Origin of the sequence: Leifsonia sp. 466MF (assembly GCF_900100265.1) — a bacterium.
In the GTDB taxonomy this organism is placed as follows: Bacteria; Actinomycetota; Actinomycetes; order Actinomycetales; family Microbacteriaceae; genus Leifsonia.
The window spans coordinates 903,663-1,014,102 of sequence record NZ_LT629696.1 but is presented as its reverse complement, the minus strand read 5'-3'; the positions used below and the strand labels follow the sequence as shown (position 1 = coordinate 1,014,102).

Genomic DNA, 110,440 nt, shown 5'->3' with positions numbered 1-110,440 from the left:
TCACCATGGGCTCACCCTACGACCCGGGCGCGGGAACGTAAGCCCTCGACGCCGCAAGGCAGCAGTCGTACGGATGCGATCAGGCCGGCCGATCCATCCCGTGCAGCCGCACGGACGAGTTGAGGTAGAACGCGGCGAGCACCGCGTAGGTCAGGCAGGAGACGGCCGGGATGAATGCCCCCTCCGGGCGGCTGGCCAGCGCGCCGACGCCGGAGATGAACGCCAGGATCACCAGCGCTGCGCCGATCCAGAACCCGGCCGCGGGACGGGCGGTCGCGCGCCACCAGGGCCGCGGATCGGTGCGGTTCTCGCCGGCGCCGCGGAAGCAGCGCACCCCGACGATGACGTACGCCACGTTCAGGGCGGCGACGATCAGCACGTCGAGGGTGGCGTTGACGAGGTTCGCGATGATGAACCCGTTCACCAGCAGGATGAACGCGAAGACGCCGACGACGTAGGCGATCTTCCCCGTGACCGACGTGATCCTCACCCGTCGAGCCTAGCCGGGAGCGGCGACACGGATGGGCCGCACGCTCCCGGCCGGTGAATCAGTTGACCTCGTCCGGGTGCGCGCTGACGCGTCCCTCGCGCTCGAGCGAGCTGATCGCGGCGACCTCGTCGGAGCTCAGCTCGAAGTCGAACACGTCGAAGTTCTCGGCCATGCGCTCGCGGCGGTTGGACTTCGGGAAGACGATGTTCCCGGTCTGCAGGTGCCAGCGGATGACGACCTGCGCCGGCGTCTTGCCGTGCGCCTCGGCGGCCTGCGACACCTCGGGCGTCTCGAACAGCGGGTACTTGCCCTGGCCGAGCGGACCCCACGCCTCGATCGCGATGCCGTGCTCGCGGGAGAACGCGGTCACCTCCGGCTGCTGGTGCGCCGGGTGCAGCTCGATCTGGTTGACGGCCGGGACCACGTCCGTGTTGGCGAGCAGCTTCTCCAGGTGCGGCACCAGGAAGTTGGATACGCCGATCGCCTTCGCGCGGCCCGACGCGTAGATCTTCTCGAGCGACTTCCATGCCTGCACGAAGGTGTCCTTCTGCGGCGTCGGCCAGTGGATGAGGTACAGGTCGACGTAGTCGAGGCCGAGCTTGCCGAGCGACTCGTCGAAGGCCGCCTCCGCGTCGGTCTGGCGGTCGTTCCACAGCTTGGTGGTGATGAAGAGCTCGTCGCGCGGGATGCCGGAGGACGCGATCGCCTGGCCGACGCCCTCCTCGTTGCCGTAGATGGCGGCGGTGTCGATGTGGCGGTAGCCGACCTCGAGAGCGTCGGTCACGATCCGGGTGGTCTCATCCGGATCGACCTTGAAGACGCCGAAGCCGAGCTGCGGGATGGTCGTCCCATTGTTCAGGGTCAGGAGCGGAGTATTTGCGTTTGCAACCATATCCGCCACGGTACCAGGATGCCGACAGCTGTCATCCCACCGGCCGCGACTCCTCCTCCGCCTCGCCGACGACGATCCCCTCCGCCTCGAACCGGGCCACCAGCTCGCGCTTCAGCACCTTGCCGCTCGGCCCGAGCGGCAGCGCCTCGAGGATCTCCACGCGCCGCGGATACTTGTACGCCGCCACCCGCTCGCGCGCGAACACGAGCAGCTCGTCGACCTCCACCTCGCCACCGGGCATCAGCGTCACCGCCGCCATGATCTCCTGCCCGTGCGTCTCGTGCGTCACCCCGAAAACGGCCACCATAGCGACAGCCGGATGCGCGGACAGCACCTCCTCGACCTCGCGCGGGTACACGTTGTAGCCGTTGCGGACGATCATGTCCTTCTTGCGATCGACGATCGTGATGTAGTCGTCGTCGCTCTTCGTGCCGAGGTCGCCGGTGCGGAACCAGCCGTCGACGACCGCCTCCGCATTCGCCTCTGGGAGGTTGAGGTAGCCCTTCATCAGGTTGTGTCCGCGCACGACGATCTCGCCGAGCTCGCCGCGCGGGAGCAGCTGGATGCGGTCATCCACCTCCGCGTCGGCGATCTCCACATCCACACCCCAGATGGGCGTTCCGACCGTGCCCACCCGGGTCGGCCGGCCGCGGTGGTTGAAGGAGGCGACCGGCGACGTCTCGGTGAGGCCGTAGCCTTCGTGCACGTCGATGCCGTACACCTCTTTCATGCGCTCGATGACGGCGACGGGGATGGCCGCACCGCCGCTCATCCCGTACCGGAGCGGCGGACGGTCGGGGTTGGTCTTCGCGGCCTCCAGCAGTGCGATGTACATCGTCGGGACGCCGGTCATGACGGTGCAGGCGTGCTGGTTCATCAGCTGCAGGGCGGTGGCGCCGTCGAACTTCGGCACGAGCACGACGGCCGCTCCGGCCCGGAATCCCATGTTCATCACGCAGGTCTGCCCGAACGTGTGGAACAGCGGCAGGCAGCCGAGGATGCGATCCTCCGGCTCCAGGTCGAGCGTGCCGGAGAGCAGGACGTTCACCTGCTCGACCAGCGAGAAGTGACATCCCTCCGCGCCCTTCGGCTTACCGGTCGTCCCGCTCGTGTAGAGGATCGTCGCGGTGTCGAACGGGTCGCGCGGCACGTATGTGTCGACGGGCTCGGCGTCGGCGGCGAGCTCCTCCAGGCGCGGGAACGGCGCCTGTTCGTACATCTCGTCCGGCACCAGCACCGACACCGTCGGGACGCCGGCGAGCGCGGCCCCACGCGCGCCCTCCGCCAGCAGCGGCGCGGCGCAGATCAGCAGCGACGCCCCGGAATCGCGCAGCACGTACGCGATCTCGTCGGCCTTGAGCAGCGCGTGCACGGGCACGACCACCGCACCGAGGGCGAGGACGGCGTAGTACGACCGCGGGAAGTCGGGCACGTTCGGCAGCATCAGCGCCACCTTGTCGCCCGGCCCGACGCCGAGCCCCTTCAGCGCTCCGGCGTAGGCGCGGGTCTGAACCCACAGCTCGCTGTAGCGGATCTCCTGCCCCGCGAAGATCAGAGCGACGTTGTCGGGCATCCGATGCGCCGTCTCCGCCAGGATGCTCGCGACAGACATGGTCGCATAGCCGTGACTCATGGGTTCTCCTCGTCTCCATTGACGCCGGACCCGTTCCGGGTGTGATGCGAACCTACGTCAGCGGCGGGCGCGGGGCAACGCCCCCGGCTGGGGACCGTCCGGGATGGCGCCCCACACGGGTAAACTGGAGGGCTCATGTCTTCGACCGCAACCCTCCCCCGCATCGTCTTCCCGCCCGAGCTGCCGGTCAGCCGGAAGCGGGAGGACATCGCGCGCGCCATCCGCGACAACCAGGTCGTCATCGTCGCCGGCGCGACCGGGTCGGGCAAGACCACGCAGCTGCCGAAGATCGCGCTGGAGCTCGGCCGCACCAGCATCGGTCACACGCAGCCCCGCCGCCTCGCCGCTCGTACCATCGCGGAGCGGATCGCGGAGGAGCTGGGCCAGTCCGTCGGCGAGCTGGTCGGCTACCAGGTCCGCTTCACCGACAAGGTGTCCAAGGCGACCAGGATCAAGCTGATGACCGACGGCATCCTGCTCAACGAGCTGCGCCGCGACCGGATGCTGCGGGCGTACGACACGATCATCATCGACGAGGCGCACGAGCGCAGCCTCAACATCGACTTCCTGCTGGGATACCTCAAGCAGCTGCTGCCGCAGCGTCCCGACCTCAAGCTCATCATCACCTCCGCGACCATCGACCCGGAGAGCTTCGCGCAGCACTTCGCCTCCGCGGACGGCACCCCGGCGCCGATCGTCGAGGTCTCCGGCCGCACCTACCCGGTCGAGATCCGCTACCGTCCGCTGGTCGCCGAAGCGCTGGACGAGGACGACGACGATCCGGACCCGGTGCCGTCGGCCGACCGCGACTACCTTCAGGGCATCAACGACGCGCTCGACGAGCTGGCCCGCGAGGCCGCAGGCGACGTGCTCGTCTTCCTCTCCGGCGAGAACGAGATCCGGGATGCGGCCGACGCGATCCGTGGCCGCAATCTGCCCGGAACCGAGGTTCTGCCGCTCTACGGCCGCCTCTCCTCCGCCGAGCAGCACCGCGTCTTCCAGCCGTCGACGCTCCCCGGCATCCGGCGCCGCGTCGTCCTCGCCACGAACGTCGCCGAGACCAGCCTCACCGTCCCCGGCATCAAGTACGTGGTGGATGCGGGCACGGCCCGGATCAGCCGGTACAGCACGCGGGCGAAGGTGCAGCGGCTCCCGATCGAGGCGATCTCGCAGGCCAGCGCCAACCAGCGGTCGGGCCGCTCCGGCCGCACCAGCGACGGCATCGCCATCCGGCTGTACTCCGAGGAGGACTTCGCCAAGCGGCCCGAGTTCACCGAGCCCGAGATCCTCCGCACCAACCTCGCCGCGGTGATCCTGCAGATGATCTCGCTCGGCCTCGGCGACATCGCGGCGTTCCCGTTCCTCACCCCGCCGGACTCGCGCGGCATTAAAGACGGTCTGGATCTGCTCACCGAGCTCGGCGCGATCGCGACGGCGAAGGAGGGCACGAAGCTCACGCCGGTGGGACGTCAGCTCGCACAGCTCCCGATCGACCCGCGGTTCGCCCGCATGGTCGTCGAGTCGAAACGTCACGGCACCTCGCGAGAGGTGATGGCCATCGTCGCCGGACTCACCATCCAGGACCCGCGCGAGCGTCCCGTCGAGCGCCGCGGCAGCGCCGACGAGAAGCACGCCCGGTTCGCCGACCCGACCAGCGACTTCCTCACCCTCCTCAACCTCTGGAACTACCTCGAAGAGCAGCAGAAGGAGCTCTCGTCCAGCGCCTTCCGGCGGCTCTGCAAGGCCGAGTTCCTCAACTTCCTGCGGGTGCGCGAGTGGCAGGACGTCTACCGCCAGCTGCGGCAGCTCGCCAAGCCGCTCGGGCTGACCATCGGCGAGCCGTCCGTCAACCCCGACGGCATCCACCGCTCGCTGCTCGCCGGGCTGCTCTCGCACATCGGGCTGAAGGATGTGCGCGAGACCGGTCCTGCGCCGAAGGGTGCGGGCAAGGCCCCGCGCAGCAGGCAGGCCGAGTATCTCGGCGCCCGCCAGACCCGGTTCGTGATCTTCCCCGGATCCACCCTGGCCAAGAAGCAGCCGAACGCGGTGATGAGCGCCGAGCTGGTGGAGACATCCCGGCTGTTCGCGCGGATGAACGCGGCCATCGACCCGGCGTGGGCCGAGCCCATCGCGGGAGACCTCTGCAAGCGCCAATACAGCGAGCCGCACTGGGAGAAGAACCAGGGGTCCGTCGTCGCCTACGAGCGCGTGACGCTGTTCGGCGTCCCGATCATCCCGCGCCGGCGCGTGCAGTATGCGCGAATCGACCGGGAGCTGTCACGCGAGCTCTTCATCCGGCACGCCCTCGTCGACGGCGAATGGGACTCGCACCAGGCGTTCGACCGCGCCAACCGGAAGCTCCGGGCCGAGCTGCGCGAGCTGGAGGAGCGCACCCGCCGCCGCGACATCCTCAACGACGACGAGGCGGTCTTCGAGTTCTACGACAAGCGCATCCCCGCCGACGTGGTGTCCACCCGCTCGTTCGAGGGCTGGTGGAAGAAGGCAAGGCAGGAGACGCCCGACCTCCTCACGATGACGCCGGAGGCGCTGCTCGACGAGGAGGCGGCCGAGGTCGACGAGGACGCCTTCCCGCCCGTCTGGCGGCAGGGCGACCAGCAGCTGACCCTGCGGTACCGGTTCGAGCCGGGTGCGGAGGACGACGGGGTGACCGTGCAGGTGCCGCTTCCGCTGCTCGCCGGGCTGCTCCCCGACGGCTTCGACTGGCAGGTGCCCGGGCTGCGCCACGAGCTCGTGACCGCGCTCATCAAGTCGCTGCCGAAGGCGATCCGGCGACAGGTGGTCCCGGCCGCCGACTGGGCGCAGCGGCTGCTCGGCGAGCTGTCCGGAACAGCCGGGATGCGCGCCCACGAGGGTGAGCGGCCCGCGGCCTCCCTCGCCGACACGCTCGCGGCGACGATCTCGCGGCTGACCGGATCCCGCGTCAGCGGCTCGGACTTCGACCTCGACCGCCTCCCCGCGCACCTCCGGCCGACCTTCCAGGTCGTCGGAGAGCGCGGACGCACGCTCGCCAGCGGGAAGGACCTCGGCGCGCTGCAGGAGCGGCTGCGATCGCGGGCCCGCGACTCGGTCGCCGCCGTCGCGGAGGCGCGAACGCCCAACGCGATCGAACGGACCGGGCTGACGACCTGGGATCTCGACGAGCTCCCCCGCTTCGTCGACTCCACGCACACCGGACCGGGCGGCACGAAGAACGTGATCCGCGCCTACCCGGCGCTCGTCGACGACGGCGACTCCGTCAGCATCCGCCTGATGGGAACGCCCGCCGAGCAGGCCCGGGCCATGCCGGGCGGTGTGCGGCGGCTGCTGCTCGCCAGCATCCCCTCGCCCGTCGCCTACGTGCAGCAGCACCTGACGGCCAACGAGAAGCTCACGCTCGCGGCGAGCCCCTACCCCAACACCAAGGCGCTGTTCGACGACTGCCTGCTGGCCGTGATCGACTCGGTGCTGTACCGGATGAAGCCCGACGGCCAGGTGTTCATGCGCGCCGAATTCGAGGCGGTGCGGGATCGGGTGTCCGGCATCGTGATGGACTCGATGTTCGAGACGGTCGCGCTCGTCACCCGCATCCTCACCGCCGCCCGCACAGCCGAGAAGGCGATCGCGGGCGTGACGGCGCTGACCTACCTGGCGGCGCTGAACGACGCGAAGGGGCAGCTCTCCGGACTGGTGTGGGCCGGGAAGGGCGTCGGATTCGTGTCGGCGACAGGGCTCGAGCAGTTGCGGCACCTGCCGCGGTACCTCGCCGGGATCACGCAGCGCATGCAGGCGCTGCCCACGAACCCCGGCCGCGACCGGGCCTGGCAGACGCAGGTGGAGACGGCGGTCGCCCTGTACACGGACGCGGGCGGCCGCATCCCGCTCGCGCCCGGTTCGCCGCCGTCGCTGGTGCACGCGCGGTGGATGCTAGAGGAGTTCCGCGTCTCGCTCTTCGCGCAGTCGCTGGGCACCGCCGAGACCGTCTCCCTGCAGCGCATCCGCAAAGTCCTCGCCTCCTGACCCTCGCGCCTCCGCCCCACTCCGTCCCACCGTCGAGTCCGCAAACTTTGCACACTCCAACCGTGTGTGGCGTGCAAAGTTTGCGGACTCGACGGCGGGCGGCTGACGAGGGATACGGGGTCAGACGCCGAGGTGGAAGCCGCCGTTGGAGTGGAGGAGCTGGCCGGTGATCCAGCCGCCGCTCTCGGACAGGAGGAACGCGACGAGGCCGGCGGTGTCGTGCGGGCGTCCCAGGCGGCCCAGCGCGGTCTCCGCTGTCAACTGCTCGACCAGTTCGGGCGTCATCCACCCGGTGTCGATCGGTCCGGGATTGATGAGGTTGGCCGTAATCCCGAGGTGCGCAAGCTCGACGGCGGCAGCCTTCACGATCCGGTCGAGGGCACCCTTGCTCGCGCCGTACGGCAGGTTGTGCGCGGTGTGGTCGCTGGTCAGCGCGACGATCCGCCCGAGACCGGATGCGCCGGACGGGAACTGCTCGGCGAACGCCCTGATGAGCAGCCACGAGCCGCGCGTGTTCACGGCGAAATGCCGGTCGAACGCCTCAACCGAGGTGTCGAGGATGCCGCTGTCGACCGAGTGCGCGTGGCTCATCACGAGCGCCTGCACCGGTCCCAGCTCGTCGCGCACCCGCGCCATCGCGGCGGCCGGAGCCTCCGTGTCCGCCAGGTCGACCGGCACGGGCAACGCGCGAGCGCCCATCCCGCGCAGCTCCTCCGCGAGCGCCTCGTGCTCGGTCGGATGCGCACCCCACGGCATCTCCGAGTCGTACCCGTCCCAGTACCCGAACGCGACATCGAACCCGATGGACGCGAGGTTCCGGGCGATCGCATCGCCGATCGACCCCCGTCGGCTCGCACCGGTCACGAACACCACAGCCCGCTTCGCATCCACCCCGTGATGCTATCGGCTCCGGAGTTTTTCGCCCCGACACGCCGTGTCGAGGCCGAAAAACTCCGGAGCCGATGAGGGGAGGCTAGAGCACCTTCGAGAGGAACGCCTGCGTCCGCTGGTGCTGCGGGTTGCTGAGCACTTCGCGCGGGTCGCCGGACTCGACGACGACGCCGCCGTCCATGAACACCAGCTCGTCCGCGACCTCGCGGGCGAAGCCCATCTCGTGCGTCACGACCACCATGGTCATGCCGCTCGCGGCGAGGCCCTTCATCACATCCAGCACTTCGCCGACGAGCTCCGGGTCGAGCGCCGAGGTGGGCTCGTCGAACAGCATCAGCTTGGGGTCCATCGCGAGCGCACGCGCGATCGCTACGCGCTGCTGCTGACCGCCGGACAGCTGCGACGGGTAGTGGTCGCCCTTGTCGCTGAGTCCCACGCGGGCGAGCAGCTCGGTCGCGCGCTCCACCGCCTTCGCCTTCGAGAGGCCCTTCACACGGATGGGCGCCTCGATGATGTTCTCCAGCGCGGTCATGTGCGGGAAGAGGTTGAACCGCTGGAACACCATCCCGATCTCGCGACGCTGCCGGGCGGCCTCCTTCGGCTTCAGCTCGTACAGCTTGTCGCCGTGCTGGCGGTAGCCGACCACTTCGCCGTCGACCGAGAGACGGCCGGCGTCGACGCGCTCCAGATGGTTGATGCAGCGGAGGAACGTCGACTTGCCGGAGCCCGACGGGCCGATGATGCACAGCACCTCGCCCGGGTTCACCTTGAGGTCGATGCTCTTGAGCACCTCGTTCGAGCCGAAGCTCTTCGAGACGCCCTCGGCCAGCACCATGGGGGTCTTCGTGTCGGTCATCCCTTGCCTCCGAGGTCGTTGCCGTCCGGTGCGCCGGCCGCGGGGAGCGCGCCGGTCGCGAGGGCCGGGTCGTTGCGGTCCGGGCGGCGCGCGTTGACGCCGCGGGAGAACCGCTTCTCCAAGAAGTACTGCCCGACCATCAGCAAGGAGGTGAAGAGCAGGTACCAGAGCGACGCCACGATGAGCAGCGGGATGGGCGTGTAGGTGACCGCCGAGATGTCGCGCGCGACGCCGTACAGGTCGGTCGTCAGCGGGATCGCCGCCACCAGCGAGGTGGTCTTCAGCATCGAGATCACCTCGTTGCCGGTCGGCGGGATGATGACGCGCATGGCCTGCGGGATGACGATCCGGGTCATCGTCTGCCACCACGACATGCCGAGCGCGGTCGCCGCCTCCTCCTGGCCCTCGTCGACCGAGAGCAGGCCGGCGCGGACGATCTCCGCCATGTACGCGGCCTCGTTCAGCGCGAGACCGATGACGGCGATCACGAAGGCGTTCTGCATGAAGCCGAGGTTCAGATCCACGCCGATGTTCGTCCACGGCACGCCGAGGAAGATCTGCGGGTAGATCAGCGAGAACAGGCCCCAGAAGACCAGCTGCACGTAGACCGGGGTGCCACGGAAGATCCACAGGTACAGCCAGGCGACCGACTTCACGACCGGGTTCGGCGAGAGGCGCATCACCGCGAGGATGAGGCCGAGCACGACGCCGATGATCATCGAGTAGATCGTCAACTGGAGGGTGACGAGCGCAGCAGCACTGATGCGCTTGTCGAAGACGTACTTGCCGACGTACTGCCAGCCGTAGGCCTCGCGCTGGGAAGCGTCCACGATGAACCAGACCAGCAGGAGGATGAGGATCGCCGCGATGACGATGCGCCAGGGGTGCCGGAGCTTGATCGCCTTGATCGGCTCGGGACGGGTCCCGCCCGGCGACGGGACGGATCCCGTCGCCGGGTGGGCGGTGTTGCTCTGTGACATGAAGGTCAGCCCTTCGAGGCCGCGTTGACCTCGGCCGTCTCGACGGCGCCGTCGGCGACGCCCCACTTGTCGAGGATCTTCTTGTAGGTGCCGTCGTCGATGAGGGCCTGGACGGCCTTCTGCAGCACGGGGGTGAGCTCCGAGTCCTTCTTGACGGGGAGGCCGTAGGGCGCCTCGTCGAAGGTCTTGCCGGCCTCCTGGAGCTTGCCGTTCGACTTCGAGATCGCGTACAGCGTGACGGGCGAGTCGGCGCTGAGGGCGTCCGCCTTGCCGAGGATGACCGCGTTCGTCGCGTCGTCCTGGGTGTCGTAGCGGAGCGCCTGGATGGCGGGCTTGCCCTCATCCGTGCACTTCTTCGACTTGGCGGGGACCTCGTCGGTGTCCTCGTAGGTCGTCGACTGGACGGCGACCTTCAGGCCGCAGGCGTTGTCCGGGTCGATGTCCTTGCCCTTCTGGGAGGCCCAGAGGATGCCTGCCGAGTAGTAGTTGACGAAGTCGACCTGCTGCTCGCGCTCGGTGGTGTCGGTGAACGACGACATTCCGTAGTCGTCCTTGCCGCCGGCGACGCTCGGGATGATGTTGTCGAACTTCGCGATCGCGAACTCCGTCTTCACCCCCAGCTTGTCGCCGATGGCCTTGGCGAGGTCGACCTCCCAGCCGACCGGCTGGGCGTTGTCGTCCTTGAACTCGTTCGGCGGGTACGTGTTGTCCATGCCGACCACCAGCTTGCCGGCATCCTTCACCTTCTGGGGCAGCTGTCCGGCGAGGGTGTCGTCCTTCTTCACGTCCGAGACCGAGCTCGTCGTTGAGCTGCCGGACGGGGTGCTGTTGTCGACGCAACCGCTGAGCGCGAGCGCTGCAACGGCGGCGACTGCGGCGATGGGAGCCACGGTACGAATGCGCATGATTGTCGTTGTCCTTCTTCCTGTACAGGAATGTGCCTGATGCGTATTGCAAGGGTAAGGGGAGGATACCCCAGCGGCGTCGCCGCGCTTCAACACTAATTCGCGCAGGGAACGGCGTTTTTCACGGATGTTTCCGGAAGGTTTCGTCGATTACGGCAGCGAAATCCGTGGAATTGTGCGTGGACGCACGGCGAAACCCGCGCGGGATGCGCCCGGACGCCGCGGTGGCGCCCGGAGGTCACGCTCCCGTAACGACCGGCCGTTCCGGGTCGTTCGACCACGCCGAGTACGAACCCGCGTACAGAGCGGGCAGCGGAAGACCGGCGACGACCATGGCGAGGGCTTCGTGGGCGGCCGTGACGCCCGATCCGCAGTACACGCCGACGGGCGTGTCGGCGTCGATGCCGAGGCCGCGGAACCGTTCCGCCAGCGCGTCGGCGGGAAGCATCCGTCCGTCGGCGTCGACATTGTCCGTGGTGGGTGCGCTGACGGCACCCGGGATGTGGCCGGGTCGCGGATCGACCGGCTCCACTTCGCCGCGGAAGCGTTCGGCCGCGCGCGCGTCCAGCAACACGGCGTCCGCCGCGGCGGCGAGGGCGGCAGCCGCGTCGCCGTCGAGGGTCGGAAGCGCGCCGAACTGCACGTGGATGCTGCCGGGGATCGGCGTAGCGTCAGGCCCCTTCTCGAGCGGCATCCCGGCGTCGCGCCAGGCGGCGATCCCGCCGTCGAGGACGCGGACGTCGCGCACGCCCGCGTGGCGCAGCAGCCACCACGCCCGGGCGGCGGACGTTCCGGAGGCGTCGTCGTACACGACGACGGAGTCGCCGTCGCCGAGGCCCCAGCGTCGCGCCGCCTCCTGGAAGGCGTCCGGCGACGGAAGCGGGTGGCGACCATCCGTGGGCTCGCCATGCCCGGCCAGCTCGGTGTCCAGGTCGACGTACACCGCGCCGGGGATGTGCCCGCGCTCGAACTCCTCGCGGCCGGGCGGTCCGCCCAGCTTCCAGCGGACGTCGAGCACGCGCCACGCCGAACGCCGCCGGCCGGCGCCGCTCCACAGGGATTCAGCCCCGAGAGCGACGTCCAGCGCGGCGGCGGTGATCAGCGGAGAAGTCTCCGTTGCCATATCAGCGACCGGTGGAGGCCTTGGCGTTCGACTCGTAGGAGGTGTTGGTGGACTCGAAGAAGTTCACCAGCTCCAGCGTGTCGTTGGCGGTCGCCATCCACTTGGCCGGGTTGGAGACCTTGTACTCGGCCTCGAAGCCCAGCTCCTCCAGACGGCGGTCGGCCAGGTACTTCACGTACTGGTTGATGTAGTTCGCGTTCAGGCCCAGGATGCCGCCCGGGAGGAGGTCGCGGTTGTACTGCTCCTCCATCTCCACGGCGTCCAGGATCATCTGGCGGATCTCGTTGGCGAACTCCGGCGTCTGCAGGTCCGGGTTCTCCTCCAGCACCGTCAGGATGAGGTTGATGCCGAACTTGAGGTGCAGCGACTCGTCGCGCACCACCCAGTCGATGAGCGAACCGAAGTTGCGCAGCAGGTTCCGCTGGCGGAACGAGAGCGCCACCATGAAGCCCGAGTAGAACCAGATCCCCTCGAGGATGACGTTGTACGCCACCAGGTTGCGGATGAAGTCCTGCTTGCCCTCGGTCGTCGTGATGTCGAGCGCCTGCTCGGTCATCCGCTTGATGAAGCGGACCTCGAACTCCTCCTTCTTCGCCATAGACGGCACGTCGACGTGGGAGTTGTAGGCCTGTTCGCGATCGATCGGGAACGTCTCGAGGACGTACTCGAACGACATGCAGTGGTTCGCCTCCTCCCACATCTGCTTGGCGAGGTAGAGGTGCGCCTCAGCCGCGTTGATGTAGGGGTAGACACCGAAGGCCAGGGCCTTGTTGACGAGCAGCTCGTTCGGGTTGAAGTAGCTCATCAGGAAGGTGACCGCGTGGCGCTCCTCGTCGGTCATCCGCTTGAAGTCGGCGATGTCCTCACCGAGCTGGATCTCGTTCGGGAACCAGGTGTTCGCGACGGCCTGGTCGTAGAGGTCCATCGCCCACTGGTACGTGACCGGCTTGAGCAGCAGGCCCTCTTCGATTCCCGTTCCCAGAATCCCCATGGTGTTCCGTCTCTTTCGTTATTCGGTGGGTCGGCGGGTTACTGGCAGGACTCGCACTGCAGGTCGTCCATCGGGTCGACCGGCACGTAGTACTCCTCGATCTTGGTGCTGTTCACTTGTTCTCACCGCCCGCCGGGGTGGAGGAACCGAGACCGCCGAAGCCGAAGCCACGGCGAGCGGGGGCGGAGGCCGGCGCGGTCTCCGTGACGGCGGGAGCCGCAGCCGGAGCCGGAGCGCCGGCGCCGACCGAGGCGAAGCCCTTGCGGCCTCCGCTGATCTCCTCGGCCTTGTTGACCTTGACGGTCGACTGCTCGGCCTGGTGACGCGGCTTCATGTGGAGGTAGTACGTCGTCTTGACGCCCTTCTCCCAGGCCGCGTAGTAGATGTCCATCATGTCGCCGAGGTCGCGCGTCTCGAGGTACATGTTGCGGCTGATCGCCTGGTCGATCCACTTCTGGGCGCGGGCCGCGACCTCGATGAAGGCGTACGGCGAGAGCTGGAAGCTCGTCTTGAACGTGGCCTTAACCTCGTCCGGGATCTCCGCGATGTTCTGGATGTCGCCCTGCGACCGCAAGATCGCCTCGCGGACGTCCTGCCAGATGCCGCGCTCCTGCAGCGTCTCGACCAGGTTGCGGTTGACCTCGAGGAACTTGCCCGAGGAGGTCGACCGGCTGAAGATCTGCGAGAACTGCGGGTCGAAGCCGGGCGTGGTGCCCGCGACGAGACCGATCGACGCGGTCGGCGCGATGGCCATGAGGGTGGCGTTGCGCATGCCGCCCTTGACCTTCTCGCGGAGACGGTCCCAGTCGAGGCGGATGGTGCGGTCAACGGTGATCGGGACGCCGCGGTCGGCCTCGGTGAGGGCGATCGAGTCATAAGGCACCAGACCCTGCGACCAGCGGGAGCCCTCGAAGTTCGGGTACGCGCCGCGCTCCTGCGCCAGGTCGGCGCTCTCGTCGATGGCGGCGTACGAGACGTGCTCCATGATCTCGTCGATCAGGGCGTAGGCCTCTTCGCTCTCGTAGCTGAGGCCCAGCTTCTCGACGACGTCGGTGAAGCCCATGACGCCGAGGCCGATCGCGCGGTTCTGCTGGTTCGAGAAGTCGGCCTCGGGAACGCTCGACACGGTGATGTCGATGAGGTTGTCGAGCTGGCGGACCGCCTGGCGGGCGCTGGCCTCGATGCGCTCCCAGTCCATCTTCCCGTCGACCAGGTGACGCGACAGGTTGATCGACGCGAGGTTGCAGACCGAGACGTTGTCGCGGTCCTGCGGCAGCGTGATCTCGGTGCACAGGTTGGAGAGGTGGATGGTGCCCGTGTTGTTGTTGAGGGCACGGTTGTTGATGGTGTCCTTCCAGGTCAGCCACGGGTGGCTGGTGGTCTGGAGGCTCATCAGGATGTCCTTGAACTGCGCGCGGGCGCTGATCTTCTTGAACATCTTGAGGTTGCCGGCCTCGGCCTCGGCGACGTAGTGCGCGTAGCGCTCCGAGAAGGCCTTGCCGTACAGCTCGTTGAGGTCGGCGACCTCCAGCGGGTCGAAGAGGTACCAGTCCTCGTCGTTCTGGACGCGCTTCATGAACTCGTCGCTGATCCACACCGCGGTGTTGGCCGTGCGGGTGCGGCGGTACGGGTCGCCGGAGTTCTGACGGAGGTCGAGGAACTCCGGGAAGTCCATGTGCCAGTTCTCCATGTAGAAGCACAGGGCGCCGAACTTCTTGCCGCCGCGGCTGACCGCGCGCAGTACCGAGTCGATCGTGTGCATGAACGGGATCGGACCGGTGGAGGTGGTGTTGTTGGAGCGGATGGGCGAGCCCTGCGCACGCAGCTTGGTGACCGAGAGGCCGATGCCGCCGGTGCCCTTGGTGAGCCACATGACGTCGCGGACGCTCTTCGCGATGTGCTCGATGTCGTCCTGCATCTCCATGACGAAGCAGTTGGAGAGCTGCGGGTAGGCGGTTCCGGCGTTGACCAGGGTCGATCCGGCGGCCAGGTACTCGAGCTTCGACATCTTGTCGTAGAACGCGATGGCGTGGCTGGTGGGGTCGGCCTCGTTGAGGGAGAGGCCCATCGCGATGCGCATCCAGAAGAACTGGGGCACCTCGAGGGAGTCGCCGTTGCGCGCCTTGATGCCGTAGCGGTTGTTGAGGGTGACGACGCCGATGTACTTCAGCAGTTCGTCGCGGGAGGGGTCGAGGTAGCCGGCCAGGCGGTCGAGGTCGAACGCGGTCGTGAAACGGCCGTCGAGCAGCGTCTCGGCGACGCCCCGCTCGATGTAGCCGCGGAAGCGGGAGGTGTGGAGCTCGACGAGCTCGTCGTGGCTCTCGTAGTCGCCGAGCACGCGCTTGTAGATCGTCTTGAGGAGGAGGCGCGCGGCGACGGTATCGAACGCCGGGTCGTCCTTGACGTTCTGGAGGGCGACCTGGATGACCGCCTCGTCGAGCTGCTGCGTCGTGATGCCGTCGAAGAGCGTGAGCTCGAGCTCGCTCGCGATCTGCGTCACCCACGTGATGTTCTCGTCAAGACCCTGGGCCGCATTCTCGATGGCCAGGTTGATCTTGTTGGCGTCGTACGGCTCGCGCTCGCCGTTGCGCTTCACGACTGTGATAGCCACTGTCTCTCCCTCATTCGCTAAGCCGCGTGAGCGGCGGAAATCCCCGCGGAACCGTGCCTTCCCGCATCGGGGGGAGGCTGACCGGCTCTGTGTGCTCGACCACTATATAGCGGGGGTCCGACATTTCCACTCCCCCACATCTAGTGGGCGTGTCGTCCACAGATGGGGAGAAGTTATGCACAGTTTCCACACCCCACGAAGGGGGGATGGACAGTGTGGATACTCCCGCGGAACCGCCTCCGCGACCGATAGTGTGGATGGCTGTGAGCACCTACACGAGCCTCCTGAAGACGCCGGGCGTCGCCCGCATCATCGCGGCTCAGCTCACCGCACGCTTCCCGTTCGGCATGCTGTCGCTCGCCTTCCTGCTGCACATCGAGCGCGTCCACGACTCGTACGGCGCCGCGGGTCTGGTGCTCGGCGCGATGAGCATCGGACAGGCCATCGCCGGGCCGATGACCAGCCGGCTGATGGGCGTCCTGGGCATGCGGGTCGTGCTCTGGACGACGCTCGCGCTTTGCTCGGTGGCGGTCGCCGCGATCGGCCTCTTCGTCATGCCCATCCCCCTGACCATGGGCGTTGCGTTCTTCGCCGGCCTCAGCATGCCGCCCATCCAGCCGGCCGTCCGCACGATCTATCCGAAGATGGTCAACTCGCGGCAGCTGACCCCGCTGTTCTCGCTCGACGCCTCGGCGCAGGAGATCATCTGGATCGCCGGCCCGGTCGCCATCACCTTCGTCTCGACCCAGATCGGAACCGTCGAGGGAATCCTGATGTCGGTCGCGATCATGCTCGCCGGCGGATGCTGGTTCATCTCGTCGCCCGAGGTCGGCCGGGTGCGCATCCCGCGCAGCAAGCGGCGGTTCGGGACGGTGCTGGCGCGGCCGCCCGTGCTCCTCGCGACGGTCGTCGGCTTCCTGCTCATCGGCTCCTGCTCGGCGGTCGAGGCCGGTGTGGTCGCGACGTTCGGAGAGGGGTCTCCGCTCGCGGGCATCGTGCTCGCCATCTGGTCGCTCGGCTCGCTGGTCGGCGGCCTTGCGTTCGGTCACGTGCCGATCGGGCCATGGGCGACCGCGCGGCGCATGCTCATCGTCTTCGTCGGCGTCGTGCTGTCGACGTTCATGCTGTGGTCGTGGTGGGGGCTGTCGCTCACCCTCCTGATCGCCGGCCTCGGCATCGCCCCCGCCCTCGCCGTGCTGTTCGCGATCGTGTCGGCGAGTGTGAAGTTCTCGGACACCGCGGAGGCCTACGGCTGGGTCGGAACCGGCCAGCTCATCGGAGCCGCCCTCGGTTCCGCGGTCGCGGGCTTCCTCATCGACGGCGTCGGTGCGGTCGGCGCCTTCTGGGTGGCCGGGGCCTTCGCCCTGGTCGGCTTCGTCGTGCCCGCCCTGGCGCACCGCATCCACCCCGACCTGCGCGGTCGCGACGCCTCCCCCATCCCCGACACGGAGCCCGTCCCCGTCCAACCCTCCTGACCCCCTACCCCTACTCCCCTTTCGCCGAAGTGCACGTAGTGGCGGCTATTCCGCCGTTTTAGCGGCCACAACGTGCACCTCGACAAAGCCGGGGCTGTGGATAACCGGATGTACGGGGCGGCAGCCGAGACGATGTGCAGATGGGACGACATCTCGCCGAACTGGACGACGCGCTCACCGACGGCCCCTTCACCACGCGAGCGGGTGCTGAGACGGGGGTGACCCGCTCCCGGATGCGCGCCGGCGACCTCATCACGCCGATTCGCGGGGTCCGCATCCCCCTCTGTGCGGACGGTCTCGAAGCCCGCCTACGCGCATACGCTCTGCACCGCGAGCGGGATTTCGCGTTCAGCCACACGACGGCGGCCCGGCTGTACGACATCCCCGTACCGGCAGAACTCCCGCCAGGCATCCATGTCAGTGTGCCCGACCCCGGACGACCGCCGTCGATTCACGGGTTCATCGGACACAAGCTGCGCCGCTGGGATGTGCGCGTGGTCGGAGGCTTGCCCGTCACGACACCGGAGCAGACCTGGATCGACCTCGCTTCCCTTCTGTCGGTGTCCGCCCTCGTCGTCGCCGGCGACTTCTTGATCGGCGGACGTCATCCACTGACCGACAAGAACGCCCTGCGCGCAGCGATCACTGCCGCGTCGGGTCGGCGAGGCATCGCCCGCGCGCGATCGGCCTTCGAGAAGATTCGCGTCGGCTCCGAGTCGCCGGGCGAGACGCGTTTGCGCCTCGCGTTGCACGAGGCCGGCTTGCCCGAGCCACTCCTCAACGTCGATATCTGCGACGACGACGGCCGCTTCGTCGCTCGTACAGATCTGGCCTATCCGGCATCCCGAATCGCGCTCGAGTACGAGGGCGATGTCCACCGCGTGGATCGGGCGACCTGGATGAAGGACATCGGCCGCCGGGAACGCGTAGAAGACCTGGGTTGGCGCATGGTGCGGGTGACCGCGGCGGACCTCCGCGAGCCGCACACCCTCGCTTCGCGGGTTCGTCACCTGCTCCGCACCCGGTGAAGGATCGTCGAGGTGCACGTAGTGGTCGGTATTCCGCCGGAATAGCCGCCACAACGTGCACCTCGGCGAGGGAGGCGGAGCGGGGAGCCGGGGAGGCGGGGCTACCAGCGGGGGTGGACGGAGGCGCGGAAGTGGGTGTCGTAGATGCGGTGCACGGCCTCGTCGAAGTCGGAGGGGAGGCGCACACCGGCGGCGGCCGCGTTCGCGCGCGCCTGCTCGGGCGAACGGGCGCCGGGGATGACGGTGGTGACGCCGTCCTGCGCGATGATCCACGCGATGGCCGCCTGCGCTGGCGTCGCGCCCTCCGGCACCAGCTCCGCGAACTCGCGCGCGGCCTTCACACCCTCCTCGAAGTCCACGCCCGAGAAGGTCTCGCCCACGTCGAACGCCTCGCCGTGGCGGTTGTAGGTGCGGTGGTCGTCCGCCGCGAACGTCGTCTGCTCGGTGTACCGGCCGCTGAGCAGCCCGGAGGCGAGCGGCACCCGCGCGATGACACCGACGCCGGCCTCGCGCGCCGCCGGGAGCACCCGGTCGAGCGGCTTGAGGCGGAAGGCGTTCAGGATGATCTGCACCGTCGCCGTGCCGGGCCGCGCGATCGCCGCCAGCGCCTCGTCCACGGTCTCCACGCTGACGCCGTAGTTCTCGATGGCGCCCTCCTCGACCAGTGTGTCGAGCGCGTCGTACACGGCGTCGGTCGAGAAGACGGGAGTGGGAGGGCAGTGCAGCTGGACCAGATCCAGCCTGTCGACCCCGAGGTTCCGGCGCGAGCGGTCCGTCCACTCGCGGAACTTCGGCAGGGTGAAGTTGGCCGGATCCTGCGCTTCGCGCCGCCCCATCTTGGTGGCGACGGTGAGCGGCAGTTCGGGGTGCTCGGTCACGAACCGCCCGATGATCTGCTCGCTGCGGCCGTCGCCGTAGACGTCGGCGGTGTCGAAGAAGGTGACGCCGGACTCCGCCGCCGCTTCGAGCACACCGAGGGCGTCGTCTTCCGACACGTCTCCCCAGTCCGCTCCGAGCTGCCAGGTGCCGAGTCCGACGACCGACACCTCCCGTCCTGTTCCACCGAGGATGCGCTGTTCCATGCCCTCAGCCTATGCCGGGCGGGATGCGGTGTCCGGGGGTTGCGATCCGCCGCTTCCCGGCCACCACGCGGGCGTGAGCCGCCCGACGAGAGCGAGGAACGCATCCACGTCGCGCGGCCGCGGGCGGGTGAGCCAGACGTCGATCGCGCCGATGGTGCCGTCGGCGAGGTAGCGCGCGATCGCTCGGCGCTCCACGTCGTCGTCCGCCGGGACGACGAGGCTGTGCTGGTCGAGGAGCAGGTCGATCGACGCCTGGAAGTGCTCGCTGAGCATGGCGTGCAGACTTGCCGCTCCGCTCTCGGTCCCCAGCCCGCGCCGGTAGATGATGTCGTGGTCGTCAACGTGCCGCAGCACCGCGCGGGTGACGCCGACGACGGCGGCTCCGGCATCCGACGGTTCGACGTCGACGAGGTACTCGGTGCGCAGCGCATCCAGCTCCGACCGCAGCACGCTCTCCAGCAGGGCGGCGGGTGACGGCGCGTACTCGTACACCGTCGAGCGGTGGACGCCGGCCGCCGCGGCGAGCGCCGACACCGTGACCTCGCTCACCGGCCCACGGCTGGCGAGGTCGAGGATGGTGGCGCTGAGCCGGGCGAGCGTCTTCTGCTGGCGTGCATCCACCGGACGATCGTACAATGGAGTTATCCGACAGTTGTCGGATAACGAAAGGAGATTTTCATGGCTCAGTACGACGTCGCCGACCGGTCCGCGATCGTGACCGGAGGCGGCTCGGGCATCGGCCGCGCCATCGCGCTCACCCTCGCGGCGAGTGGCGCTTCGGTCCTCGTGACCGACCTGAACGAGGAGCACGCGAAGGCCGTCGTCGACGAGATCACCGCGGCCGGAGGCACCGCTCGCGCGCTCGCCGGGGATGTGACCGACCCGGAGTTCGCGACCGCCAGCGTCGCAGCGGCGAACGAGCTCGCTCCGCTCCGCATCGCCGTCAACAACGCCGGAATCGGCGGAGCGTCCGCGCCCGTCGGCGAGTACCCGGTCGACTCGTGGAGGAAGGTCATCGAGGTCAACCTCAACGCCGTCTTCTACGGGATGCAGCCCCAGCTCGACGCCATCGCCGCCAACGGCGGCGGCGCTATCGTGAACATGGCGTCCATCCTGGGCAGCGTCGGATTCGCGAACTCCTCCGCGTACGTCACCGCGAAGCACGCCCTGTTGGGCCTCACGCAGAACGCCGCGATCGAGTACGCCGGGCAGAACGTGCGCGTCGTCGCGGTCGGCCCCGGCTTCATCCGCACCCCGCTCGTCGCATCGAATCTGGATGCGGACGCCCTGAAGTTCCTCGAGGGCAAGCACGCGCTCGGCCGTCTGGGCGAGCCGGAGGAGGTCGCCGCGCTCGTCGTATTCCTCGCCTCGGATGCCGCGAGCTTCATCACCGGCAGCTACCACCTGGTCGACGGCGGCTACACCGCCCAGTAATCCTCCACAGCCTCCGGCTTTCCACAGAAGAGCCGGAGGCCTGCCGTGCTCGGTCGCGCTCGCCTAGGGTGAGGAACGTGACCGAGCACGACACCTCCCCCGACACCACCCTGCTGTCCGACGACCTCCTCTCCCGCATCCGGGAGCGAGCCGCCGGCTACGACCGCGACAACCGGTTCTTCACAGAAGACTTCGCCGAACTGGCCGACGAAGGTTACCTCCGCGCCCTCGTGCCGACCGAGTTCGGCGGCCTGGGGCTCAGCCTGCAGCAGACCGCGCGCCTGCAGGCGCGCCTGGCCGGGGCCGCGCCCGCGACCGCCCTCGCCGTGAACATGCACCTGGTCTGGACGGGCATCGCCAAGACACTTCGCGACCGTGGCGACGACTCTCTGGAGTTCGTGCTCCGGGAGGCCGGCCAGGGCGAAGTCTTCGCCTTCGGTCTCAGCGAGGCGGGCAACGACCTGGTGCTGTTCGGCTCGACGACGGAGGCGCGCCCGGAATCCGACGGGTCGTACCGGTTCCACGGCAGGAAGATCTTCACATCCCTCTCCCCCGCCTGGACCCGGCTGGGCACGATGGGCCTCGACAGCACGAGCGACGACGCCCCCAAGATCGTGTACGGCTTCATCGAGCGCACCGGAGGCGGCTTCGAGATCCGGGAAGACTGGGACACGCTCGGGATGCGTGCGACGCAGAGCAACACGACGGTGCTCGACGGTGCGCGGGCCACTGCCGACCGCGTCGTGCGGCGCCTCGACCCCGGTCCGAATCCCGACCCGCTCGTGTTCGCCATCTTCGCGAACTTCGAGATCCTGCTCGCCGCGGTCTACACGGGCATCGGATCACGGGCTCTCGATCTCGCGGTCGAGGCGGCCCACCGCCGCACGAGCCTCAAGAACGACGGGCGCAGCTACGCGAACGACCCGGACATCCGGTGGCGGGTCGCCGAAGCCGCGATCGAGCAGGATGCTCTGCTCCCCCAGCTGGATGCGCTGGCCGGCGACGTCGACACCCTCGCCGACCACGGCCGGCTGTGGTTCCCGAAGCTGGTCGGACTGAAGGTCCGGGCCACCGAGACCGCGCGGCGGGTCGTGGATCAGGCCATCCGCGTCTCGGGCGGCTCCACCTTCTTCGCCGGCAACGAGCTGGGGCGCCTGTACCGCGATGTTCTCGCCGGGATCTTCCATCCCTCCGACGCCGAGTCGGCGCACAACACCGTCGCGAACGCCTGGCTCGGGCCGATCGAAGACTGAATCGGGCACGACAGCACCGGGAGAGGAGACGCACATGCAGGAGATCAGAGCGCGCCACTTCGCGGAGCGCCTGGAGCGCGGCGCGACCCAGGCCCGCGCGGCGGGATTCGACGGCCTGGTGATCGCGCCCGGCCCCGACCTCGCCTACTTCGCCGACTACCTTCCCGTCGCCACGACCGAACGGATCACCCTGCTCGTCATCCCGGCCGACGGCGAGCCGACGATGCTCGTGCCTGCGCTCGAGCACGGCGGTGCCGCCGAGACCCGCGCCGCCGGGGCGATCCGGCTGACCGACTGGTCCGATGGTCAGGACGAGTACGTCCCGGCGGCTGCACTGCTCCGGCCTGACGGCCGATACGCGATCTCCGACGCGACCTGGGCGATGCACCTGCTCGGCCTGCAGGAGAAGCTGCCCGACGCGCGCTTCGCAGCCATCTCCAACGCCTTGCCGATGCTGCGGGCGGTCAAGACCGGCGACGAGATCGACCGGCTCGCGGCCGCCGGGGCCGCGGCCGACGCGACGTTCGAGGACATCCTGCGCGTGCCGTTCGCCGGGCGCACCGAACTGCAGGTGGCGGCCGACCTCGACCGGCTGCTGCGCGAGCACGGTCATGCGCAGGTCGACTTCACGATCGTCGCCTCCGGTCCGAACGGCGCCGATCCCCATCACGAGCCGGGCTCCCGGATCATCGTCGAGGGCGACATGGTCGTCCTCGACTTCGGCGGGCTGCTCGACGGCTACGGGTCCGACACGACCCGGACCGTCCACGTCGGCGAGCCCACGGACGAAGAGCGCGAGGTGTTCGACGTGGTCGCGCTGGCGCAGCAGACCGCCTTCGAGGCGGTTGCCGTCGGCGTCCCGTGCGAGGAGGTCGACCGGGCCGCCCGGCGGGTGATCCGCGAGGCGGGATACGGCGAGTTCTTCATCCACCGGGTCGGGCACGGCATCGGCGTGACCACGCACGAGCCGCCGTACATGGTCGAGGGCGAGCACCATCCCATCGAGGCGGGGATGTGCTTCTCCATCGAGCCGGGCATCTACCTGCCCGGTCGATTCGGCGTCCGGATCGAGGACATCGTCGTCGCGGCGGAAGACGGCCCGCACCGGCTGAACAACTCCAGCAGGGAGCTGCACCTGGTCGGCTGAGGAGAGGCGCGCTGAAAAGGCGCGCTAAGAAGGGGCTCTAGCGCACGGCGCGGTCGACAGCGACCTGCTGCGCGGCGGCGAGGGTCCGGCGCCGCCGCACGAACGGCAGCGCGATCAGGCGCCAGCCGACGAGGAACACGCCGAGCACGACGGCAGCGACGGCGATGAACGACGGCTGGACGCCCTGGCCCGCGGATGTGCGGATGAGCATCCCCACAGCGACCGTCATCAGCCACACGGGGATGCCCGGCCAGATGATCGCGAGCGGGCGGTACCAGGCCCACGTCACCAGCCAGCCGACGACCAGGCCGACGAGGAACGGCCAGAGAGTGTCGAGGATCCCGAGGACGGAGTTCGCCTCCCCGTGGCTGCGGCGCCCGATGAGCACGAAGAGGGTCACGAGGGCCACGTCGATGACGAATGCCGCGAGCGCGGTCCTCCAGGATTTCACGGGCACCAGGCTACGCGGACACCCCCGAGCGTTCGCTGGACGGGAGCCGAATTGATACCGGTGGTTATCCACAATCGGCAGCCTGTCCACAACCTCGGTCCACGGTCGACATGGCGTCCATACCCCCTCAATAGACTGACGTCAGATCCGCCCCACCCGAGCCCTGGAGCCCTGTTGCCGAACTTCGACTTCCTCACCCAGCCCGCTCTCCCGCGCCCGGACGTCACGGCCGACGACGCGGCGGCGATCGCGGCGGCGCACTTCGGCCTCGACGGCCGCATCACCGAGCTCGGCAGCAACCAGGATCGCAACTTCCGCATCGACACCGGCACCGACCGGTACGTGCTGAAGCTCGCCAACCCGGTGTTCTCCGCCGACGAACTGCGGGCTCAGAACGCGGCCCTCCGCGCGCTCGCGGGGTCGGGCATCCGCATCCCGGAGGTCCTCGAGACCACCGGCGGGGACGAACTGGTCGAGGTCGACGTCCGGGGCACGACCCTGCTCGCCCGCGTGCTGCGCTACCTGGACGGGGATCCGCTCACCGACGTCGGCCGTCCGACGCGCGAGCAGCTGCGCACTCTCGGCACCCTCGCCGGCCGCGTCGCCGCCGGGCTCTCCGCGCTCCGCCACCCGGGCCTCGACCGGACGACGCAGTGGGATGCGCGCGTCAGCGGCGAGGTGGTCGACCTGCTGATCGAGCACGTCGCCCAGCCGGCGAAGCGCTCCGTCGTGCGGGAGGCGACCGACGCCGCCCTCGCCCGGCTGCAGGCGGTGCGCGACCGGCTGCGCGTCCAGGCGGTCCACGGCGACGTGACCGACGACAACATCGTGCTCGGCGATGACGGACCCGGCGTGATCGACTTCGGCGACGTGTCCGACGGCTGGCTCGTGGCCGAACTGGCCGCGACCGTCACGAGCGCCCTGCACCACCTTCCGGACGAGCCGCTCGCCGTACTGGACGTCATCGAGGCGTTCCACGCCGAGTCGCCGCTCGACGACGCCGACCTCGCCGCGCTGTGGCCGCTGGTCGTCCTCCGCGGCGCCGTGCTCGTGGTCAGCGGCGAGCAGCAGGTCGCGCTGGAGGCCGACAACGCCTACGCCGCCGAGAACCGTGCGCACGAGTGGGTCGCGTTCGACGTGGCCCGACGACTGGATGCGGCGGAGCTGGAGACGCTGATCCGCGCCCGGCTCGCCCGGTCCGCGGTCACCGGGGCGCCGACCGGTCTCGGCCGCTTGGTCGCACTCACCACCACTCCCGAGAACCTCGCCGACCTCTCCGTCACCGCCCGCGACCTCGATGCGGGAGCCTGGCTGGCGGTGGATGCGGAGGATGCCGTCCTCGCCCGCGTGTGCCGCGAGCACGGGCACGCCGTCACCCGGTACGGCGAAGCGCGGCTGACCCGCGCCCGGACCGATCGCGCCCTGCCCTCCGCGACCGTCGCCCTCGCCGTGACACTGGATGCGCCCACCGGTGTCGAGGTGACCGCCCCATTCGCGGGCGAGCTGGCCCTCACCGGAGGCTCCTGGCTGCTGCGCGGTGGCGATGCCGACCTGTGGCTGGACGGACTCACCCGCCCACTCACGACCGCGACCGTTACGGCCGGCGCGCCGATCGGCACGGCCATCCGCCTCACGGCACAGCTCAGCACGCTTCGCGGCCACCGCCCGCCGTCACTCGTCACGCCGACGCTCCCGTTCTCGTCCTGGACGGCCGTCTCCCCCGACCCGTCGGCGCTGTTCGGCGTCGATCTCATGGTGGCGGAACCCGATCCGGAGGCGTCCCTGGCCCGACGGGACGCGACCTTCGCGCAGGTTCAGGAGCACTACTTCGCGCATCCGCCGCTGATCGAACGCGGCTGGCGGCACCACCTCGTCGACACACGGGCCCAGAGCTACATCGACATGGTCAACAACGTCACGCAGATCGGCCACGGGCACCCGCGGCTGGTCGACGCGGTGCGGGACCAGTGGGCGCGGCTGAACACGAACTCGCGGTTTCACTACGACGAGCTCTCCCGCTTCACCGAGCGCCTCGCGGAGATCGCGCCAGAGGGGCTCGACACCGTCTTCCTGGTGAACAGCGGCAGCGAGGCGGTCGACCTCGCGCTCCGCCTGGCCCAGATCCACACCGGCCGGCGGACGATTCTGGCGGTGACCGAGGCCTACCACGGCTGGACCATCGGCTCCGACGGCGTCTCGTCGTCCCTCGGCGACAACCCGCGCGCCCTGGAGACCCGGCCCGACTGGGTGAAGCTCGTGGCCGCGCCCAACTCGCTGCGCGGGCGCCACCGCGGGTCCGAGTCCGCGGCCGCCTACCTGGCTGACCTCGATGCCGACCTCGCGGAGCTGGAGGCGACCGGCACCGAGGTCGCGGGCTACATCGCCGAGCCGGTGTTCGGAAATGCGGGCGGCCTCATGCTCCCCCACGGCTACCTGGCCGGGGTCTACGAGCGCATCCGCGCACGCGGTGGCGTCTGCATCGCCGACGAGGTCCAGGTCGGCTACGGCCGGCTCGGGCACTATTTCTGGGGCTCCGAGCAGCAGGGGGTCGTGCCGGACGTCATCACGATCGCGAAGGCGATGGGCAACGGGCAGCCGCTCGGAGCCGTCATCACCCGGCGCGAGATCGCGGAGTCGTTCGCGGCCGAGGGCAGCTTCTTCTCCTCCGCCGGCGGCAGCCCCGTCTCGTCGGTGGTCGGACTCACGGTGCTCGACGTCATGCGCGACGAGGGCCTCCAGCAGAACGCCGCAACGGTCGGCGACCATCTTGCCGCGCGTCTGCGTGAACTGGGCGAGCGGCATCCGCTCGTCGGCGCCGTCCACGGCATGGGCCTGTACCTCGGCATGGAGCTGGTCCTCGACCGCGAGACGCTGCAGCCCGCGACCGCGGAGGCGGCGCTGGTGTGCGACCGCATGCTGGCGGAGGGCTGCATCGTGCAGCCGACCGGCGACTACAAGAACGTGCTCAAGATCAAGCCGCCGCTGTGCATCACGCGCGAGAGCGCCGATCGCTTCGCGGACGCGCTCGACCTCGTGCTGGCGACCCTGTAGGCCGGAGGACGCGGCGCGCCTCCTCTCCGATCGCGGCAGCGACGGCGTCGAGCGCGGCCGACCGCAGCGACCACTGGTGCCAGTACAGCGGAACCTCGGCCGTTCGGGAGTCGTCGAGCACGACCAGCGCGCCCGAGGCGACGAGCGCATCCGCCTGCAGATCGGGCAGCATCCCCCAGCCCAGCCCGTGCACCGCCGCTTCGACGAACTGGGTGGACGCCGGGATGTAATGGCGCGGCGGTCGGGCACCGGGCGCGAACGTGTCGAGGTAGCGGTCCTGCAGGGCGTCCTTGCGGTCGAAAACCAGCATCGGCGCGACGGCGGCCGCCTCCGGACTCCAGCCATCGGCGCACCAGCGAGCGACGAACGCCGGGCTCGCCGCGGCGCGGTAGACCATCGAGCCGAGCGGCGAGGACGTGCACCCTTGCACGGGCTCCGGGTCGGATCCGATCGCCGCCAGCGCCGTGCCGTCACGAAGTCGGTCGAGGGTGTGCTCCTGGTCGTCGATGGCCAGCTCGTACGCGACGCCGTCGAGCCGGGCGAGCGCGGGAAGCACCCAGGTGGCGAGGGAGTCGGCATTGACGACGAGCGGGAGCGGCGTGGCGGTCGCCTCGTCGTCATCGCCCGCCAGCTCGGCCGCGGCCTCCGCCTCCAGCAGGGTCAGCTGGCGGGCCAGGCGAAGCAGGACGCTGCCCGCCCCGGTCGGCGCGACCGGCTTGCTGCGCCGGACGAGCACCCGCCCGCTCTGCTCCTCGAGCGCCTTGATGCGCTGGCTGACCGCCGAGGGGGTGATGTGGAGCGCAGCGGCGGCCGCCTCGAAGGTCCCGCCGTCCACCACGGCGGCGAGGGTCCGCAGGTGCTCGACGTTGGCGGCCATGAAGGGATGCTAATCCATCATCACGAACCTGAGCTGTACTTAGCCCACGCACAGCCCTAGCGTCGAGGAGTGCTCGCAACGTTCTTCACCGGCCTCGGCTCGGCCGCATCCCTCATCGTCGCCATCGGCGCGCAGAACGCGTTCGTCCTCCGCCAGGGGCTGCGCCGCGAGCACGTCCTGCCGATCGTCCTCATCTGCGTGATCAGCGACGCCCTGCTGATCGCGGCGGGCGTGGCCGGCATCGGGGTCCTGGTGAAGAACGCGCCGCTCGCGCTCGAGATCGTCCGCTGGGCCAGCTTCGCCTTCCTCCTCGGCTACGCCGTCTTCGCCGCGCGCCGGGCGCTCAAGCCGGAGTCGCTGACCGCCTCCGGCGCCGTGGTCGGATCCCTCGCCGCGGCCGTCGGCACCTGCCTCGCGATCACGTGGCTCAACCCGCACGTCTATCTCGACACCGTGCTGCTTCTGGGCTCGCTCTCGGCCTCGCACGGCGACCCGGGCCGCTGGGTCTTCGGCGCGGGCGCCGCGACCGCCAGCCTGCTCTGGTTCGGTCTGCTCGGTTTCGGCGCGCGGTTCGCCGCTCCCGTCTTCGCGAAGCCGATCGCCTGGCGCATCCTGGACGGCGGGATCGCGGTGCTCATGGTCGTGCTCGCGATCCTGCTGGTCGTCTAGTCCGGCAGCACGCGCATCTCAGCGGAGCCTATCCAGGTGCGCCGCCAGCACGCCGACGGCCTGCCTGCGTTCCTCTGGTCCGTCCTCCCAGAGCAGGTGGAGAGCGACGCCGTCGACCAGGGCGTGCAGCCGGTCGGCCTCGGCCGGCGCATCCGCTCCCGCCCGAAGCTCCCCCGCCCGTTCGAGTTCCGCGATCAGGCGGACGCACAACTCGCGGATGGCGGAGTTGAAACCCAGAAGGACCGGTCGGAGCTGCCCGCTGCTGAGCGCCAGCGCCCCGAGCTGCAGGTGTGCGGTCAACTCGATCCGCCGCTCCTCGTCGAGGGGCAGCAGTTCCTCCAGGACGGCGAGCACGGCCATCCTGCCCTCGCCGCGAACCCGTTCGATGCGACGTGTCGCGTTCTGCCGAATGTGCTCGAGGCAGAAGCGGCGCAGCGCATCCTGCTCGGGGAAGGCCCGGCGGAGGGATGCGGTGGCGATGCCCGCTTCGGCCGCCACATTGCGCACCGACAGGCCCGCCAGGCCGTCGCGCGCCAGCACGCGCAGAGCCGCCTCGGCGATCTCGCGGTCGCGCTCCTCGTGGTCGATCAGCCGGGGCATCGTCAGCTGCCCGACGCGGCCAGCTGCGCGGTCTTCTTGGGCCAGATCGTGTAGCTGACCGCCCAGAGCACGTCGATGCCGAGGATCACTCCGAGGAGGGGGAAGAACCCGAGCAGCTCCGCGGTGCGCTCGGGAGCGCCGACCGCGAGGATCAGGGCACCGAGGATCGCCGCGGCGACGGCGCATGCGAGCAGCGTTCGCGCGGCATCCTTCCAGCAGGCGACCGTGTACGCCCACCCCGTCGGCTTCGGACGCGGCTCGGCACCACGGAAGCGCTGCGCGAACTTCGCGTCGGCCCAGGCGATCATCCGGTGCCCGTAGGCGACCGAGATGCCGATGTACAGGGCGGCGAGGCCGTGGTGCCAGGATGCCGTGGCTCCTCCGATCAGGTCGGCGGCGACCAGCACCAGCAGCACGACATCGATGAGCGGGGCGGCGATGAGAAGCGCGGCGCCCACGCGGGGCTTCCCTGCCGGGTAGCGGGCGATCAGGCCGGCGACGATGGCCACCCAGAACCCGATCTCGCATGCCACGATCGCCAGCAGAATCATCTCGCCCCCGCATCCTTCTGTGTTAGCACGACTGTACCAACAAACAAGGATGGGAGCGAATGCGGCCAAACAAAAAGGCCGCCCGACTGGGCGGCCTTTCCGGTTCTGGTGGAGCTAAGGAGATTCGAACTCCTGACCTCTTCGATGCGAACGAAGCGCGCTACCAACTGCGCCATAGCCCCGGGGAACTGCTTAGAAACAATAGCACCCCTCGCCGGTCCCGCCGAAATCGAGCACGGCTCAACTGGCCGCTCGGCGACGACGCAGGACGGCGTCCAGGTCCATGCTGCCGGTGTCCGCCTCGTCGAGGATCCCCATGCTCGCGTAGCGGCTCGGGACGGTCGTCGCAGCGGTCGCAGACGCCGCAACGGAGGCCGCCACCGGGGCCACTGCGGACGCGACAGCGGGCGGGGCCGTCGACTCCGCGACCGGCCGCTCCACGGCCCGCAGAGGGACGGGCGCGGCCACCGGCGTGGGCGGTGCGACCTCGGCCGCCTTCCGCTCGAACTCGGCACGAGCAGCCGCACGGCGCAGCTCCGCGGCGGCATCCACCGACGCCATCGCGGCGGCCGCGACGGTGCCGGGCGACAGGTGCAGCGGCTTCGGGAGCGGGCGGGGCGTCCAGCTCTGACGCAGGCGCTCCTGCACCGGGACGTCATCGTGCTGAGCGTCGTCGTAGAGCTCCGGCGCGACGACGGACGTGCGCACCAGGGGCTGGGCGACCCCGGTGGCGCGCTCCGGGCGCGCGAGGCGGCCGAGCATCCATCCGGACAGCGCGACCGCGCCGACCGAGGCGGCGGCGAGCAGCCACGCTCCGGTCTCGAAGAGCAGAACCGTGCCGGAGACGAGCCCGATCAGTCCGGCGACGAGCACGAGGGTCGAGAGCCCGCGCGCCCGGCGGAGACGGCGGCGGCGCTGCGGCGACAGGGCAGGCCGAGAAGTGGATGTGGCGAGCACACGAGCGCGCTGCGCGGCGGCCGCGCGGGCGGCACGCTCCAGGGCGATCGCCTCCGCGGCGGCCCGCTCCGCCTCCTCTGCCGCGCGGCGGCGCTCCTCCGCGAGCGCCTGCTCGCGGCGCGCGTGGGCGGCGGCCTCCGCACGGGCGGCGGCGAGGGTCTTCTGCTCCGACCTGCGGAGGATGCGCTGCTGCTCCGCGACCGTCCGGGCGGTGGCCTCGAGGCGCACCTCGTCGGGGAGCTCGCTGGTCTCGGCGAGGATGCGCAGCGTCTGCTGCAGCCGCACGGCGTTCCGCTCCGTGGCGAGGTACTCGCGGCGGCGCAACCACACCGGGACCAGATAGGCGAGCCACAAAGCGGCCGCGAGCGCGACGACGACCCCACCGCCCATCACATCCCCGTTCATGTCCTCTACGGTAGGGGCGGCGACGGCCGTGCCTCGGTCACCCGCGGGGGTGTGTCACCCGATCCAGCGCGCTTTCAGCACATTTCCACCGGAAGCACACGGCTGAACGGCCCGGGGATGAGAACCGGCTCAGTAATGCCGGGCGATCGGCAGCGGTATGGCCGCCGCCGCGCGGTCCTCCGCGGGAATGATCGCGGCGTCCTCCGGGACGTTGTGGTCGAGCCAGCGACGCAGCACGCCCTGGGTCAGCTCCTCGGACACCAGCGCGAAGCAGAAGTGGTCGCGCCAGTCGCCGTTGATGTGGATGTAGCGGCGCCGCAGCCCCTCGTAACGGAAGCCGAGCTTCTCGACCACGCGCAGGCTCGGGCCGTTCTCGGGCCGGATGCAGATCTCCATCCGGTGCAGCCCCAGCTGGTAGAAGCAGTAGTCGGTCGCCAGCGCCACCGCGGTCGGGGTGATGTTGCGGCCGGCGAACTCCTCGGCGATCCAGTAGCCGATCGTCGCGCTCGACAGGGAGCCGTACGCGATCGACGAGACGTTCAGCTGCCCGGCGAGGCGCCCATCCCACTCGACGATGAACGGCAGGCCGTGCCCGGCGCGCGCGTTCGCCAGCAGGGATCGGATGCTCGCCCGGGTGTCGAACGACCCGGGCGCGTACGGGCTCGTCGCCTCCCACTGCCGCAGCCAGCTGCGGTTGTCGAGCAACGAACGCTCCAACGGCCGCGCATCGCGCAGGCGGATGGGACGCAACCCCACGCGACCCTCGGTGAGGGTGGGGACGACGAGCGCCAACGGAGTCCTCCTTCGGCCGGCCGTCAGCGGGACCGGTCGGAGAGCGTCTGGATGGGCCCGGTCGGGTCGACGGGCATCTCCTCGACGAACTCGACGGGCTCGTCCGCGAGCTCCGCGGCGAACTCGCGGAGCCACGGGCGCAGCTCGGGACCGAGGTCCTCACGGTCGACGGCGAGCCGGACGATCGCCTTGATGTAGTCGAGGCGGTCGCCGGTGTCGTAACGGCGGCCGCGGAACACGACGCCGTAGACGCCGCCGGTCCAGTCGGGCGCCTCCGCCATGGACTGCAGCGCGTCGGTCAGCTGGATCTCTCCGCCGCGACCCGGCTCGGTGCGCTCCAGGACGTCGAAGACCTCCGGGCGCAGCACGTAGCGGCCGATGACGGCGTAGTTCGAGGGGGCGTGCTCCTTGTCCGGCTTCTCGACGAGACCGGTGATACGGACCACGTCCTCCTCGTCGGTCTTCTCGACGGCGGCGGCGCCGTAGAGGTGGATGGAGTCGGGGTCGACCTCGAGGAGGGCGACCACGCTGGCGTGGCGCTGCGACTGAACGGTCAGCATCCGGCTCAGGAGGTCGTCGCGCGCGTCGATGATGTCGTCACCGAGCAGCACGGCGAACGGCTCGCGGCCGACGTGCATCTTGGCCCGCAGGACGGCGTGGCCGAGGCCCTTCGGGTCGCCCTGGCGCACGTAGTGCATGTCGGCGAGGGCGGTGGAGTAGTTGACCTTCTCGAGCCGGTCGGTGTCGCCCTTCTTGGTGAGGGTCTCCTCCAGCTCGGCGTTGCGGTCGAAGTGGTTCTCGAGGGCGTTCTTGTTGCGGCCGGTGACCATCAGGACGTCGTGCAGGCCCGCATCCACGGCCTCCTCGACGACGTACTGGATGGCGGGCTTGTCCACGACCGGCAGCATCTCCTTGGGCATCGCTTTGGTCGCCGGGAGGAAGCGGGTTCCGAGGCCGGCTGCGGGGATCACTGCTTTCGTAACGCGGTCGTGATTTGCCATGCCGCCTACAGTATCCGCATTTCGGCGGTGCACAGGATGGCATCTCCTAGGATTGGCGTATGGACTCGGACACTGCCGCTCATCGCAAGCGCGCCCTGCGTGCGGAGCTCCGCGAGCGCCGGCAGAACCTCACGACGACCGAGCGTCAGACCGCGACGGCGGGCCTGACCCGCAACCTCGTCGACCTCGCGACCGACCTCTCCGCCCGCTCGGTGGCGGCGTACCTCTCCACCCCGGTGGAGCCGGACACGCGCCCCTTCCTCAACTGGGCGCACACGCAGGGCCTTCGTGTCCTGCTGCCGATCTCGCGCGAAGACGGCCTGCTCGACTGGACCACGGGCGACGGCGAGACCGAGACCGAAGGCCTGTTCGGCCTGCCCGAGGCGGTCGGCGAGCTGCTCGGGCCGATCGCGATCAACGACGTCGACCTCATCCTGGTGCCGGCGGCCGCGGTCGATGCGACCGGGATGCGGATGGGCTGGGGTCGCGGATACTTCGACAAGACCCTGGGCAGCATGGAAAAATGTCCCCCGGTGTACGCCGTCCTGTTCGACGGCGAACTGGTGGACGAGGTGCCGCGCGAGCGTCACGACCAGCCGGTGGACGGCGCGGTCACGCCGACCCGCATCGTCCAGTTCACCTGACCCCCGACCCCGACAGCGAGCGCAGCGGAAGAAGAATGCCGACCTACTCCTACTCGTGCCGCGACTGCGGCCACGCCTTCGACATCCAGCAGGCCTTCACCGACGACGCCCTCACGGTGTGCCCGAACTGCGGCGGATCGCTCCGCAAGGTGTTCGGGACCGTCGGCGTGACGTTCAACGGCTCCGGGTTCTACCGGACCGACTCGCGCGGCGGGGCGAAGAAGGCGGACTCGGGTTCGTCGTCGTCTTCGTCGGGCTCGTCGTCTTCCTCGTCCGGCTCGTCCTCCTCCGGCTCCTCCGGCTCAACCTCGTCCAGCTCCTCCACCTCCTCGACCCCGTCGACTCCGTCGTCGGGCTCCGCCGCGTAGAAGGGTTCGTTCCGGTCATGCTCAAAGGGTTCAAGGAGTTCATCCTCCGCGGAAATGTGATCGACCTGGCGGTCGCGGTCGTCATCGGCGCCGCGTTCACCGCGGTCGTCAACTCGATCGTGAACAACCTGATCAATCCCCTGATCGGCGCGATCGCCAAGACGCAGGGCCTCGAGTCGTCGCTGGTGTGGACGATCGGCGACGCGCAGATCAAGTTCGGAGCGGTGCTCGCGGCGATCATCAACTTCCTGATCGTCGCCGTGGTCGTATACTTCGTGTTCGTGTACCCGATCAACCAGGTGCGCAAGCGCGCAGAGCGCCTGCGCAAGAAGGGCGTCGTCGAGCCGGAGGCCCCCATCACGGAGCTCGACCTCCTCACCGAGATCCGCGACCTGCTGCAGGCGCAGCAGTCGCCGCCGCAGCCGTCGGGCAAGCACGCCGACCCCCTCACCTAACCCCTCCCCCTTCGTCCCGCGGAGCCTTCACCGCTGAAGTGCACGTTGTTGCGGTCGACACGCCGCGCAACCCCACAACAACGTGCACTTCGAGGATTTCGAACGCTCGCGGCCGCGCCGTCTCCACGAGCCGTCATCCGCTGAGGTGCACCTTGTTGCGGGTGACACGCCGCGCAGGTGCGCAACGACGTGCACCTCGGCGAGAAGGCGAGAGGGGACGCGGGCGGGCTACCAGTGCGGAGGGACGTCGCGGCGCAGTTGCTCGTCGTTCGACGACCAACTGGGGGCGTTGTCGGAGTCGGGGGCGGCCGGCGCGGGCGGGGTGCCCTCCCGCGGGTCGACGCGCGGCGCCGGGTCGGTTCCGGGCGCGCCTGGGCGCTGCACGCGGCGGTGCCGCCGCCTTCCGGGTGTCTCGCTCATCCCGTCCAGCCTAGAACGGACGCGCCCTACGCGAGCGGCGGCAGCGTGATCGGCGCCGTCTCGGCGTCCGGCTCCGCCTTGCCGATGAGCTTGGCGATACGCCCGGCGACGGCGTCCGGGTCGGCGAACAGCTCGAAGCTGTGCACGCGCAGGTAGTGCCAGCCGAGGCGGCGCAGCACGTCCGGGCGGAGGCGCAGCGACTCGCGCAGGCTTCCCTTCGACACGTCCTGGTCCGTCTCGACCGCGACCGCGCGGCCGCCGTGCGAGGCGACGAGGGTCAGCTTGCCGCGGTAGCCGAGGTGCACGTCGAGGCCGCGACGGGCCAGGCGCTTGGCGAGGTCGAGCACCATCGGGTCGGCGTCCGGGCTCAGGTACTCCGGAGCGGCGGCCTGGATCTGGTCCGCCTCCCCCAGCACCTGGGCCAGCGCAGCGATGCCGTGCCGCATCCGCGTCTCGTCGATGTCCTCCGGCCGGAAGCAGGAGACGATGTCCATTCCGCGGCGGCCACGGGTCATGCCGACGGCGAGCAGGCGGTCGCCGCCCGGCTCGGCGAGGGCGCCGAAGTTCGACAGCAGACGGCCGTGCGGGGTGCGGCCGTAGCCGATGGAGAAGATGACGCGGTCGCGGCTCTGCCCGACCGACTGGTCGAGCGTGACGACGGTGAACGGCTCCGCCCGGTCGCCCAGGATGAAGTCGGCCAGCTCCGAGCGCTTGGCGAACGCCGCCAGCACCGCCTGGTTGACGCGCACGGCGTGCCGCTCGCTCGCGGTGATGACCATGAGGGACTCGCGCGGACGCTCGGTCGCGTGCGCGAGCACCAGCTCGACGACCTTCGCGACCTCCGCGTCGGTCGACTCGACCGCTCCCGTGTCGGTATCCGGCATGCCCTGTCCGCCGCTGACGTAGTGCAGCGACAGGCTGCCGTGGCCGAGGTAGGTGCCGGCCCAGGGCATGGAGTCGATCATCCCGCCGTAGAAGCGGCGGTTGACCAGCTCGGCGAGGTCTTCGCCGCCGGCGCGGTAGCTGCGGCTGAGCGTGTAGACGGGGAGCAGCTCGGCGAGGCGCGCGAGCGCGGAGTCGGCGTGGAGCGCATCCACGTCGACGTCCTCGACGGTCGTGCCGTACTCGTGCACGCCGATGTCGAAGCGCGACGGCGTCTGCGTCACCGGGTCGCCGAACGCGACGACCTGCTTCGCGCGACGGATGACGGGGACGTTCTCGGCGAGGCTCGACGCGCCCGCATCCACCAGCAGCACGGCGTCGAAACCGACCTCGCGGCCGATCGACGGCACCTCGTAGGGCGAGATCAGCCAGACCGGCGCGAGCGGACGCGCGAGGTGCGGCGCCGCCTCGTTGAGCGTGGTCGCCGTCGGCGTCGTGCTCTTCAGCAGGCGCTTCAGCGCTGCCGCCTCGTCCGGCCAGTCGACGATGCCGATCTTCCAGGTCTCGGCGAGCATCCACGCCAGCTGCTTGCCGGTGGCGGAGGCGTGCGCCTCGTCCACCAGCCGGAAGTCGGCCTCGAGCCGATCGAGAACCCCGGTGTTGGCGTTGAGCAGCGCGCGGTCGGAGGCCAGCAGCGACTCCAGTACCGACTGCCACCACGCGAGCTCCAGCTCGGCGCTCACCTGGGTCTCCGGAACGTGCCGGATGGACAGGTCGGAGATCAGCGGGTCGAGCTCCTGCTCGCGCAGCTGGGTGAGCAGCGCGGTGCGCTCCTGCAGGTTGGCGAGCACCTCGGACTCGGCGGCGAGGCCGGCGATCTGGCGGGTCAGCTCCTCCACGGGGAGCGCTGCGAGCGACTGCGGCGTCCCGGTGCGGCGGAGCGGGATGTCGAGGCGCGCCAGGTCTTCGGCAACGCGCTGGTAGGCGACCTGCACGTCCGCGATCCCGACCGGGACCTCGGGCACGACGCCGGCGACGGCGAACCGGTTCCAGAGGATGCGCTGCTGCTGGATGCGCCGCAGGCTCTCGTTGAGGTCGGTGACGTGCACGCCGGGCCGGACGTACTCCAGAGCATGCTTGCGGAGGCGGCGGCGGTTGGCGCTCGACATCGACGGCGACTCGCGACGGGATGCGGTGGCCGCGATCAGCTCGGTCAGCGAACGGTCGTAGACGGAGGGGGTGAACTTGTCGAGCGTCTCGCGGATGTCGAGCAGGAGCCGCAGGTAGACGCCGAGCTCGGCGATCGAGGCGAACGGGCGCATCCGCGTCTGGCCGATGAGGGCCTGGGCGCGGTCGATGAGGCGCGGCAGCTCGGCGCGGTTGAGCTTCTTGGCCAGCTCGTGCGCGGCCTTCCCCTCCTCCGTCGTCGTGAAGGAGGCGCCGTACCAGGGAGAGTCGTTGGGTCCGTACCGGAACTCGCCGAGGCGGGCGGCGCGGATCAGCGCGTCCGCCGACGCGGCACGGTCGCGGGCGAGCCCCTCGATCGCCCGGCGGCCGAGACGGGCCGTCGTCGAGGGCGGGGCGGGAAGAAGGGAGAGGCGTGAGAGCTCGCGCAGCGCATCCAGGACGGACACGCGCAGCACGGGGTCGCGGCGGGTCAGCGCTGCTCGGTAGTCGACGAGCACCTTGCGGAGCCGCACCAGCGCCTCGTCGACGTCGGTGACCTTCGGTTGGGTGGCCTTCTCGTTGCGGGCGATCGACTGGATGAGGTCGCGGCGGAGCGTGCGCGGCGTCACCGCGAGACCGGGCAGACCGGCCTTCGTCAGCCGCTGAGCGATGTCGTCGAGGCTCGACCGCCGCGGGCTCACCACGAGCACCCGCTTGTGCTGGCCCACCAGGGCGCCGATCGCGTTGACGATCGTCTGGGTGCCGCCGGTGCCGGGCAGCGTCTTGACGACGAGCGAATTGCCCGCGGCGATCTGCGCGACCACGTTCTCCTGCGCCTCATCGGCGTCGAGCAGGAGGGTGTCGGTCGCAGGCGGACGCTCGTCCTGGCGGATGGGCTCCACCGGGTTGAAGGCGCTCTCGACCGTCGTGCGCGCGGTCGGGTTGCCGGCCAGCGCATCCAGCAGGACGGTGTCGAGGTCGCGGGCCTCTTCGCTCAGCGCCGGGGCGACGTCGGCGAACGACGAGGCGACCAGCCGCGGCTGGACGTTGAACCACGGCAGGTGCGAGGTCAGGCCGCGCAGACGGTCGATCACCGGCTGCGGCTTGAACACGCCGTTGCTGACGGCGAGTGCGACGAAGGCGTCCGCATCCAGCGTGATCTGGAACTGCTCGTTGAGAGCGCGCGCGAGTTCGGGGTTGAGGAAGGTGTGGCCCTTCAGCTTCAGCTCGAAGTCGCGGCCGTAGCGGCGGATGGCAAGGGGGCGCAGCAGGATCGGCGCCATGTACTCCTCGGAGCCGTGCCGCCACTGCGCCAGGCCGATCGCCAGGTGCACCGACTCGATGCCGCGCACGGAGCGCAGCTCGATGCCCTTCGCGGTGATCGCGTTCGCGGCCGCGCGCGCGGTGCGGAGCGCCAGCTCGTCGCGGATGAGGCTGGAGAGCAGCGTGCTCTGCCCGGTGATGAACTGCGGCAGGCCGCCGGGATGCGTCGTGCTCAGCTCGATGCGCGTACGCGGGCTGTCCTCGAAGTGGAGCAGCGGGGAGACCCCGCCGACCGCCGCGATCTCGTCGCGCCAGCGCTTCCACACCGGGTCGGCGATGTTGCCGGCGACCAGGGCCGGGTCGCCCAGACTGAGCGCGTGCGGAGCCGTCGTCGTGCGCGGGTTCAGGGCGTCATCGTCTGGGATGCCCGACGTCGCGTCGTCATCCTCGGTCTTCCTGTCCAGTCGCCACACACCGACACCCTACGTTCACATCCCCGGAAACAGCGGGAACCCGGGCGGGTTTCGCGTCAATATCATGTGCCGGAATACCGGTGCCGCCCTCCAGCTCACCCGGCGCGTCGTGACGCGCGACCGACGAGTGCGATCGACGGGCGCGATCAGGGCGCCGGGGTGAGCGTGCCGTACGGCGGGAGCGCGCCCGTCACGACCGGCACCTGCAGGCCGACCGAGTCTCCCCCGCTCGTGACCGTCACGGTCGTGAGCGAACCGGGAGCCGAATTCAGGTCGCTCACCAGGCTCTCATCGTCCGGCGGGTCGCCGAGCTGCTGGGTGTCGCGCGGGTCGAGGGACACGGTGATGCTCTTTCCACCGCTCGGCGCGATCTCGACCTGCTGGGTGTCGTTCCCCTGGTTCACCAGCGTGACGACCAGGTTCGCCGTCGCGCCGTCGTCGCTGGTGACCAGCACGGCGTTGCCGACGAACACGTCCCCGACGGTGGCGCTCGATCCGACGCTGGCCTCCTCGATGTCGAGGGTGTCCTGCGGCGCGAACAGGTCGCACGCAGTCAGTCCCCCGGTCAGGGCCGCGGCGAGCGCCACGGCGCCGACGGTGCGGCGGAACAGCGGGATGCGCGAGAGGGTGCGGTACGACATCATCCACCTCCGGGGGACCACTGTGGCAGCACCCTAGCGTCCGCGCGGGCCGTTACGTAAGACGGGTCCTCTCGGCAGCCACACCGCTTCCGGCGAGCCCGCGCCTGTCCCGCAACGCCACGACTCCGATCAGCCCGCAGAGCAGGTAGAGCGACCCCTGCACGTCGAGCACCGGGACGATGTCGCCCGAGTCGGCGAGGAGGCCGCCGATGAGCAGCCCGACCGCCTGTGCCGCGCCGTCGAGGGTCGTGACCGCGGCGATCACCCGCCCGAGGGCGCGCGCGGGGACGGTCGTCTGGACGAGCGTGATCTCGCCGGTCGCCGTCGTCACCCCGGGGATGCCCATCGCGATGAACAGCCCGGCGTAGACCCACAGCGCCGTGGTGAACGGAGCGAGGTTCCAGGTGACGAGCGACAGCGTCCCGAACACCAGGTAGCCGACGCCGATCATCCAACGCGGCGCCAGCCGTCGCGCCAGGGCGCCGGTCACCAGGCCGCCGAGCACCCCGCCGATCGCCTGGACGCCGCGGATGATGCCCGCGCCGGTGTCGCCTGCTCCGAGGTTCTGCGTCACGTAGACGAGGAACAGCACGAGGAAGAGACCCTGCGCGACGCCGGCGAGCGCGGCGATGCCCGCGAGCGTGCGCAGGGTGGCGGAGCGTGCGATCAGCGCAAGTCCCTCCACCCACTCGTGCAGGATGCGCCGCTCGGCGACCGCCGCAGGCTCGCCGTCCGCTTCCGCTGCGGCATCGGCCGTCCGCGGTCGCCGGCGCACGAACAGCACGAGCCCCGCGGTGATGAGGTACGACGCCGCATCCGCGATCACGACACCCGGCAGCCCCCACAGCGCGAACGAGAGGCCGCCGAGCGGGGAGCCGATGAGCCGGGCGAGGCTGTCGCTCACGGCGATCAGGGCGTTGCCACGAGCCAGCTGGTCGGCGCCGACCAGCTGCGGGATCATCGCCTGCCGCGCGGGGTTGATGATCGCGCCGAGCACCGCCTCGACGGCGGCGACCGCGTAGACGATGCCCATCCGGTCGGCGCTCGCCGCGAGGAGTGGAAGCAGGAGCAGTCCCTGCAACAGGGCGACGATGATGATCGTGCGGCGGTGATCCCAGCGGTCGACGAGCACGCCGAGGAAGCTGCCGACGAGGAGCATCGGGACCAGCTCGACCAGGAAGACGGTGGATGCGCCGAGCGCCGACCCGGTCGCCGACAGGGCGAACAGCGGCAGTGCGATCATGAGCAGCCAGTCGCCGGTGTCGGAGACCAGCCCCGCCGTCCAGACGAGGGCGAAGTCGCGGCGGAGCAGCGGCGAACGCTCGCGGGTCGCTGTGGCGGTCACGACGCGCCTCCCTCGGCGTCTGTGTCGTGCCGCTCGGCCGAGGCACCTGCGGCCCGCGCCGCCGCGATCGCGTCCGGGTGCCGGAAGGCGTTCAGGTGCAGGGCGACGACATCGCTGCCCTCGGGCGCATCCACTCTCGTGAGGGCGATGTAGGGGCGGATGAGCGCATCCAGCCCCTGCATCAGCTCGCGCAGCTCGCCCGGCGTCAGTTTGAGGGCATACCCCGTCAGCAGGCTCGCCTCGCGCCACTCGATCGGCTGCTCGTCGCGCTGAGCGATGGCACGGTGGACGAGCGCCGCCTCGTCGTCGACCTGGCGATCGGCGAGAGCGCGCTCGACGGTGTCCGCGCCGATCGCGAACTCGGGGTCCTCGGTGCGGCCGAAGGTCAGCCCGGTGGAGGACGACCGGTAGGGACGCTCGCGGCCGTCTTCCGCATCCACCGGCTCCACCAGCCCGACCTTGGCGAGTGCACGGAGGTGGTAGCTGCAGTTGGACGCCGTGGAGCCGACGACGGCGGCGCACTCGCTGGCGGTGCGCGGCCCGAACGACATCAGGTGGTCGAGCAACGCCAGACGCAGGGGATGCGCGAGCGCGCGCAGGGCCCGCGGATCGGTGACCGTCGTGCGCCGCTCGGGACGCGCGCGGTCGGCCTCCGCACCCTCGTCCGACCCAGTTATGAAAGACATGTTTCAGATTGTGCCGCCCATGCTCTTTCACGTCAAGCCGGGAATGCGACCGGCTCCCCCGCGTTGTTGACCTCTATGAACGAACCCACCCGAGCGAGCGTCGGATTCCGGTCCGAACGTGGCCCCATCCTGATCGCCCTCATGCTGACGACCGGGCTCGTGGCCATCGACTCGACGATCCTCGCGACGGCGGTGCCCTCGATCGTCCAGGACCTCGGCGGGTTCGCGCAGTTCCCGTGGCTGTTCTCCGTATACCTGCTCGCGCAGGCGGTGTCCGTGCCCGTCTATGCGAAGCTGTCCGACACCGTCGGCCGCAAGCCCATCGCGCTCATCGGCATCGCGCTCTTCCTCCTTGGCTCGGTGCTCTGCGGGTTCGCGTGGAGCATGCCCGCCCTGATCGCGTTCCGCGCCCTCCAGGGGCTGGGCGCCGGCGCCATCCAGCCCATGTCGATGACGATCGCGGGCGACATCTACACCGTCGCCGAGCGCGCCAAGACGCAGGGCTACCTGGCGAGCGTGTGGGCGATCTCGTCCGTCGTCGGGCCGACGCTCGGCGGCGTGTTCTCGCAGTTCCTGTCGTGGCGCTGGATCTTCTTCGTCAACATCCCACTGTGCATCCTGGCCGCGTGGATGCTCATCCGCAGCTTCCACGAGAGCATCGAGCCGCGGAAGCACCGCATCGACTACGCGGGAGCCGCACTGCTCACCGGCGGGATGACGCTGATCATCCTCGCGGTGCTCGAGGGCGGACAGGCGTGGGCGTGGGACTCGGTGTGGAGCATCGGCTCGTTCGCGCTGGGCGGCGTCCTGCTGGTCGCGTTCGTCCTCGTCGAGCGGCGAGCCGCAGAGCCCGTGCTTCCGCTCTGGGTGTTCTCGCGCAGGCTGCTCGTCACCACGACCCTGATCTCGCTCGGCGTCGGCGCCATCCTCATCGGACTCACGTCGTACGTGCCCACCTACCTCGAGGGCACCATCGGCGTCGCCCCCATCGTGTCCGGCCTCGCCGTGGCCGCCCTGACCCTCGGCTGGCCCATCGCGGCCAGCCTCTCCGGCCGCTTCTACCTGCGCATCGGGTTCCGCAACACGGCACTGCTCGGGATGAGCATCGCCATCGTCGGCGCGATCTCGCTCGCGCTCACCTCGCTGACCCCGTCCGTCCTGTTCGTCGCGGTCAGCTGCTTCATCGTCGGCCTCGGGATGGGTCTGATCGCCACCCCCACGCTGATCGCCGCCCAGTCGAGCGTGGCGTGGAACGAGCGCGGCGTGGTGACCGGGAGCAACATGTTCGCGCGCTCCATCGGCAGCGCGGTCGGCGTGGCCGTGTTCGGTGCCATCGCCAACGCGATCATCGGGGCGTCCGCCGGCGGCGCGCACGCCGCGGCGACCATCCAGCAGGCGTCGACCGCCGTCTTCGTCGCGGTCGCGATCGCCGCCGTTCTGACGATCGTCGCGGGCCTCGCGATGCCGCGCTCACGCGTGGAGGACGTGGAGCTCGGCCGCACGCCGGCAGCATCGAGTTGACGCAACACGCCGTGCGCGCACTCGCCCGCACGGCGTGTTGCGTCAACCAGATCGGTCGCCGCGGGGTCAGCCGTCGCAGCCGGTGCCGTCGCCGTCGCGGTCGAGGTCGTAGATGTCGGAACCCACCACGGTCACCGGTCCCTGCACGTAGGCGGGGCCGTTTCCGCTGCCGCCCGCACAGTCCACGTCCGAGGCGATGGGAACGCAGGCTCCGGTGTAGTTCGGATCACAGCCTCCACCGGGCGCAGGCGCGGGAGCAGGCGCAGGCGCAGGCGCAGGCGCGGGAGGAGGCGGCGGGGCGGGCTGCCTGCTGCCGACGCTGGTGACCTGGTCCACGGGCGCCGTCGTCACCGCCTCGGAGACCAGCTCGCGGGAGGTCTCCACCCCGTCGACGTACGTGACCCGATAGGTCTTCGTCTTCACACCGTTGGCGCCGACGGTGGTGACGGCCGACCAGCCGACGTCGTGCCCGGGGTCGTCGGCGTTCGTGGCGGCGAACGGGATGACCTCGTCCGCCGTCTCGGTACGCACCTCGACGCTCGGCGTCGGGCTCGGCGTCGCGGACGGGGATGCGGATGCCGACGAGGTGGACGACGTCGCGGCGGCGTCCTCCGCCGCAGGATGATTGGCCGCGTTCGCCGCGATCCCCACTCCGAGGACCAGGGCCGCGCCGAGTCCGATCGCCGCCCATCCCTTCGCTCCTACGCGCGCCACATCCACTCCTTCGGGTCGATCGCCCGAGAACCGGGCGACACCTGAAGGCTAAAGAAGTGAGAACTCCTCGGTATAGCCCGCGAACAGGGGGTGGATGCGTCAGCCCGGCAGGCGGGTGAGCACGACGAACTCGTTGTAGGTGAACGCCTTGCCCGCGAAGCGCGGGAGCGGGAACGAGTACTCCCGCTCGACCGTGAGGCCCAGGCGGTCGGCGAGGCGGTGGAGGCCGTCGAAGTCGGTGAACGCGACATGGGTGGCGTCGCTCGCGTAGCCGCGCTCCTGCGGCGTGATGAAGAGGACGTGACCGCCTGGCTTCACGTACGGAAGGTACGTCTGCACCAGCTCGACCGCGAAGTCCGGGTCGACGTGCTCCACGACGTGCGCGAGCAACAGCGAGTCGAACGCGCCGGGCACCGCGTACTCGGTGGAGGGGAACTCGTCGCTCGTGAACGAGGTCAGCCCGCGCGCCCGCGCGATCGCCACGGACTCCGCATTGTGGTCGACGCCGACACCGTTGTTGCCGAGGTGCGCCAGGTTACGGCCCAGGCCGCTCCCCACATCCAGCACCCGTCCGAGGTGCAGCCGGCGGATGTTCCAGCGGTACGGCGCCTGCACGTTCAGTGTGCGGCGCCACCAGCTGGTGTCCAGGCGACGAAGGCGCTCCGCGTAATCGGCGCCCGCGGTGTCGCGGCCCTCGTTCGGCTCCGCGCCGGTTCCGTGCCCTTCGGAATCCGACGGCATCAGCTGGCTCGGTCTGTCGACTGCATGCGTCCACGGTAGAGCACCCGGTACAGCGCCTTCAAAGCAAAGTCCCCCTACGATCATGTGAGAACTGTCCACTGTTCGATGGGATGAGCTGAATGGCAACTGGCAGAGGGACGACTGGTCCTACCAAACGCGACCGCCGCGAGGAGGCGCGCGAAACCGCCAGGAGGATGCGCGAAGAGGCCGCCAAGAAGGCCAAACGGCGCAAGATCATCGTTCAGGGATCGGTCATCGCCGGCGTCATCGCCGTGCTCGCCATCATCGGCGTCGTCATCTTCACCACGGTGGGAACCGGGGGCGCCGGAGCCGCGAACCCGAAGAACATGGCCAGCGGCGGCATCCTGCTCGAGTCGTCGAGCAAGGCCGTGACCACGCCGGCGATCCCGTCGGGCGGCCAGCCGACGCCGACCAAGATGGAGCTCGACGGCAAGACCGCGCACATCCAGATCTGGCTCGACTACCAGTGCCCCTACTGCGACCAGTTCGAGACCACGAACGACGACCAGATCAAGCAGTGGATGGCGGACGGCTCGGCGACCGTCGAGATCCACCCCGTCGCGATCCTCGACAGCGTGCAGAACAAGAACTACTCGACGCGCGCCGGCGCTGCCGCATCGTGCGTCGCCAACTCGCAGCCGAACAAGTTCTGGGACGTCAACTCCGCGCTCTTCGCGAAGCAGCCGGACGAGCAGACCGGCACCGGGCTCACGAACGCCGAGATCCTCAGCATCTTCAAGGATGCGGGCGTCACCTCCAAGGCCGTCACCGACTGCGTGAACAACCAGACGTACGCCGACTTCGTCACCGCGATGACGAAGGACGCGACGACCAACTCGCAGCTGAAGAACCCGACGACCGGCGGTTTCGGAACCCCGACCGTCTTCGTCAACGGCGAGCGCTACCAGGGCGGGTTCACCGACGCCTCGCAGTTCGCCGCGTTCACGCAGGCAGCCGTGAAGGACGCCGGCTCGGGCAAGACCATCACCTTCCCCACCGCTAAGTAGCGCGAGCTCTAGCCGACAGCTCCTGAGTTTTTCGCCCGAATCGTCACGATCGGGCGGAAAAACTCAGGAGCTGTCGGCTTTGGACGGGGTGTAGCGTCGGGGGCGACAGGGCTGGAGAGCGGAAGGGACGAGGCGATGGATCGGATTCCGGAAGACGGCGTCGAGGGCGTCGAGGTCGGCGAGACGGATGCGGGCGAGACGCCCGGCTGGGCCGATCCGGCCGACGGCGACGTCGACTACGCGCTCAACGACCCCGAGGCCGAGGCCGACTTCGCCGACGAGCTCGTCACGAACGACGCAGTCGCCGGCGAGACGATCTGGCCGGGACCGGGCGATGGCAACGACGGCCCCACCGGCGGTCAGGCCCGCGAGGCCGAGCCGGTCTACGACGAGCACGGCGACGAGCCGGAGGATGACGGCGTGCTGACCGAAGAGGACGTCGAGGAAGAGGGCATCTAGCCCAGCGCATCCACCACTCCGCAGGCGCTCCGCTCGAGGAAGCCGACGATCTCCTCCGACGGCAGGTCGGTGCCGATCGCGCTCTCGACGAGCGCCTCCTCGGCGAACGCGATCCACGATCGCAGCGCGATGCGCAGCAGCACGGTGTCCGGCACGCCCAGTTCGAGGAACACCGCGATCACTCGATCCGCCTGCTCCCCGCGGGCCTCCTCCACGACCTGGCGCACCTCCGTATCTCCCGAGGCGATGCCGCGCACCAGCGAGTAGAACGTCCCACTGTGCTCGCGCACGAAGGCGACGATGCGCTCCAGCGTGTCGTGGAGGCGGTCCAGCGGCGCGAGGCCGGCGACCGGTTCCGTGGCGTGCAGCATGCTGTCGCGGGCCGTCCGCACGACCTCCCGATGGAGCCCCTGCTTCGACCCGAAGTAGTGGAACAGGAGCCCGCGCGAGACGCCCGCGCGCGCCGACAGCTCCTCGATGGAGAGCTGGTCCAGCGGGTTGTCGGCGAGGAACGCCACCCCGAGCGCGACGAGCTGCCCGCGACGCTCGTCCGGCGTGAGCCGTGTGCGCCGGTCGGTGTCCATGCTTCGAGACTATCGGCCGCCTCCCGAACGCTGAGGTGCCGGATCACCTATTGACAGCCTGTCAATAACGTCTAAGCTCGCATCTGGACCTGACTGCGCCGACGCTGTCAAGTCCCCCGAACAGGAGGATCGATGAAGTTCCGAAAGCTCGCCGGGTCGCATGCCGGACGGATCGTGCTCGCCGCCGTCCCCGTCGCCCTCGTCTCCACCGTGCTGATGACCGGCGTCGCCCAGGGCGCCGTCCCCGTCTCGTTCGCCGTCTCCGGCAGCCAGTTCCAGATCAGCGCCACCAAGCTCGACGGCACCGGATTCTCGCAGTACGCCGGCGTCGCGCCCGACACCGCGGGCAAGGAGCACCAGGTCGCCATCGCGAACATCAAGTCCGCCACCCTCTCCGACCTCTGCCAGGCCGTCGTCACCGACACCCCGCTCGGCAAGGTCGGGATGCTGATCACCGCGGGCGGCGGCGGGAACCCGGCCTCGGCCTCCGACCTGCAGATCGGCATGACCGACCTCAAGGGCGACTCCGAGTTCCACAACATCCGCATCGGCGTCGACGCGTCCACCGTGAACACCACGGCCAAGGGCTCCGCAGGCGACTTCGCGCAGGATGCGGACACGGTCACGATCACGAACCTCCAGCAGACCGCGTGGAGCACCCAGGCCTCCGTCTTCACCCTCAGCGGCATGCACGTCGAGCTGACCGACGGCTCGAAGGGATGCTTCTGATCGTGGCCCGCGCGCACGCGAACGGCCCGATCGCGGCCGGCGAGGAGACGACCGCGCCGAGCGCCCGCGCGCGCTTCCGCGCGTGGCGCCGCCGCCGCCCCTTCGTCGGCGGTCTGCTGACCGCGATCGGCGGCGTCGAGATGTTCTTCTCGGGGCAGCTCGACATCGGCAAGATCCACGTGCAGCTCGGCATCGAGGGACTGCAGGCGACGATCATCCCGATCCTGCTGGTGCTGCTGGGCATCCTAGTGATCGCGATGCCCGCGCACCGCATCTTCTACGGCGTCGTCGCGCTGGCGGTCGCCGTCTACTCACTGGTCGGCGTCAACCTCGGCGGGTTCTTCATCGGGATGCTGTTGAGCAGCATCGGCGGCATCCTGACCGTGGCGTGGATGCCGAAGAAGGCCGAGGGGGATGCGGCAGGCGCCGACGGGGATAATGACGCGCGTGCCGCCGCTTCGGCCGCTGAATCGCCGGCCGCATCGCCGACCGCTTCGCCCGCCGCATCATCCACCGAAGGCACGATCGCATGAGGCGGGGCCGCTCCGGCATCGTCGCGGGTGCCCTGGTCGCGTGCATCGCCGCCGCCCTCGCGGGCCTCGGCGCCGCACGCGTGCCGACCGCGGCTCCCGCCGCGCTGTGCATCCCGATCATCATGCCGTGCAGTTCGCCGACGCCGACCCCGACGCCCACGCCGACCGGCACCGGCATCCCGGGCGTTCCCACGCTGCCGATCCCGGGCGCTCCGGGCGCGCCGACCGCGCCCGGCTCCCCCACCCCGACGCCGACGACTCCAACGGCCCCGGCCACTCCCGCGGGACCGGACGCGACCGCTCCGGTCTTCACCCAGCCGCCCGCGCAGCTCGGCAGCAGCTCGCTGTCGTTCTCCGGCCTCAAGGGCATCAGCGTCGTCACCGTCCCGCTCGCCGACGGCAGCCGCGTCCCGGTGCTCAAGATCTCGGCCGACAGCATCACCATCGACCACTTCAGCCTGACCGTCCGCAAGGAGACCGGCCCCAAGCTCGCGACCACCGCCGACCAGATGGCGCTCCGCGGCAACGTGCAGGTCTACCTCGACTCGGTGACCGCGACCGGCCCCGACGGAAAGACCCTGACCCTCGGCGCGGCCACGCCTCCCCCGGCGGACGGCCTGCCTCCCCAGCTGCTGCGCGTCACACTCGGGCTCGTCGGGGTGACGGCGGACAGCATCCACTTCACCAACCCGCACCAGCACCTGACGGAGTAGCGGCCCCGTCACTCCCACCTATCCCGCTGACGCAACACGCCGTCGGGGTGTCGCCGTCGACGGCGTGTTGCGTCAACTGCATGGATCGGAGTGGATGCGGTGCTCAGCGCCCGCGCCGCAGCCGTCGCCGCTCGCGCCAGCTGAGCGCCGCGTACGCCTCCTGCTCGGCCCGCCGCCTGGCATCGGCCTCGCGGATGCGCTCGTCGCGTCGCTGCCGCCACCGGGCGACCTCCTCCTCGACATCGCGCGTGCGCGTGATCACGGGCGGGCCGCCCTGCAGCTGCCTGCGAGCCTCGATCACGCGCCGGTTGAAGCTCTCGAGATGCTCCCGCACGGTGCTCTCCGAGGCGAGCCGGTCGAGTTTGGCGTCGAGCTCCGCATCCTCGGTGCGCAGCAGCAGTGCCGGCGGCCCGAGTCCGGTCAGCTGCTCGCGCTCGATCTTGCGGCGGATCCACCAGTCCGGATCGTGCGTCCCGGTGAGCCCGGGCAGCGGCTTGCCCGCGCCGGGCAGGTTGTCGAAGTCGCCGCGGCGGATCGCCTGCTGGATGGAGGTCTCCACGATCTGCGCGCGCTGTTCCATCGTGGGCTGGCCGGGGTTGGCTTCCTCCACCGGCTCTCCGCGCGCCTCCGCGTCTCGTCGCAGGCGGTAACGCGCGGCCTCGACGAGCGGGTCGGACTCCCGAGGCGCGCGACGGATGTCGTCGCGGTTGCGGGCCATGCATCCACATTACGCCCGGCCGCCGACGCTCCGCCGAGGGTTGCGACCATCCCCTCGCCGGTGCCGGTGGCGCTGTCGGTGGCAGCGACTACGTTCGGCCCATGGAGTTCCGCATCGAGGTGCCGCAGACCGTGCTCGACGACCTCCGGCTCCGGCTGGAGGCGACCATCCTGCCCGAGCCGACGCCGGGCCCGGAGTGGTCGAACGGCATCCCGCCGCGAGTGCTGGCGGCGCTGGTCGACCGGTGGCGGACGGGGTACGACTGGCGCGCCTTCGAGCGGCGGGTCAACGAATACGAGCAGCGGATGGTGCAGGTCGAGGGCTCCGACGTTCACGTCGTGCGCCTCCCGGCCCGCCGCGCGTCCGGCCTCCCGATCGTCCTCACCCACGGTTGGCCGTACTCGTTCGCCTCGATGCTCGACCTCGCCGATCTGCTCGCCGAAGACCGCGACGTCGTCGTCCCGTCACTGCCCGGGTACGGCTACTCGGCGGCGCTGCCCGAGCCCTTCTCCGCCCAGGGCGTGGCTCGCCGGTGGAACACGCTGATGACATCCGAGTTGGGATACGACCGCTTTCTGACCTACGGAGAGGATGTCGGCGCGGGCGTGAGCGACTGGCTGGCGGGGACGCATCCCGAGTCGGTCGCCGGAATCGTCGCCACGCATGCCTCTTTCTCTGCGCGTTCCCGGCCGGGCATCGACCTGACGGAGGAGGAGACCGCGTTCCTGCGGTCGGTCGCCCGTCCAGAGGAGTCCGGCTACGCGCACCTTCAAGGCACGCGTCCCGACACGCTCGCCGCCGCGCTCCTCGACTCCCCCAGCGGTCTGCTCGCCTGGATCGCCGAGAAGGTGGCCGCGTGGAGCGACGGCGACGGGCTGGAGCACTTCGACGTGGATGATGTGCTCATCAACGTCGCCCTGTACTGGGTCACCCGCTCCATCGGCACGAGCTTCCGCCCCTACCGCGAGTCGCCGGACGACGACGACCTGCACCCGCAGATCGAGGTTCCCGCCGCGATCGTCATCCAGCGCCATGAGGCCGCCTACCCGCGGTCGCTCGCCGAGAAGAGCTACACCGACATCCGCTCGTTCGAGCGCCTGGAGCGCGGTGGCCACTTCACCGCGTGGGAGGCACCCGAGGCTGTCGCGCGCACGGTGCGTGAACTGGAGATGAACATCCGGAATTCATAGCCGCAGACCGGTTGACAACCCAGGAAAGCCCTTTACTGTGTGCACTAAGCAACGGATGGCAGGCTGAACCGCAGGGGGCGGGCAGCTGTACTGCGTTCCCGGTGCGCGGCGGTCGGCTTTTTCGGGTGAGCCGGCCGCCGCTAATTCTTTCCCGGCCCTCCCTCGTCTCTCCGGACCTCGGTACGCTGGCCGCCGTGACCGATGATGCCGTGACCGCTGACGAACACCTCCGGGCCGTGCGCGAACGCTTCGACGACCGCGCGCCGACGTACGACGAAAGCGCCATGCACCGCAACCTCGCCGCTGCCGTCGCTGGCTTCGCCGACCTGACCGGGGTGGATGCGGTGCTCGACGTCGCCACCGGCACCGGCCTGGTGCTCCGCGCCCTCCGTGACCGCGGCTTCGCGGGAAGCGCCACCGGTGTGGACCTCTCGCCGCGCATGATCGCCGAGGCCCGCTCGCACCTCCCCGACGCCGAACTCTTCGAGGCGGATGCGACCCGCCTGCCGCTGGGCGACGGCACGTTCGACCTCGTGACGTGCGTCACCGGACTCCAGCTGTTCCCGCATCCCGTCGCCGCGATCGCCGAGTGGGCGCGGGTCCTCCGCCCCGGCGGGCATGCCGTCACGGCGACGTTCCTCACCTTCGATCCGTCGAAGCACCGCTCCGCCCCACCGCAGGCGTTCATCGACCACGCCCCGTTCGACTCCGTCGAGCACCTCGCCGACACCGTGGAGGCCGCCGGCTTCCGCATCGCCCGCACCACAACGTGGACGGACGGCGCCGACGAGCTCCTCATCGCCGAACTGACCCTCCGCACCCCCTGACCCCGCATCCCCCCACCGTCGAGTCCGCACAAACTTGACGTCCGCCCGGCGCGTCGCGTGCAAAGTTTGCGGACTCGACGGTGGGGGTGGAGCGGCGCGAGGGGTTAGGCGCGGGACTCGCGGGCGAGCCGCCGCATGGTCCAGAAGCAGCCGAGGAACGCGAACGCCAGGGCCAAGACCACCTGCGGCAGGTACGCCTGCCACAGTTCGCCGTTGTTGAAGATGTTGTCCGCGAACAGTCCCCAGAAGTCCGGGTCGGTCAGCGCCTGGGTCAGCGGGATGCCGACGGCGCTGACGAGATCGGTGAAGATCCCGGCGAGCAGGCTGAGCACCACGGTCACGACCACGATCGCGACGAGCCCCCAGAAGGCGCCGCGCGTGACGCGCGCCTTCGATCCGGCGCGATACAGCCACACCGCTCCCGCCGCGACACCCCACGACACGATGGAGGCGATGAAGCCGATGTTCCACAGGATGGTCCACGCGATCACCCCGGCCGGGATGATGACGAGCGCGAGCGCGAGGCCCCGGCCGACACGCTCCTGCTGGGAGAGCGGTCCGCCGGGCGCGAGCGATTCCGCCGAGGGGTACGCGGCCGCGGAAGGCGCGTCGGCATCCGCCGGCGCGTCCGCCTCCGAGTCCGCAACAGGTGCCTCCGCGGGAACCGCTGCCGCCTGCTCCTGCGCCGGCTCCTGCGCCGCCTCCCCGGGCGCGAGCTCCCCGTATCGCGGCTGAGTTCGGTCGTCTGTCGCGTCGGTCACGCGTGTCCCCCATCCCGGCCTCCCACCGAGGCGCGGAGGACAGCCTCCCACACCCGCAGCCCGCGAGTCTCGCGCCGACCGCACCCCATTTCGAGGCGCACGCCCACGGTCAGGGAGGACTCACGCGACCCCGAACCAGCGCGCCAGCCGAACCTCCAGCTCCTCCTGCGAGTTCCCGACCCAGACCACGTGCCCGTCGGGCCGCAGCAGCACCGCCGGCGCATCCAGGTCGCCACTGACGTCAGACACGAGATCGACCCGGCCCGCCCATCCCGCGACGCTGAGCGTTCCCGTCTGGTCGAGCAGCAGCCCGCGTCCGTCATGGAGGTGCTCGTACAGCCGCCCGCGCGACAGCCGGACGTCACGCAGCCGCCGCCCGAGCAGCCCGCCCCCGTCCGAGACCGCGTCCACCTCCCCTACGTCGTACCGCACCGCGATCCCGGCGACCTTTGCGCCGAAGAACTCCCCCACCCCGTCCACATCCATCAGCTCGGTCAGCAGCCGCCGCACCGCCTGCGGCCCGGGCTCCGGCGAGATCAGCTCGCTCTGCGCCCGCGTAATGGTGAGCACGTCCTCCGCTGCCGGGTGCCGCTCGCCGAAGTAGGTGTCGAGCAGCCCGTCCGGCGCCCATCCCCCGACCTCCGCGGCCAGCTTCCAGCCGAGGTTGAAGGCGTCCTGGATGCCGAGGTTCAGTCCCTGCCCTCCAAGCGGCGGGTGGATGTGCGCAGCGTCGCCCGCGATCAGCACCCGCCCGACGCGGTACCGCTCCGCGAGCCGCGTCGCGTCGGTGAACCGCGTGATCGAGCGAGGCGAGTGGATGCCGAAATCGGTCCCCGCGTACGCCCGCAGCTGCGTCCGGAACTCGTCGAGCGTCGGCGGCACCGACCGGTCCTCCGACACGGATGCCGCCGGAACGACCGCTCGGTAGAGCCCCTCGCCGTTGGGCCCGATCCCGAAGCCGCGGTGCGTCTTCCGCACCTCCTCGGAGACGGCGGCGATCTCCTCCGCAGACGCGGTCGCCTGGACCTCGCCGAGGATCCACTCGGTGGTCGCCGCCTCGCCGGGGAAGCCGATCCCGAGCGTCCGTCGCACCAGGCTGCGTCCTCCGTCGCAGCCGACCAGCCAGCGTCCGCGCACCCGCTCGCCCGACGCGAGCTCGACATCCATCCCGTCAGCGGTCTGCGAGAACCCGACGACCTCCTCGCCGCGGCGGATCTGCGCGCCCAGCTCGGCCGCGCGCTCGGCGATGATGCGGTCGGTGACGGGCTGCGGCATCCCGAGGATGTAGTCGTGCGCCGTGTCGAGGTGCACCGGCCGTGGGCTCGGGATGCCGGCGAACCGTCCGCCGCCGGGGTAGGTCGTGCCGGCCGCGAGGAAGCGGTCGAGCAGCCCACGCGAGTCCATGATCTCGATGCTGCGCGGGTGCAGGCCGAGCGACCGGACCGCGGTCGTCGGCTCCACGTCGCGCTCCAGCACCAGCACCTCCACGCCGTGCAGGCGCAGCTCGCTCGCCAGCATCATCCCCGTCGGTCCGCCCCCGCTGATGATCACGTCGAACACGTCAGAACCCATGCGTCTCCCCATCCTTGCTTCCACCGCGCGCCACGATTTCACGCGCGACCAGCCATTCTGGTGGATGGGATGGGCCTTGCCGCAAGCCCCCGCCCGGCCGGTATCCTGGAAATGCAGGAGGGGGCGTCATCTTTCCAGTCGAGCATCCCGGGGTCGTCACCCCTGTGGGATGATTTCGGCAGGCGCAGACCCGACGCGCGCCGACCGGAGCCGCCTCGATGCCAGACCATCGCCTCGCCCCCGTGCACGCGGTCGACCGCCCCGCGTTGTTCGAGTTGCTGGATGTCGGCGTCCGCGGCCCCTTGACGGTCATCATCGCCCCGGCCGGGTCCGGGAAGACTGTGCTGCTGTCCCAGTGGACGGCCTCGCGCCCCGATCTCGCGGTCGCGTGGTTCCATGCGACGCGGGCCGACCGCGATGTCACGCATTTCGCCCGCCGCTTGGCGGCCGACCTCGCCGCCGCGCATCCCGCCGTGGCCGAGGTGCGCCCGGCCGCCGAGGCGACCGGCGGCCTCGGCGAGAGCTACCTCGAGGCGCTCGTAGGCGCCCTAGCGGAGGCGGGTGTGGAGATCGTGATCGTCATCGACGACGTCCACGTGCTCCTGCCCGAACTGGTGGACGACCTGTCGAACCTGGCCGACCGCCTCCCGCCGAACGCCCACCTCGTGCTCGCCTCCCGCTCGGACGCCGGGATGCGGCTGACCCACCACCGTCTACAGCACGCGCTGGTCGAGATCCGGCAGCACCAGCTGACCTTCGCCGACGACGAGACGGAGGACCTGCTCGGGCGGCTCACCGGCTCCGCGGTCGACCTCCGCACCGCCGCGACCGTCCGCCAGCACACCGACGGCTGGGCCGCGGGCGTCCAGCTTGCGGGGCTCACCCTGCGTTCGCGTCCGGGCGAGGATCTGGTGGCCAGTCTCGCGGAGTCCGACCGGTTGATCGTCGACTATCTGGGCGAGGAGGTGCTCGACGCGCAATCGCCCGAGCGGCGCGAGGCCCTCCTGCGGCTGTCCGTCGCCGACGATCTGCACCCCGACCTGGTGCCCATCCTGACGGAGGCGGACCTCGGTGTGGACCTGCTCGGCAGGCTGGAGCGGGAGTCGATGTTCCTCTCCGCTCTTCCGGAGAAGCCCGGCTGGTTCGCCTTCCACGCGCTGTTCCGGAAACTGATGCGGATGCGCCTGCGAGCCGAGCATCCCGGCCTCGAGCGGACGCTGCTGGTGCGCGTCGCCGACTGGTCGCGCGGGCGCGGGGACACCGCGACGGCCGTCGAGGCGCTGCTGCGCGCCCAGGCCTGGGACGACGCGATGGAGCTGGTCCTCACCTCCGGCCGGGAGGCATTCGAGCGCGGCTATGTCGCGACGGTCGCTCGGTGGCTCGGGACGGTCCCGGACGACATCCGGCGGACGTCGGTGGATGCGGAGATCGTCTACGCGATCACGTACGGGATGACGGGACGCGCGCGGGAGGCCGCCGAGTTTCTCCGCAGTGTCGCCGCGCGGTCGGACGTCGACCCCGGGCGCCGCGCGGTCGCGCTGGCGTGGCTGGGCGTCACCGTGCAGTTCAACCCGCCGGCGGAGACCGCCTACGAGGAGGCGGCGAGCGCCGTGGCGCTCCTTCTCGCCGACCCCGATCTGACCCTGCCGGACCTGCTCCAGTTGAACCGCCGTGACCTGCTGCTCGCGATCTCGCTGGTGGCCGCCGGACGCGCGCAGCTGTTCCTCGGCAACCTGGACGAGTCGCAGGAGTGGATCGAACGGATGCTGAACTCGGCGGGCGGGCAGTACACGCCGTACCGCATCCACGCGCTCGGAAGCCTGGCCGTGGCCGACGCCTTCAGCGGGCGACTCGTGCGCGCCGCCGCCCGGGCCGACGAGGCCCTGCGCCTGGCCGAGGAGTCCGCGCTGCTCGACCATCCGGCGACCGGGGATGCGCACATCGCGCTCGCGCTCGTCGCCGCCCGGCGCGGAAGACCGGGTTCCGGCGCGCTGTCGCTGCGGGAGGGTGTGCTCCGCGCTTCCTGGAACGCCCGGCTGCAATTGCTGTGGCTGGCCGTGCTGGCCGAGCGGCTGGGGCTGCCGCCCGACGCGGAGCCCGAGGTCGCCGATCCCGTCACCGAGGCGCCGCCGATCGTGCAGATGGAGTTGGATGCGCTGCGCCTCCGTCATGCCCGGCTCGCCGGACAGCCGGAGCCGGCGCACGACTCTCCGGCCGCGTGGTCGGCGGTCGCCTTCGAGGAGATCGTCGGACGGCTGACGCGCGGCGACGTGTCGGGTGCCGGGCGCCGCCTCGACGAGCTGCCGGCCGCCGGACCGTCCGCGTCGATCGTCGAGCGCGTCGAGCGGGAGGTCGCACGGGGATGGTTCCTCGCCGCCTCGGGCGACCGTCCCGGCTCGGAGCTGCACCTGGCTCGCGCGCTGGCCGTCGCCGAGCCGGAGGGTCTGATCGACGTCTTCGTGCGCGCCGGCCGACCCGTCGCCGGACTGGTCGAGGCGCTGCCCGGCGCGCCCGACGCCTTCCGCCGCGAGGTCGTCCGCCTCGCAGGGCTGGTCGTGAGCACCCGGCCCGACGAATTGCCGGACCCGCTCACCCGTCGCGAGCTGGCCATCCTCGCCTACCTGCCGACACGCATGTCCAACGCCGAGATCGCGGCCCGGGGCTACGTGTCGCTGAACACCGTGAAGACCCACATCGCGCGCATCTACCGCAAGCTCGACGTGCAGTCGCGCGCGGCCGCGGTCGACCGTGCGGCGGAGCTCGGCCTGCTGGAGCCGCTGGACCTGGTCGACGAACGCTGACGCCTGAACGCGTCGCTCGCCGCGCCTGCATAAGGTCACCCCGTTCGGGTGACGCCGCCGATTCCCCAGCGCCTTAGCGTCCTCGGTGTAGTGATGCGACTCTCGTGCCGGTCGGAGGTTCGGGCCCTCCGGCCGGCATGGGTTCGGGGAAGGAGCGGACGTGACCTACATCGATCTGCCCATCGGGCTGACGCCCCGCCGCGGGGCCGAGTTCCATCTGATCCGGTGGACGCGCGGACGTGAAGAGTGGACGGCCGAGACCATCATCGCGGTCTACATCTCGTCCACGCTGACCGAGTGGATCGTCGACCACCACGGACGCCGGATACGGCTGTCGCGCCAGGAGTGGCTGCGCTACCTGCCGTGAGTCGGGCGCCCGTCCTCCAGACAGGCAACGCGCTCACCTCAGCAGGTCGGCGACCACCGCGATCCCATCGCGGATCTCCTCGACGGACGTGTTGCCGAAGCCGAACACGAGCTGCGGTGGATGCGAGCTGCGCGTCGAGCGGTAGGTGCTCATCCCGTACAGCCGGACTCCCCGCTCTGCGGCCGCCGCGATCACGGCCGGCTCGTCGGCACCGTCCCGTAGGTGCGCGACCGCGTGGAATCCCGCCGCGAGACCGGTGAGCGGGATGTGCGGAGCAGCCTCCCGCAACGCCGCTGCGAGCGCATCCCGCCGTGCTCCGTACAGTGCGCGCATCCGCCGCAGGTGCCGGTCATAGCGTCCGGACTCGATGAGCCGGGCGAGCGCGACCTGGTCGAGCGTCGGCGCACCGCGGTCGGCCGCCTCCTTCGCCGCCGTCAGAGCGTCGACCAGGGGCACGGGTGCGACGGCCCAGCCGAGCCTCAGGGCCGGCGCGAGCGACTTGCTGACCGTGCCGAGCGTGACGACGCGGTCAGGCGCGAGTCCCTGCAGCGATCCGACCGGCTCCCGGTCGTAGCGGAACTCGGCGTCGTAGTCGTCTTCGACGATCACGGCGTCGCGGCGCTCGGCCCAGGCGATGAGCGCGTGGCGGCGCTCCGGCGCGAGCACGACGCCGGTCGGCCACTGGTGCGCCGGGGTGAGCACGACGATGCGTGCGCCGCTCGCGTCCAGCGCATCCACATCGATCCCCGAATCGTCGACCGCGACCGGCACCGCCGTCCCGCCCGCCGCTTCCGCCGCCCGGGTGACCGTGCCGATCGAGCCGGGGTCCTCGACCGCGACCCGTGTCATCCCGCGGTCGGCGAGCGCACGGAACGTCAGCGCGATGCCCTGTGCGAACCCTGCGCAGACGACGACCTGGTGTGGATGCGCGCTCATGCCGCGCACCCGGCGGAGGTAGGAGGCGACGACGGTTCGGAGGTCCGCATCCCCTCGGGGGTCGCCGTAGTCGAAGGCGGCGTTCGGGGCGGTGCGGGTGGCCTCGCGCAGGGCCCACGTCCAGTCGTCGCGCGGGACGGTGCCGAGGTCGGGGACGCCGGAGGCGAAGTCGGCGAGCCAGCGGCGCGGCGGGTGAGGGTCGGGCGTCGGTATCGGTGCGCCGGGGGCCGTCGCCTCGGCCGGCTCGACGCGCAGGTCGGCGACCCGGGTGGCCGATCCGGTCTGGGCGACGAGGTACCCCTCCGATCGCAGCTGCTCGTAGCAGTCCTGCACCGTGCCGCGGGCGACGCCGAGGCTGCGGGCGAAGTCGCGCGACGAGGGCAGCCGCTCCCCCGCGCTCAGTCGCCCGGCCTGAATGGCGACCCGCAGCTGGGTCTGGAGCTGCGACCGCAGCGGCTCGGCCGACTCCCGGTCGAGCTGGACCAGCAGCTCGGGACTCGAATTGGACCACTCCACCGCCATGGCAATGGATCTTACTGCTGAGCCACCCGGTTTCTAGTGTCATACCCATGACCGCGACGACACTCACCACCACCACCCCGACCACCGGCCGCACCGCCCGGCCGCGGCTGATCACCCGCCCGCTGCTGCTGCGCTTCGTGTCGATCGTGGCGTGCTCGGTGGGGTTCTTCCTCCCGCTGGCCGTCGTGCCGCTGCTCGCCGAGTCGGCCTCGCCGGTCGCCGGCGGCCTGGCGAACGGCGCACTGCTCGGGGCGACCGTCGCGGGCGAACTGGTCTCGCCCTGGCTGATGCAGCGGCTGGGCGCTCGCGCGGTGCTCGCCGTCGGTCTCATCCTGCTCGGGGCTCCGACCTTCCTGCTGCTCGCCTCCTCCTCCGTCCCCGCGCTCGTCGCGGTCGGGGTGCTGCGCGGCCTCGGCTTCGCCCTCGCCATCGTGGCGGGTGGTGCCGTGACGGCCGCGCTAGTCCCCGCGGAGCGTCGCGGTGAGGGGCTGGCCGTCGCCGGCCTGGTCAGCGCCGTCCCGTCGCTGATCGCGTTGCCGCTCGGCGTGACACTGACCGCCGCGGCCGGACCGGCTCTGGTGTTCTGGATCGCCGGTGCCGCGCCGCTGCTGGCGCTCGCGACCGTCGCCGGGTTGCCCGGACGGTCGCTCCGCCCTGCATCTCCGGTCGAGGCCGCCTCGGCCGGCATCCTCGCCGGCCTGCGTTCGCCGTCGATCCTCCGCCCGGCGCTCGTCTTCGCCGCTTCCGCCGCCGTGGCCGGTGTCGTCGTCACCTGCGTCCCCGGCGCGCTGTCCGGCGGCACCGTCGCCTTCGGCCCGACGCTGCTGCTGGTGCAGCCCGCCACCACGGCTGTCGGCCGCTGGGTCGCCGGCCGGTTCGGCGACCGCGTGGGCCACCGTCGCCTCTTCGTCCCCGGCATTCTGCTCTCGGCGGCGGGGATGGCCGCGCTGGCCGCGACCTCGAACATCATGCTTCTGCTCGCCGGCGCAGCCCTCTTCGGCCTCGGCTTCGGCGCTCTGCAGAACGCGACGATCGCCGACATGTACGCCAACGCCGACGAGCGCCAGTTCGGGACCGTCAGCGCCCTCTGGAACGCCGGCTACGACGGCGGAATGGCCGTCGGCGCCCTCGCCGTCAGCGCGCTGGCCGCCCTTATCGGCAGCCCGCTCGCCTTCCTCATCCTCGCGCTGGCCCTCCCGCTCGCGCTCGCCCTGGTCCGCCGGCACCGCGCCGCCTGACCGCATCTCACGAAGGAGAAACCACCATGGGAAAACTCACCGCCGCCATGTTCATGACCCTCGACGGCTACACCGAGACCACGGACGGCGAACTGATCTCACCGGACTGGTCGGATGACATGCAGCAGTACTGGTCCGGCGCGAACGCGCACGAGGGCCAGACGCTCCTCTACGGCCGCGTCGCCTACGAGTTCAACGCCGGCTACTGGCCCACCGCGGCCGCCGACGAGAACAACCCGGAGGACTACCGCGCCTTCGCCCGCACGATGAACAGCCTCCCGAAGGTCGTCGTCTCCGACACCGTCGAGAACCCCGGCTGGAACACCACCGTTGCCCGGGGTCCCCTCCCCGACGTCGTCGCCCGCCTCAAGCACGACATCGACGGCGAGATCGTCGCCGTCGGAGGTCTCTCCGTGGTCGAGTCGCTCGTGTCGGCGGGGCTCGTCGACCGCTACCGCCTGCTCCTGATGCCCCGCCTGGCCGGAAGCGGGCGATCGGTGTTCGCGTCCGGTGGTCCGGGTGCCGACCTGGAGCTGGTGTCGTCGCGGACGATGGACACGGGGGCGCTGCTGGTGGAGTACGTGGCGCGGGGGTGATGGGTCGCCCGCGCCGTTATCTCAGCCGAGACTCGAGGGGCAGCCTGGCGTGAGCAGCGGGCCAGCGGTATCGCGGGCCCCCCTTCGGGGGTTGGAAGAGGAAGTCTCATTTCTGAGAGCCTAAGAAGGCTTTGGAGGACCTATGCCTCCGCTGCAGATTTCCACACAGCAAAGGACCACGAATGAGCACCCTTCCTCCGCCGCCCGCACCCGAGCAGCAGTACGCTGCACCCGCGCCTCAAAAGACCGGTAACGGCCTCGGCATCGCTGCACTGATCCTCGGAATCATCGCGCTCGTCAGCGCCTTCATCCCGTTCCTGAGCTACGGCGCGTGGTTCTTCGGCCTCATCGGTCTCATTCTCGGGATCATCGGGCTGGTCCAGAAGAACAAGTCGAAGGGCGTGGCGCTGACCGGCACGATCCTCTCTGGCGTCGCGATCATCCTGTCGATCGTCATGTCGATCGTTTACACGGCGGCTTTCGCCTCTGCGGTCAACGACGCCGTGAACGATGAGATCAAGAAGCAGGATGCGGTCGCCTCCCAGCCCGTCGAGGTCGTTTACGACGTCACCGGAACGAGCACCGACACCACCATCGTGTACTCCACGTACGCCGACGGCGGATCGAAGTCCGAGACGGCGTCGAACACGCCGCTGCCGTGGACGAAGACGATCTCCGTCAAGAAGGGTGGCACGTTCGACTTCAGCAGCTTCTCCGTCACGGCGACCGCCGGCCAGGACGGCGGCGACGTCGCGTGCAAGATCACGGTGGGCGGCAAGGTCGTCTCCGAGCAGACCGCCACCGGGCAGTTCGCCACGGTGAGCTGCCTCGCCACGGGCACCGGCGACGAGTAAGGCTCTCGTGGGTCCCGCCGTACGCGCGGCGGGACCCATGTCGCTACGACGATGACGAATCCTCCTGCCGGCTGGTACCCGGATCCCGAGTATCCCGGACAACAGCGCTACTGGGACGGCTCTGCTTGGACAGTGAACCGAGCCCCGAGCGGCCCGGCAACGCCCCGCGACTCCTCCCCCTTGCGCAACGACGGGGGTGACAACGCTCGCCCCTCGCGTGATTCGTCCCTTGCGACGCTCGCGCTGATCCTCGCGATCATCGGATTCGTCTTCGGCGTGATCCCGTTCGCAGCATGGATCGCGTGGCTGTTGTTCGTGCCCGCGCTGGTTCTCGCCATCCGCGCCCTCGTGAAGGGTCAAGCGGGCAAGGGACAGTCGATCTCGGCGATCAGCGTCGCGAGCATCGGTTGGCTGATCGCATTGTTCGTCGGCATCGCATCGTTCGGGATCGCCGGCGGAGCCACCCCCGATGCCGAGCCGGCGGCCCTTCCGACCTCACCGAACGCCACTGCGCCGTCTCCGACCGCCACGCCAAGCCCGACCCCGGCCGTTCCGAGCCCAGCCCCGTCAGCCCCTCCGTCGTTGCCCGGCATCGGGCAAAGCGTCGCGAGCCGGAGCGGAGTCTCCTTCACCGTGACAGGCGTTCAATGCGGTCTCGGAACGCAGGATGACGTTTTCGGCACGGTCGCGCCGAAGGGCCAGTTCTGCAAGGTCGACTTCGTCGTCGCCAACGGCAGCTCGCAACCGCAGAACGTCTCCACGTGGGACGTCTTCGGGTACATCGGAAACGCCCGCTACGAAGCGGACACCAGCCTGGGCAGCTTCGGAGAAGACTCCTTCTCGACCACCGTCAACCCCGGGCTCAGCGTCAATTGCAGCGTCTACTTCGATGTGCCCGCCGGAGCCGGCCTCGACCGCGTGAAGCTGATCACCGGCTGGTGGGGAGGCGACGGCGCTACGGTGACGCTGCACTGATCGGCTCGGACCACACGGCCCGCACGCTCACATACCGGAGCGAGCGACCACCACGGCAAGTTCCGTTCGCGTCCGGACGCCCCACTTCGCACGGATCCCTGCGAGGGTGGACTTGACGGTCGTCTCGGCGACGAAGAACGTCTGCGCAAGTTCCGCGTCGGAGGCCCCGTTCGTCACGGCGATGGCGAACTCACGTTCCCGAGGCGTGAGTTCCGCCATCTTCGCGGCAGCGTCGCGTCGCGCGGTCGCACTGCGCGCGTCCCGGACCCAGGCGGAGAGCTGGCGCGCCGCGCGCGGCGAAAAGGCGGCATCGCCGGCCGCGACCTGACGGACTGCTTCGATGATCCGGTGGGGGTCCTCGTCCTTCAGCATGAACCCGGCGGCTCCGGCACTCACGGCGTCGAGCACGCGACCGTCCTCGTCGAACGCCGTCATCATGAGGAAACGCGGACGAACGCTGTCGAAGGATTCGACGACCGCGACGCCGTCCATCCTTGGCATTCGGACATCACAGAGGACCACGTCGGGATGGTGCAGGGCGACAGCCCGCGCGACCTCATCGCCATCGGAACACCGTCCGACGACCTCGATGTCGCCCGCAGCTCCGAGAACCGCGGCTACGCCGGCCGCGGCCATGGGATCGTCATCGACGACGAGCACGCGGATGTGAGGGTCGGTCACAGACCGGAGTCTATCGAGCGGTACAGGCGGCTCGCGAAACTCAGCTCGGCGGGGACCTCCACGGCAGCCATGCGACGATCGCGAAGGTGCCATCCTGGGTCGTTCCGGCCTGGAAGGACCCTCCCACCAGGGCGACCCGCTCGCTCATGCCGGTGAGACCGTGTCCACCGCCGACCGAGGTCGGTTGCGCGCCTGGCGTCAGCCAGTTGGTGGTCGAGATGGTGAGACCCGCCCCCGGTGCGCCCCTGACCTCCAGACGGATCGGCGTGCCCGGCGCATGGCGTCGCGCGTTCGACAAGGACTCTTGAACGATCCGGTAGCAGGCGTGCGCGACGTGAGGATCGCAGGACGCGGGGTCCGTGATCACCAGCTGGGCCCGCACGTCCGCGCCCTCCCGCAGCGCAGCGTCCACGAGCCCGGCCAGGTCGCCCAAACCGGTACCGCCTGCGGTCGGTGATGGATGCCGGAGAACCTGCACGACATCCCGAAGCTCGTCCAAGGAATGCTGTGCGGTCTCGCGAACCGCACGCGCTGCTGCCGCCGCTTTCTCATCCGAGCCCCCGACGGTCAGTTCCAGCGCTCCGGCGTGCAGAGAGAGGGAGCTCAGCCGCGCCGCCAGTGTGTCGTGCAGCTCACGGGCCAGTTCCTGCCGCTCGCGCTCCCGCTCGACCTCCCTGTGGAGGAGCACGACATTCCGGTTGGCCGCCTCCGTGCCGCGCTGGGCGACGTCGCGTTCGGATCGCAGCTGCCGGACGAATCCGAAAGCCGCGAAAGGGACGACCATCACCCCGGCGACGATCGGCACAGCCCAGTACAGCGCCAACCGCTCGGGGGTACCGGCGGCCGGTTCGCCGACGAAGTCGGAGAGCAGCGAGACGTGCGAGGCGACATCCCAGCAGAGCGCCACGACGGTGGCGAGGTAGGTGGCGGCCACGAATGCCCAGCGCCTCCATCCTGTCGTCACGGCGGTGACCGCGGCGAGGCTGACCAGCGCGGGAAGGGGCGTCGTCGGGAAGACGACCGCACCACCGATAGCGAGCAAGGAAACGAGCACCGGATATCGGTGACGCCACACGAGCGTCACCGAGACGGCGATCATGGCGAATGCCCCGACGGTGGCGAGCAGCTGAACGGGTGGGGCGAACGTCGATCCCTCACCGGCGTGTATTCCGCCCGCCGAGATGCCCAGCAGGGCGCACAAAACGGACAGTCCGACCGAACCGACGAGCGCCCATGCGCGTCGAGCGCGAGAAGGTTCCGCCGCGGTGCGTGGCCGCTGTGCGCTCGGCGCGTTCTGTGCGCTCGGCGCGGGCGGGGTGTGTGCCATGAACCGATCGTAGAGGCGGCAACTCGCCGGACTGCACCGCCTTTCGGAGGGGCAGCGCCCCTCCTTTCGTCCGGCGGGCTCGGACCGAATCGAGGTGCCGAGACCCTCCCGCCTCACGATTCGCTTGGTGGGCCGAATAACCGGCATCGCATCCACCAGGAGGACCCATGTTCCGTCGAATCACCGCACTCGCCACCATTGCCGCGCTCGCGACCGGGCTGGCACTGACCGGCTGCAGCAGCACGCCGCAGCCGGCCGGGGGCGCCGGGGGCACGGGCGGCAGCGCGTCGGCGCCCGCTCCTTCGAAGCCCGCGGCGCCCGGCTTGAACACGCCCGTGAAGGTCGGCTCGTTCGAGTACACGGTCCTGGGCTCTCAGGACGCGGGCACCACCGTGGGAACATCTCCGCTGACGCAGACCGCCCAGGGAACGTACCTCCAGGTGGATCTGAAGATCGCCAACACGGGCAACAGCGCCGCAACCTTCATCGTCAACTATGTGAAGCTCGTCGACGCCTCCGGGAAGACGTTCGACGCCGACCCGACCGCGACGCTCTACGCCAGCCCGGATCAGAGCGCCTGGGTCGCCGCCATCAACCCCGGCAACGCGATCCAAGGTCCGATCCTCTTCGACGTCCCCGCGGGCACTCAGGCGGCGAGCATCCAGGTGAGCGACAACGCCTTCTCGAAGGGGCAGACCATCACGCTGCACTGACGCGCCGGATCGATGGGGCGGTGGACGGTCGAAAGGTCCCACCGCCCCGCACTGGGGTGATGCTCGCCGACTTCTCGCCTGACAGGCTCGCGGGATGGAAACTGCACCGATCACCGCCTGGACCCTTCACAACGAAATCCCCATTCCCGAGGATGTAACTCCTCTTCTCGTGGATGGCGAGCAGGCGGTGGCGGCATTCAAGACGTTTCGTGACTCGGCGATCTTCACCACCAAGCGACTGATCGTCCGCGACGCGCAGGGCGTCACCGGCAAGAAGGTGGAGATCTACTCCCTCCCCTACAGCTCCATCAACATGTGGTCGTCCGAGAACGCCGGCAAGCTCGACCTGAACGCTGAAATCGAGCTCTGGACGCGTGCAGGGCACATCAAAGTGAAGCTCGGCCGCGGCGCTGACGTTCGCCGGCTCGACAGCCTCATCGCCTGGGCGGTCCTGCACGCTCATTAGCCGGCCAGCGAGCGGACACCTCCGATGTCCGCGGTCCCTGCGACGATTCCTCTGATCACCGTTCGACGGATCGGAGGCCGGCATGCGGGGCGAGGCGACCGTGCTGCATGCCGACCTCGACGCCTTCTACGCCTCCGTCGAGCAGCGCGATGCGCCGGAGCTCCGCGGCCGCCCGGTCATCGTCGGCGGCGGCGTCGTGCTCGCGGCGAGCTACGAGGCGAAGGCGCGCGGGGTCCGCACCGCCATGGGCGGGCGGCAGGCGCGGGACCTGTGCCCGGAGGCCGTCGTCGTCCCACCACGAATGGATGCGTACTCCGCCGCGAGCAAGGACGTGTTCGCGATCTTCCGCGACACGACCCCGATCGTGGAAGGACTGTCGATCGACGAGGCCTTCCTTGAAGTGGGCGGGCTCCGACGCATCGCCGGCACGCCCGAGCAGATCGCGACCCGGCTGCGGGAACGCGTTCGCGCGGAGGTCGGACTCGCCATCTCGGTCGGGATCGCGCGAACCAAGTTCCTCGCCAAGGTCGCCAGCGCCGTGAGCAAACCTGACGGCCTCATCCTGGTGGAGCCCGACCGGGAGCAGGAGTTCCTGCTCCCGCTCCCCGTGGAACGCCTCTGGGGCGTCGGCGCCGTCACCGCGGAGAAGCTCCACCGTCTGGGCATCCGCACCGTCGGTCAGCTGGCCGAGCTCGAAGAAGCCACCGCCGAGCGCCTGCTCGGTAGGGCGGCCGGCGCGCACCTGCACGCCCTGGCCCGGCTGCGCGACCCCCGCCCGGTCAATGCGACGAAGCGCCGCGGATCCATCGGCTCACAGCGCGCACTGGGCAGTCGTCCGCGGACGCCGGAGGAGCTCGACCTCATCCTGACCCAGATCGTCGACCGGCTGGCTCGACGGCTGCGGGATGGGGATCGCACGTGCCGCACGATCGTGCTGCGGCTGCGCTTCGGCGACTTCGCCCGCGCCACGCGATCGCGCACGCTCGGCTGCCCGTCAGACCGCACCTCGGTGCTGCTGACCGTGGCCCGCAGCCTCCTCGCGGCGGTTCAGCCCGAGATCGCCGCGCGGGGAATCAGCCTCATCGGCATCTCGCTCTCGCACCTGGGCCGGTCGGACACCTTCCAGCCCGAGCTGCCCATCGACTGGGATGACAGCGCACGTCTCGACACCGTGCTCGACGCCGTCCGCGACCGCTTCGGCGCAACCTCGGTCGCTCGCGCCGCACAGCTCGGTCGCGATCCCGGCTGGTCCACGCCGCTGCTCCCCGAACACCTGTAGCGCAACGCTCGCAGTTCGTCGGGGCCCGAGCATCGCATCCCAGACACAGCAAAGGGCGCAGCGAATGCTGCGCCCTTTCTCGTCCGGCTGACGTGGTTGCTGCGGTCAGCGGCTGATGTACTCGCCGTCGGTGTCGTGCTCCAGCGTGTAGTACCGGGTGCTGCCAGTCTGTGCTGACAGTGCCCAGGCGCGCTCGAAGCGTCCGCCGGTCGAGTCGTACTCGACGACGATGCGGTCTGCGGCGGTGGGGAGCTGCGCGGTCCACTGACGGGGCGAGCCCAGACCCTCGGCCTGGAGTACCACCTGCGGGCCTGCTGCCTGCGGGCGGCTGGTGAGTTCTGCCACCTGCGCGGCGTCCAGCCGAGCCTCGGTGACGGTGCGTTGTGTGAGTTCGACGTTCATTGCGACCTCCAATATAAATAAACGTTTAGTTGTATGGTAAGTCATGTCGAGGCAAAAGAAAAGCGGGAGGCGCCATGGCCAGACGATACGACCGGGATGAGAGCATCCGCCTGCTCCTGGAGGCGAGTGCCGAGGAGTTCGCGCGCCATGGCGTCGGGGGCGCGCGCATCGAGCGGATCGCCGACCGCGCCGAGGTCAACAAGGCGTCCATTTACTCCTACATCGGCAACAAGGACGACCTGTTCGAAGCGACCCTGCAATCCAAGCTCGGCGAGCTGGCCAAGACGGTGGCCATCCAGTCCGACGACCTCGCCGCGTACGCCGGCGACCTGTTCGACTTCCTTACAGCGGATCCGTCCGTGGCGTGGCTGTTCGAGCAGGAGGGGCTGCATTACGGCGCGGACGATGTGCCCGCCCTCGCGGAACGGTCCGACTACTTCCAGTCCCGGGTCGCCGCTGTGCGTGCCGCCCTCGACGGCAATGGGGACGCGGACGGCGACGCGGAGGCCATCTTCTTCTCGATCATCGCCATGTGCTACTGGTTCGTGGCAGCGCCACAACTGGTCCGGATGGTGTTCGGCGACGTGTCCGACGAGGAGGCCAAGCGCCGCTACCGCAGCCACGTCGTGGCGACGGCGGAGGCCATGGTCACGCGGCGAGGTAGTACCGTCCCGTAAGTAGGCGCCTCGTACATCAAGGGAGAGAACGGGATGAGAAAGCTTCGCTACGCCATCAACGTCACCCTCGACGGCTGCTGCCATCACGAAGCAGGGCTTCCCCCGGACGAGGAGTCGATGCGCTACTGGACGGCCGAGATGGAGCGGGCCGACGCCCTGATCTTCGGGCGGGTGACCTACGGGATGATGGAGTCCGCGTGGCGGCGGCCGGCCTCCGGCACCTGGCCCGATTGGATGGATGAGTCGCAGCTCCCCTTCGCCGAGGCCATCGATGGCGCGAAGAAGCACGTCGTGTCGAGCACGCTGACCGACGTCGACTGGAACGCCGAACTGCTGCAGGGCGACGTGGGGCAAGCGGTGGAACGGCTCAAGCAGCAGCCCGGTGAGGGTCTGTTCGTCGGCGGGGTGACACTCCCCCTCGCGCTGGCGGATCTGGGGCTGATCGACGAGTACGTGCTCGTCGTGCATCCTGTCATCGCCGGGCACGGGCCGACGCTGCTTGCGGGTCTGCGCGAGCGCATCCAGCTGGACCTCGTGGATCGCCAGGAGTTCCGGTCAGGGGTGAGCGCGCTGCGATTCCGGCCCAGCTAGCGGGAGCGCGGGATGATGGACTCATGCCCTCCCCTCACCGTCCCGGCCTTACGGTCGACTCGGGACTCACCATCCCCGAGTCCGAGCTGTCGTGGCGGTTCTCGCGGTCGTCCGGCCCCGGCGGGCAGGGGGTGAACACGGCCGACTCCCGGGTGGAACTCGTGTGGGATGTGGCGGGCTCCGCCGTTCTCTCCCCCGTCCAGCGCGAGCGGCTCCTCGAGCGTCTGGGCGGTCGCCTCGTCGACGGAAAGCTGACGATCGCCGCATCCGAACACCGCGCACAGCTGCGCAACAGGGAGGCCGCGCGCGCTCGGCTGGCCGACATCGTGGCCGACGCCCTCCGGCCGCCCGCGGCACCGCGAAGACCGACGAGGCCGAGTCGCGGCGCCAGGGAACGGCGTCTGGATGCGAAGAAGCGGCGCACGGACATCAAGCGGCTGCGTCGCCCTCCGCACGACTGAGCGTCTCGGGATTCCGGCGGAGCACCCACAGATCGCGACAGGAGACGTAGCCTCGCATCGTGAAAACGAAGTGGTTGTTCCTCGTCATCGGCATCGTGCTCGTCCTCATCGGACTGCTGTGGACGCTTCAGGGGTTGAACGTGCTCGGCGGTTCCGTCATGAGCGGATCGCCGGTGTGGGGCACCATCGGCCCCATCGTGCTCATCGCCGGCATCGTGCTGATCATCGTCGCGCTGGTGCGCCGGCGCCGGCGCTCGGACACCTGACGACCTCGGCCTCGCAGAGAGGTGGATGCGGTGGCCGGGGGACGAAGCGGACGACCGCTCCTCCCCCGCACCGCCTCGGTGTGTTGGGTCAGACGCGCCGGCTTCCCGTGAGCATCCGGACGAGGAAGACGATGGCCGCGATGACGAGGAGCACGATCCCGACCCAGAGCAGGAAGTTCAGGGACGAGACGAACCCTCCGGTGAGCAGGAGGATGATGGCGATCACAGCGATGATGATGAGCAGGATATTCATCAGTTGACCCTTTCTGGTCGGGGGTTGATGGCTCCACGCAACCACCGGCGAGGACGGGGCGCCTCACCCCTAGGGGTGTAATGTGCGGCCATGTCGGCAGCCCCGGACATAGCGACGAAGCCGTTCACGATCGCCCTCGTGGACGACTACGACGTCGTGCTGCTGGGCCTCGCGCACATGCTGGATGATTTCCGGGACCGGTTGGTCGTCGCCGAGATCGACGCGAACGCCCCGCTGGATGAGCCGATCGACGTCGTCCTGTACGACGCGTTCGCCCAGCCGGAGTCCGGCCACGCGCAGATCGGCGAACTGGTGCGGAACCCCCGAGCCCGCCACGTCGTGGTCTACACGTGGAACTTCCATCCCGAGCTCATCGAAAGCGCGAGCGCGCAGGGCGTCCACGGCTACCTCTCGAAGACCCTCACGGCCTCAGAGCTGGTCGCCGCCCTCGAAGCCGTGAACTCCGGCCAGATCGTGGTGAGCGACTCCCCGGCGCGAGCCCGCAGCGCCGAGGAACTCGACTGGCCCGGCAAGGAAGAAGGGATCACGGACCGCGAGTCCGAGATCCTGGCCCTCATCACGCAAGGCAAGAGCAACGCGGCGGTCGCCGAACTCACGTACCTCAGCCCGAACACGGTCAAGTCGCACATCCGCAGCGTCTACCGCAAGATCGGCGCCAGCAGCCGGACGCAGGCGGTGCTGTGGGGCGTGGAGCACGGGTTCACGCCGGACCACCGGCGGATCGAGCGGTGGGTTGGTGGGGGCTGAGGGCGGCGTCCAGCATCACGCGACCGACCGCTTAGGGCACGCGGTGCTGCGCGGGCGACACGGCGGGCCTGAAGGCGACGACGAGCATGAGGCTGTCGGGGGAGCCACGCGCGAGCTGGACAGGGCCGTGTCCCGGCGTACTTTCAATCCGGCAACGCCGAGCCGCCAGCCGCACTGGAAGGTGTGATCAATTGCTACGGTGACAGCGTGACGAACGAGACAGTGCGCGACGCGCTCCGCGCTTTTGTGAAGGAGCGCGATTGGGCCCAGTTTCACTCCCAGGAGAATCTGGCGAAGAGCGTCGCCATCGAAGCAGGAGAACTCCTGGAGTGCTTCCAGTGGGGACCGGACGCCGACGGCGACCGGGTTCGCGATGAGTTGGCCGATGTCCTGACCTACTGCTTGCTTCTTGCTGACAAGCTCGGGGAAGACCCGGACGACATCATCCTGAATAAGCTGGCCAAGACCCGCGCAAAGTATCCCGTCGACAAGGCGCGCGGCAGAAGCACGAAGTATGACGAGCTTTGATGTGGTGCCGTTCGATCGTCGCGATGCGAACGGATCCGCGCTGGTCGACCCCCGGCTGAAGAACTGGCCCGTCGTCTATGTCATGGACGGGCAGAGCCAGGTCTATGTTGGCGAGACGCTCAGCCTGGTGTCGCGGATGCGGCAGCATAGCGCCGACTGCAAGAAGAACGCGCTCACGTCCGTGCGCGTCATTCTTCATGACGAGTTCAATAAGTCCGCTTGCCTGGATCTGGAGTCCTATCTGATCCGGATGTTCGCGGGAGATGGCCACCTGGAGGTGGTCAACGCGGTGCCGGGTGTCAGGGATGCCGCCTACTTCGATCGGGAGCGGTATCAGGCGTACTTCGACGACATCTTCACCGAGCTGCGCGAGCGCGGCCTGTTTCAGCGGACTGTCCCGGAGATTATCAATAGCGACCTCTTCAAATTCTCGCCGTTCAAGGCGCTCTCAGTTGATCAGGCCGTCGCTGTCGAGGACATCGTGGAGGGGTTGTTCGAGGATATCCGCGGCGGTGTGGTTGAGCCGATCGTCATTCAGGGTGACCCCGGAACCGGGAAGACAGTCGTCGCTGTCTATCTGCTCAAATTGTTGAGCGATATCCGTACACAGTCCTGGCAAGACGATCCTGACGAGGAGACGGTCTTCGCGGAATTCTTCGTCCCGGAGAACGCCGAGTTGCTCAGGAATTTCACCGTCGGTTTGGTCGTACCGCAGCAATCTCTCCGCGCCACTCTCCAAAGGGTCTTCGCGCTCACACCAGGTCTGAAGGATGTTCCGGTGATGACGCCGTTCGACGTGGGCAAATCGAAGCGTTCCTTCGACCTGCTGGTCGTCGATGAGGCGCACCGTCTGAACCATCGAGCCAATCAATCAGCCGGTCCACTCAACGCCGCCTTCGCCGCCATTAACGAGTCCCTCTTTGGCCGGGATACCGACGAGTACACCCAACTGGATTGGATCCGTGTGCGAAGTACTCACCAGATCCTTTTGGTCGACCCCGAACAGAGCGTGCGACCGGCCGATCTTCCGACGGACGTGATGGCAGCGCTGGTCACCACTGCACAGAAGGCGTACCGCTACTACCCGCTGCGGTCGCAACTGAGGGTCCGCGCCGGCGACGAATATACCCCCTACGTCAGGCGGATCCTTCGAGGCGACGAGGTGGCACCGCGCTCGTTCCCTGGCTACGATCTACGGTTCTTCGACGACGTTGGTCGCATGCGCGAGGAGATCGAGCGGCGAGACGCCGAGATCGGGCTTGCCCGTTTAGTGGCCGGCTATGCGTGGAAATGGCAAAGCAAGAAGGACCCAAGCGCCTATGACATCGAGATCGACGGCGAGCGTCTGCGATGGAACAGGACTCAGAAGGATTGGGTCTCCTCGCCCACATCCCTCTCAGAGGTTGGCTCCATTCACACGATCCAGGGCTACGACCTCAACTATGCCGGGGTCATCATCGGCCAAGACCTTCGATACGACTCCGCCAACCACAGGCTCATCTTCGACCGGTCGAACTACTTCGACACCAAGGGGATGGAGAACAACAAGCGTCGCGGTATCACCTACACAGACGCGGACATCCTCGAATACGTCGTCAACATCTACGCCGTCCTGTTGACGCGAGGAATCCGCGGGACGTACGTGTATGTGTGCGATAAGTCGCTGCGGGAGTACCTGCGCGGGTATCTAGCTTTACCGGGGACCGACCGCGGGTAGCCGCCTCTGAGCAGCGAAGAGTAGCTTCGCAATCTAAGTGGTGCTGGCCCTGCGCGGCCCATCCTCGGATCGTCACCATTCGTGGGGGTTGCTGGCATTACATGTGATCAATAGCGTCGGGGAGTGGCCGACATAACTCCTGCGCATCTGTCCCTGGAACTCAACGTGAGCCAGAAGCAGATTCGGGATGCGCTGCGAGGCCGATACGGCATCCTTCAGGACGGAACCACACGATGGAAGCTCACCGACGACCAGGCGGCGGCCGTCCGCGCACGCTTCGTAAGACGCACCTTCGTGACGCCGCCCACCTGGACGCTCGAACCCGGCGACACAGTCCTCCGGCGTGAGCTGCATGCCGCCTATGGAGGAAGTGCTCGTAACGGCATAGTGACTCTAAGGAGTTTGCCGGACATCATTGCTTTCACGGACCCCGCGAGTGGAGCCGGCTTCGGTTACCACCTCTACGAGGGACTCCAGCCCGACGGCTCGTACTCCTACACAGGAGCAGGTCAGCGAGGCGATCAGAGGTTTACACGTGGAAACCTCGCGATCAGAGACTCAAGCGTGACTGGGCGACCCATCCGGCTGTTCACCGTGAATGGCACATCTGTGACGTATGTCGGCGAGTTCACCACTGGGACACCCACATTCTGGCCCCGCACAATCCCGGATAGAGATAACATCCCCCGCAACGGCATTGTCTTCAACCTCGTGCCGGTGCATGCGGACAGCCGACTGTTGGCTCCAGCTTCCGAGCCAACCGGTCTTGCGCAACTTGCAACTTGGAGTCCGCCCGACGCGACGGATGTCGTGATTGCGGGGGACGGCAGCGACATCCCTGGCGATCGGACCGTTTCACGCATTGAATTCGAACTCCAAGCCGCCTTCGGCGTCTGGCTCTTGAACCAAGGCGAAATGATCAAGCGATTGCTGCTCGCATCGGGGGATGCGCTCATTGAGCCCGATCTGTTCGTCGAATCGCGCGGGTGGATCGTTGAAGCCAAGAAGTCTTCCGGTCGCGAATACGTTCGAACCGCCATAGGTCAAGTGCTCGACTACGTTTACGTCGCCGAAAAGGCGAAGATTGCCGCGACCCCTGTCATCCTGCTGCCGGGGCGACCGTCAGAGGATCTGGTCGAATTGCTCCACCGGCTCGGCATCACCCTCATCGTTCGGACCGGCAACGACTTCAACGTGATAGCTTCGCCGACAACCGCGTAGCACCTTGGCCGCGACGGAATGATCAGAGCCGCGACTAAAGGCACCCGGCAACACTCGAGTCTGGCCGACTCGCGAGAGATCCAGCGGCCGGGTTCAATGACAAGACGGTGAAGAAGACGCCGATCGAGACAGGTGTCGAGGTGCAGGATCGGACACGGAATCCGGCCTCGTCAGCACGCGTACCACGGCGAAATTAATTGGCGTACGCGACCATCTTCTTCCACCACGCCTCGGCGCGATTAAGTTCGGCTTCCATGTCGTCGATCGACGGCGCCACGAAATTGACTTCTTCGCTCTTGTCGTGGCGGGGTGCCCACTTCGAGACCTGACTGTATCCGCTCTGGAAATCGGAATTGTCCTCCGCCGTGATCTTGGCTAGAAGCTTGATCATCTTGGGGCGCACTTCGGTAGTTCCACGGTCTACAACTTTGCCGACTACGTCATTTCGCACGATGCGCTCCCAAGTCTCAGAAAGCTTCCCCGCCCAAAGCTGAACCCGGTTGTCGTATTCCTCTGTAGAAAGGGCCAATTGATCCTTCTTGAGTTTCGCGAGGTCGGCCCGGAGGTCTCCAATGCGCTTCTTTGCATCCTTCGCCTTCCACGGATGCATGGCCAGGACGGCACCCGGGACACCCTTATCCTTGACGATCGAGCGCTCCTCGATAGGAACGTCCTCTTCATCAGCTGCTCGGATCAGGTCTCCCAGAAACGTCAGGTCGTGGGTAAAGACAATCACTTGGCGCTTACTAGCGAGTGCTGCGATTCGCCGTGCCACCTTCTCACGGCGACCATGGTCGAGTGATGTGATCGGGTCGTCCAAGACAAGGGCGGACTTTGAGTCATCGAAGTTGATTTCGGTAAGCAACCCCGCAAGCCCCAGGGCCGTCTGCTCACCTTCACTGAGTACGTCGCGGACCGTCTTGGTCGTGAGCGTTGCACCAAGCAGCGCTGGCTTGTGGCGGAGTTTTCCTTTGCCACCGCCTTTGTCATCCAACTTGACGTGGTCAAGACCGAGACGGTCGGATTCGCGCGAGAATCGATCGTTGACTTGTTCATTTACGTAGGTACGCGTGAGCGCGATGGATTGCTTAGTGATCGGCTGGGTGGAGACGCTGTTCCTAATTGCGGTGATATCTCGCTCGGCTCGCTGTCGGGCAGCGTCCTTCTTAAGACTTTCGGCATGCTTGGCGAGCTCGATTCTGTCTCGAAATTCGTTCTTGGCGTCAGTTGCTTCCTTCAATCGTGCAGCGAATGCTACGGCGTCAACCTTTTCGGCGCGTTGCCGAATGGATTCAGCACGCGTCTTCAGGTCGTCTCGGTCGATTGACGCGAGTGGCACTGCCGGCTCTTCGGTTTCGGTTCGCAGTCGTTCACCAATTCGTCCCTTAGCGAGTCCGGCGGTGTCGAGAGCAAGCCGCAGTTCATCCGCAAGCGTGGGATCTTCGGCTTCAATCGCCGCAAGGGCATTCGTTGTGGCGACGGTAGCAACCTCAAATTGCACCAGGGAAGAGATCGCGTGCTGTGCTGCCGCTTCGGCTTCCTTGGCTCTTTTGGCTGTTACATCGTGAACAAATTCTTGAAAACGAGTCAGCCGCATGGATGCGTCGTCGGCAAGCGGTTGCTGGCAAAGAGGACAACGAGCGTCATCACTCACATAGGGAAAATCGTGCTCATGATAAGCGACTTGCTTCGAATAGTTCTCCGCCGCCTCCCACAAGGCGCGCCATGATGCTGTCCCCACGCCTTCTAGCGGTTCATTCGTGAAGTTGGTCTTCGAAGCCAAATCCGCTGCCGCGCGAAGAGCGCGCGCATTACTCAAGAGTTCTTCGACTTTAGCTGAAGCCGCCGGACTCAGAAATTCATCGAAATCGTCGAGATGATCAGCCATGAGGTCCAGCGCTGCAGCGGCCTTAGTAAGTCGCGTCTTCTCCGTCGAAGGATTGGTCGATTGGAGCCGCCCCTCTTCTTGCACGAGCGTGGCCAACTGTGCCTCCGCATCTGCAGGTAGCTCAACCGCCGAATCAATCTGCTGATCCGTCGTATTCGCGCTGAGGGAAGACGCGAACTTTCTAGCCGCCGACGACGCAGTAAGCCCCGGAATCTCATGCGGCTTCCCAGCCACTTTCGCAAGCTCACGGTCCAGCGCACTCCGGAGCATATCCGCCGCCTCAACAAGCTGATCAAGCACATTTAGCGCTGAAGGCCGATAGCTGAGTTCGGTGTCATTGATGAGGTAATGGTCTCCACAAGCCTCGTCGTAGAAATGGACCTGGCGAAGCTCTGGATCAGTGCCCTGCGGCCAGGTGATTGTATGCGGTTTACCATCTATACGGTAGGTGATGACCGCGCTCTGGTCTTTGGGCGCTTTGGGGTTGAAGGCGTTAGGCAGAATCTCTTGCCGATGCCGTGCACCGACGACGTCCTTAACCAGACGAGCGAAGCCCGACTTGCCACTTCCGTTGTCGCCATACACCACCGTCAAGCCAGACTCACCAAAAACCAGTTGTCCCCCATCGGCCAACGCATTGACATTGACAAGGTCGCCGATCGATACCAATTCGACTCTCGCTCCACCGCTCGCCGAAGTAGGCAGGTCCTCGGCAGAAAGCTCGGCCGGCTTGGGAAGAGCCTTCTTCGCCACAAGATCCGCCGCTAGCGATTCGGCGAATTGCTCATCCACGCCGCCGGCCTCGAGAATCTGGGCTGCCAGAATGCGAATCCAATCTGGTCGCTGATTGACCCAGGAAGCGATTTCTTCTTCGATCGACGGCACGGCGTTCCCCCAATTCCCACCACCTTTTGTGCCCCGCCGGGCATATATCGATTGTGGTGACATCGACAACACTATCGGTGCATGCGAATCGCCCAGCGAATACCAGCATGTACCGGCGGTAGATACCTTGCGGGACTGAAACATCTGCCAACGATGCTGCATCGTTCCCGCGAGCATCCAGGTGATTTATGGCGAGCAAGAAGGTCGCCCTTGGCGCGCGATGACCTCATCTAAATTCTAATGCTTCGTGTGCAAGCATTAGAAATTTTGGTGCCCCTGGAGGGACTCGAACCCCCAACCGTTTCCTTAGGACGGAACTGCTCTTCCATTGAGCTACAGAGGCTGGCCCGTCGAGTCTACCGAACCCCACGCCATCCCCTTCCCAAAAAAGATAGCTATTCAGTGTTGCTATCTACCGGTACTCATGCTTACTATGTACCGGTAATCAGCAACACTGACTAGCAAGCAGGAAGGAGGGTCCCATGGGCAAGCAAGAGACCGAGATGCTCAAGGGGACGCTCGAGGGCATCGTGCTCGCCATCCTGTCGCGTCGGCCCGCATACGGGTACGAGATCACCGCATGGCTGCGCGACCAGGGGTTCGCCGACATCGCGGAGGGCACGATCTACGCCCTCCTCGTCCGGGTCGAACAGCGCGGGCTGGTGGATGTCGAGAAGGTTCCATCCGAGAAGGGTCCGCCCCGCAAGGTGTACTCCCTCAACGCCCGGGGTCGTGACTACCTCGAAGAGTTCTGGAGGACGTGGAGCTTCCTCGCAGAGCGGATCGAACAGCTCCACGAAGGAGACAACTGATCATGGCAGCGAAGTGGATCGAGACGATCACCGGATCCCTCGAGCAGAAGAAGCAGTACCGGCAGTACAAGGCCCGCGTGCAGGCCCTGCCGGAGCCGTACCGCGGCGCCGCGAAGGCGTTCGAGCGGTACTTCATGTACAACGGCGGCATCACCGACGGCGACACGCTCGTCACGATGCTCACCGATTTCGCCGACATGTGGGAGCGCGCCGCCATCGACGGCACGCCGATCAGCGAGCTCGTCGGGGGCGACCCCATCGACTTCGCCGAGACCTACACGGAGTCGTACGGCGGCGTGAAGTGGATCGACAAGGAGCGGGCCCGCCTCATCAAGGCGGTCCAGGAGGCAGAACAGGAGGAGAAGAAATGAGCGCAACCGCGATCAGCGTCCGCGGCATCCAGAAATCGTTCAAAGACATCGAAGTGCTCCGCGGGGTCGACTTCGACGTGCAGGCGGGCACCATCTTCGCGCTGCTCGGCTCCAACGGGGCCGGCAAGACGACGCTGGTCCGCATCCTCAGCACCCTCCTCCGCGCAGACGGCGGCACCGCCACCGTGCAGGGGGTGGATGTGGCGGCCAAGCCGGGCGACGTCCGCGGCGCGATCAGCCTCACCGGGCAGTTCGCGGCGGTGGATGAGGTGCTCAGCGGACGCGAGAACCTCATCCTCATCGCCAAGCTCCGCCACCTGAAGGACCCGGCCGGCATCGCCGACGACCTCCTCGCCCGCTTCTCGCTCACCGACGCCGGCAAGCGCAAGGCGGCAACCTACTCCGGTGGGATGCGGCGCCGGCTCGACATCGCGATGAGCCTGATCGGCAACCCGCCGATCATCTTCCTCGACGAGCCGACCACCGGACTCGACCCGCAGGCGCGGATCGAAGTCTGGGACACGGTCAAGCGCCTCGCCGGGCAGGGCACCACGGTGCTGCTCACCACGCAGTACCTGGACGAGGCCGAGCAGCTCGCCGACCGGATCGCCATCCTCCACAAGGGCACGATCATCCAGAACGGCACCCTCGACGAGCTCAAGCGGCTGCTCCCCGCCGCGAAGGTCGAATACGTCGAGAAGCAGCCGACGCTCGAGGAGGTCTTCCTCGCCCTCGTCGGCGACACGGGAGACGACAGCGGCGAGAACGCCGACACCGACACCACCACCGACCGCACCGACGGCGCGGCCGCCACAGGAAGGAAAGCACGATGACCGCCACCGTTCTCAGCGACACCGGTGTGCTCACCGGGCGCTCGCTCCGCCACATCCTGCGCAGTCCCGACACCATCATCACCACCGCGGTCACGCCGATCGCGCTGATGCTGCTGTTCGTGTACGTGCTCGGCGGGGCGATCAACACCGGATCCAGCAGCTCGTACGTCAACTACCTGCTGCCAGGGATCCTGCTCATCACGATCGCCTCCGGGGTCGCGTACACGTCGTATCGGCTGTTCCTCGACCTGCAGGGCGGCATCTTCGAGCGGTTCCAGTCCATGCCGATCGCCCGCAGCAGCGTCCTGTGGGGGCACGTGCTCACGTCCGTGGTCGCCAACATCGTCTCCATGGCGATCGTCATCGGCGTCGCACTGATCATGGGCTTCCGCACGGGAGCGTCGGTCTGGGCCTGGCTCGGAGTCGCCGGCATCCTCATCCTCTTCACCGTCGCCCTCACCTGGCTCGCGGTCATCGCGGGACTCTCGGCGAAGACGGTGGATGGGGCCAGCGCCTTCAGCTACCCGCTGATCTTCCTGCCCTTCATCAGCTCGGCGTTCGTTCCGACCACGTCGATGCCCGGCCCGGTCGCCTGGTTCGCCGAGAACCAGCCCGTCACGTCCATCGTCAACACCATCCGGGCGCTGTTCGAACAGCAGCCGGTCGGCAGCGACATCTGGATCGCCCTCGCCTGGCTCGTCGGCATCCTCGTCATCGCGTACGCCTTCGCGATGGTCATCTACCGCCGCAAGATCACCGCGGGTTGACCGGGGTCACCGCTGCCGGCCCCGGCACCGAACGGAAGGTTCCGACAGGACCTTCCGCTTCGGTCGTTAACCGCTCGGCTAGCGTGGAGGGCATGAACGCCCCCGTCGACATCGAGGTCGCGACCACGCTGAGCCCCACCGAACTGGATGCGATCGAGCGCCTCCTCCCCCAGCTCTCGTGCACCGCCGGCTACGACCGCGACCGGATGCTGGCCATGCTCGACCATCCCGGAACCGATCTCCTCCTCGCCCGCGTCGACGGGCAGATCGTCGGCATGGCGACCCTCGCCACCTTCCCCCTCCCGACTGGCTGGCGCGGCCACGTCGATGACGTCGTGGTCGACGACGCGCAGCGCGGAAAGGGGATCGCGCGGCAGCTGCTCGACGCGATCATCGACCTCGCGCGCGAACGCGACCTGCGAACCCTCGACCTCACGTCCCGCCCCAGTCGCACGGCAGCCATCCGCCTCTACGAATCCGTCGGCTTCGAGCGCCGCGACTCGGTGCTGATGCGGCTCCGGTCGATGGAGTCCGACGGCTAGAGGCTCAGCCTGATCCCGAGGTTCTCCCCGCGGTCCTCGAATCCGAGCGACCGTGCGAGAGAACGCGAGGCCGCGTTGCTCGCCAGGCTCCTCCAGCGGGCGATGGCCGCCAGCTCGATCGCCTCATTCACCGCCGCCGCGGCGACCCGGCGGCCGTACCCTCTCCCCCGGGCGCCCGGGAGGGTGAGCACGCCGATGTCCGACGGCTCCGCCATCCAGACGCTCAGTCCGGCCGCAGCAACGAGTCGACCGTTCTCCCGCATCCCGAACACCGTGGTCGCGTCCGCCAGGCCCGACTCCTCGAACTCGCCCTCCCCGACCTTCTCTGCGAACAGCCGGACGTCGTGCTCCGAGACCTCCGCGATGTCACGGAGGTCGGACGCGACGGGGTCGCTGCGGTACGAGTGGATGGCGGGCCCGAGCACGTGCGGAGAGAACGCGTCGAGGTCCACTCGCCAGCGGACCGCGTCCAACGCGTCCTCGGCGGGAACCGCGCGGAGGATGGGCTCGAGCTTCGTCCGTTCGCGGCCCGGAGCGCGAAGACGCACCACGCCGGGTCGAACAAGGACGTAGACCCCTGGCCATGGGTCGCGTGCCCAGGTCGTGTGGCTGCCCGGCTCCCAGATCCGGCCGACCTCCACCTCGAAGACTTCGGCCCAATATCCGTCGACGCGCGCCTCGGCCTCCGCCTTCATGCAGGCGTGCTCACCCGGCCAGCTGCAGCTCGTGGCGGCGCCACGGCTCCGTGAACTCCTCCCAGTTGGGGTCGTTCCAGCGCATGCTGATCAGCGACGCCATGTTCAGGTGCGGCTCCTTCGGCTCGAACGGGAGCTTCCAGCCCAGCTCGCTGAGCAGGCGGTCCGACTTCACGTTGTTGCAGCGGAAGCAGGCGACGACGACGTTGTCCCACGTGTGCGTGCCGCCGCGGGCACGCGGGATGACGTGGTCGAGGGTGTCGCCGTACTTGCCGCAGTACGCGCACACGTGGCCGTAGCGCTCCAGTGCGGACTTGCGGGTCAGCGGGATGCGGCGGTGCGGCACCTTGATGAACTGGTTCAGGAGAACGACGCTCGGCGCATCCAGAACCAGGGAGCGGCTGTGCAGCTGCGCCCCGCTCCCGGCGATCGTCGACGCTTTGCCGCTCAGCACCAGCATGATCGCGCGTCGCGTCGCGATCACGCCGAGCGGCTCGTAGCTGGCGTTGAGAACCAGAGTCTTCATCTGCGGCCTTTCGGGACAAAAGGGAGGGTGCTCGGGCAAACAAAAAGGGCACTGTCCGTGCGGACAGCGCCCAAGGAGGAGGCGGCATGGCGGCGGCACGCCACATGGTGGCGGTGGCAGGCCTCGACGTGGTGACGGCAGGCGAGGAAGTCGCCCCAGCGGGAGAGCGTGATGCTCGATCCCGTCGGAAGGCCGCGCTCGTCCCACCCGGTCGCCCTCAGCGGCCCGGCGGAACGTGTTCCGGCCATCGGATCCTCCGATTCTGCGGCTGCATGACGCAGCGTCAGAACGCCAGGGTAACCCAGAAACGGCGCGCCACCTATTCGGGGCGCGCCGTTCCGGTGCTGTGGTGCGGAGTGTTCACCGGACGGAAACCGTTCAGGTCCGGTCCGGAGGGGATGCCGACTGGGCTCAGATGCCCAAGCGGACGATGTAGTAGTCGCTGGTCCAGATCGGGCGGATCGAGATCGACCGGCCGGTGTCCGGGGCGTCCATGATGTTGCCGTTGCCTGCGTAGAAACCGTCGTGGCCCGGCATGATCACCAGGTCGCCCGGCTGTGCGTCGGCGATCGAGATGCGCTTGCCCATCGCGGCCTGACCCGACACCGAGTGCGGGAGGGAGATCCCGAACTGGGCGTACACGTACATCACGTAGCCGGAGCAGTCGAAGCCCGCGGGGCTGGCGCCGCCGTACACGTACGGGGTGCCGATGTACTGCTGGGCCACCGAGAACACCTGCGAGAGGCTGAAGCTCGGGTACGGCGGGTTGGCCAGGAAGTCGGAGACCGACGGGCCGGTCGACTTGCTCGCGTAGGTGGCCAGCTCGACGGCGGCCTGACGACGCGCAGCCTCGGCGGCGGCGACCGCAGCGGCGGCGGCCTTCTGCTGGGCCAGCTGCTCCTCGGTGGTCGCGGAGGCGGCGTCACGGTTGACGGTCGACGCGGCGACACCGCCGACCTCGACGGTCTGCGACTGCGCCTTCTTCATCGAGTCGGCGGCGCTGGGGCCGAAGCCCGCGCTCTCGGCGTCGTTCGGGTTGAAAGCGAAAGCAGGGAGGGACATGGTCGCGATGATCCCGGTGGCGACGGTGATGACACCGGCGTTGAGGATCCATCCGCCCTTGCGCTTCTTCTTCGCCTGAGCGGCCGTCGAGCCGGTGGCCGTGCGGACGGCGGTCGAGGCGGCGCGGCCGTTCGTTCGCGCCGGCGACGATGCCGTGCGGGACGACGCTGCGGCCTCACGCTGCGCGCGGCGGGAGACAGGGGTCGAAGGGGAAGAAGTGATGTCCGTGCTGCTCTGGTCCGGGTTCGAACGGTCCTGGGAGGGACCGGTCGTGCTCGAGTCTGCCAAAGTGTGACCTCCAACGCTCCGGCAGCACTAGGGAGCTGCCCCCGTCCGAACGAGTGGCTTCGGCTTCACGGATCGAGAGACGGGTATAGGGGGGTGGAGCGTCTCGATCCAGGGTCCTGATGGGCCGGGTGGTGGCCCGTTCGGACTCGTAAGAGACTACGGGACGAGACCCCGTTTGTCACATCTTTTTGGCCGCTTTTTAACGAATCGGTAACGGGATTCAGGCGTCGACGAAGATGTGCGCCGCGAGTTCGTTGGGCAGTTCCAGCCCGGTGTCGAACCCGTCGATCTGTACGGCGACGTACGAGCCGGCGGCGGAGAAAGTGCCGGTCGAGCCGGGAAAAACGCCCGCCTGCTTGAGCTGCAGGAGGAGCTCGGGGTCGACCTGGGCGGGCTCGCCCAGACGTCGGATCCTGGCAGTCACCCCGGAATCGCTGCTGCGGACGACGTCGACCAGGTTGATCAGGTTCTCGGTCGAAAGCGACGAGTCGACGGCGCCCAGCTCGCCGAGACCGGGGATCGGGTTGCCGTACGGCGACTCGGTCGGGTGGCCCAGCATGGTCAGCAGCTTGCGCTCCACCTGCTCGCTCATCACGTGCTCCCAGCGGCACGCCTCTTCGTGGACGTACTCCCACTCGAGCTCGATGACGTCGCTCAGCAGGCGCTCTGCGAGGCGGTGCTTGCGCATGACGTGGACAGCCTTGCGGCGGCCGTCGTCGGTGAGCTCTAGGTGGCGGTCACCGGAGACGACGACGAGTCCATCGCGCTCCATACGGCCGACGGTCTGCGAGACGGTCGGACCGGAGTGGCCGAGACGCTCGGAGATGCGCGCACGCAGGGGGACGATGTTGTCCTCCTCCAGCTCCAGGATGGTGCGAAGGTACATCTCGGTCGTATCGATCAGATCGGTCATGAACCCCTCCACGTGACGGCGCGCGAACGTCGGATATCAGCCTACTTGGTGCGGCTGACAGCCTGGCGCAGGCGCGGGCGGAGCGCCGGTGCGCGCCGTCCTGGACGTGCAACAGCCAATACACTTCAGTTATGCCGGACGTCACGATTCCCTCTGAGCTGCTGCCCGCCGACGGTCGATTCGGATGCGGACCCTCCAAGGTCCGGCCCGAGCAGGTCGCGTACCTGGCCGGCGCCGGTGCGGAGCTGCTGGGCACCTCCCACCGCCAGGCACCGGTCAAGAACCTGGTGGGCCGCGTGCGCGAGGGCCTCGGCGAGCTGTTCCGCCTGCCCGAGGGCTACGAGGTCGTCATCGGCAACGGCGGGTCGACCGCGTTCTGGGACGCCGCGGCGTTCGGTCTCATCGAGAAGCGCAGCGAGAACCTCGTCTTCGGCGAGTTCGGCGGCAAGTTCGCCAAGGCGGCGCAGACCCCGTGGCTGGACGCCCCGCACGTCATCGAGGCGCCGGGCGGATCGCGCAGCGAGGTCGAGGTCGTGGAGGGCGTCGACCTGTACGCCTGGCCGCACAACGAGACGTCCACCGGCGTCATGGCGCCGGTGCGCCGCGTCCACGGCGACGACGGCGCGCTCACGGTGATCGACGCGACCAGCGCGGCCGGTGGGGTCGACCTCGATGTCAGCGAGGCGGACGTCTACTACTTCGCCCCGCAGAAGAACTTCGCCTCGGACGGCGGCCTGTGGCTCGCCCTCTTCTCCCCCGCCGCTCTGGAGCGCGTCGAGCGCATCGCGGCGAGCGACCGTTACATCCCCGAGTTCCTCAGCCTCAAGAACGCGGTCGACAACTCGCGCCTGAACCAGACGCTGAACACCCCGGCGATCGCGACGCTGGTGCTGCTCGAGAACCAGCTCGAGTGGATGAACGGCAACGGCGGCCTCGCCTGGGCCGACGCCCGCACTCGCGAGTCGTCGGGCGCACTGTACTCGTGGGCCGAGTCGGTCGAGTACGCGACCCCGTTCGTCGCCGACCCCGACCACCGGTCGCAGGTCGTCGTCACGATCGACTTCGACGAGCGCGTGGATGCGGCAGCGGTCGCGAAGACGCTGCGGGCCAACGGCGTGGTCGACACGGAGCCGTACCGCAAGCTCGGCCGCAACCAGCTCCGCGTCGCGACCTTCACCGCGATCGAGCCCGCGGATGTGCGCGCCCTGATCGGCTGCATCGAATACGTGGTCGAGCGGCTGGGCTGAGAGCGCGATGCGCCTCTGGCTCCGCGACGACGAACGTCGGCCCGATCCGGTCCCCGTGAAGACGGATGACCGGCGGGCCGTCGTCGTCGGGCTAGCCCTGTGGGTGATCGCCCTCGTCGTCGTGCTGGTCGTCGGCGGACCGGTCATCGCCTCCGGCACCTGGCTCTGGACCATCGTCGTCGGACTCGTCCTCGGCGTCCTCGGACTCGGCTACCTCACCGTCAAGCGCCGCCGCTGAGGCGTCGGGCTCGTCGTCGTCCTCGTCCGAGTCCTCATCCGGCTCAACGTCATCGTCATCGTCGTCGTCCGAGTCCTCGTCGTCGGCGTCCTCGTCGGCGAGCGCCGCCGCCTCCTCCGCCTCGAGGTCGAGGTCGGTGTCGACGTCCGTCTCCTCGTCGAAGTCGACGTCGACGCTGTCGATGTCCACGCCGTCCACATCATCGTCGTCGTGCAGGTCGTGCACGTCGTGGTCGTCCTCGGCGTCGTCGAAGCCCTCCTCGGACTCGTCGTCGCCCTCGTCCTCGTCCTCGTCGTCCGCGTCATCGTCCTCCGACTCGGCCTCCGCACCGGCGTTCGCCTCCTGCGCGGCCTGGTACTCGGCGAGACGCTCCGACCACGGCACCCAGTCGGGTGCGAGCAGCGACCCGTCGCCGGGCATGAGCTCGGCTTCGAGCACGGTCGGCTCGTCGTCATCGCTCGCGCGGCCGACGGTGACGGTCCAGTGCCAGTCCGGGTAACCGGACAGGCGGCTGGCGAACAGCAGGGAGACGACACCCGGCGCCTCGACAACGTGCCCGAGGGGCTCGCCGATCGTGTTCTCCGGAGTGATCTCGCGCAGCGCCTGGAGCGCCAGCGGGACAGCGGCGAGCAGCTCGGGATCGGCCACCAGCGGTTCGGCCGGCTCCGCATCCTCGATCACCTCGACGATGTCGATCTCTTCGACCTCGACCTCGACGTCCTCCGGCACCGTCTCACTCTCGACCGCCTCGGCGGCCGGGGAGATCTCGTCGCCGCGCTCAGGCATCCAGGTCGTCCGCGACCTTGCGCAGCACGGCCGCGATCTTCGCGCCGTGCGCCTTGTCGGGGTACTTGCCTCGGCGCAGGTTCGCGCCGATGCCGTCGAGCAGCTTCACGAGGTCTTCGACGATGATCGCCATGTCGTCGGCCGACTTGCGCTTCATCTTCACCAGGCTCGGCGGAGCCTCCAGGACGCGGACGGACAGCGCCTGTGCTCCGCGCTTGCCGTCGGCGATGCCGAACTCCAGACGGGTTCCCGATTTGACGACGGCACCGGCGGGAAGCGCCGAGGCGTGCAGGAAGACTTCCTGGCCGTCATCGGAGCTGATGAAGCCGAAGCCTTTCTCCTCGTCGTAGAACTTGACCTTGCCGGTTGGCATGGGAACCTCACTTCGCATGGGGGATCGTATGACCAACCTCAATTATCCTTGATTTCGTGACCCAACAGACCCCGCCGCCGGCATCGCGGCTCCAGCGCATCCTTGCGTACATCATCGCTGCGCTCGTCATCGTCTCCCTGGTCTGCATCGCGGCCATCCTCATCGGCACCGCAGCGGGTCAGTTCGCCGCCCAGGGATCGGGTCAGGGCCTCTGGCCGACGGTGTTCTTCTTCCCCTTGGTCGCGCTTCCGATCGCGTTCGTGCTGATCGTCGTGCTGATCATCGTCAGCGCCCGCCGCAACCGCGCTCTCAACCGGGCGAACGGCACGCCCGGCTCTGCGCCCACCGGACCCAAGGGCCGGCGCTAGGGGCCGGGGCGACCGGCGGTTCGGCGCCATGACGACGACGCTCGCTCTCGCAGCACGACTGCGGGAGCTGGATGACGCTGAGCTCGTCTCCGCGCTGCACCGGCGCACCTACCGCCGGACGGGGGTGTCCGACTTCTTCGACCTGGCGGACGCCCTCCTCGACGCGGACTCCCTCCAGCGCGCGCTGACCCCGCTCGACCGGACACGCCTCGCCGCACTCGTCGCGCTGGGCAGCGGCGGCGGACCGCTGACCGCGGAGGAGCTCGCCGACCGGCTGACCCGCGAGCCGGCGACCGCCGGAACCACGGTCGACTCGGCCGCGGCCGCCCTCGCCGACCTGGACGGCCTCCTGCTCGTCCATCCCGCCGACGCCGACGCCGATCCTGCCTCCGACGCGCCGGTCGGCCGCGTCGTCGTCTACGTCGCCGTGACCGAGCACCTCGCCTCGTGGCCGGCTTCCGGACTCCCGTCGCCGGCCGAGCTGCTCAGCACCCCGCCTCCGCCCGCGTTGGCGCCCGTGCCCGACACGGAGAGCCGCTTCACCGACCGCCTCGCCTCCGAGCGCGCCTTCGAGGCCGTGACGGCCGTGTCCGAACTGCTCGCGGAACTCGCGCGCGAGGGCGCCCGCCGACTGCAGAAGGGCGGACTCGCGCTCCCGGCGGTCAAGCGCCTGGCCGAGGCCCTCTCGGTGGAGGCGGACGTCGTCCCCGTGGTCCTCTCCGCCGCCGAGCGCGCCGGGCTCGTCGCCGTCGACGACGGGATGTGGCTGCCGACCGAGGCCGCGGCGGACTGGTCGCACTCCCCCACCCGCGACCGCTGGCGTGCCCTCGCCGCCGCGTGGCTCGACGCCCTCCCCGCCGACCTCCGCACCCTGCTCGCCCTGCGCAGCCGCGCCGCGTGGGGCGACAGCCTGCGTGAGCATGTCGCCTGGCTGTACCCGGCGGCCGTCGAGGAGGCGCAGCGACGCGTGGATGCGCACACGCGCCTCGCGGAATGGCTCGGCGTCACCGCGCACCAAGCGCCGTCCTCCGCAGGCACCGCCCTGGTCGAGAGCGGTCCGGAGGCTGCTACGGAGGTCATGGCCGCCGCGTTCCCGGCCGAGGTCGACCGCGTCTACTTGCAGCACGACCTCACGATCGTCTCCCCCGGACCGCTGGCGCCGGAGATCGAAGGACGCCTGCGCGGGATCGCCGACCTCGAGTCCCGAGCGCTCGCCGCGACCTTCCGCCTGTCCGCCGCGTCGGTCGACCGTGCGCTGACGGCGGGCGAGACGGCGGACGGCATTCGCGAGTTCCTCAGCACGATCTCGCTGACCGGACTCCCGCAGCCGATCGAGTACCTGATCGCCGATGCCGCCGAGCGGCACGGGCGCGTCCGCGTGCACGAAGCGGAGCGCGAGAATGTGCGGTCGGCGGTCCGTTCGACGGACGCGACGCTGCTCCGCAGCATCCAGATCGACCAGGCGCTCAGCTCCCTGCGGCTGATCCCGACCGGAGACGGCGAACTGGTGAGCCGGTACCCGCGGGATGTGGTGTTCTGGGCGCTCAGCGACGCGCGCTACCCCGTGGTGGCGGAGGACGCGGACGGGCGCGAGGTGACGCTCCGTCGCCAGCGGTTCGCGCATCCCCGTGCCGCCGAGGAGGCCGACCGCGACGCGGAACTGGTCGCGCGGCTGCGGCAGACCGAGGACGACGCCGGCGAGGACACGGGCGAGCGCTGGCTGGCGCGGCAACTGGATGCGGCGGTCAAGGCACGCCAGACCGTCATCGTTGAGGTGGCCATGCCCAGCGGCGACGTCGTCGACTACCTGCTGGAGCCGACCGGGGTTGGCGGCGGCCGGCTGCGCGGACGCGACCGTGCAGCGGACATCGAGCGGACACTCCCGCTCTCCAGCATCCGGGGCGTGCGCCCGGCACCGTGATCGCGGCGGCGGTGCGGCCGCGTCCGGTTCCCGGCCACCCGGCCGAACCCCAGGGCGCAGGGCGTAGGCTGGTGAGCTATGTCCGATGGCCCCCTGATCGTCCAGAGCGACCGCACCGTCCTGCTGGAGGTCGCGCACCCGGAGGCGGAGGACGCACGCCACGACCTCGCCGTCTTCGCCGAGCTGGAGCGTGCTCCCGAGCACATCCACACCTACCGCATCACCCGGCTGGGGCTGTGGAACGCGCGGGCCGCCGGGCACACCGCGGAGGACATGCTCGGGACGCTCGAGCGGTACTCGAAGTTCCCCATCCCGCAGACGGTGTCCGTCGACGTCTCCGAGACGGTCGCCCGCTACGGGCGGCTCGTGATCGAGCGCGACGACGAGGGGACGCTGCTGCTCCGCTCCAGCGACCTGGCCGTACTGACCGAGGTCGCGAGCGCCAAGCGGATCGCTCCGCTGCTGCTGCAGCGCCGCGACGACACGACGTTCGTCGTGGAGGCGTGGGCGCGTGGGCAGCTGAAGCAGGAGCTGGTCAAGCTCGGCTGGCCGGCGGAGGACCTCGCAGGGTACACGCCGGGCACACCGCACGAGATCGGGCTGAAGGAGGACGGCTGGGCGCTGCGCGACTACCAGCGCAAGGCGGTCACCAACTTCTTCGACGGCGGCTCCGGAGTGGTGGTGCTCCCCTGCGGCGCGGGTAAGACGCTCGTCGGCGCTGGCGCGATGGCGACCGCGAAGACCACGACGCTCATCCTCGTCACCAACACCGTGTCGGCCCGGCAGTGGCGCGACGAGCTGCTGCGCCGCACGACGCTGACGGCGGAGGAGATCGGCGAGTACTCGGGGCAGGTGAAGGAGGTCAAGCCGGTCACGATCGCGACCTACCAGATCCTCACCGCCAAGCGGAAGGGCGAATACGCCCACCTGGCGCTGCTCGACGCACTCGACTGGGGGCTCGTGGTCTACGACGAGGTGCACCTGCTTCCGGCGCCCGTCTTCAAGCTGACGGCCGAGTTGCAGGCCCGCCGCCGCCTCGGCCTGACCGCGACACTGGTGCGCGAGGACGGCCGTGAGGGCGACGTGTTCAGCCTCATCGGCCCGAAGCGCTTCGACGCCCCGTGGAAGGAGATCGAGGCGCAGGGCTTCATCTCGCCGGCCGCCTGCTACGAGGTGCGCGTCGACCTGCCGCCGTCGGACCGGCTCAGCTACGCCGCCGCCCCCGACGACGAGCGGTACCGCCTCGCGGCGACGGCCCCCGCGAAACTCGACATCGTGCGTCAGCTGGTCGCGCGCCACGAGGGAGAGCGCATCCTGATCATCGGGCAGTACCTCGACCAGATCGACGAGCTTGCCGAGGCGCTCGACGCACCGCAGCTGACCGGCGCGACGCCGGTGGACGAGCGGGAGCGGCTCTACCAGGAGTTCCGCGACGGCCGGACGAAGGTGCTCGTGGTGAGCAAGGTCGCGAACTTCTCGGTGGACCTGCCCGAGGCGACCGTCGCCATCCAGGTCTCCGGCTCGTACGGCAGCCGCCAGGAGGAGGCGCAGCGGCTCGGACGCCTGCTGCGGCCGAAGGAGTCAGGGCTATCGGCGAACTTCTACACCCTCGTCGCGCGTGACACCGTGGACCAGGACTTCGCGCAGAACCGCCAGCGGTTCCTCGCCGAGCAGGGCTACTCGTACACGATCCTCGACGCGCACGCGCTGCAGGCGGCGTAGCGCGCTGCCCTGCGCCGTCCTCCCCGCGCCGCCCTGCTCGCGCCACCTCCCCGCGCGAGATTTGCGCCAAATCGCGGTTATCGGCGCCGCATAACAGAGATTTGGCGCAAATCTCGGGGCTTCGGGAGCGGGCCGCGGGCGTCAGCACAGGATGCGGGCGAGCGTCGCGCGCGCCTCGGGGTCTGCGGCGCGGTCGCGGAGCGTGATGGCGGCCTTCCAGAGGGCCCAGCCCCGCGCCCGGGACCACGTGTCGTCGTCGAGGCCGACGGTGTCGACGAAGGCATCGCGGGCCGCGCCCTCGAACATCGTCCAGGCGGGCACGAGGTCGCAAGCGGGGTCTCCGACACCGGACGTGCCGAAGTCGATCACCGCGGACAGCGCGCCCGACGCATCCGTCAGCAGGTTGCCCGGCGCGACGTCACCGTGGAACCACACCGGCGGCCGATCCCAGCGGGATGCGGTGGCCTCGGCCCACAGGCCGCGCGCGCGGTCGGCGTCTGCGGCCGGGAGCAGCGCGAACGCGGCGAGCGCCTCCTCGCCGTAGACGTCCGGCGGAGCGCCGCGGAAGAAATTGTGCGTCCCGGGCTCGGGTGCGCCCACGGTCGGCGCCTCCCGCAGTGCGACCAGGAATCGCCCGATCGCCTCCGCGAGCACCGCATCCCGCGACACATCGCCGAGCAGCACCGCCGGGCGACCGGGCAGCCAGCGGTACACCGACCAGGGCAGCGGGTACTCCTCCGTCGGTGCGCCCGCGGCGACCGGCTGCGGGATAGGCAACGGCAGCAGCGGGGCCAGCCGCGGCAGCCACTCCTGCTCCTTCGCGACCTGCTCGCGGTAGCCGGCGGCGCTCGGCAGGCGGACACTCAGCTCCTCGCCGAGCCGGAACGTCCGGTTGTCCCAGCCGTCGTGTTCGACCGGCAGGATGGGCAGCCCGCGCCACTGCGGGAACTGGCCGTCGACGAGACGACGCACCACACCCGCATCGATCACCGGCCGCAGCTCGGCGGTCACAGCATCCTCAGCCCCGGACATACCGCAGCAGCAGGGTGTCATCCCCCGCCAGCGTGTGCGCCAACCGCAGCCCGAGCGGGGCGATCGGTGCTGCGCCCGTCGCGATCCGAGACGACGTCCCGCCCTCCAGCCGCGGGCTGACCGTCAGGCACAGCTCGTCGACCGCACGCGCCGCGATCAGGTCGGCGAACAGGTGCGGACCTCCCTCGCAGTGGATGCGCGTGAGCCCCCGCTCGTGCAGCACCCGCAGTCCGCGCTCGGCCTGCACGCGCTCCCGACCGCAGACCACGACGTCCGCCACCTCCGACAGCGTCTCGCGCGCCTCCGGCCGCGACAGCTCGGTGGTGAGGATGATCGGCCGCTCGGGGGCGTCCTGGAAGATCGAGCTGCGCGGGTCCAGGTCGAGCCCGGCCGACACGATCGCGAAGACGGGATGCGCGGTCATCCCCGCGCCGCTGCGGACGCGAGCCGACTCCGGGGCGACGCGCATCGCACCGTACCCCTCGGCACGAACAGTGCCCGCACCGACGAGCACGACATCGCAGAGTCGCCGCAGCAACTCGAACACGCGGCTGTCGACGTCGTTGGACAGCCCGCCCGAGAGCCCCTGATGGGTGGCCGCGCCGTCCGCACTGCTGACGAAGTTGACCCGCAGCCACGGATCGCCCGTCCCCTCAAGGTAGAGGGCGGTGATGTCGTCGTCGGTCAGCTCGGTCTGCGACGGCAGCGGCGACAGGCGGTGGATGGCAGGCTCACTCATTCACGTCTCCCATGTTGTGCTTCAGGTAGGCGGGCCGGCGGAGGCCCAGCACGGCCTCGGTCATGCGCACGGCGGCGACGGAGGCGCGCACGTCGTGCATCCGCACGATACGCGCGCCGTTGACGATGCTCATGACCGCGGCCGCGAGCGACCCCTCCAGCCGGTCCGCGCGCGGGGCGTCGAGCGTCTCGCCGATGAAGTCCTTGTTCGACACGGCGGCGAGGGTCGGGTAGCCGAGGTCCGCGATCTCGCTGAGACGGCGGGTCAGCTCCAGCGAGTGCAGCGTGTTCTTGTTGAGGTCGTGGCCGGGGTCGACGATGATCCGCTCCTCCGGGATGCCCGCCGCCTGCGCACGCTCGACGCGGTCGAGCAGGAACGCGGACACCTCGGCCACCACATCCCCGTACTGGGGCTTCGGGTACGGGCGTCGCGGCTCGGCGAGACTGTGCGTGATGACGAGGGTGGCCTCGCTGTCGGCGACGACCCGCGGGAGCTCGGGATCGCGCAGCCCGGTGGTGTCGTTGATGACGGTCGCTCCGGCGGCGATGGCCTCCCGGGCGACGGCCGCGTGGAAAGTGTCCACCGAGATGACCACGTCGGATCCGGCACGCAGCGCCGCCACGACCGGGACGACGCGCTCGATCTCCTCCTCCACCGGGACCGGCTCGCCCGGAGCGAAGGGCGCGCCGCCGATGTCCACCCAGTCGGCGCCGAGCGCGACGGCCTCGAAGCACGCATCCACCGCCCGGTCGAAGGCATACGTGCGGCCCTGGTCGAAGAACGAGTCGGGGGTTCGGTTCACCACGGCCATGACCGCGACCTGCCGCGAGAAGTCGAAGGTGCGCGCGCCGATCCGACGGACTGGCACGCGCAGCGGCGGCAGGTACGGCTCAGAGCGCGGCAAGGTCGACGTCCCGATCGGCCAGGCGGTCCGCATCCACGTACTCCCCCAGCCGGATGAGGCGCTGGATGTCGTCCTGCACGTCCCACACGTTCACGTTCATGCCGGCCACCACCCGGTCGTTGCGCAACCAGAACGCGATGAACTCGCGGGCGTCGACATCGCCCCGGTACACCACCCGGGCGCCGGCGGTGAGGGGCCCGTAGCCCGAATACTCCATGCCCAGATCGTATTGGTCGGAGTAGAAGTACGGGATGTCGTCGTACGACGCGCGCTCGCCCAGGATGGCGTGGGCGGCGACCTTCCCGCTGGCGATCGCGTTCGCCCAGTGCTCGCTGCGGAGGTGGCGGCCGATCGCCGGAAGGAAGGGAGTGGCGACATCGCCGACGGCGTAGACGTCGTCGATGCTGGTCCGCATCCCCTTGTCGGTGAGCACTCCCTCTGCGACCGCCGCGCCGGAGCGCTCGGCCACCAGGCTGTTCGGCGACGCCCCGACACCGGCGACGACCACGTCGGCGGGGATGCGCTCCCCCGACGCGAGCACGACGTGCTGCTCCTCGCCGCCGTCGACGCCGACAACCTTTGCGCTGTTGCGGAACGCGACGCCGTTGTCCCGGTGCAGCCGCTCGAAGACGCCGCCGAGCTCCCGACCGATGGCCCCACTGAGCGGGACCGCCGAGTGGCCGATCACGGTCACGTCGTTGCCGTACCCGCGGGCCGCAGCGGCGACCTCCATGCCGATCCACCCCGACCCGACGATGACGACACGTCGGCCGCCGACCTCGAGCGCCGCGCGCAGCCAGGCGGAGTCCTCCCGGGTCCGGAGCGGGAACACCGCGCCGTGACCGCTGCCCGGAACGCCGAGCGGGCGCGCTCGCGCCCCGGTGGCGAGGACGAGGCTGTCGTAGGTGATCCGGCCGCCGTCCGACACGAACAGCTCGTGCGCGTCCGCTTCGAACGAACCCGCCTCGACATTCGGGATGAACTCGACCGCGTTGTCGGCGTACCACTCGGCGGGATGCACGTCCGCATCCTCGATCCCGGCCTCGCCCTTCAGGAACTCCTTCGACAGCGGCGGCCGGATGTACGGATGGTGCTCTTCCGCACCGAGCAGCAGGATGCGGCCGCCGAAGCCGCGCTCGCGCAGCTCCGTGGCGACGGTCGCGCCGGCCAGGCCGGCCCCGGCGATCACGACGGTGGGTTCAGACATGATCTCAGCATCCACTCTTCACACTGCGGGCGCCAGACCTGCGCACCTAGGGCGCACCGACGGCTCACAGGTAAGACCCAGCCGACGCGCAGATACTGTCTCCATGAACGCAGGACCCCGCATTCTCATCGTCGACGACGAGCCGAACATCCGCGACCTCCTCACCACCAGTCTCCGTTTCGCCGGGTTCGCCGTCCGTGCAGTCGGGAACGGCGCGCAGGCGATCTCCGCGGTCCTCGAAGAGGAGCCCGACCTCATCATCCTCGACGTCATGCTGCCGGACATGAACGGTTTCGGCGTCACCAAGCGCCTCCGCGGCGCGGGCTACACCGCGCCCATCCTGTTCCTCACGGCGAAGGACGACACCGAGGACAAGATCACCGGCCTCACCGTCGGCGGCGACGACTACGTCACCAAGCCGTTCAGCCTCGACGAGATCGTCGCCCGCATCAAGGCCATCCTGCGCCGCACGATGCAGGCCGACGAAGACGCGGTCATCCGCGCGGGCGAGCTGACGATGGACCAGGACACGCACGAGGTCTTCGTCGGCGACACCCCCATCGAGCTCAGCCCCACCGAGTTCAAGCTGCTGCGCTACCTCATGCTGAACCCGAACCGCGTGCTCTCGAAGGCGCAGATCCTCGACCACGTCTGGGAGTACGACTTCAACGGCGACGCCGGCATCGTGGAGTCGTACATCTCGTACCTGCGCCGCAAGGTGGATGCGCACTCCAGCGAGCCGCTCATTCAGACCAAGCGCGGGTTCGGGTACATGCTGAAGGCCGCGAAAGCCTGAGGTGCGCACCGGGCGCACACATGCCCGGCACAGCATCCCCTGCATAGACTGACGGCCTGATGCACTCACGTCTGCTCGACCGCTGGAACGCGATCTCCCTGCGCACGAAGATCACGGGCGTGACCGTGCTCATGCTGACGCTCGGTCTGCTCGTGACCGGCATCGGCACGATGTCGATGCTGAAGCCGGTGCTCCTCGACCAGCTGGATGCGCAGCTCTCGGCCGCCTCGGGCGCGTCGTACCTGAACACGTACCTCGGCACGCCGTCGTCGGACGACGACCAGATCGCGACCGACTCGAGCCCGTCGGACTACTTCGCGGCGCTGTACAACTCCAGCGGCAAGCTGGTGAAGAGCAACTGGTCGAACATCCCGTACGCGCACCGGCCGGCGATCCCCACCACCCTGACCCTCCCCGAAGCGAAGGGCATGAACGGCGGCTTCACGCTGCCGAGCAACGACGGCCGCACGACGTACCGTGCCCTCGCGACGACGCAGACGTTCGCGGGCAGCGGTGAGCTCGCCACCGCGATCGTCGCGACGACGACATCGCAGATCGACACCGTGATGGCGAGCTTCCTGGCGATCTTCCTCGGCTTCGGCGTCATCGTCATCGTGGTCGGCGCCGGGCTCACGCGGATGCTGGTCACGACGACGTTCTCGCCGCTGCGCGAGGTGGAGCAGACGGCCGCCGCCATCGCCGACGGAGACTTCAGCCAGCGCCTCGGCGGGGCGACTCCCAATACGGAGGTCGGACGCCTCAACCGCTCCCTCAACACCATGCTGAACCGCATCGACCGCGCGTTCAGCGACCGCGCGCGCACGATCGATCAGATGCGTCGCTTCGTCGGCGACGCCTCCCACGAGCTCCGCACCCCGCTGGTCTCGGTGCGCGGCTACGCCGAGCTGTACCGGATGGGTGCGCTGCAGACGCCCGAGGACGTCGCGCAGGCCATGGATCGCATCGAGAAGGAGGCGATCCGCATGGGCATCCTCGTGGAGGACCTCCTCGAGCTCGCCCGGCTCGATGAGACCAAGCCGCTCGACCTGCGCCGCGTCGACCTCGTGAAGATCGCGCAGGACGCGGCGATGGATGCGATGGCCGGCTCCCCAGGACGCGTCGTCACGGTCCTCACGCCCGAGCCGCTTCCGCCCGCGGACGACGACGCCGCGGAGCCCGGGCTCGACACCGTCCCGATGACCATCCCCGACACCGACGCGCGCGCCGCGAACGCCACGGGCCCGATCGCCTTCGCGGGATCGGCGCTCGCCCGCCTGCGCCGCGGTCGCAGCCGCCGCGGGGCGATCGAGCCACTGCCCATCACGACGGCCGAGAAGGTGGTGCTCACGCAGCCCGCCCCATCGGAGCCCGCGATCGTCATGGCGGAGGAGAACAAACTCCGCCAGGTCGTCACCAACCTGATGGGCAACGCCCTGCGCTACACGCCGGAGGGCAGCCCGATCGAGATCGCGGTGCAGATCGACCACCGCACCGAGCGCGGCATCATCGAGGTCCGCGACCACGGTGAGGGAATCCCGCCGCAGATCCGCGAGAAGATCTTCCAGCGCTTCTGGCGCGCCGACACGTCCCGCGCCCGCGAGACCGGCGGAAGCGGCCTCGGCCTCGCCATCGTCTCCTCCATCGTCGCCGCCCACAACGGCACGGTCGACGTGGTCGACACCGAGGGCGGGGGCGCGACCTTCCGCGTCTCGCTGCCGCTCGCCGGTTCCCCCGCCTCCCCGAGCCCGCTCACCCCGTAGCGTCCCCCGCCGCGTCGCGTTCGCAGAGGAACCCCGCGTCGGAGCGCCGGAAACGGAGGGGATCCGGCCCACTGACCCGCGGGTCCACCTCCGTTCGTGGCGAATCACCGCGGACTGCGCACGATTCTCCTCCGTTTTGCGCGGGGTGCAGCCAGCCGCACGTGAAGGCCCGGGCACGCGAAGAGGGCGCCTCCCCGATGGGGAAACGCCCTCTCTGCGTGGTGCGGGGACTTAGAAGTCCATGCCTGCGCCCGGGTCGCCGACCGGAGCCGGGTTCTTCTCGGGCTTGTCGGCGACGACGGCCTCGGTGGTGAGGAACAGGCCCGCGATGGACGCCGCGTTCTGCAGCGCGGAGCGGGTGACCTTCACCGGGTCGTTGATGCCGGAGGCCAGCATGTCGACGTACTCGCCGGTCGCGGCGTTGAGGCCGTGGCCGACCGGGAGGTTGCGGACCTTCTCGACGACGACGCCGGCCTCGAGGCCCGCGTTGATCGCGATCTGCTTCAGCGGAGCCTCGATGGCGACCTTGACGATGTTGGCGCCGGTCGCCTCGTCACCGGTGAGCTCCAGCTTCTCGAAGGCGGTCTTGCCGGCCTGGATGAGGGCGACGCCACCACCGGCGACGATGCCCTCCTCGACGGCGGCCTTCGCGTTGCGCACGGCGTCCTCGATGCGGTGCTTGCGCTCCTTGAGCTCGACCTCGGTGGCCGCGCCCGCCTTGATGACGGCGACGCCGCCGGCGAGCTTGGCGAGGCGCTCCTGCAGCTTCTCGCGGTCGTAGTCCGAGTCGGTCGACTCGATCTCGTTGCGGATCTGCTGCACGCGGCCGGCGATGACCTCCGGGTCGCCCGCACCCTCGACGATCGTGGTCTCGTCCTTGGTGATGACGACCTTGCGGGCCTGGCCGAGCAGGTCGAGGGTGACGTTCTCGAGCTTGAGACCGACCTCCTCGGAGATGACCTGGCCGCCGGTGAGGATCGCGATGTCCTGCAGCATGGCCTTGCGGCGGTCGCCGAAGCCCGGAGCCTTGACGGCGACGGACTTGAAGATGCCGCGGATCTTGTTGACGATCAGGGTCGCCAGGGCCTCGCCGTCGACGTCCTCAGCGATGATGAGGAGCGGCTTGTTGGCCTGGATCACCTTGTCGACGATCGGCAGGAGGTCCTTGATGTTGCTGATCTTCTGGTTGGCGATGAGGATGTACGGGTCCTCGAACACCGCCTCCTGGCGGTCCTGGTCGGTCACGAAGTACTGCGACAGGAAGCCCTTGTCGAAGCGCATGCCCTCGGTGAGCTCGAGCTCGGTGCCGAAGGTGTTCGACTCCTCGACGGTGACGACGCCCTCCTTGCCGACCTTGTCGATCGCCTCGGCGATGATCTCGCCGATGGTGGTGTCGCCGGCGGAGATGGACGCGGTGGCCGCGATCTCCTCCTTGGTCTCGACCTCCTTGGCGGAGGCGACGAGCTCCTCGGTGACCGCAGCGACGGCCTTCTCGATGCCGCGCTTCAGGGTGATCGGGTCAGCGCCGGCCGCGACGTTCCGCAGGCCCTCCTTGACCAGGGCCTGAGCGAGGACGGTCGCGGTGGTGGTTCCGTCACCGGCGACGTCGTCGGTCTTCTTGGCGACCTCCTTGACGAGCTCCGCGCCGATCTTCTCGTACGGGTCGTCGAGCTCGATCTCCTTCGCGATGGAGACGCCGTCGTTGGTGATCGTCGGGGCGCCCCACTTCTTCTCGAGGACGACGTTACGACCGCGCGGGCCCAGGGTCACCTTGACCGTGTCGGCCAGGGTGTTCAGGCCGCGCTCGAGGCCGCGGCGGGCGTCCTCGTTGAAAGCAATGATCTTTGCCATGTGTTTCTCGTCCCTCCCGGACGTGTGCGAAAGATTCCGTCTATTAGCACTCGATCAGATGGAGTGCTAAAGCGATTCTGGCACTCGCCGCGGTGGAGTGCAAGATGACTCCGCGACCGGCGAACACCGGGAGCAACGGCGAAGCGCCGCCCCCGATGGGGACGGCGCTCCACAGATTCGTTGGTTCGCTGTGCTCAGGCCAGCCGTACCGACTCGGCCTGCGGACCCTTCTGCCCGGTGCCGACCTCGAAAACGACCTGCTGGCCCTCTTCGAGGACCTTGTATCCGTTCATGTCAATCGCGGAGTAATGAACGAAAACGTCCTGTCCCCCTCCATCGACGGTGATGAAGCCGTAGCCCTTCTCAGCGTTGAACCACTTCACGGTCCCGTTCGCCATGCATTACTCCCATTGCTGTGTCGCTCGCGCGATCCGACGCCGCACGTTGACTCCCGATACTAATGCTTTCAATAGGCGGCGACGCCAGAGATTTCGTGAATCGATTCCGAAATGAGGCGAAAGTTAAACACGCGCGAAACAAAGGGATCGGGCGGTCATGGAGCCCGGATCAGCCCTGGTAGTTCGCGCCGATCACGACGGTGATGTCCGCGCCCGTGTCGTCGAAGGCATTGCTCTGCTGGATGGTCGCGCCCGGCAGCGACTGCACGACCCCGAGGGCGGCGGCCTGGTTGGCCGGATTGCCGTAGTAGACGATGGTCGTCGCCAGGTCGTTGCGGTCGGCGTTCGCGAGCGCGCTGACCGTCCAGCCCGCGGCCTTCAGCTTGTCGCCGACGGTCTGCGCCAGGCCTTCCGTCGACGTGCCGTTCAGCACGTTGACCTGCAGCGCGGGGTTCACGGTCGGGACGATCGTCGGGGTCGGGGTGGGCGTCGGCGTCTGCGAACGGGATGCCGAGGCCGACGGCCCGTGGAAGGAGATGTTGCCGTTGATGACGGAGAGACCGAAGATGCCGGCGCCGACCAGCACGATCGTGGCGAGCGCCGCCCATCCCACCGCCATCCACGCGCGGCCCCGCGGGCGCGGCGCCCGGTGCGCGCCGACGCGCTTCAGGTCGTCGGGGATCTCGTCGAACCTGTCGCGGGGGTACTTCTCAGCCATCGGGGGATGCGGTCCTCGGGGTCAGTCGCCGGACGGGAGGGTCCGTGCGTGTCGTGCGGCCAGCCTCGCCTCGCGCAGCCGCAGCAGCCTCTTGACGAGCATGGGGTCGTGGCGGAGAGCGGCCGGGCGGTCGATCAGCGCACCGAGCAATTGATAGTACCGAGCCGCCGAGAGACCGAACTCCTCGCGGATGGCCTGCTCCTTGGCTCCGGCGTGACGCCACCACTGGCGTTCGAACGCGAGGATCGCGGCATCCCGATCGCTCAGCTGGTCCGTGTCCGAGGGCTCGCGGTCGGCGGCAGGCCGTTCGTCGGCTGACCGGGTCACGCGCACCGCCTTCCCTCGTCACGGACGCCGGACGGTGCCGGACATGCCGGTCGCGCCCCGCGCTCGCGCATCATCCTAGGGCGCAGGCCCTGTGTGTTCCCCGTTTCCTCCCGGCACGTCGCGGGACGAAACGGGAACAGCCGTCGCGGCGTCGCCGTTTAGTCTGGTGACGACGAAAGGGAGAGGCATGGCAACGAACGAGACGGCCCAGGACGGATACACAGTCTCCAAGAGCGAGAACGAGTGGCGCGAGGAGCTCAGCCCCGAGCAGTACGCGGTGCTGCGCGAGGCCGGGACGGAGCGCCCGTGGACCGGTGAGCTGCTCGACGAGAGCCGCGCCGGCCTGTACACCTGTGCGGCGTGCGGCGCGGAGCTGTTCAAGTCGGGCACCAAGTTCGACTCGGGATGCGGCTGGCCGAGCTTCTACGAGTCCGTCCGCCCGGAGGCCGTGCAGCTGATCGAGGACACGAGCCTCGGCATGGTCCGCACCGAGGTGCGCTGCGCCTCCTGCGGCTCGCACCTCGGGCACGTCTTCCCCGACGGCTTCGGCACCCCGACCGGCGACCGCTACTGCATGAACTCGCTGTCGCTGAACTTCACGCCGGAGTCCTGATGACGACAGGCGCGACGGCCGCGGGCTCCGCCGGCGACCTCGCCGAGCGCGTCGCCGCGCGCCGGTCGTACTCGCGGGTGACGCCGGACGCGCCGACCCACGAGGAGCTGCTGCCCCTGGTGGCGGCGGCCGGCCGGGTCGCCGACCACAGCGCGCTGCACCCGTGGCGTCTGATCGAGCTCCGCGGCGACGCGCGGCTGCGGCTCGGCCAGGCGTTCGTGCGGGATGCGAAGGCGACCGGATCGGAGGCGGAGAAGCTCGCATCCAAGCCGCTGCGCTCCTCTCTCTTGATCGCGATCGTGTCCGTGCGGACGAAGAGCGAGAAGGTTCCCGGCTGGGAGCAGGATGCGGTGGCGTCAGGAGTGGCCCACATCCTGAGCCTGCTGCTCCACGACGCGGGCTGGGGCGTGATGTGGCGGACCGGCCACCACACCCGGTCGAAGGCGGTGCACAGGATGCACGGACTGAAGAAGAACGAGCGGCTGCTCGGCTGGCTGTACGTGGGAGGCATCCCCGCGGACAGCAAGGAGGGGTACCGCCGGTCGCTCGATCCCGAGCGCTTCCTGACGGCGCTGGACTAGGCGGACTGCCGTCGCCAGCCCCAGCGGATGCTCGCGATGGCGACCGCGACGATCGCGAGCAGCGTGCCGCCGATCGTCGAGAACGCGAGGGTGTGACCTGCGGTCGGCAGCAGCAGGTCGAGCAGGAGGGCGGAGGCCAGCTGGCCGGCTACCGTGGCGAGCCCGAGCAGCAGCACCCCGGTGATCCGCACGAGGAACGCGGTCACCCCGATGAAGATGCAGCCGATCGCCCCGCCGATGTAGAGCCAGGGTTCCGTCGGCAGGCGTGCGGGGAGTCCGGCCAGCGCCCAGTGTCCGAGCATGAGCACCAGCAGAACCGACGTGCCGACGGCGAAGTTGATGAACGTCGCCGTCAGCGCGCTCTCGGCGACGACGCGAACCTGGCCGTTGACCGCCTGCTGCCAGCCGGTGCCGAGACCCGCGATGAACGGGAGCACCATCATCCACACCGGGGCGCTGCCCCCGAACTGTGCGGACACCGCCCAGGTGACCGCGACGAGGGCGAGCAGTGCTCCGACGAGTCGTGCGGCCGTCAGCGGGCGGCGGCCGCCCGGGCCGAGACCGACGCGGTCGAGCACGAGGCCGCTGATGGTCTGACCGGCCACGACCGCGACGGTGAACAGCGCAACGCCGAGCGCGGCGGCCGTCAATCCCTGCGAGAGCACCAGGAACGAGCCGGCGGCGCCGCCTAGCACGTACCACCAGCGCAGACCGCGGCCGCGGAGCGCGTCACGCACGCGCGCCAGGCCTCGTCGGCCGGCCGGCACGATCGCCAGCGCGACCGTGAGGATCACGAGGCCGGAGCCGAACGAGATGGCAGCGGCCGTGAACCCGTCACCGAGCCGGCTCCCCAGCTCGCCGTTGATGCGCGACTGCAGCGCGACCAGCGCACCGCACAGGAGCGCGAGGACGAGAGCGAGCCAGAGCGGGAACGAGCGAGGAGTCACTCCCCCAAGCCTAGGCCCGCCCGCGGAACGGCTCAGGGAGCGGGCGCCTCGCCGTCGGTCGGCTCCGGCTTCGGCAGCCAGTCGATGTTCTCCTCCGGCGCGACCTCCTTCTCCTCGGTGAGGTCGTAGTCGTCGTCGTTCTTCTTGTCGCTCATGCCGCCACCCTACGCTCAGCCGGCGACAGCGCCGGGCGTGTCCGCCAGCGCGCCGAGCGGCGACTCGATCGCGTCGGCGATGTCGCGCAGGAACCCCGCAGCGACTCCCCCGTCGGTGACCCGGTGATCGAACACGAGCGACAGTTGCAGGATGCGGCGCGGCACGATCGCGCCGTCCACCACCCACGGCCGCTCGATCGCCCGGCCGAGGCCGAGGATGGCGACCTCGGGGTGGTTGATGATCGCTGCGCTGCCGTCGACCCCGAGGCTTCCGTAGTTGTTGATCGTGAACGTCGAGCCGGCGAGCTCGGCGGGCGGGAGGGTGCCCTCGCGGGCCGCCCGCGCCAGACGGTCGAGCTCCGCATCCAGCTCGCGCACGGAGAGCCGGTCGGCCCGGCGGACGACCGGGACGAGGAGACCGCGGTCGGTGTCGGCCGCGAACCCCAGGTTGACGCCCTCGAACAGCTGCAGGCCCTGCCCGTCGGCCGTGACGCGTCCGGCGAGCTCGGGATGCCGGGCGAGCGCGGTGAGGGCGAACCGGGCCACGAAAGAGAGGAACGAGGGAGCGCGACCCGTTCGGGCGAGGCGACGGCGCCCGTCCCACAGCTCGGTCGCATCCACATCCACCCAGACCGTGGCCTCGGGGATCTCGGCGCGGCTGCGCGTCATGGTCTCGGCGACCGTGCGGCGCAGGCGCGAGAACGCGCTCGTCTCGCGCACGGTGAGGCCGGTGCGCGGGTCGGTCTCCGCGGGAGCGGCGGGTGCCGCGGGAGCGGCGGGTGCCGCGGGAGCCGTCGGCGACGGGGACGCGGTGGATGCGCGCGCCGGCACCTGCGCGCGCGCCGACAGCGCCGCCTCCACGTCGTGCCGCGTGACGACGCCGTCCGGGCGGCCCGGGCGGAGGGTCGAGAGGTCGATGCCGTGGCTGCGGGCGAGGGCGCGGACGACCGGCGAGACGACGGGCACGACGTGCGGGCGGGGCGGTGTGACGGCGGTCGCACGGGGCGGCTCGAGCGTCGCAGTGCGGGAGGCGCGGGGCCGGCGACCGGCGTGCGCCGTCGTGCCGTACCCCACCAGCACCGCACCCGAACCGCTGGAGTTGGCCGACGCTTCCGCCGCCTCCTCCTCGACCTCGATCAGCGGGGCGCCGACCAGGATGTTCTCGCCCTCCGCGCCATGAAGCGCGGCGATCCGCCCGGCGTACGGCGACGGCACCTCGACGACGGACTTCGCCGTCTCGACCTCGGCGATCGGCTGGTCGGTGACGACGGTGTCGCCGACCGCGACCAGCCAGCGCACCAGCTCCGCGTCGGTCAGGCCCTCGCCGAGATCCGGGAGGGTGAACACGCGCGCGGTCATGCGTCCTCCCACTGCAGCGCATCCACCGCATCGAGCACGCGGTCGATGTCGGGCAGGTAGAACCGCTCCAGCTTGGGCGGGGCGAAGGGGGTGTCGAACCCGGTGACGCGGTGCACCGGCGCGAGCAGGTGGTGGAAGCAGCGCTCCGACACCCGCGCCACGATCTCGGCCGCCATGCTGGCGAAACCGGGCGCCTCCGCCACCACGACCGCGCGGCCGGTGCGGCGGACCGCCGCGCACACCGTCTCGTCGTCGAACGGGACCAGCGACCGCAGGTCGATGACCCCGACGCTGCGGCCGTCCTCCGCCGCGGCCTCGGCAGCGGCGAGCGCGACCGGCACGGACGGGCCGTACGCGATCAGCGTCACGTCGTCGCCCTCGCGGGCGACTCGCGCGCGGCCGATCTCGGGAAGGGGCGCCTCCACATCCACCTCGCCGGTCGACCAGTACAGCTTCTTCGGCTCGAGGAAGATGACCGGGTCGGGATGCGCGATGGCGGCGCGCAGCAGCCCGTACGCGTCCTGCGGGGTCGCGGGCGACACCACGGTCAACCCGGGCGTGTGCACGTAGTACGCCTCCGACGAGTCGGAGTGGTGCTCCACCCCGCCGATGCCGCCGGCGTACGGGATGCGCACGACCATCGGAAGGCGCAGGCGGCCCTGCGTGCGGTTGCCCATCTTGGCGACGTGGTCGACGATCTGCTCGAAAGCCGGATACGCGAAGGCGTCGAACTGCATTTCGACGACCGGGCGCATCCCGTTCATGGCCATGCCGACCGCCGTGCCGACGATGCCGGACTCGGCCAGCGGAGTGTCGAAGCAGCGGCTCTCGCCGAAGCGGGCGGTCAGCCCGTCGGTGATGCGGAAGACGCCGCCGAGGGCGCCGACGTCCTCTCCGAAGACGACGACGGACGGGTCGGCGGCGAGCGCGTCGGCAAGGGCCCGGTTGAGCGCCTGCGCCATCGTCGTGGTGGCGGGTGCGGTGGATGCGGCCTGCTCCGGTTCCGCGCCGGCCGGGCGTTCGGCGGGAGCGTCGTGCATGAGCGTCATCGTGCGGCCTCCTGGCTGGTCGGCTGGCCCGCGTGGCCCGCGTCGGCGGCGCGGAGCTCGGCGGCGAGCTGCTCGGCCTGCTCACGCAGCTGCGGGGTCGGGGTGGCGTAGACGTGGGCGAACAGGTCTTCGGGATGCGGCTCGGCGTCGGCCATGATCGCCGTCCGGAGGTCTGCGGCGACCCGCTCGGCGTGCGCATGCACCTCGGCGTCGTCACCCTCGGTGAGCGCGCCCTCAGCGGTCAGCCAGGCGCGCAGGCGGAGCAGCGGGTCGCGGGCGAGCCACGGCTCCACCTCGTCGGAGGTGCGGTAGCGAGTGGCGTCGTCGGCGTTGGTGTGCGACTTGACCCGGTAGGTGACCGCCTCGACGAGCGTCGGGCCTCCGCCCTCGCGCGCCTCCTCAACGGCCTCCCCGAGCACCGCGAGCAGAGCGGCGAGGTCGTTGCCGTCGACGAGGCGCCCGCGCATCCCGTAGCCGACGCCCTTGTGCGCCAGACTCGGCGCGGCGGTCTGTCGGCTGAGGGGCACGGAGATCGCGTAGCCGTTGTTCTGCACCAGGAAGACGACGGGCAGGTGGAAGACGGCGGCGAAGTTGAGCGCCTCGTGGAAGTCGCCCTCGCTTGTCGCGCCGTCGCCGCACATCGCGAGCACCACGGTGTCCTCGCCGCGCAGGCGGGCCGCGTGGGCGAAGCCGACCGCATGCAGCAGTTGGGTCGCCAGCGGCGTCGCCTGCGGTGCGACGCGGTGCCGGTTGGGGTCATAGCCGGAGTGCCAGTCGCCGCGGAGGAGCACGAACGCCTCGAACGGGTCGACGCCACGCGCGATCACCGCGACGGTGTCACGGTAGGTCGGGAACAGCCAGTCCTGCTCGCCGAGCACCATCGCCGCGGCGATCTCGCAGGCCTCCTGACCGTGTGACGACGGGTACACCGCGAGCCGCCCCTGACGGACAAGGGCGTCCGCCTGGTCGTTGAGGCGGCGGGCGAGGACGAGGCGGCGGTAGCCGTCCCGCAGGGTGTCCTGGCCGGGGACGCGGCCTTGCGCGAGGGCGGCGTGGCCGCTCGGGTCCGCGGACCCGTCCTGGTCGATGAGCCGCAGCGGGGTGTCGCCCGGCAGCAGGTCGTCCGCGCGCAGCGGTGCGTCGGCGTGCATCCGTTCTCCTTTGAAAGACGTCGCTCATCATCAGGATGACTTCGCTGGACCCCGGATGCTACGGGTGCGCCGGAGTCGAGACGAATGGATGCGCTGGACGCGTTGGAGTGCCAGACTGTCCAGCACCATGGACGACATCGACGTACGCATCCTGGACGCTCTGCGCGCCGACGGCCGCGCCTCCATCACGGCGGTCGCGGAGGCGGCTCACGTGTCGCGCGCCAATGCCTATGCGCGGCTCTCCCGGCTCGTCTCGGACGGCGTCATCACCGGCTTCACCGCGAAGGTCGACCCGCGGCTGTCCGGGCGCCGGTCATCGGCGTACGTGACCATGCGCGTGGAGCAGGCGGCCTGGCACGACCTGCGCGACCGGCTCCGGCAGATCCCCGAGGTGGAGCATTTCGCCCTCGTCGGCGGCGACTTCGACGTCATCCTGCTGGTCCGGGCTCGCGACAACGAAGACCTGCGGCGGGTGGTGCTGGAGGAGCTGACGAGCATCCCGTCGGTGCGGGACACGAAGACGTCGCTGGTGTTCGAGGACCACGACCAGCGCTGACGCCCACTCCTGTGGGTCGCAACACGCCGTTATGCGCGCCGGATGACGGCGTGTTGCGACCCCTCGCCGGCGGGAGCCGACGGACGGGTTGCCCAGGGGCGGCGATTCTGCGACGATGCAATTGCTGAACGCTCGTTCGGTAATTCGGGTTCGAGGGAGAGCGCGATGGCGGAGGCCTACCTCGTGGGCGGAGTACGCACGCCCGTCGGTCGCTATGGCGGCGCGCTGGCCGGTGTCCGGCCCGACGACCTCGCCGCGCTCGTCGTCGCCGAGGCGGTGCGCCGAGCGGCTGCTCCCCCGGATGCCCTCGACGAGGTGATCCTGGGCGCCGCGAACCAGGCCGGCGAAGACAACCGCAACGTCGCCCGGATGGCCGTTCTGCTCGCCGGGCTGCCCGACGCGGTGCCGGCCATGACCGTCAACCGGCTGTGCGCATCCGGCTTGACCGCCGTGATCCAAGCTGCGCAGGCGATCCGCGCCGGTGATGCGGACCTGGTGATCGCGGGCGGCGTGGAGTCGATGACGCGTGCGCCCTGGGTGCAGGCGAAGCCGGAACGCCCCTGGGCGAAGCCGGGGCCGCAGTACGACACGTCGATCGGCTGGCGGTTCACCAACCCGCGCCTGCTCGAACGCGACAAGGCGACCTTCACGATGCCCGATACGGCCGAAGAGGTCGCCCGGATCGACGGCATCACGCGCGAAGAGGCCGACGCCTTCGCCCTGGAGAGCCACCGGCGAGCTGCGGCCGCGGCCGACGGCGGACGGTTCGACGCCGAACTGCTGCCGGTCCAGACACCGGGCTGCACGGTCACCGCCGACGAGGGCATCCGCCGCGACACCGGGATGGATGCGCTGGCGCGTCTGAAGCCGGTCGTCGCGGGCGGAAGTGTCGTCACCGCAGGCAACGCGTCGCCGCTGAACGACGGAGCATCGGCGATCGTGGTGGCGAGCGCAGCGGCCGTCGAGCGCTATGGGCTGCAGCCCCGCGCGCGGATCGTCGCCGCGGCGAGCGCCGGCGTCGCGCCCGAGGTGATGGGGCTCGGTCCGGTGCCCGCGACACAGAAGGCCCTCGCCCGGGCCGGGCTCGACGTCTCCGACCTCGGCGCCGTCGAACTCAACGAGGCGTTCGCCAGCCAGGCCATCGCGTGCATCCGCCGTCTCGGGCTCGACCCCGCGGTCGTCAATGCGGACGGCGGCGCCATCGCCCTCGGCCACGCACTCGGCTCGAGCGGGTCGCGCATCCTCGTCACCCTGCTCGGCCGGATGGAGCGGGAGGGGGCACGGCGCGGGCTCGCGACCATGTGCGTGGGCGTCGGCCAGGGCACCTCGCTGATCGTGGAGGCGGTATGACCAGGTACAGCACCCTCGCGGTCGAGCAGCGCGACGACAGGGTCGTGGTCACGCTCGACCGGCCGGAGCGCCGCAACGCGATCGACCAGCAGATGGTGGACGAGCTGCACCGCGTCTGCGCGACCCTGGAGGTGCAGCCGCGCATCCTCATCCTCACCGGGTCGGGCGGGGTCTTCGCCTCCGGCGCCGACATCGCCGAGCTGCGCGAGCGGACCGCCGCCGACGCCGCGAGCGGCATCAACGACACGATCTTCACCCGCATCGCGATGCTCCCGATGCCTGTGATCGCCGCCCTCGACGGATACGCACTGGGTGGCGGAGCGGAGCTCGCCTACGCGGCCGACCTGCGGATCGGCACCCCGCGACTGCGGATCGGCAACCCGGAGACCGGCCTTGGGATCATCGCCGCCGCCGGCGCGCTGTGGAGGCTGCCGGAGCTCGTCGGCCTGCCGCTCGCCACCGAGCTGGTGCTGACCGGGCGCATCCTGACGGGCGAGGAGGCGCTGGCCGCAGGACTCGTCGGCGACCTGTTCGAGCCGGGTGAGCTGCTGGCAGGGGCCCACGCCCTGGCCGACCGCATCGCCGCGAACGACCCGCAGGCGACCCGGCTCACCAAGCGCGTGCTGCGCGAGCCCGCCGAGCGGCATCCCGCCGCCGAGCGCGAGGCGCAGGCGGTGCTGTTCGAGTCGCCGGAGAAGCGGCGGAGGATGACCGAGTTCCTGGAGCGGAGGAGCAGGAGATGAGCACGACGGGCCTGCCCGAACGGGTCGCCGTGATCGGCGGTGGACGGATGGGCGCGGGCATCGCGCACGCGTTCCTCATGGCGGGTGCGGAGGTGGCCGTGGTCGAGCAGAACGCGACCGCCGCGTCGGAGGCGCGGGACCGCATCCTCACCGCCGTCGAGGGCAGCGTCCGCCGCGGCTCCCCGGCCCCCGACCCCGCGCGCCTGCTCGTCACCGTGACCTGGGAGGCGCTGAACGGCGCGGGCCTCGCGATCGAGGCGGTGCCCGAGCTGCTCGACCTGAAGCGCGAGGCCCTCGCCCGCGCCGAGCAGCTGCTGCCGGTGGATGCGGTGCTCGCGACGAACACATCGTCCCTGTCGATCGACACCCTGGCGGAGGGGCTGACCCGGCCGGGCGCGTTCCTAGGGCTGCATTTCTTCAACCCGGTCCCCGCATCCACTCTCGTGGAGGTCGTGCTGGGTACCGCGACCGCCGCCACCGCTGGGGAGGCCGCCGAACGGTGGGTGCGCGCGCTCGGCAAGACGGCGATCACCGTGCGCGACTCCCCCGGCTTCGCCTCCTCCCGCCTCGGGGTGCTGCTCGGGCTGGAGGCGATCCGGATGGTCGAGGAGGGCGTCGCCACCCCCGACGACATCGACACCGCCATGGAGCTCGGCTACAAGCATCCCGTCGGTCCGCTGCGGCTCACCGACATGGTCGGGCTGGATGTGCGGCTCGACATCGCCGAGTACCTCGCCCGCGAGCTGGGGCCGCGTTTCGAGCCGCCGGAGCTGCTGCGGCGCATGGTGGATGAGGGGATGCTCGGCCGCAAGACCGGCCAGGGGTTCTTCGCCTGGGGTGAGGACGGGTCGCCGGTCCCTACCGCCCGGGAGCGTCCACGATGAGGTTCGTGATGCGCGCCGTGCAGAGCCGGTTGCCGTCCTCGTCGGTGATGACGATCTCGTGCGACGCGATGGTACGACCCAGCCGGATCGCCGTCGCGACCCCGGTCACCACGCCCGACCGCGCCGCTCGGTGGTGGGTCGCGTTGATGTCGACGCCGACCGCGCTGCGCCCGGGACCGGCGTGGATGACGGCCGCCCACGACCCGAGCGCCTCCGCGAACGCGACCGACGCGCCGCCGTGCAGCAGCCCGAACGACTGGCGGTTCCCCTCGACCGGCATCGTCGCCACCACGCGCTCCGCGGACTGCTCCAGGATGCGCACCCCCATCTTCACGTCGAGCTCACCCAGTTCGATCGTCCAGTCGCCGTCGGCCATGCCGCCAGCATACGCATCCACTCGAGGAGGCCTTCGATGATCCTGCCCAGCTACATCCGCGATGAATGGTGGACGCCCGAATCCGCGGTCGGTGCTGGCGGCGGCGCCACTGAGGACGGTACCGAGGGCGGTGCCGCCGAGGTGCTCGACGCCTCCACCGGCGCCGTCATCGCGCGGGTCAGCACCGCCGGCCTCGACCTCGCGGGCGCGCTCGACCACGCCCGGACCGTCGGACAGCGCTCCCTCGGCGCGTTGACGTTCCACCAGCGCGCCCTGCTGCTCAAGCAGCTCGCGCAGGCGCTTACCGAGCGCAAGGACGAGCTGTACGAGCTGTCCGCCCAGGCCGGCGCGACCCGCGCCGACGCCTGGATCGACGTCGACGGCGGCATCGGCGCGATGTTCACCTACGGCTCGAAGGGACGGCGCGAGCTGCCCAACGCGCAGGTCGTGCTCGACGGTCCCGCCGAGCAGCTGTCGAAGGACGGCAGCTTCCTCGGCCGCCACGTCTACACCCGGCTGCCGGGCGTCGCCGTGCAGATCAACGCCTTCAACTTCCCGGTCTGGGGGATGCTCGAGAAGCTCGCGCCCTCCTTCCTCGCCGGGATGCCGACGCTCGTCAAGCCGGCCACCCCGACCGCGTTCGTGGCCGAGGCCGCCGTGCGGATCATGGTCGAGTCCGGGCTCCTGCCCGCGGGCTCCCTGCAGCTGGTGAGCGGATCGGTCCCCGACCTGTTCGACCACCTGCGGCTCGGTGACCTGGTCGCGTTCACGGGGTCCGCATCCACCGCCGAACGCCTGAAGGCGCACGACTCGGTGCAGACCGGTGGGGTGCGGTTCACCAGCGAGACCGACTCGATCAACGCGTCGGTGCTCGGGCCGGATGCCGTCACCGGGACGCCGGAGTTCGACGCGTACGTGAAGGGATTGGTCGTCGAGATGACGGCCAAGTCCGGGCAGAAGTGCACGGCCATCCGCCGGGCGATCGTCCCGGCGCCGCTCGCGGACTCCGTGATCGCGGCGGTGCGCGACCGGATCGCTGCGCGCGTCGTGATCGGCGATCCGCGCGCCGAGGGCGTGACGATGGGGCCGCTCGCCTCGCGCACGCAGCGCGAGGAGGTGCTGCGCCAGGTGGGGCGGCTCGTCGCGGCGGGCGGAGAGCTGGTGCTCGGCGGACTCGACCAGCCGACCGTCTTGCGGGCCGACGGCACGACCGGCGCGGCCCCGGAGGGCGCCTTCGTCGCCCCGGTGCTGCTGCGGTTCGCCGACGCGTGGACGCCCGAGGCGCACACCGTCGAGGCATTCGGGCCGGTCGCGAGCGTCCTGTCGTACGACACGGCGGAGGAAGCGGTCGCGCTGGTCGCGCGCGGCGGCGGGTCGCTCGTGACAAGCGTGGCGACCCACGATCCGGAGTTCGCGCGCACGTTCGTGCTGGGCTCTGCGGCCTACAACGGCCGCATCCTGGTGCTCGACCGCGACGACGCCCGCACCTCCACCGGGCACGGCTCCCCGATGCCGCACCTGGTGCACGGCGGGCCGGGGCGCGCGGGAGGCGGTGAGGAGCTGGGCGGGATCCGGGCGGTGCTGAACCACATGCAGCGGACGGCGCTGCAGGGGTCTCCCGATCTGCTCACCGCGATCACCGGAGTGTGGCATCCCGGTGCCGCCGCGTCGGCCGAGCCGCCGCATCCCTTCCGGAAGTCGCTGGCGACCCTGCGGATCGGCGACCAGGTCCAGTCCGGCTCGCGGCGGATCACGCTCGACGACATCGAGACGTTCGCGACGTTCACGGGCGACACGTTCTACGCGCACATGGATGAGGAGGCCGCGGCCGCCAACCCGTTCTTCCCCGGGCGGGTGGCGCACGGGTACCTGCTTGTGTCGTGGGCGGCCGGGCTTTTCGTCGACCCGGCGCCGGGACCGGTGCTCGCCAACTACGGGCTGGAGGATCTGCGGTTCCTGACGCCCGTCGTGCCCGGCGACAGCATCCGCGTCGCCCTGACGGCGAAGCAGATCACGCCGCGCGAGACTGACGACTACGGCGAGGTGCGGTGGGATGCGCGCATCCTGAACCAGCACGACGAGCTCGTCGCCACCTACGACGTCCTGACCCTCGTAGCCAAATAGCCTCACCCCCAAGCCAACAGCTCCTGAGTTTTTCGCACGAATCGCCGCTGCGAGCGCGAAAAACTCAGGAGCTGTTGGCTTGGGGCGCGGGCGTCAGCGGAGGGCGAGCGCGAGGATGGTGTCGGCGAGGTCGTCGGGGGTCAGCGGGCCCGCGGGGGTGTACCACTCGGTGAGGGAGTTGATCATGCCGAAGAGGAGACGCGCGACGACCGCGGGATCCGCGTCGGTGCGCAAGGAGCCCTCGGCCCGCGCCTCGGCCACCAGTTCGGCGACCGCGTGGTCGAACGCGCGGCGACGGGCCAGCGCCGCCCGCTCCACCTCGGTGTTGCCGCGCACCCGCAGCAGCAG

112 protein-coding genes, 2 tRNA genes and 1 pseudogene (2 of these 115 only partly in view) are annotated in these 110,440 nt (G+C 69.5%); 55 read left to right on the top strand and 60 right to left on the bottom strand.

Annotated features, from left to right (window positions below; genetic code table 11):
* From BLR91_RS04880 to BLR91_RS04865, 4 genes are all read right to left on the bottom strand, one after another.
* A protein-coding gene (locus tag BLR91_RS04880) for a thioredoxin domain-containing protein (protein ID WP_089876697.1) crosses the window boundary here: on the bottom strand, positions 1-7 show its 5' portion. Its footprint begins 1,844 nt before the window's first position; 7 of the gene's 1,851 nt are visible here — the first part of the coding sequence; the start codon lies at positions 5-7; its stop codon lies beyond the left edge, outside the window.
* Between the two features lie 72 nt (positions 8-79).
* The gene (locus tag BLR91_RS04875) at positions 80-490 is read right to left on the bottom strand and encodes a hypothetical protein (RefSeq protein WP_089876699.1); all 411 of its coding nucleotides are present in this window, start codon (positions 488-490) and stop codon (positions 80-82) included.
* Positions 491-548: 58 nt separating this feature from the next.
* The gene (locus BLR91_RS04870) at positions 549-1,382 is read right to left on the bottom strand and encodes an aldo/keto reductase (protein WP_089876701.1); all 834 of its coding nucleotides are present in this window, start codon (positions 1,380-1,382) and stop codon (positions 549-551) included.
* Positions 1,383-1,413: 31 nt separating this feature from the next.
* A complete protein-coding gene (locus BLR91_RS04865) occupies positions 1,414-3,015 on the bottom strand; it encodes a long-chain-fatty-acid--CoA ligase (protein ID WP_089876704.1) in 1,602 nt (533 codons plus the stop codon).
* 135 nt (positions 3,016-3,150) lie between these two features.
* Between BLR91_RS04865 and hrpA the strand changes: the two genes are divergently transcribed.
* Positions 3,151-7,032 (top strand): ATP-dependent RNA helicase HrpA, encoded by a 3,882-nt coding sequence (gene hrpA, locus BLR91_RS04860; RefSeq protein ID WP_089876706.1) that lies wholly within the window; start codon positions 3,151-3,153, stop codon positions 7,030-7,032.
* Positions 7,033-7,152: 120 nt separating this feature from the next.
* Here hrpA and BLR91_RS04855 read toward each other — a convergent pair whose 3' ends face one another.
* The 7 genes from BLR91_RS04855 to BLR91_RS04825 all read right to left on the bottom strand — a co-directional run bounded on the left by BLR91_RS04855 (position 7,153) and on the right by BLR91_RS04825 (position 15,389).
* Positions 7,153-7,923: an SDR family oxidoreductase gene (locus tag BLR91_RS04855; protein WP_231918821.1), complete on the bottom strand. Its 771-nt coding sequence runs from the start codon at positions 7,921-7,923 to the stop codon at positions 7,153-7,155.
* Between the two features lie 82 nt (positions 7,924-8,005).
* Positions 8,006-8,779, bottom strand: a complete 774-nt coding sequence (locus tag BLR91_RS04850; RefSeq protein ID WP_018191676.1) for an amino acid ABC transporter ATP-binding protein — start codon at positions 8,777-8,779, stop codon at positions 8,006-8,008.
* Entirely contained in the window at positions 8,776-9,759 is a 984-nt protein-coding gene (locus BLR91_RS04845; protein ID WP_089876710.1) for an amino acid ABC transporter permease, read from the bottom strand. Before BLR91_RS04845 ends, BLR91_RS04850 begins: the two co-directional genes overlap by 4 nt.
* 5 nt (positions 9,760-9,764) lie before the next feature.
* Positions 9,765-10,664 carry an ABC transporter substrate-binding protein gene (locus tag BLR91_RS04840; RefSeq protein WP_172823185.1) on the bottom strand — a complete coding sequence of 300 codons (900 nt, stop codon included), beginning with the start codon at positions 10,662-10,664 and terminating at the stop codon, positions 9,765-9,767.
* A 238-nt stretch (positions 10,665-10,902) separates the two neighbouring features.
* Positions 10,903-11,787, bottom strand: a complete 885-nt coding sequence (locus tag BLR91_RS04835) for a sulfurtransferase (protein ID WP_089876714.1) — start codon at positions 11,785-11,787, stop codon at positions 10,903-10,905.
* A 1-nt stretch (position 11,788) separates the two neighbouring features.
* A complete protein-coding gene (locus BLR91_RS04830; RefSeq protein WP_018191680.1) occupies positions 11,789-12,778 on the bottom strand; it encodes a ribonucleotide-diphosphate reductase subunit beta in 990 nt (329 codons plus the stop codon).
* Positions 12,779-12,890: 112 nt separating this feature from the next.
* Positions 12,891-15,389: a ribonucleoside-diphosphate reductase subunit alpha gene (locus BLR91_RS04825; RefSeq protein WP_172823184.1), complete on the bottom strand. Its 2,499-nt coding sequence runs from the start codon at positions 15,387-15,389 to the stop codon at positions 12,891-12,893.
* A gap of 257 nt (positions 15,390-15,646) precedes the next feature.
* Here BLR91_RS04825 and BLR91_RS04820 point away from each other — a divergent pair, with 257 nt between their 5' ends.
* Both BLR91_RS04820 and BLR91_RS04815 read left to right on the top strand, forming a co-directional pair.
* On the top strand, positions 15,647-16,864 hold the full coding sequence (locus BLR91_RS04820; RefSeq protein ID WP_442911225.1) for an MFS transporter: 1,218 nt from the start codon (positions 15,647-15,649) through the stop codon (positions 16,862-16,864).
* A 140-nt stretch (positions 16,865-17,004) separates the two neighbouring features.
* Positions 17,005-17,892: a hypothetical protein gene (locus BLR91_RS04815; protein WP_089876718.1), complete on the top strand. Its 888-nt coding sequence runs from the start codon at positions 17,005-17,007 to the stop codon at positions 17,890-17,892.
* A gap of 101 nt (positions 17,893-17,993) precedes the next feature.
* Here BLR91_RS04815 and BLR91_RS04810 read toward each other — a convergent pair whose 3' ends face one another.
* Both BLR91_RS04810 and BLR91_RS04805 read right to left on the bottom strand, forming a co-directional pair.
* Positions 17,994-18,974 carry an aldo/keto reductase gene (locus tag BLR91_RS04810; protein WP_089876720.1) on the bottom strand — a complete coding sequence of 327 codons (981 nt, stop codon included), beginning with the start codon at positions 18,972-18,974 and terminating at the stop codon, positions 17,994-17,996.
* Positions 18,975-18,983: 9 nt separating this feature from the next.
* Positions 18,984-19,595 carry a TetR/AcrR family transcriptional regulator gene (locus BLR91_RS04805; protein WP_089876722.1) on the bottom strand — a complete coding sequence of 204 codons (612 nt, stop codon included), beginning with the start codon at positions 19,593-19,595 and terminating at the stop codon, positions 18,984-18,986.
* 57 nt (positions 19,596-19,652) lie between these two features.
* Between BLR91_RS04805 and BLR91_RS04800 the strand changes: the two genes are divergently transcribed.
* From BLR91_RS04800 to BLR91_RS04790, 3 genes are all read left to right on the top strand, one after another.
* Complete coding sequence (locus tag BLR91_RS04800) at positions 19,653-20,408, top strand: SDR family NAD(P)-dependent oxidoreductase (protein ID WP_089876724.1); 756 nt, start codon at positions 19,653-19,655, stop codon at positions 20,406-20,408.
* Between the two features lie 77 nt (positions 20,409-20,485).
* Entirely contained in the window at positions 20,486-21,661 is a 1,176-nt protein-coding gene (locus BLR91_RS04795; protein WP_089876726.1) for an acyl-CoA dehydrogenase family protein, read from the top strand.
* A 34-nt stretch (positions 21,662-21,695) separates the two neighbouring features.
* Positions 21,696-22,808, top strand: a complete 1,113-nt coding sequence (locus BLR91_RS04790; protein WP_089876728.1) for an aminopeptidase P family protein — start codon at positions 21,696-21,698, stop codon at positions 22,806-22,808.
* 37 nt (positions 22,809-22,845) lie between these two features.
* Here BLR91_RS04790 and BLR91_RS04785 read toward each other — a convergent pair whose 3' ends face one another.
* On the bottom strand, positions 22,846-23,259 hold the full coding sequence (locus BLR91_RS04785) for a DUF3054 domain-containing protein (protein ID WP_442911226.1): 414 nt from the start codon (positions 23,257-23,259) through the stop codon (positions 22,846-22,848).
* Positions 23,260-23,433: 174 nt separating this feature from the next.
* Here BLR91_RS04785 and BLR91_RS04780 point away from each other — a divergent pair, with 174 nt between their 5' ends.
* Positions 23,434-26,310, top strand: coding sequence for an aminotransferase (locus tag BLR91_RS04780; RefSeq protein WP_089876730.1), 2,877 nt, complete (start codon positions 23,434-23,436; stop codon positions 26,308-26,310).
* Here the strand turns inward: BLR91_RS04780 and BLR91_RS04775 are convergent.
* The gene (locus BLR91_RS04775; RefSeq protein ID WP_089876732.1) at positions 26,249-27,187 is read right to left on the bottom strand and encodes a LysR family transcriptional regulator ArgP; all 939 of its coding nucleotides are present in this window, start codon (positions 27,185-27,187) and stop codon (positions 26,249-26,251) included. The two genes, BLR91_RS04780 and BLR91_RS04775, sit on opposite strands and share 62 nt — an antisense overlap.
* A gap of 69 nt (positions 27,188-27,256) precedes the next feature.
* Between BLR91_RS04775 and BLR91_RS04770 the strand changes: the two genes are divergently transcribed.
* Positions 27,257-27,856 carry a LysE/ArgO family amino acid transporter gene (locus tag BLR91_RS04770; RefSeq protein WP_089876733.1) on the top strand — a complete coding sequence of 200 codons (600 nt, stop codon included), beginning with the start codon at positions 27,257-27,259 and terminating at the stop codon, positions 27,854-27,856.
* A gap of 18 nt (positions 27,857-27,874) precedes the next feature.
* Here BLR91_RS04770 and BLR91_RS04765 read toward each other — a convergent pair whose 3' ends face one another.
* The 6 genes from BLR91_RS04765 to galU all read right to left on the bottom strand — a co-directional run bounded on the left by BLR91_RS04765 (position 27,875) and on the right by galU (position 32,162).
* Positions 27,875-28,456 (bottom strand): TetR/AcrR family transcriptional regulator, encoded by a 582-nt coding sequence (locus BLR91_RS04765; RefSeq protein ID WP_089876735.1) that lies wholly within the window; start codon positions 28,454-28,456, stop codon positions 27,875-27,877.
* A 2-nt stretch (positions 28,457-28,458) separates the two neighbouring features.
* Complete coding sequence (locus BLR91_RS04760; RefSeq protein WP_089876737.1) at positions 28,459-29,007, bottom strand: hypothetical protein; 549 nt, start codon at positions 29,005-29,007, stop codon at positions 28,459-28,461.
* 106 nt (positions 29,008-29,113) lie between these two features.
* Positions 29,114-29,189: transfer RNA gene (locus tag BLR91_RS04755), tRNA-Ala, on the bottom strand.
* 58 nt (positions 29,190-29,247) lie between these two features.
* On the bottom strand, positions 29,248-30,369 hold the full coding sequence (locus BLR91_RS04750; protein ID WP_089876740.1) for a hypothetical protein: 1,122 nt from the start codon (positions 30,367-30,369) through the stop codon (positions 29,248-29,250).
* A 129-nt stretch (positions 30,370-30,498) separates the two neighbouring features.
* Positions 30,499-31,161 carry a GNAT family N-acetyltransferase gene (locus BLR91_RS04745; RefSeq protein WP_018191696.1) on the bottom strand — a complete coding sequence of 221 codons (663 nt, stop codon included), beginning with the start codon at positions 31,159-31,161 and terminating at the stop codon, positions 30,499-30,501.
* Positions 31,162-31,184: 23 nt separating this feature from the next.
* Positions 31,185-32,162 carry a UTP--glucose-1-phosphate uridylyltransferase GalU gene (gene galU, locus BLR91_RS04740; protein ID WP_029042986.1) on the bottom strand — a complete coding sequence of 326 codons (978 nt, stop codon included), beginning with the start codon at positions 32,160-32,162 and terminating at the stop codon, positions 31,185-31,187.
* 59 nt (positions 32,163-32,221) lie between these two features.
* Here galU and BLR91_RS04735 point away from each other — a divergent pair, with 59 nt between their 5' ends.
* Genes BLR91_RS04735 through mscL form a run of 3 tightly spaced genes read left to right on the top strand, consistent with a single transcriptional unit; the run spans position 32,222 to position 33,629 of the window.
* On the top strand, positions 32,222-32,806 hold the full coding sequence (locus tag BLR91_RS04735) for a 5-formyltetrahydrofolate cyclo-ligase (RefSeq protein WP_018191698.1): 585 nt from the start codon (positions 32,222-32,224) through the stop codon (positions 32,804-32,806).
* 35 nt (positions 32,807-32,841) lie between these two features.
* Positions 32,842-33,174, top strand: a complete 333-nt coding sequence (locus BLR91_RS04730) for an FmdB family zinc ribbon protein (protein ID WP_089876742.1) — start codon at positions 32,842-32,844, stop codon at positions 33,172-33,174.
* Positions 33,175-33,191: 17 nt separating this feature from the next.
* Positions 33,192-33,629: a large-conductance mechanosensitive channel protein MscL gene (gene mscL / locus BLR91_RS04725; RefSeq protein WP_089876744.1), complete on the top strand. Its 438-nt coding sequence runs from the start codon at positions 33,192-33,194 to the stop codon at positions 33,627-33,629.
* A gap of 228 nt (positions 33,630-33,857) precedes the next feature.
* On the opposite strand, the gene BLR91_RS19955 is transcribed toward mscL, so the two are convergent.
* The 5 genes from BLR91_RS19955 to BLR91_RS04705 form a co-directional block, all read right to left on the bottom strand.
* Positions 33,858-34,049, bottom strand: coding sequence for a hypothetical protein (locus tag BLR91_RS19955; RefSeq protein ID WP_157694662.1), 192 nt, complete (start codon positions 34,047-34,049; stop codon positions 33,858-33,860).
* 26 nt (positions 34,050-34,075) lie between these two features.
* A complete protein-coding gene (locus BLR91_RS04720; protein WP_089876746.1) occupies positions 34,076-37,834 on the bottom strand; it encodes an ATP-binding protein in 3,759 nt (1,252 codons plus the stop codon).
* Positions 37,835-37,980: 146 nt separating this feature from the next.
* Entirely contained in the window at positions 37,981-38,475 is a 495-nt protein-coding gene (locus tag BLR91_RS04715; RefSeq protein WP_155885511.1) for a hypothetical protein, read from the bottom strand.
* A gap of 52 nt (positions 38,476-38,527) precedes the next feature.
* Positions 38,528-39,820, bottom strand: a complete 1,293-nt coding sequence (locus tag BLR91_RS04710; protein ID WP_089876748.1) for an MFS transporter — start codon at positions 39,818-39,820, stop codon at positions 38,528-38,530.
* Entirely contained in the window at positions 39,817-40,506 is a 690-nt protein-coding gene (locus BLR91_RS04705) for an ArsR/SmtB family transcription factor (RefSeq protein ID WP_089876750.1), read from the bottom strand. Before BLR91_RS04705 ends, BLR91_RS04710 begins: the two co-directional genes overlap by 4 nt.
* A 75-nt stretch (positions 40,507-40,581) precedes the next feature.
* On the opposite strand from BLR91_RS04705, the gene BLR91_RS04700 reads away from it, so the two are divergent.
* Positions 40,582-42,027 carry an MDR family MFS transporter gene (locus tag BLR91_RS04700; RefSeq protein WP_089876752.1) on the top strand — a complete coding sequence of 482 codons (1,446 nt, stop codon included), beginning with the start codon at positions 40,582-40,584 and terminating at the stop codon, positions 42,025-42,027.
* 66 nt (positions 42,028-42,093) lie between these two features.
* Here the strand turns inward: BLR91_RS04700 and BLR91_RS20320 are convergent, their stop codons facing one another.
* The gene (locus BLR91_RS20320) at positions 42,094-42,741 is read right to left on the bottom strand and encodes a G5 domain-containing protein (RefSeq protein WP_231918820.1); all 648 of its coding nucleotides are present in this window, start codon (positions 42,739-42,741) and stop codon (positions 42,094-42,096) included.
* Between the two features lie 99 nt (positions 42,742-42,840).
* Positions 42,841-43,482: a class I SAM-dependent methyltransferase gene (locus tag BLR91_RS04690; RefSeq protein ID WP_018191707.1), complete on the bottom strand. Its 642-nt coding sequence runs from the start codon at positions 43,480-43,482 to the stop codon at positions 42,841-42,843.
* Between the two features lie 194 nt (positions 43,483-43,676).
* Here BLR91_RS04690 and BLR91_RS04685 point away from each other — a divergent pair, with 194 nt between their 5' ends.
* Complete coding sequence (locus tag BLR91_RS04685) at positions 43,677-44,510, top strand: DsbA family protein (protein ID WP_089876754.1); 834 nt, start codon at positions 43,677-43,679, stop codon at positions 44,508-44,510.
* A gap of 135 nt (positions 44,511-44,645) precedes the next feature.
* Complete coding sequence (locus tag BLR91_RS04680) at positions 44,646-44,969, top strand: hypothetical protein (RefSeq protein ID WP_018191709.1); 324 nt, start codon at positions 44,646-44,648, stop codon at positions 44,967-44,969.
* On the opposite strand, the gene BLR91_RS04675 is transcribed toward BLR91_RS04680, so the two are convergent.
* On the bottom strand, positions 44,966-45,553 hold the full coding sequence (locus BLR91_RS04675; protein ID WP_089876756.1) for a TetR/AcrR family transcriptional regulator: 588 nt from the start codon (positions 45,551-45,553) through the stop codon (positions 44,966-44,968). The genes BLR91_RS04680 and BLR91_RS04675 overlap by 4 nt on opposite strands.
* A 132-nt stretch (positions 45,554-45,685) precedes the next feature.
* Between BLR91_RS04675 and BLR91_RS04670 the strand changes: the two genes are divergently transcribed.
* From BLR91_RS04670 to BLR91_RS04660, 3 genes are read left to right on the top strand one after another with little or no spacing between them, the layout of a single operon-like run.
* Complete coding sequence (locus BLR91_RS04670) at positions 45,686-46,282, top strand: DUF6230 family protein (protein ID WP_020077106.1); 597 nt, start codon at positions 45,686-45,688, stop codon at positions 46,280-46,282.
* Positions 46,273-46,815, top strand: coding sequence for a DUF6114 domain-containing protein (locus tag BLR91_RS04665; protein ID WP_089876758.1), 543 nt, complete (start codon positions 46,273-46,275; stop codon positions 46,813-46,815). The genes BLR91_RS04670 and BLR91_RS04665 overlap by 10 nt, the downstream gene beginning before the upstream one ends.
* Positions 46,812-47,528 (top strand): hypothetical protein, encoded by a 717-nt coding sequence (locus tag BLR91_RS04660; protein WP_089876761.1) that lies wholly within the window; start codon positions 46,812-46,814, stop codon positions 47,526-47,528. The genes BLR91_RS04665 and BLR91_RS04660 overlap by 4 nt, the downstream gene beginning before the upstream one ends.
* A gap of 103 nt (positions 47,529-47,631) precedes the next feature.
* On the opposite strand, the gene BLR91_RS04655 is transcribed toward BLR91_RS04660, so the two are convergent.
* Positions 47,632-48,246 (bottom strand): J-domain-containing protein, encoded by a 615-nt coding sequence (locus BLR91_RS04655; protein ID WP_089876763.1) that lies wholly within the window; start codon positions 48,244-48,246, stop codon positions 47,632-47,634.
* A 101-nt stretch (positions 48,247-48,347) separates the two neighbouring features.
* Between BLR91_RS04655 and BLR91_RS04650 the strand changes: the two genes are divergently transcribed.
* Both BLR91_RS04650 and BLR91_RS04645 read left to right on the top strand, forming a co-directional pair.
* A complete protein-coding gene (locus tag BLR91_RS04650) occupies positions 48,348-49,436 on the top strand; it encodes an epoxide hydrolase family protein (protein ID WP_089876765.1) in 1,089 nt (362 codons plus the stop codon).
* A 194-nt stretch (positions 49,437-49,630) separates the two neighbouring features.
* Positions 49,631-50,263, top strand: coding sequence for a class I SAM-dependent methyltransferase (locus tag BLR91_RS04645; protein WP_089876767.1), 633 nt, complete (start codon positions 49,631-49,633; stop codon positions 50,261-50,263).
* Positions 50,264-50,367: 104 nt separating this feature from the next.
* Here the strand turns inward: BLR91_RS04645 and BLR91_RS04640 are convergent, their stop codons facing one another.
* Both BLR91_RS04640 and BLR91_RS04635 read right to left on the bottom strand, forming a co-directional pair.
* Positions 50,368-51,024 carry a hypothetical protein gene (locus BLR91_RS04640; protein WP_089876769.1) on the bottom strand — a complete coding sequence of 219 codons (657 nt, stop codon included), beginning with the start codon at positions 51,022-51,024 and terminating at the stop codon, positions 50,368-50,370.
* Between the two features lie 120 nt (positions 51,025-51,144).
* Entirely contained in the window at positions 51,145-52,596 is a 1,452-nt protein-coding gene (locus tag BLR91_RS04635) for an FAD-dependent monooxygenase (RefSeq protein ID WP_197674311.1), read from the bottom strand.
* Positions 52,597-52,814: 218 nt separating this feature from the next.
* On the opposite strand from BLR91_RS04635, the gene BLR91_RS20405 reads away from it, so the two are divergent.
* Positions 52,815-55,397, top strand: a complete 2,583-nt coding sequence (locus BLR91_RS20405) for a LuxR C-terminal-related transcriptional regulator (protein ID WP_269457354.1) — start codon at positions 52,815-52,817, stop codon at positions 55,395-55,397.
* A 160-nt stretch (positions 55,398-55,557) separates the two neighbouring features.
* Positions 55,558-55,764: a hypothetical protein gene (locus BLR91_RS04625; protein ID WP_018191719.1), complete on the top strand. Its 207-nt coding sequence runs from the start codon at positions 55,558-55,560 to the stop codon at positions 55,762-55,764.
* Between the two features lie 33 nt (positions 55,765-55,797).
* Here the strand turns inward: BLR91_RS04625 and pdxR are convergent, their stop codons facing one another.
* On the bottom strand, positions 55,798-57,222 hold the full coding sequence (gene pdxR / locus BLR91_RS04620; protein ID WP_089876773.1) for a MocR-like pyridoxine biosynthesis transcription factor PdxR: 1,425 nt from the start codon (positions 57,220-57,222) through the stop codon (positions 55,798-55,800).
* Positions 57,223-57,269: 47 nt separating this feature from the next.
* Here pdxR and BLR91_RS04615 point away from each other — a divergent pair, with 47 nt between their 5' ends.
* The 4 genes from BLR91_RS04615 to BLR91_RS20310 all read left to right on the top strand — a co-directional run bounded on the left by BLR91_RS04615 (position 57,270) and on the right by BLR91_RS20310 (position 60,885).
* Entirely contained in the window at positions 57,270-58,460 is a 1,191-nt protein-coding gene (locus tag BLR91_RS04615) for an MFS transporter (RefSeq protein ID WP_089876774.1), read from the top strand.
* A gap of 26 nt (positions 58,461-58,486) precedes the next feature.
* A complete protein-coding gene (locus BLR91_RS04610; protein ID WP_089876776.1) occupies positions 58,487-59,056 on the top strand; it encodes a dihydrofolate reductase family protein in 570 nt (189 codons plus the stop codon).
* Between the two features lie 182 nt (positions 59,057-59,238).
* Positions 59,239-59,910 carry an MmpS family transport accessory protein gene (locus tag BLR91_RS04605; protein ID WP_089876777.1) on the top strand — a complete coding sequence of 224 codons (672 nt, stop codon included), beginning with the start codon at positions 59,239-59,241 and terminating at the stop codon, positions 59,908-59,910.
* Positions 59,911-59,961: 51 nt separating this feature from the next.
* Positions 59,962-60,885, top strand: a complete 924-nt coding sequence (locus BLR91_RS20310) for a DUF4352 domain-containing protein (protein WP_197674681.1) — start codon at positions 59,962-59,964, stop codon at positions 60,883-60,885.
* 27 nt (positions 60,886-60,912) lie between these two features.
* Here the strand turns inward: BLR91_RS20310 and BLR91_RS04595 are convergent, their stop codons facing one another.
* Positions 60,913-61,566 carry a response regulator gene (locus BLR91_RS04595; RefSeq protein WP_172823183.1) on the bottom strand — a complete coding sequence of 218 codons (654 nt, stop codon included), beginning with the start codon at positions 61,564-61,566 and terminating at the stop codon, positions 60,913-60,915.
* A 40-nt stretch (positions 61,567-61,606) separates the two neighbouring features.
* On the bottom strand, positions 61,607-62,893 hold the full coding sequence (locus BLR91_RS04590) for a sensor histidine kinase (RefSeq protein WP_157694663.1): 1,287 nt from the start codon (positions 62,891-62,893) through the stop codon (positions 61,607-61,609).
* Between the two features lie 167 nt (positions 62,894-63,060).
* Between BLR91_RS04590 and BLR91_RS04585 the strand changes: the two genes are divergently transcribed.
* The 3 genes from BLR91_RS04585 to dinB all read left to right on the top strand — a co-directional run bounded on the left by BLR91_RS04585 (position 63,061) and on the right by dinB (position 65,351).
* Positions 63,061-63,606, top strand: coding sequence for a DUF4352 domain-containing protein (locus tag BLR91_RS04585; protein ID WP_089876782.1), 546 nt, complete (start codon positions 63,061-63,063; stop codon positions 63,604-63,606).
* 94 nt (positions 63,607-63,700) lie between these two features.
* Positions 63,701-64,072: a PH domain-containing protein gene (locus BLR91_RS04580; RefSeq protein ID WP_089876784.1), complete on the top strand. Its 372-nt coding sequence runs from the start codon at positions 63,701-63,703 to the stop codon at positions 64,070-64,072.
* Between the two features lie 82 nt (positions 64,073-64,154).
* Entirely contained in the window at positions 64,155-65,351 is a 1,197-nt protein-coding gene (gene dinB, locus BLR91_RS04575; RefSeq protein WP_089876786.1) for a DNA polymerase IV, read from the top strand.
* A gap of 105 nt (positions 65,352-65,456) precedes the next feature.
* Here the strand turns inward: dinB and BLR91_RS04570 are convergent, their stop codons facing one another.
* Positions 65,457-65,753, bottom strand: coding sequence for a hypothetical protein (locus BLR91_RS04570; RefSeq protein ID WP_089876788.1), 297 nt, complete (start codon positions 65,751-65,753; stop codon positions 65,457-65,459).
* Between the two features lie 74 nt (positions 65,754-65,827).
* Between BLR91_RS04570 and BLR91_RS04565 the strand changes: the two genes are divergently transcribed.
* From BLR91_RS04565 to BLR91_RS04550, 4 genes are read left to right on the top strand one after another with little or no spacing between them, the layout of a single operon-like run.
* Positions 65,828-66,430: a TetR family transcriptional regulator gene (locus tag BLR91_RS04565; RefSeq protein WP_089876790.1), complete on the top strand. Its 603-nt coding sequence runs from the start codon at positions 65,828-65,830 to the stop codon at positions 66,428-66,430.
* Positions 66,431-66,463: 33 nt separating this feature from the next.
* Positions 66,464-67,021, top strand: a complete 558-nt coding sequence (locus tag BLR91_RS04560; RefSeq protein ID WP_089876792.1) for a dihydrofolate reductase family protein — start codon at positions 66,464-66,466, stop codon at positions 67,019-67,021.
* Between the two features lie 23 nt (positions 67,022-67,044).
* Positions 67,045-67,482 (top strand): alternative ribosome rescue aminoacyl-tRNA hydrolase ArfB, encoded by a 438-nt coding sequence (gene arfB, locus BLR91_RS04555; protein WP_089876795.1) that lies wholly within the window; start codon positions 67,045-67,047, stop codon positions 67,480-67,482.
* A gap of 59 nt (positions 67,483-67,541) precedes the next feature.
* Positions 67,542-67,748 carry a hypothetical protein gene (locus BLR91_RS04550; protein ID WP_089876797.1) on the top strand — a complete coding sequence of 69 codons (207 nt, stop codon included), beginning with the start codon at positions 67,542-67,544 and terminating at the stop codon, positions 67,746-67,748.
* Positions 67,749-67,836: 88 nt separating this feature from the next.
* Here BLR91_RS04550 and BLR91_RS20145 read toward each other — a convergent pair whose 3' ends face one another.
* The gene (locus tag BLR91_RS20145) at positions 67,837-68,001 is read right to left on the bottom strand and encodes a hypothetical protein (RefSeq protein ID WP_018191731.1); all 165 of its coding nucleotides are present in this window, start codon (positions 67,999-68,001) and stop codon (positions 67,837-67,839) included.
* A gap of 90 nt (positions 68,002-68,091) precedes the next feature.
* Here BLR91_RS20145 and BLR91_RS04545 point away from each other — a divergent pair, with 90 nt between their 5' ends.
* From BLR91_RS04545 to BLR91_RS04530, 4 genes are all read left to right on the top strand, one after another.
* Positions 68,092-68,769 carry a response regulator transcription factor gene (locus BLR91_RS04545; RefSeq protein WP_089876800.1) on the top strand — a complete coding sequence of 226 codons (678 nt, stop codon included), beginning with the start codon at positions 68,092-68,094 and terminating at the stop codon, positions 68,767-68,769.
* 207 nt (positions 68,770-68,976) lie between these two features.
* The gene (locus BLR91_RS04540; protein ID WP_089881551.1) at positions 68,977-69,297 is read left to right on the top strand and encodes a nucleotide pyrophosphohydrolase; all 321 of its coding nucleotides are present in this window, start codon (positions 68,977-68,979) and stop codon (positions 69,295-69,297) included.
* Entirely contained in the window at positions 69,284-71,014 is a 1,731-nt protein-coding gene (locus tag BLR91_RS04535; RefSeq protein WP_089876802.1) for a DUF2075 domain-containing protein, read from the top strand. The genes BLR91_RS04540 and BLR91_RS04535 overlap by 14 nt, the downstream gene beginning before the upstream one ends.
* Before the next feature lie 123 nt (positions 71,015-71,137).
* Entirely contained in the window at positions 71,138-72,235 is a 1,098-nt protein-coding gene (locus BLR91_RS04530) for a hypothetical protein (protein ID WP_089876805.1), read from the top strand.
* A 193-nt stretch (positions 72,236-72,428) separates the two neighbouring features.
* On the opposite strand, the gene BLR91_RS19950 is transcribed toward BLR91_RS04530, so the two are convergent.
* Together BLR91_RS19950 and BLR91_RS04510 are read right to left on the bottom strand one after the other, a co-directional pair.
* Positions 72,429-75,008: an AAA family ATPase gene (locus tag BLR91_RS19950; RefSeq protein ID WP_157694664.1), complete on the bottom strand. Its 2,580-nt coding sequence runs from the start codon at positions 75,006-75,008 to the stop codon at positions 72,429-72,431.
* Positions 75,009-75,276: 268 nt separating this feature from the next.
* Positions 75,277-75,351, bottom strand: a tRNA-Arg gene (locus BLR91_RS04510).
* Between the two features lie 139 nt (positions 75,352-75,490).
* Between BLR91_RS04510 and BLR91_RS04505 the strand changes: the two genes are divergently transcribed.
* The 5 genes from BLR91_RS04505 (at position 75,491) to BLR91_RS04485 (ending at position 78,333) form a co-directional block, all read left to right on the top strand.
* The gene (locus tag BLR91_RS04505; RefSeq protein ID WP_020077087.1) at positions 75,491-75,820 is read left to right on the top strand and encodes a PadR family transcriptional regulator; all 330 of its coding nucleotides are present in this window, start codon (positions 75,491-75,493) and stop codon (positions 75,818-75,820) included.
* Between the two features lie 2 nt (positions 75,821-75,822).
* Positions 75,823-76,191 (top strand): DUF1048 domain-containing protein, encoded by a 369-nt coding sequence (locus BLR91_RS04500; RefSeq protein ID WP_020077086.1) that lies wholly within the window; start codon positions 75,823-75,825, stop codon positions 76,189-76,191.
* The gene (locus BLR91_RS04495) at positions 76,188-77,024 is read left to right on the top strand and encodes an ABC transporter ATP-binding protein (RefSeq protein WP_018191738.1); all 837 of its coding nucleotides are present in this window, start codon (positions 76,188-76,190) and stop codon (positions 77,022-77,024) included. The genes BLR91_RS04500 and BLR91_RS04495 overlap by 4 nt, the downstream gene beginning before the upstream one ends.
* Positions 77,021-77,791, top strand: a complete 771-nt coding sequence (locus BLR91_RS04490; RefSeq protein ID WP_089876812.1) for an ABC transporter permease — start codon at positions 77,021-77,023, stop codon at positions 77,789-77,791. The genes BLR91_RS04495 and BLR91_RS04490 overlap by 4 nt, the downstream gene beginning before the upstream one ends.
* Positions 77,792-77,883: 92 nt before the next feature.
* Positions 77,884-78,333, top strand: a complete 450-nt coding sequence (locus BLR91_RS04485) for a GNAT family N-acetyltransferase (protein WP_089876814.1) — start codon at positions 77,884-77,886, stop codon at positions 78,331-78,333.
* Here the strand turns inward: BLR91_RS04485 and BLR91_RS04480 are convergent.
* From BLR91_RS04480 to BLR91_RS04465, 4 genes are all read right to left on the bottom strand, one after another.
* The gene (locus BLR91_RS04480; protein ID WP_089876816.1) at positions 78,330-79,028 is read right to left on the bottom strand and encodes a GNAT family N-acetyltransferase; all 699 of its coding nucleotides are present in this window, start codon (positions 79,026-79,028) and stop codon (positions 78,330-78,332) included. The genes BLR91_RS04485 and BLR91_RS04480 overlap by 4 nt on opposite strands.
* Before the next feature lie 10 nt (positions 79,029-79,038).
* On the bottom strand, positions 79,039-79,554 hold the full coding sequence (locus tag BLR91_RS04475; protein WP_089876818.1) for an HNH endonuclease: 516 nt from the start codon (positions 79,552-79,554) through the stop codon (positions 79,039-79,041).
* Between the two features lie 411 nt (positions 79,555-79,965).
* Positions 79,966-80,904, bottom strand: coding sequence for a C40 family peptidase (locus tag BLR91_RS04470; RefSeq protein ID WP_231918819.1), 939 nt, complete (start codon positions 80,902-80,904; stop codon positions 79,966-79,968).
* Positions 80,905-81,124: 220 nt separating this feature from the next.
* Positions 81,125-81,817 carry a metal-dependent transcriptional regulator gene (locus tag BLR91_RS04465; protein ID WP_018191744.1) on the bottom strand — a complete coding sequence of 231 codons (693 nt, stop codon included), beginning with the start codon at positions 81,815-81,817 and terminating at the stop codon, positions 81,125-81,127.
* A gap of 131 nt (positions 81,818-81,948) precedes the next feature.
* Here BLR91_RS04465 and serC point away from each other — a divergent pair, with 131 nt between their 5' ends.
* Both serC and BLR91_RS20305 read left to right on the top strand, forming a co-directional pair.
* Entirely contained in the window at positions 81,949-83,064 is a 1,116-nt protein-coding gene (serC, locus tag BLR91_RS04460; RefSeq protein ID WP_089876820.1) for a phosphoserine transaminase, read from the top strand.
* Between the two features lie 7 nt (positions 83,065-83,071).
* Positions 83,072-83,236, top strand: a pseudogene (locus BLR91_RS20305) (DUF2530 domain-containing protein); the annotation flags it as partial.
* Here BLR91_RS20305 and BLR91_RS04455 read toward each other — a convergent pair.
* Together BLR91_RS04455 and BLR91_RS04450 are read right to left on the bottom strand one after the other, a co-directional pair.
* On the bottom strand, positions 83,156-84,088 hold the full coding sequence (locus BLR91_RS04455) for a DUF3027 domain-containing protein (protein ID WP_089876822.1): 933 nt from the start codon (positions 84,086-84,088) through the stop codon (positions 83,156-83,158). The pseudogene BLR91_RS20305 and the gene BLR91_RS04455 sit on opposite strands and share 81 nt — an antisense overlap.
* Positions 84,081-84,461: a cold-shock protein gene (locus tag BLR91_RS04450; protein WP_020077081.1), complete on the bottom strand. Its 381-nt coding sequence runs from the start codon at positions 84,459-84,461 to the stop codon at positions 84,081-84,083. The genes BLR91_RS04455 and BLR91_RS04450 overlap by 8 nt, the downstream gene beginning before the upstream one ends.
* Before the next feature lie 56 nt (positions 84,462-84,517).
* On the opposite strand from BLR91_RS04450, the gene BLR91_RS04445 reads away from it, so the two are divergent.
* The 3 genes from BLR91_RS04445 to BLR91_RS04435 all read left to right on the top strand — a co-directional run bounded on the left by BLR91_RS04445 (position 84,518) and on the right by BLR91_RS04435 (position 88,472).
* Positions 84,518-84,829 (top strand): hypothetical protein, encoded by a 312-nt coding sequence (locus BLR91_RS04445; RefSeq protein WP_018191748.1) that lies wholly within the window; start codon positions 84,518-84,520, stop codon positions 84,827-84,829.
* Positions 84,830-84,857: 28 nt separating this feature from the next.
* Entirely contained in the window at positions 84,858-86,750 is a 1,893-nt protein-coding gene (locus tag BLR91_RS04440) for a helicase-associated domain-containing protein (protein WP_089876824.1), read from the top strand.
* A gap of 78 nt (positions 86,751-86,828) precedes the next feature.
* Complete coding sequence (locus tag BLR91_RS04435; protein ID WP_018191750.1) at positions 86,829-88,472, top strand: DNA repair helicase XPB; 1,644 nt, start codon at positions 86,829-86,831, stop codon at positions 88,470-88,472.
* A gap of 141 nt (positions 88,473-88,613) precedes the next feature.
* Here the strand turns inward: BLR91_RS04435 and BLR91_RS04430 are convergent, their stop codons facing one another.
* The 4 genes from BLR91_RS04430 to BLR91_RS04415 are packed head-to-tail and all read right to left on the bottom strand — an operon-like array spanning position 88,614 to position 92,354.
* The gene (locus tag BLR91_RS04430; protein ID WP_089876826.1) at positions 88,614-89,483 is read right to left on the bottom strand and encodes an aminoglycoside phosphotransferase family protein; all 870 of its coding nucleotides are present in this window, start codon (positions 89,481-89,483) and stop codon (positions 88,614-88,616) included.
* A 7-nt stretch (positions 89,484-89,490) separates the two neighbouring features.
* Positions 89,491-90,243 carry a pyrimidine reductase family protein gene (locus BLR91_RS04425; protein WP_089876827.1) on the bottom strand — a complete coding sequence of 251 codons (753 nt, stop codon included), beginning with the start codon at positions 90,241-90,243 and terminating at the stop codon, positions 89,491-89,493.
* Positions 90,236-91,180: a dihydropteroate synthase gene (gene folP / locus BLR91_RS04420; RefSeq protein WP_089876829.1), complete on the bottom strand. Its 945-nt coding sequence runs from the start codon at positions 91,178-91,180 to the stop codon at positions 90,236-90,238. The genes BLR91_RS04425 and folP overlap by 8 nt, the downstream gene beginning before the upstream one ends.
* On the bottom strand, positions 91,134-92,354 hold the full coding sequence (locus BLR91_RS04415; protein WP_089876831.1) for an NAD(P)/FAD-dependent oxidoreductase: 1,221 nt from the start codon (positions 92,352-92,354) through the stop codon (positions 91,134-91,136). Before BLR91_RS04415 ends, folP begins: the two co-directional genes overlap by 47 nt.
* Before the next feature lie 103 nt (positions 92,355-92,457).
* Here BLR91_RS04415 and BLR91_RS04410 point away from each other — a divergent pair, with 103 nt between their 5' ends.
* A complete protein-coding gene (locus BLR91_RS04410) occupies positions 92,458-93,150 on the top strand; it encodes a response regulator transcription factor (protein WP_018191755.1) in 693 nt (230 codons plus the stop codon).
* 59 nt (positions 93,151-93,209) lie between these two features.
* Positions 93,210-94,910: a sensor histidine kinase gene (locus BLR91_RS04405; RefSeq protein ID WP_089876832.1), complete on the top strand. Its 1,701-nt coding sequence runs from the start codon at positions 93,210-93,212 to the stop codon at positions 94,908-94,910.
* Positions 94,911-95,141: 231 nt separating this feature from the next.
* Here the strand turns inward: BLR91_RS04405 and groL are convergent, their stop codons facing one another.
* From groL to BLR91_RS04385, 4 genes are all read right to left on the bottom strand, one after another.
* On the bottom strand, positions 95,142-96,761 hold the full coding sequence (gene groL / locus BLR91_RS04400) for a chaperonin GroEL (RefSeq protein WP_018191757.1): 1,620 nt from the start codon (positions 96,759-96,761) through the stop codon (positions 95,142-95,144).
* Between the two features lie 194 nt (positions 96,762-96,955).
* Entirely contained in the window at positions 96,956-97,159 is a 204-nt protein-coding gene (locus tag BLR91_RS04395; protein WP_018191758.1) for a cold-shock protein, read from the bottom strand.
* 169 nt (positions 97,160-97,328) lie between these two features.
* Complete coding sequence (locus tag BLR91_RS04390) at positions 97,329-97,877, bottom strand: LytR C-terminal domain-containing protein (protein WP_018191759.1); 549 nt, start codon at positions 97,875-97,877, stop codon at positions 97,329-97,331.
* A gap of 21 nt (positions 97,878-97,898) precedes the next feature.
* Positions 97,899-98,210 (bottom strand): DUF3263 domain-containing protein, encoded by a 312-nt coding sequence (locus BLR91_RS04385; protein WP_018191760.1) that lies wholly within the window; start codon positions 98,208-98,210, stop codon positions 97,899-97,901.
* Between the two features lie 181 nt (positions 98,211-98,391).
* On the opposite strand from BLR91_RS04385, the gene msrB reads away from it, so the two are divergent.
* Complete coding sequence (gene msrB, locus BLR91_RS04380; RefSeq protein ID WP_018191761.1) at positions 98,392-98,817, top strand: peptide-methionine (R)-S-oxide reductase MsrB; 426 nt, start codon at positions 98,392-98,394, stop codon at positions 98,815-98,817.
* Positions 98,817-99,398: a nitroreductase family protein gene (locus BLR91_RS04375; protein ID WP_018191762.1), complete on the top strand. Its 582-nt coding sequence runs from the start codon at positions 98,817-98,819 to the stop codon at positions 99,396-99,398. The genes msrB and BLR91_RS04375 overlap by 1 nt, the downstream gene beginning before the upstream one ends.
* Here the strand turns inward: BLR91_RS04375 and BLR91_RS04370 are convergent.
* Genes BLR91_RS04370 through pdhA form a run of 5 tightly spaced genes read right to left on the bottom strand, consistent with a single transcriptional unit; the run spans position 99,395 to position 104,059 of the window.
* The gene (locus BLR91_RS04370; RefSeq protein ID WP_089876834.1) at positions 99,395-100,345 is read right to left on the bottom strand and encodes a DMT family transporter; all 951 of its coding nucleotides are present in this window, start codon (positions 100,343-100,345) and stop codon (positions 99,395-99,397) included. The genes BLR91_RS04375 and BLR91_RS04370 overlap by 4 nt on opposite strands.
* 32 nt (positions 100,346-100,377) lie before the next feature.
* The gene (locus BLR91_RS20400; RefSeq protein WP_018191764.1) at positions 100,378-100,500 is read right to left on the bottom strand and encodes a hypothetical protein; all 123 of its coding nucleotides are present in this window, start codon (positions 100,498-100,500) and stop codon (positions 100,378-100,380) included.
* Between the two features lie 15 nt (positions 100,501-100,515).
* Positions 100,516-101,859 carry a dihydrolipoamide acetyltransferase family protein gene (locus BLR91_RS04365; protein WP_089876836.1) on the bottom strand — a complete coding sequence of 448 codons (1,344 nt, stop codon included), beginning with the start codon at positions 101,857-101,859 and terminating at the stop codon, positions 100,516-100,518.
* A complete protein-coding gene (locus BLR91_RS04360; RefSeq protein ID WP_197674310.1) occupies positions 101,856-102,908 on the bottom strand; it encodes an alpha-ketoacid dehydrogenase subunit beta in 1,053 nt (350 codons plus the stop codon). The genes BLR91_RS04365 and BLR91_RS04360 overlap by 4 nt, the downstream gene beginning before the upstream one ends.
* The gene (gene pdhA / locus BLR91_RS04355; protein WP_089876838.1) at positions 102,905-104,059 is read right to left on the bottom strand and encodes a pyruvate dehydrogenase (acetyl-transferring) E1 component subunit alpha; all 1,155 of its coding nucleotides are present in this window, start codon (positions 104,057-104,059) and stop codon (positions 102,905-102,907) included. The genes BLR91_RS04360 and pdhA overlap by 4 nt, the downstream gene beginning before the upstream one ends.
* Positions 104,060-104,186: 127 nt before the next feature.
* Here pdhA and BLR91_RS04350 point away from each other — a divergent pair, with 127 nt between their 5' ends.
* The 4 genes from BLR91_RS04350 (at position 104,187) to BLR91_RS04335 (ending at position 107,592) form a co-directional block, all read left to right on the top strand.
* Entirely contained in the window at positions 104,187-104,615 is a 429-nt protein-coding gene (locus BLR91_RS04350) for an Lrp/AsnC family transcriptional regulator (protein WP_018191768.1), read from the top strand.
* A 165-nt stretch (positions 104,616-104,780) separates the two neighbouring features.
* A complete protein-coding gene (locus BLR91_RS04345) occupies positions 104,781-105,965 on the top strand; it encodes a thiolase family protein (protein ID WP_089876840.1) in 1,185 nt (394 codons plus the stop codon).
* A complete protein-coding gene (locus BLR91_RS04340; protein WP_089876842.1) occupies positions 105,962-106,708 on the top strand; it encodes an enoyl-CoA hydratase/isomerase family protein in 747 nt (248 codons plus the stop codon). Before BLR91_RS04345 ends, BLR91_RS04340 begins: the two co-directional genes overlap by 4 nt.
* Positions 106,705-107,592 (top strand): 3-hydroxyacyl-CoA dehydrogenase family protein, encoded by an 888-nt coding sequence (locus BLR91_RS04335; protein WP_089876844.1) that lies wholly within the window; start codon positions 106,705-106,707, stop codon positions 107,590-107,592. Before BLR91_RS04340 ends, BLR91_RS04335 begins: the two co-directional genes overlap by 4 nt.
* On the opposite strand, the gene BLR91_RS04330 is transcribed toward BLR91_RS04335, so the two are convergent.
* Positions 107,567-107,968 carry a PaaI family thioesterase gene (locus BLR91_RS04330; RefSeq protein WP_089876846.1) on the bottom strand — a complete coding sequence of 134 codons (402 nt, stop codon included), beginning with the start codon at positions 107,966-107,968 and terminating at the stop codon, positions 107,567-107,569. The two genes, BLR91_RS04335 and BLR91_RS04330, sit on opposite strands and share 26 nt — an antisense overlap.
* A gap of 36 nt (positions 107,969-108,004) precedes the next feature.
* Here BLR91_RS04330 and paaZ point away from each other — a divergent pair, with 36 nt between their 5' ends.
* Positions 108,005-110,092, top strand: a complete 2,088-nt coding sequence (paaZ, locus tag BLR91_RS04325; RefSeq protein WP_089876848.1) for a phenylacetic acid degradation bifunctional protein PaaZ — start codon at positions 108,005-108,007, stop codon at positions 110,090-110,092.
* Between the two features lie 93 nt (positions 110,093-110,185).
* Here the strand turns inward: paaZ and BLR91_RS04320 are convergent, their stop codons facing one another.
* On the bottom strand, positions 110,186-110,440 hold the 3' portion of the coding sequence (locus BLR91_RS04320; protein ID WP_089876850.1) for a TetR/AcrR family transcriptional regulator. Its footprint extends 339 nt past the window's final position; the window shows 255 of its 594 coding nt (coding positions 340-594); the start codon falls outside the window, past its right edge; its stop codon occupies positions 110,186-110,188.

What these genes read in the sequence shown, in the direction of transcription:
- BLR91_RS04870 (WP_089876701.1), bottom strand. Translation starts at nt 1,382, where the DNA reads ATGGTTGCAAACGCAAATACTCCGCTCCTGACCCTGAACAATGGGACG.
- BLR91_RS04865 (WP_089876704.1), bottom strand. Translation starts at nt 3,015, where the DNA reads ATGAGTCACGGCTATGCGACCATGTCTGTCGCGAGCATCCTGGCGGAG.
- hrpA (WP_089876706.1), top strand. Translation starts at nt 3,151, where the DNA reads ATGTCTTCGACCGCAACCCTCCCCCGCATCGTCTTCCCGCCCGAGCTG.
- BLR91_RS04850 (WP_018191676.1), bottom strand. Translation starts at nt 8,779, where the DNA reads ATGACCGACACGAAGACCCCCATGGTGCTGGCCGAGGGCGTCTCGAAG.
- BLR91_RS04845 (WP_089876710.1), bottom strand. Translation starts at nt 9,759, where the DNA reads ATGTCACAGAGCAACACCGCCCACCCGGCGACGGGATCCGTCCCGTCG.
- BLR91_RS04840 (WP_172823185.1), bottom strand. Translation starts at nt 10,664, where the DNA reads ATGCGCATTCGTACCGTGGCTCCCATCGCCGCAGTCGCCGCCGTTGCA.
- BLR91_RS04835 (WP_089876714.1), bottom strand. Translation starts at nt 11,787, where the DNA reads ATGGCAACGGAGACTTCTCCGCTGATCACCGCCGCCGCGCTGGACGTC.
- BLR91_RS04830 (WP_018191680.1), bottom strand. Translation starts at nt 12,778, where the DNA reads ATGGGGATTCTGGGAACGGGAATCGAAGAGGGCCTGCTGCTCAAGCCG.
- BLR91_RS04820 (WP_442911225.1), top strand. Translation starts at nt 15,647, where the DNA reads ATGGCTGTGAGCACCTACACGAGCCTCCTGAAGACGCCGGGCGTCGCC.
- BLR91_RS04815 (WP_089876718.1), top strand. Translation starts at nt 17,005, where the DNA reads ATGGGACGACATCTCGCCGAACTGGACGACGCGCTCACCGACGGCCCC.
- BLR91_RS04810 (WP_089876720.1), bottom strand. Translation starts at nt 18,974, where the DNA reads ATGGAACAGCGCATCCTCGGTGGAACAGGACGGGAGGTGTCGGTCGTC.
- BLR91_RS04800 (WP_089876724.1), top strand. Translation starts at nt 19,653, where the DNA reads ATGGCTCAGTACGACGTCGCCGACCGGTCCGCGATCGTGACCGGAGGC.
- BLR91_RS04790 (WP_089876728.1), top strand. Translation starts at nt 21,696, where the DNA reads ATGCAGGAGATCAGAGCGCGCCACTTCGCGGAGCGCCTGGAGCGCGGC.
- BLR91_RS04775 (WP_089876732.1), bottom strand. Translation starts at nt 27,187, where the DNA reads ATGGCCGCCAACGTCGAGCACCTGCGGACCCTCGCCGCCGTGGTGGAC.
- BLR91_RS04765 (WP_089876735.1), bottom strand. Translation starts at nt 28,456, where the DNA reads ATGCCCCGGCTGATCGACCACGAGGAGCGCGACCGCGAGATCGCCGAG.
- BLR91_RS04760 (WP_089876737.1), bottom strand. Translation starts at nt 29,007, where the DNA reads ATGATTCTGCTGGCGATCGTGGCATGCGAGATCGGGTTCTGGGTGGCC.
- BLR91_RS04750 (WP_089876740.1), bottom strand. Translation starts at nt 30,369, where the DNA reads ATGAACGGGGATGTGATGGGCGGTGGGGTCGTCGTCGCGCTCGCGGCC.
- galU (WP_029042986.1), bottom strand. Translation starts at nt 32,162, where the DNA reads ATGGCAAATCACGACCGCGTTACGAAAGCAGTGATCCCCGCAGCCGGC.
- BLR91_RS04735 (WP_018191698.1), top strand. Translation starts at nt 32,222, where the DNA reads ATGGACTCGGACACTGCCGCTCATCGCAAGCGCGCCCTGCGTGCGGAG.
- BLR91_RS04730 (WP_089876742.1), top strand. Translation starts at nt 32,842, where the DNA reads ATGCCGACCTACTCCTACTCGTGCCGCGACTGCGGCCACGCCTTCGAC.
- mscL (WP_089876744.1), top strand. Translation starts at nt 33,192, where the DNA reads ATGCTCAAAGGGTTCAAGGAGTTCATCCTCCGCGGAAATGTGATCGAC.
- BLR91_RS19955 (WP_157694662.1), bottom strand. Translation starts at nt 34,049, where the DNA reads ATGAGCGAGACACCCGGAAGGCGGCGGCACCGCCGCGTGCAGCGCCCA.
- BLR91_RS04715 (WP_155885511.1), bottom strand. Translation starts at nt 38,475, where the DNA reads ATGTCGTACCGCACCCTCTCGCGCATCCCGCTGTTCCGCCGCACCGTC.
- BLR91_RS04705 (WP_089876750.1), bottom strand. Translation starts at nt 40,506, where the DNA reads ATGTCTTTCATAACTGGGTCGGACGAGGGTGCGGAGGCCGACCGCGCG.
- BLR91_RS04700 (WP_089876752.1), top strand. Translation starts at nt 40,582, where the DNA reads ATGAACGAACCCACCCGAGCGAGCGTCGGATTCCGGTCCGAACGTGGC.
- BLR91_RS04690 (WP_018191707.1), bottom strand. Translation starts at nt 43,482, where the DNA reads ATGCCGTCGGATTCCGAAGGGCACGGAACCGGCGCGGAGCCGAACGAG.
- BLR91_RS04685 (WP_089876754.1), top strand. Translation starts at nt 43,677, where the DNA reads ATGCGCGAAGAGGCCGCCAAGAAGGCCAAACGGCGCAAGATCATCGTT.
- BLR91_RS04680 (WP_018191709.1), top strand. Translation starts at nt 44,646, where the DNA reads ATGGATCGGATTCCGGAAGACGGCGTCGAGGGCGTCGAGGTCGGCGAG.
- BLR91_RS04675 (WP_089876756.1), bottom strand. Translation starts at nt 45,553, where the DNA reads ATGGACACCGACCGGCGCACACGGCTCACGCCGGACGAGCGTCGCGGG.
- BLR91_RS04670 (WP_020077106.1), top strand. Translation starts at nt 45,686, where the DNA reads ATGAAGTTCCGAAAGCTCGCCGGGTCGCATGCCGGACGGATCGTGCTC.
- BLR91_RS04665 (WP_089876758.1), top strand. Translation starts at nt 46,273, where the DNA reads ATGCTTCTGATCGTGGCCCGCGCGCACGCGAACGGCCCGATCGCGGCC.
- BLR91_RS04660 (WP_089876761.1), top strand. Translation starts at nt 46,812, where the DNA reads ATGAGGCGGGGCCGCTCCGGCATCGTCGCGGGTGCCCTGGTCGCGTGC.
- BLR91_RS04655 (WP_089876763.1), bottom strand. Translation starts at nt 48,246, where the DNA reads ATGGCCCGCAACCGCGACGACATCCGTCGCGCGCCTCGGGAGTCCGAC.
- BLR91_RS04650 (WP_089876765.1), top strand. Translation starts at nt 48,348, where the DNA reads ATGGAGTTCCGCATCGAGGTGCCGCAGACCGTGCTCGACGACCTCCGG.
- BLR91_RS04635 (WP_197674311.1), bottom strand. Translation starts at nt 52,596, where the DNA reads ATGGGTTCTGACGTGTTCGACGTGATCATCAGCGGGGGCGGACCGACG.
- BLR91_RS20405 (WP_269457354.1), top strand. Translation starts at nt 52,815, where the DNA reads ATGCCAGACCATCGCCTCGCCCCCGTGCACGCGGTCGACCGCCCCGCG.
- pdxR (WP_089876773.1), bottom strand. Translation starts at nt 57,222, where the DNA reads ATGGCGGTGGAGTGGTCCAATTCGAGTCCCGAGCTGCTGGTCCAGCTC.
- BLR91_RS04615 (WP_089876774.1), top strand. Translation starts at nt 57,270, where the DNA reads ATGACCGCGACGACACTCACCACCACCACCCCGACCACCGGCCGCACC.
- BLR91_RS04610 (WP_089876776.1), top strand. Translation starts at nt 58,487, where the DNA reads ATGGGAAAACTCACCGCCGCCATGTTCATGACCCTCGACGGCTACACC.
- BLR91_RS04605 (WP_089876777.1), top strand. Translation starts at nt 59,239, where the DNA reads ATGAGCACCCTTCCTCCGCCGCCCGCACCCGAGCAGCAGTACGCTGCA.
- BLR91_RS20310 (WP_197674681.1), top strand. Translation starts at nt 59,962, where the DNA reads ATGACGAATCCTCCTGCCGGCTGGTACCCGGATCCCGAGTATCCCGGA.
- BLR91_RS04590 (WP_157694663.1), bottom strand. Translation starts at nt 62,893, where the DNA reads ATGGCACACACCCCGCCCGCGCCGAGCGCACAGAACGCGCCGAGCGCA.
- BLR91_RS04585 (WP_089876782.1), top strand. Translation starts at nt 63,061, where the DNA reads ATGTTCCGTCGAATCACCGCACTCGCCACCATTGCCGCGCTCGCGACC.
- BLR91_RS04580 (WP_089876784.1), top strand. Translation starts at nt 63,701, where the DNA reads ATGGAAACTGCACCGATCACCGCCTGGACCCTTCACAACGAAATCCCC.
- dinB (WP_089876786.1), top strand. Translation starts at nt 64,155, where the DNA reads ATGCGGGGCGAGGCGACCGTGCTGCATGCCGACCTCGACGCCTTCTAC.
- BLR91_RS04570 (WP_089876788.1), bottom strand. Translation starts at nt 65,753, where the DNA reads ATGAACGTCGAACTCACACAACGCACCGTCACCGAGGCTCGGCTGGAC.
- BLR91_RS04565 (WP_089876790.1), top strand. Translation starts at nt 65,828, where the DNA reads ATGGCCAGACGATACGACCGGGATGAGAGCATCCGCCTGCTCCTGGAG.
- BLR91_RS04560 (WP_089876792.1), top strand. Translation starts at nt 66,464, where the DNA reads ATGAGAAAGCTTCGCTACGCCATCAACGTCACCCTCGACGGCTGCTGC.
- arfB (WP_089876795.1), top strand. Translation starts at nt 67,045, where the DNA reads ATGCCCTCCCCTCACCGTCCCGGCCTTACGGTCGACTCGGGACTCACC.
- BLR91_RS20145 (WP_018191731.1), bottom strand. Translation starts at nt 68,001, where the DNA reads ATGAATATCCTGCTCATCATCATCGCTGTGATCGCCATCATCCTCCTG.
- BLR91_RS04545 (WP_089876800.1), top strand. Translation starts at nt 68,092, where the DNA reads ATGTCGGCAGCCCCGGACATAGCGACGAAGCCGTTCACGATCGCCCTC.
- BLR91_RS04535 (WP_089876802.1), top strand. Translation starts at nt 69,284, where the DNA reads ATGACGAGCTTTGATGTGGTGCCGTTCGATCGTCGCGATGCGAACGGA.
- BLR91_RS04505 (WP_020077087.1), top strand. Translation starts at nt 75,491, where the DNA reads ATGGGCAAGCAAGAGACCGAGATGCTCAAGGGGACGCTCGAGGGCATC.
- BLR91_RS04500 (WP_020077086.1), top strand. Translation starts at nt 75,823, where the DNA reads ATGGCAGCGAAGTGGATCGAGACGATCACCGGATCCCTCGAGCAGAAG.
- BLR91_RS04495 (WP_018191738.1), top strand. Translation starts at nt 76,188, where the DNA reads ATGAGCGCAACCGCGATCAGCGTCCGCGGCATCCAGAAATCGTTCAAA.
- BLR91_RS04490 (WP_089876812.1), top strand. Translation starts at nt 77,021, where the DNA reads ATGACCGCCACCGTTCTCAGCGACACCGGTGTGCTCACCGGGCGCTCG.
- BLR91_RS04485 (WP_089876814.1), top strand. Translation starts at nt 77,884, where the DNA reads ATGAACGCCCCCGTCGACATCGAGGTCGCGACCACGCTGAGCCCCACC.
- BLR91_RS04480 (WP_089876816.1), bottom strand. Translation starts at nt 79,028, where the DNA reads ATGAAGGCGGAGGCCGAGGCGCGCGTCGACGGATATTGGGCCGAAGTC.
- BLR91_RS04475 (WP_089876818.1), bottom strand. Translation starts at nt 79,554, where the DNA reads ATGAAGACTCTGGTTCTCAACGCCAGCTACGAGCCGCTCGGCGTGATC.
- BLR91_RS04465 (WP_018191744.1), bottom strand. Translation starts at nt 81,817, where the DNA reads ATGACCGATCTGATCGATACGACCGAGATGTACCTTCGCACCATCCTG.
- serC (WP_089876820.1), top strand. Translation starts at nt 81,949, where the DNA reads ATGCCGGACGTCACGATTCCCTCTGAGCTGCTGCCCGCCGACGGTCGA.
- BLR91_RS04455 (WP_089876822.1), bottom strand. Translation starts at nt 84,088, where the DNA reads ATGCCTGAGCGCGGCGACGAGATCTCCCCGGCCGCCGAGGCGGTCGAG.
- BLR91_RS04450 (WP_020077081.1), bottom strand. Translation starts at nt 84,461, where the DNA reads ATGCCAACCGGCAAGGTCAAGTTCTACGACGAGGAGAAAGGCTTCGGC.
- BLR91_RS04440 (WP_089876824.1), top strand. Translation starts at nt 84,858, where the DNA reads ATGACGACGACGCTCGCTCTCGCAGCACGACTGCGGGAGCTGGATGAC.
- BLR91_RS04435 (WP_018191750.1), top strand. Translation starts at nt 86,829, where the DNA reads ATGTCCGATGGCCCCCTGATCGTCCAGAGCGACCGCACCGTCCTGCTG.
- BLR91_RS04425 (WP_089876827.1), bottom strand. Translation starts at nt 90,243, where the DNA reads ATGAGTGAGCCTGCCATCCACCGCCTGTCGCCGCTGCCGTCGCAGACC.
- folP (WP_089876829.1), bottom strand. Translation starts at nt 91,180, where the DNA reads ATGCGGACCGCCTGGCCGATCGGGACGTCGACCTTGCCGCGCTCTGAG.
- BLR91_RS04415 (WP_089876831.1), bottom strand. Translation starts at nt 92,354, where the DNA reads ATGTCTGAACCCACCGTCGTGATCGCCGGGGCCGGCCTGGCCGGCGCG.
- BLR91_RS04410 (WP_018191755.1), top strand. Translation starts at nt 92,458, where the DNA reads ATGAACGCAGGACCCCGCATTCTCATCGTCGACGACGAGCCGAACATC.
- BLR91_RS04405 (WP_089876832.1), top strand. Translation starts at nt 93,210, where the DNA reads ATGCACTCACGTCTGCTCGACCGCTGGAACGCGATCTCCCTGCGCACG.
- groL (WP_018191757.1), bottom strand. Translation starts at nt 96,761, where the DNA reads ATGGCAAAGATCATTGCTTTCAACGAGGACGCCCGCCGCGGCCTCGAG.
- BLR91_RS04395 (WP_018191758.1), bottom strand. Translation starts at nt 97,159, where the DNA reads ATGGCGAACGGGACCGTGAAGTGGTTCAACGCTGAGAAGGGCTACGGC.
- BLR91_RS04390 (WP_018191759.1), bottom strand. Translation starts at nt 97,877, where the DNA reads ATGGCTGAGAAGTACCCCCGCGACAGGTTCGACGAGATCCCCGACGAC.
- msrB (WP_018191761.1), top strand. Translation starts at nt 98,392, where the DNA reads ATGGCAACGAACGAGACGGCCCAGGACGGATACACAGTCTCCAAGAGC.
- BLR91_RS04375 (WP_018191762.1), top strand. Translation starts at nt 98,817, where the DNA reads ATGACGACAGGCGCGACGGCCGCGGGCTCCGCCGGCGACCTCGCCGAG.
- BLR91_RS20400 (WP_018191764.1), bottom strand. Translation starts at nt 100,500, where the DNA reads ATGAGCGACAAGAAGAACGACGACGACTACGACCTCACCGAGGAGAAG.
- BLR91_RS04365 (WP_089876836.1), bottom strand. Translation starts at nt 101,859, where the DNA reads ATGACCGCGCGCGTGTTCACCCTCCCGGATCTCGGCGAGGGCCTGACC.
- BLR91_RS04360 (WP_197674310.1), bottom strand. Translation starts at nt 102,908, where the DNA reads ATGACGCTCATGCACGACGCTCCCGCCGAACGCCCGGCCGGCGCGGAA.
- pdhA (WP_089876838.1), bottom strand. Translation starts at nt 104,059, where the DNA reads ATGCACGCCGACGCACCGCTGCGCGCGGACGACCTGCTGCCGGGCGAC.
- BLR91_RS04350 (WP_018191768.1), top strand. Translation starts at nt 104,187, where the DNA reads ATGGACGACATCGACGTACGCATCCTGGACGCTCTGCGCGCCGACGGC.
- BLR91_RS04345 (WP_089876840.1), top strand. Translation starts at nt 104,781, where the DNA reads ATGGCGGAGGCCTACCTCGTGGGCGGAGTACGCACGCCCGTCGGTCGC.
- BLR91_RS04340 (WP_089876842.1), top strand. Translation starts at nt 105,962, where the DNA reads ATGACCAGGTACAGCACCCTCGCGGTCGAGCAGCGCGACGACAGGGTC.
- BLR91_RS04335 (WP_089876844.1), top strand. Translation starts at nt 106,705, where the DNA reads ATGAGCACGACGGGCCTGCCCGAACGGGTCGCCGTGATCGGCGGTGGA.
- BLR91_RS04330 (WP_089876846.1), bottom strand. Translation starts at nt 107,968, where the DNA reads ATGGCCGACGGCGACTGGACGATCGAACTGGGTGAGCTCGACGTGAAG.
- paaZ (WP_089876848.1), top strand. Translation starts at nt 108,005, where the DNA reads ATGATCCTGCCCAGCTACATCCGCGATGAATGGTGGACGCCCGAATCC.